The organism is Variovorax sp. CF079, assembly GCF_900101545.1.
GTDB lineage: Bacteria > Pseudomonadota > Gammaproteobacteria > Burkholderiales > Burkholderiaceae_C > Variovorax.
The window spans coordinates 110,634-222,413 of sequence record NZ_FMZU01000010.1; the positions used below are offsets into that span (position 1 = coordinate 110,634).

Sequence of the window (111,780 nt, forward strand, 5' to 3'; positions counted from 1 at the left end):
CCATGCGCGCGCCGAATTCGTTGTCCTTGCCGAGGTGGGCAATGGCGCCGCTCGTGGGGCCCACGTGACCGATCTTGACCACCAGTGCATCCGCCGGAGGTGCGGCAGGCGCGGGTGCCGCTGCAGTCGGTGCGGGCGCGGCGGGCGCAGCTGCTTCTTCCTTCTTGCCGCAAGCCACGAGCGTGAGAGCAGCCAGTGCGACCGCAGTCCATTTCAATTGCATGGGAACCTCCAGAACATTGATAAATAAGAGTACATAGCGGTCTATCGATCCGCGTGCGAAGACTCAGCAAGTTCCGCGCCGCAGGACCCGTAGCGCCCCCGCGCTTTCGACCTGGCGCGCAGTTTAGCCCAAGCTTTGTGCGCCAAATGCTGGCGTAGACCCTGTGTTGTCAGAAAGCTCCTGGGCCAGCGCTTCGCTCACCAAAGCACGCAGCACGGTCTCTATTTCGCCGCGCAAACGCGGGATCATGGTGTCGAGCTGCTGCTGAACAGCAACTGACACGGCGTCGCTCACGCGCTCCTCGAGCGACAGGTCGATGCGCTGCAACACGCGGTGCAGCAACTGCTCTTCGAGCCGGAAGGCGTCGGCCTCCGACAGCAGCGCCTGGGGGTCCAGCGCGACCGCTTGCGAGGGCTCGGGCACTGCAGGTGCGACCGGCTCCGGCAGGGGCTCGGCACCGGGCGCAGGCCCGGGCGGCAGCTCCAGCACGGTCGTCAGCGTGGGCACGAAACGCGGAGGGGTGCGCTGCATCAGGCGGTACTCCCGGCAAAGTCATGGCGCTGGATCGCATAGCCGCGTTCCGCGTAGTGCCGCCAGCGCTTGCGGCCCGCGAGCCGGTCGGCGTCGTCGGCGCTCACGATGTCGATCAAGCGCTCGAAGCGTTCGAAACCAGCGGGCAGTTCCGCACCCAGGTTCACCAGCACCTGCTGATGCGGCAGCGGCGCAGCGCCGCTTTCGGCCAGCACGACCGGCGAACGCGCCACCGTGTGCGGCTCGCCGTCGCTGCGGCAATGGGCGATGAACTCGGCCGGCGCAAAGGTCCACAGGGCCAGGTCGACCGCATCCAGCAACTGGGGATCAGCCACCACCACCACACGCGCGCCGCGCGCGCCCACGGCCTTGCGCAGCAGCCGGCAGGCGTAGTTCACCTTGTCCGGCGTGTTGAAGTGGAAGTCGATCTCGGTCACGTTGCCGACCGGGTCTTGGCGCTCTTGCGGGACTTGCGCGGCGCTGTCTTCACGGCCGCCTTGCGGGCCCGCTTCAGCAAATAGGTCAGCAGCAGCCCGACCGGCCGCCCCGTCGCGCCCTTGGCCGCACCGCTCTTCCAGGCCGTGCCCGCAATGTCCAGGTGGGCCCATTGGAAATCGCCCGCGAAGCGCTGCAGGAACTTGGCGGCGGTGATCGCCCCGCCCGCGCGGCCGGCGATGTTGGCCACGTCGGCGAAATTGCTCTTGAGGCCCTCGGCGTAGTCCTCGTCCAGCGGCATCCGCCAGCAACGGTCCTGCGCTTCTTCGCCGGCGGCTTCGAGCGCAGCGGCCAACGTGTCGTCGCTGGCAAAGAGACCGCTGCGCACGCCGCCCAGCGCGATCACGCAAGCGCCGGTCAGGGTGGCGATGTCGATCACCGCAGCCGGCTCGAAGCGCTTGGCATAGTTCAGCGCGTCGCACAGGATCAGACGGCCTTCGGCATCGGTGTTAAGCACCTCGATGGTCTGGCCGCTCATGCTGGTGACGACGTCGCCGGGTTTGACCGCGCGGCCGTCGTTCATGTTCTCGCACGACGGAATCAGCCCGACCACGTTGAGGGCGGGCTGGATGTCGCCGAGCGCGCGGAACACGCCGAGCACGCTCGCGGCGCCGCACATGTCGAACTTCATCTCGTCCATCTCGGCCGCCGGCTTGAGCGAAACGCCGCCGGTGTCGAAGGTGATGCCCTTGCCGACCAGGACCACCGGCGCCTCATCCTTGGGCGCGCCCTGGTAGCGCAGCACGATGAAGCGCAAGGGTTCGGCCGATCCCTGCGCGACCGCGCTGAACGCCCCCATGCCGAGCTTCTCCACTTCCTTCGGGCCCAGCACTTCGCACTTCACGCACGGCAGCGCGGCCAGCTTGCGCGCCGCATCGGCCAGCAGCGAGGGGGTGCAATAGTTGCCGGGCCGATTGCCCCACTCCTTGGCCAGTTCGATGCCCGCGACCATGGCCGTGGCCTCGTCGAAAGCTTCTCGCAGCGGCCCCGCCTCCGTGACGCCGAAGCCCAGGTAGCGGATCGAGCGCGGCTCGGCCTTGGACTTGGAGGTCGTGTAGACGTAGCTCGCGTCGGCGGCCGCGGCGATCGCGCAGCGCAGACCGGCAGAGTCCGCGGCCTGCGCGAAGACGATGAGGACGCGCCTGGGGTCGCCGGACTTGGCCGCATTGACCGCGGCAAGCACACCGGCGCGCACCGACGCAGGCTTGCCGTCGCCCACCGAAGCCAGCACCACGCGCGGCGCCGCGACGTGCGCCGGGCGGTACAGCGCCAGCAGCTTGCCGGCCTTGTCGGGGAGGTCGCCGGCCTTGCGGGCCTCCGCGATCAATGTGGCGATGGCATCCTTGGAGGGGGTGGTGCCGGCGGCAACGAGCACGATCAGCACATCGGCTTTTTCGGCGGCAGCCTGAGCGGTGGAGAGGGTCTTGAGTTGAAAGTCCATAATCCTTTTTTTCCCTCGACGATGTTATTCCATTCCTCTTTACGCAAGGAGCTGTCCCGCAGCTTCGGCGCCACCCTCGTGGTTCTGGCCACCATCGTGATGACCATGATGCTGATCCGCACGCTCGGACTGGCATCGCGGGGCAGCGTGAATCCGTCCGAGGTCTTCCTCGTGATGGCCTACACGGTGCTCGGCTACATGCCGACGATCCTGAGCCTCAGCCTGTTCATCTCGATCGTCGGCACCCTGTCGCGCATGTACCGCGACAGCGAGATGGTGATCTGGTTCTCGAGCGGGCGCGGCCTGGCGGATTTCGCGCTGCCGCTGTTCCGCTTCGCCTGGCCGGTGCTGCTGCTGATCGCCGTGTTCGCGCTGGTCGGCTGGCCATGGGCCAACTCGCAGACCCAGGGGATGCGCGAACAGTACCAGCGCCGCGGCGACATCGAGCGCGTGTCGCCCGGCGAGTTCCGCGAGTCGGCCGGGCGCAACCGCGTGTTCTTCATCGACAAGGACACACCGGATGGCGCCACCGCCACGAACGTTTTCATCTCCTCGATCGAGCGCAACATGCAGATCATCACATCGGCCCGCAGCGGCCGCATGGAAGACATCGGAGAAGCGCGCTACCTCATGCTCAGCAATGGCCAGCGCGTCTCGCGGACATTGGATGGGCTGGAGCTCAAGATCAGCGAGTTCGACACCTACGGCGCCAAAGTCGGCGGCGACGAGGGGGTCTCGACGGACACGAGCCCGGTGCGCACCCGCACCACGCTGACCCTGCTGCGGGAACCGAATACGGCCAATCGCGGCGAACTGGCCTGGCGCATCGGCATGATGCTCGCGGCCATCAATTTCGTGCTGCTGGCGCTGACCCTGACGAGTGTGAATCCGCGCGTGGGCCGCAGCGGCAATCTGCTCTTCGCGTTGTTCGCTTTCGTCCTCTACTACAACATGCTCAATCTCGGCCAGAACTGGGTGGGCTCCGGCCGCTACAGCATGGGCGGCTTCATGCTGGCGCTGCACGGCGGCGCGCTGCTGCTCGGCCTGCTCTGGCTTGCCAAGCGACACTTCAACTGGGGCCGCCCGCGCCTGCGGCCCGCAACGCCACCCCACGCGTGAAAACCATCCGTCGACTGATCTACGTGGAGGTGCTGAAGGCCGTGGCCTTCGTCACCCTCGGCTTCCTGAGCCTGTTCTTCTTCTTCGACTTCGTCGACGAACTGCAGTCGATCGGCAAACCGGGGAGCGGCGCCTACGGGGCCGCCCAGGCCCTGGTCTTCGTGACGCTGCTGATCCCGAGCCACCTGTACGAGCTGCTGCCGATCACCGTGCTGATCGGCACCATCTTCGTGATGGCGCGGCTCGCGCAGAGCTCCGAATACACGATCCTGCGCACCAGCGGTCTCGGGCCCTGGCGCGCGCTGCGCACGCTGCTGCTGCTGGGACTTGGCTTCGTGTTCCTGACCTTCGCTGTCGGCGACTATGTCTCGCCGGCTTCGGACCGGACTGCCCAGCTGCTCAAGTCGCGCTACCAGGGCGTCTTCACGCTCGCGGGCAACACGGGCGCCTGGCTGAAGGAAAAGCAGGGCGACATGTCCTACGCGGTCAACGTGGTCTCGATGGCGCGCGACGGCACGCTGAAGGATCCGCGCATCTTCGAGTTCGACGGCAACGGCTTCGTGACCTCGCAGACCACCGCATCCTTCGCGCGCATCCTGGATGGCCATTGGGCGCTCTTCGGCGTCGAACGGCAGCAGTACGACACGCGCAACGCGGCAGACCGGGCTCGCATCGTCACCACCAAGATTGCGGCGCTGGACTGGCCGAGCTCGCTCACGCGCGAGATGGTGTCGGTCGCCCTGCTGCGTCCGGACCGCATGCGCACGCTCGACCTGTTCGAATACATCCAGCATCTCAACGCCAACGGCCAGACCGCGCAGCGCTACGAGATCGAGTTCTGGCGCAAGGTGTTCTATCCGCTGTCCTGCCTCGTGATGGTGGTGCTCGCCCTGCCCTTCGCTTACCTGCATTTCCGCCAGGCCGGCATCACGGCCTACGTGTTCGGCGGCGTGATGATCGGCATCAGCTTTTTCCTGTTGAACAACGTGTTCGGCTACCTGGGCAACCTCAGCAACTGGTGGCCCTGGATCACGGCGGCGGCGCCCGGCCTGATCTACACGGTGATGTCGCTGGCCGCTTTCAGCTGGCTGGTGCTGCGGCGGTAGCGGCCCTGATGACGGCCGCGACAGGCATCGTTCTCTTTGCGCACGGCTCGCGCGACGAGCGCTGGCGTGCGCCGGTGGAGGCCGTGGCGCGTCGCGTCGCGGCGCTCGATCCCTCGGCCCGTGTCGCCTGCGCCTACCTCGAATTGGTGGCGCCGGACCTGCGCACCGCGGCGGCAGAGCTGATCGCCGGCGGGGCCGGCGCCATCCGCGTGGTGCCGCTCTTTCTCGGCATGGGAAAGCATCTGCGCGAAGACCTGCCCGGCTTGCTCGACGCGCTGCGTGCCTTGCATCCGGGGGTCGTCTTCTCGCTCGCGCAGGCCGTCGGCGAAGAGCCGGAAGTGATCGATCTGCTGGCTCGCGTGGCACTCAAATCCTGAACTTGCGGTGCTTTCGATAGACATCGAAGGCATAATGAATTCCGAATTAAGACGGAATTTGTTATGAATCTTCACCAGTTCAAATTCGTGCAGGAAGCGGTTCGGCGCAACCTCAATCTGACTGAAGCGGCCAAGGCACTTCACACCTCGCAGCCCGGCGTGTCCAAGGCCATCATCGAACTCGAGGAAGAACTGGGCGTGGAAATCTTCGCGCGCCACGGCAAGCGCCTCAAGCGCGTGACCGAACCCGGCCAGCATGTGCTCGCAAGCATCGAACTGATCATGCGCGAGGTCGGCAACCTCAAGCGCATCGGCGAGCAGTTCAGCGCCCAGGACAGCGGCACGCTTTCGATCGCCACCACGCACACGCAGGCGCGCTACGTGCTCCCGGTGCCGGTGGCGAAGCTGCGCGAGGCCTATCCCAAGGTCAACGTGAGCCTGCACCAGGGCTCGCCCGACCAGGTGGCGCGAATGGTGATCGACGAGATCGCGGAGATCGGCATCGCGACCGAATCGCTGTCCGACTACGCCGATCTCGTGACCATCCCCTGCTACGAATGGCAGCACGTGCTCGTGCTGCCCAAGGAGCATCCGCTCGCGAGCAAGGAGCGCATCTCGCTGGAGGACATCGCGGCCGAGCCGATCATCACCTACCACCCTTCCTTCACCGGCCGCACGCGCATCGACCATGCGTTCGCGCACAAGAAGCTCACGCCGCGCATCGCGCTCGAGGCCATCGACTCCGACGTCATCAAGACCTATGTGCGGCTCGGTCTCGGCGTCGGCATCGTGGCCGAGATGGCGGTGCGCGACGATTCCAATGCCGATCTCGTGGTGCGGCCGATGGGCCATGTGTTCGGCACCAACATCGCACGCGTCGCATTCAAGCGCAGCGCCTACCTGCGCAACTTCGTCTTCAAATTCGCCGAGCTGCTCTCCGACCGGCTCGATCGCAACCTGATCGCCAAGGCCTTGAGCGGTCATCACCAGGACTACGAGCTGTGAGCATCGCCCGCACCCCCGACGTCAAGACCAAGCTGCCTACCGTCGGCACGACCATCTTCACCGTGATGTCGGCGCTCGCCGCCGAGAAGAAGGCAGTGAACCTCGGCCAGGGTTTTCCGGATTTCGACTGCGACCCGAAGCTGCTCGAAGCCGTCACCCGCGCGATGGCGGCCGGCCACAACCAGTACCCGCCGATGCCCGGCATCCCCGCCCTGCGCGAAGCGATCGCGGCGAAGATCTCGACGCTCTACGGGCACGGCTACGACCCGAACACTGAGATCACCATCACCGCCGGCGCAACGCAAGCGATCATCACGGCGATCCTCGCGGTGGTGCACGCGGGCGACGAGGTGATCGTGCTCGAGCCCTGCTACGACAGCTACGCGCCCAACATCGACCTGGCCGGCGGCACCGTGGTGCGCGTGCCGCTCACGCCCGGCAGCTTCCGCCCCAACTTCGACAAGATCGCGGCCGCGATCACGCCGCGCACGCGCGCCATCATCGTCAACACGCCGCACAACCCCAGCGCCACCGTGTGGACCGAAGCGGAGATGCGCCGCCTCGAGGAACTGCTCGCGCCCACCGACGTGCTGGTGATCAGCGACGAGGTCTACGAGCACATGGTCTACGCCGGCGCGCGCCACGAAAGCGCGGCGCGTTTCCCGGGCCTCGCGGCGCGCACCTTCATCGTCAGCAGCTTCGGCAAGACCTACCACGTGACCGGCTGGAAGGTCGGCTACGTGGCCGCGCCAGCGGCGCTCAGCGCCGAGTTCCGCAAGGTGCACCAGTTCAACGTGTTCACCGTGAACACGCCGATGCAGCATGCGCTGGCAAGCTACATGGCCGACCCCGCGCCCTACCTCGAACTGCCGGCCTTCTACCAGCACAAGCGCGACCTGTTCGCGGCCGGCCTGGCCAGGACGCGGCTCAAGCTGCTGCCCAGCGCCGGCACCTACTTCCAGTGCGTGGACATCAGCGAGGTCAGCGACCTCGGCGAGTCCGACTTCTGCCAGTGGCTCACGAGCGAGATCGGCGTCGCCGCGATTCCGCTCTCGGCCTTCTATGCCGACGGTTTCGACCAGCGCGTGGTGCGCTTCTGCTTCGCCAAGAAGGACGAGACGCTCCAGACAGCCATCGACCGACTGGCGCGGCTCTGACACGAACGGTAGGAGAGTCCTGACCGCCGGAGGGCGCGCCTTCCGGCGATGGATTCGCCTGCCGATGCCGAGCATGGACTCCTCCATACAAAAGACCTAGGAGAAATCCATGTCGCTCTCAATGATCCTGCTGATCGTTCTGATCCTGCTCCTGGTCGGCGCGTTGCCGAGCTGGGGCTACAGCCGCAGCTGGGGCTATGGCCCGAGCGGCGGCCTGGGTCTGGTGCTGCTGGTGGTGATCGTGCTGCTCCTCATGGGGCGCATATAGGTGGCACGAACGCTTGAAAGCAAAGCCCGCTTCGGCGGGCTTTTTTTTGGGTCCACGCTCAGCTTTCGAGTTGCACCCACAGCTTGTCGAGCCGCTTGACGCTGACCGGCTGCGGCGTGCGCAGCTCCTGCGCGAAGAAGCTCACGCGCAACTCCTCGAGCAGCCAGCGGAACTCGCTCATGCGTTCGTCGAGCGCGCCCTTGCGCTCGGCCAGGAGGCGCCAGTAGCGCTGCTCCTGCGGCCGCAGCTCCGCGAGCCGCTCTGCATCCCGCGCCGGGTCGGCCCGCAGCTTGTCGAGCCTCAGGGTGATGGCCTTGAGGTAGCGCGCGAAGTGCGCAAGCCGCGGCCAGGGCGTGTCGGCGATGAAACGCTTGCCGACCAGGCGCTGCAATTGCTGCGCCGCGTCGGCCGTGGCGGCGGGCTGGATCTTCGTGTCCTTGATCTTGCGCACGGCGAGCGTGTACTCGGCAAGGATGGTGCCGGCCAGCCGCGCGACCTCGTTGGCGATCAGCGTGAGCCGCCCGCGGCCCTCGTCCACGCGCTGCTTGAACGCCGCCTCGTCGGCCGGCAGCGGCTCCTGCAGAAAGGCCCGCTCGAGCGCCACGTCGACGATCTGGGCGCGCAGTTCCTCCGCCGTGCCGAGCGGCATGTAGGCGACCGCCATCTTCTGCAGGTCGGGGATGTTCTTCTCGAGGTACTTGAGCGCATCCTTCTGCTGCAGTGCGAACAGGCGGCGCAGGCCGGCACGATGCTTCGCGGCGGCCACCGCCGGTTCGTCGAAGACCTCGATCGTCACCGCGTCGCCGCCGTCGACCAGGGCCGGAAAGCCGATCAGCGACTGCGCGCCGCGCCGCACTTCCATCAGCTCCGGCAGCTCGCCGAAGGTCCATGCCGTGTAGCGCTGGCCTGCCGGCAGCGCGGGCGCCGCCGGCGCCTTGGCCGCGGCCTTGTTCTCGGCCGGCGCAGATGCATCGGGCTTCTCGACGGACGCCTTGACGTTGAGTCCCGCCAGCGCCTGGAACGCGCCGCGCGCCTGCGCGCCCAGCTCCGCCTTCAGCGCGCCGAGGCTGCGCCCCATGCCGAGCTGGCGGCCGTGCTCGTCGACCACGCGCAGGTTCATGAACAGGTGCGGCGGCAGCATGTCGAGCTTGAAGTCGGTCCGCTTCACGTCGAGGCTGGTCTGCTCGCGCACGCGTTTCAGCAGCGCATCGGTCAGCGAACCGTGGCCGAAGACCTCGGGTGCGGCCAGCTGCTCCGCGAGGCGCGCGGCCGAGTCGGGCAAGGGCACTAGGCGGGCGCGCGGCTTCTGCGGCAGGCTCTTCAGCAGCGCCTGCACCTTGTCCTTCAGCATGCCGCTCACCAGCCATTCGCAGCGTTCCTCGCTGACCTGGTTCAACACGAAGAGCGGCACGGTGACCGTCAATCCATCCTTGGCATCGCCGGGCTCGTGCAGGTAGGTCGCGGCGCAATCGACGCCGCCCAGCCGGATCGTCGGCGGAAAGGACTGGGTCGTGATGCCGGCGGCCGTGTGCCGCATCAGCTCCTCGCGCGTCAGGAACAGCAGCCGCGGCTGCTCCCTCGACGTTTGCCGGTACCAGCTCTCGAAAGCGAGGCCGCTCGACACATCGGGCGGCAGCTGGGCGTCGTAGAAGGCGTAGATCAGCTCGTCATCGACCAGCACGTCCTGCCGGCGCGACTTGTGCTCGAGACCCTCGACCTCGCGCACCAGCTTGCGGTTGGCGGCGAGAAAAGGCAGCTTGCTTTCCCACTGCCCGCCGACCAGCGCCTCGCGGATGAAGATCTCGCGCGCGGCCACCGGGTCGACCTTGCTGAAGTCCACGCGCCGCCCGCTGTAGACCACCAGCCCGTAGAGCGTGGCGCGCTCCAGCGCCGCGACCTGCGCGCCCTTCTTCTCCCAGTGCGGGTCGAGCAGCTGCTTCTTGAGCAGATGGCCCGCGACCTGTTCCAGCCACTGCGGCTCGATGTTCGCGATGCCGCGGCCGAAGAGGCGCGTGGTTTCGACCAGCTCGGCCACGACGATCCAGCGGCCGGGTTTCTTCTTCAGATGCGCGCCGGGATGGCGGTAGAACTTGATGCCGCGCGCGCCGAGGTACTCCGAAGCCTGTCCTGAGCCTGTCGAAGGGTCCTCCAGCTTCCAGCCGATGTTGCCGAGCAGGCCGGAGAGCATCGAAAGGTGGAGCGGTTCGTAGCCCGCCGGCTCGCTGTTGATGCGCCACTTGTGCTCGGTGACTACCGTGAGCAATTGCGAATGGATGTCGCGCCACTCGCGCACGCGGCGCACGTTGATGAAGTTTTGCCGGAGCAGCGATTCGTACTGGCGGTTGCTGAGCTTGTGGGTGTCGCCATGGCCGCCGCGCGCGTCGTTGATCCACTTCCATAACCGCAGATACCCGCTGAACTCGCTCTTCTCGTCGTCGAACTTCGCATGCGCCTGGTCGGCCTGCTGCTGCGCCTCCATCGGCCGATCGCGCACGTCCTGCACCGACAGCGCGCTCGCGATCACCAGCACCTCTTCGAGCGCGCCGCGCGTGCGTGCCTCCAGGATCATGCGGCCGACCCGCGGATCGAGCGGCAGCCTGGCCAATTCGGCCCCCATCGGCGTGAGCTCGTTCGCGTCGTCGACCGCGCCGAGCTCGTTGAGCAGCTGGTAGCCGTCGGCGATCGCGCGCCGCTGCGGCGCTTCGAGAAAAGGAAAGCGCTCGACGTCGCCCAGCCGCAGCGACTTCATGCGCAGGATCACGCCGGCCAGCGAGGAGCGCAGGATCTCCGGATCGGTGAAGCGCGGCCGGCCTACGAAATCCTTCTCGTCGTAGAGCCGGATGCAGATGCCGTCGGCGACCCGGCCGCAGCGCCCCGCACGCTGGTTGGCCGCGGCCTGGCTGATCGGCTCGACCAGCAGCTGTTCCACCTTGCTGCGGAAGCTGTAGCGCTTGACGCGCGCGGTACCGGCATCGATCACGTAGCGGATGCCCGGCACCGTCAGCGAGGTCTCGGCGACGTTGGTGGCCAGCACGATGCGGCGACCGGTGTGGCCGTCGAAGATGCGGTCCTGCTCGGCCTGCGACAGGCGTGCGAACAACGGCAGCACCTCGGCGCTGCGCATCAGCGGCTGATGGCTCAGATGCTTGCGCAGGTGGTCGGCGGCCTCGCGGATCTCGCGTTCGCCGGGCAGGAAGACCAGGATGTCGCCGGCGTTGTGCGGATCGCGCCAGAGCTCGTCGACGCCGTCGGCGATGGCATTGGCGAGGTCGTAGTCGCGCGACTCCTCGAAGGGGCGGTAGCGCTGCTCCACCGGGAACATCCGGCCCGAAACCGTGATCGTGGGCGCAGGAGTCATTGGCCCCCACGCTCCGCGCTGCGCGTCGTCGCTGCCCCCCGAGGGGGCCGCGCCCGCCTTGGGGCGGCCCGGCGCCGGGCGGGCCGACGCGAAATGCCGCGCGAACCGGTCCGCATCGATGGTGGCCGAGGTCACGATGACCTTGAGATCCGGCCGCCGCGGCAGGATTTCGCGCAGGTAGCCGAGCAGGAAATCGATGTTCAGCGAGCGCTCGTGCGCCTCGTCGATGATCAGCGTGTCGTAGGCCTTGAGCAGCGGATCGGTCTGCGTCTCGGCCAGCAGGATGCCGTCGGTCATCAGCTTGACCGAGGCGTCGCGCGCCAGCCGGTCCTGGAAACGCACCTTGAAGCCGACCACCTCGCCCAGCGGCGTCTTGAGCTCCTCGGCGATGCGCTTGGCCACCGACGATGCGGCTATGCGCCGCGGCTGCGTGTGGCCGATCAGGCGGCCCTTGCCAGGGGGCGCATTGAGCTTGCCCCGACCCAGGGCCAGCGCGATCTTGGGCAACTGCGTGGTCTTGCCCGAACCCGTCTCGCCGCAGACGATCACGACCTGGTTCGCCTCGATGGCGGCCATGATTTCGTCGCGCCGGGCCGACACCGGCAGGGATTCTGGAAACTCGATTCGAAGTGGGGACGAAGACAAGGCTGGCAGTTCGGGGAAAATCGTCGATTATCTTGCGCCCGAACTTTTCGCCTGCCCTACCCCGCCAATGTCCACCGTCTTCAATTTCACCTTCGTCCCCTGGTTCCGCTCGGTGGCGCCCTACATCCACATGCACCGCGGCAAGACCTTCGTGGTCGCGATGGCGGGCGAGGCCATCGCGGCCGGCAAGCTGCCCAGCATCGCGCAGGACCTGGCGCTGATCCAGAGCATGGGCGTCAAGGTGGTGCTGGTGCACGGTTTCCGGCCGCAGGTCAACGAACAGCTGCGCGCCAAGGGCCACGAGGCCAAGTACTCGCACGGCATGCGCATCACCGACGAGGTGGCGCTCGACTGCGCGCAGGAGGCGGCCGGACAGCTGCGCTACGAGATCGAGGCCGCCTTCAGCCAGGGCCTGCCGAACACGCCGATGGCCGGTTCCACCGTGCGCATGATCTCGGGCAACTTCATCACCGCGCGGCCGGTCGGCGTGGTCGACGGCGTCGACTTCCAGCATTCGGGCCTGGTGCGCAAGGTCGATGCCGCCGGCATCCGCCGCGGGCTCGACTTCGGCGCCATGGTGCTGATGTCGCCCTTCGGCTTCTCGCCCACCGGCGAGGCCTTCAACCTCACGATGGAAGAAGTCGCGACCAGCGTGGCGATCTCGATCCAGGCCGACAAGCTGATCTTCCTGACCGAGGTTCCAGGCATTCCGCAGGACACCAGCCAGCCCGTCAGCGAGGACAACCCCATCGACACCGAGCTGCCGCTCGACAGCGCCAGGAAGCTGCTGGCCTTCTTGGCGCCGCCCCAGACCCCGACCGACACGGCCTTCTACCTGCAGCACTGCGTCAAGGCCTGCGAGGCGGGCGTGGAGCGCAACCACATCATCCCCTTCTCGGTGGACGGCTCGCTGCTGCTCGAGGTCTACGTGCACGACGGCATCGGCACCATGGTGATCGACGAGAAGCTCGAATCGCTGCGCGAGGCGACGGCGGACGACATCGGCGGCATCCTGCAGCTCATCGAACCCTTCGAGCGCGACGGCACGCTGGTCAAGCGCAGCCGCACCGAGATCGAGCGCGACGTCGGCCAGTACACGGTGATCGAGCACGACGGCGTGATCTTCGGCTGCGCGGCGCTCTACCCCTATCCTGAGGCGAAGACCGCGGAGATGGCGGCGCTCACGGTCTCGCCCCAGTCGCAGTCGCAAGGCGACGGCGAACGCATCCTCAAGCGCGTCGAGCAGCGCGCCAAGGCCAGCGGGCTGGAAAGCATCTTCGTGCTGACCACGCGCACCATGCACTGGTTCCTGAAGCGCGGCTTCCAGCAGGTCAACCCCGACTGGCTGCCCGAGGCGCGCAAGCGCAAGTACAACTGGGACCGCAAGAGCCAGGTGCTGGTCAAGAAGCTGTAGCCGAATAAGAAGGCTCGTCGAACGGATGCAGCGGTCGCGCGAGCCGCTCGAACGGGAACAGCGAATAGTCCGAACTGGTGACACCCGGGCTGTCGCACTCCACCAGCCCGGCGGCGATGGGCACGAAGACCGGCCGGCAGTACATGCGCGACTTCAGCAGCAGGAAGCGCGCACGGCGCGGATCGAGGCCGACGCTTTCGAAGGTGCCCAGGTCCCAGGGCTCGTGCGTGCGCTCGGTGACGACGATCTGCGCCGCGCCGATGTCGAACACCGCCGAGCGGCCCATGCAGGCGCGCTGGCCGGTGTAGGTCGGCCCCGTGATCACGTACTCCCCGTCGGTGAGCGCGCGCACGGTGCCGCGCAGCCGCACCGGCGGCGTGCTGCGGCCGATCTGCACCAGCGGGCGCTTGTGGCCGAGCAGCAGCTCGATCTCGGCGCCGATGCCGGCCTCGGCGCATTGCGCGAGCGCTTGCGGATCGCACAGCAGGCCGGCCTGGATGCCCTGCATGCCGGCCGCAAGCGCCGCCATCAGCACGTCCATGGTGTCGCAGCTGCCGCCCGACATGCAGTTGTCGCCGTGGTCGAGCAGCAGCACCGGCCGATCGGCCTGCACCGCCAGCTTGCGGGCGCGCGCCAGCGATTGCGCCAAGGGCTCGGACCGATAGACGAAGTCCGCACGCGCCGCCCAGATGCGCTCCGCCAGCGCAGCCGCCACCCGGTCGGCCGCTGCGGCGTCGCCGTCGCCCACCACCACCACGCTGATGCAAGGGTTCGGGATGTCGGCCAGGCTGAAGCCGGCGAGGATCGAGACTGCGGCCATGCCATCGGCTTCCGCCGCGCGTGCCGCCGCGACCGCGTCGCGCATCGCGCCTTCGGCGGTGGCGCTGCGCAGCGTGTGCGTCATCAACGGCAGCCGGCGCCAGGCCAGCACGGGACGGCAAAGTCCGTCCAGCTTGGTGAACAGCAAGCGTCCTGCGTGCTCGCCGGTCTCGTACATGTCGACATGCGGATAGGTCTTGAAGCTCACGATCACGTCGGCGTGGTCGATCATCTTCTGCGTCACGTTGCCGTGCAGGTCGAGCGCCACGGCAACGGGCACGCCCGGCGCGGCAGCCCGAATGCGCGCCAGCAGATCGCCCTCGCCGTCGTCGCTGCCTTGGGCGACCATCGCGCCGTGCAGATCGAGCAGCACGGCATCGCAGCCGGGCAATGCGTCGACGATGCAGTCGCAGATCGCGGCGTACGCGGCCGCCTCCACTCGGCCGCTCGGGTTGGCCGATGCCGAGATCGGCGTCACCATCTCCGCACCCCTTGCCCGCGCCAGGTCGATGAAAGCCGACATGGCGGTGCGCCCGCCCTCGGCCTCGCGCCGGGCGTCGATGCCATACAGCGGCCCCTTGTTGCCGAAGGCCGAAAGCGGCGTGGGCACCGGCGAGAAGGTGTTGGTCTCGTGATTCATCCGGGCGATGAGGACTTTCATGCTGCGCTCCTCAATCCGGCACCCGGGGCGATGTCGATGCCGCCAGCCGGGTCCATGGCAGGTCCGACGGATCGGCGGACATCGGGCCCGGCGCGCGCGCCACCAGGATCTCATGCGCGATCGGCGCGAAGTCGGCGCGGAAATGCACCGAGCTCTTGTTGACGAGAATCTTCATCTGCTCAGGCTCGATGCCCACGCAGCGGTACAGCGCGCGGTCGAGCATCTGCTTCTTGCCGCTGGCGACCACGACCAGCACGCCGTCCACGTCCAGGCAGGCGCAAGGGCCGAGCCGGACTCGCACGCCCGTCATCATCGGCCCCTGCAGCACGATGCCGCCTTCATGCAGCGCGCGCACCGTGCATTCGGCTTCCACCGGCGGGTCGCTCCATTGCCCCGACCAGGTGGGTACCGAGCGGCCCAGCGCCAGGCGCAGGCGCGCGCCCCGCCCCGCGGCATGCGCCGCCGCGGCGGACTCGGGGTCGTACAACAGCCCGAGCGCTACCTGCTGTGGAAAGCGCTGTCCTGCGCCCGCGCGACGCAGCGCATGCAGCATGCCGGTGGTGTTGCTGTCGGCGCCGGCGCCAGGGTTGTCCTGGGTGTCGGCGATGACCACCGGGCGTGCGGCCGGCCCCGCCAGTTCGATGGCCTGGGCCACGGCATCATCCGGCGTCCAGGTGGCTACGCGCCAGCGCACTGCCGGCTCGCAGATGTCGGTGTACAGCGTGTCCACCACGGCTTGGGCCGCGTCGCCGTAGGCCCAGACCATCGGCCCGCACTCGGGGAAATCGGCCGCCGGAAAACCCATCGCCACGCTGGCGATGGTGGCGTGGCGTACGTCCAGCCCGGGCAGCTGACGGTAGACCGCACCGGCCGGCTCGATCATGGTGCAGCCGGCGTTGATCGGGATCAGGAAGGGGATGCGGCGCGCCGCGACAGGCTCGCGTGCGCCACGCGCGAGGCGCCGTTCCAGCAGCTGCGCGGCCAGCCGGCCGGTCGCTTCGGTGTCCACGTGCGGATAGGTCCGGTAGGCCACCAGCGCATCGGCCAGCTCGAGCATTTGCTGCGTCACGTTGGCATGCAGATCCAGGCTGGCGACGATCGGCATCTCGGGCCCGACCAGCGCGCGCAGGCGTGCCAGCAGCTCGCCCTCGGCGTCGTCGACGTGTTCGGCCACGGCGGCACCATGCAAGTCGAGGTAGATGGCATCCAGTCCCGGCCCGGCCAGCGCGCTGCGCGCCGCCTCGACGATGGTGCCCGCGATGCGCTCGAAAGCGTCGCGCGTCACCTGCGCCGAGGGCGTGGCGCCGGCCCAGCAGGACGGCAGCAGTTGCCAGCCGCGCGCCTGCGCCTCGGCGATGAAGCCGCCCGCCGGCAGGCTGGAGCCGGTGAAGCGCTCCAGCATCGCCGGCCCTTCCGCATAGGCCGGGAAGCTGTCGCCGCGCAGAAAGGCGGCCCAGTCGGCACGTGTCGGAGCGAAGGTGTTGGTCTCGTGCTGGAAGCCGGCGATCAGGATGTTCATGGGTGTCCTTGTGTGAAGTGCTACCAGCCCAGCCCGAGCCGCAGTGCAAGCAGCACGGCGGCGCCGACGAAGATGGTACCGGTGATGTCGCGCCGCCATGCGTACCAGGCGGTCGCGGCGGCGACCGCAAACCAGCGCGCATCGCGCCAGTCGGTCGGCAGGTGGCCTTGCGACAGCAGCACCTCAGGCACGACCACGGCCACCAGCGCCGCGAGCGGCGCGTGCCGCAGGCTGCGCTGCAGCCAGGCCGGCAGGCGCGGCTCGCGGCGCGGCAGCAGGAACACGCCGCGCGTGAGCACCGTCACCGCCACCAGCGCGAAGACGGCGATCCAGGCGTGCAGGTTGCTCATGCGAGACGGCCCGCGCGTCGGTCGGCCCAAAGGCCCGCGGCCATTGCCGCAGCGATCGCGACGGCCACATTGAGGCCCAGCGGCAGCGGCCAGGCCAGCAGCGCCACCGCGCCGGCCACGGCGGCCGAGAGCCAGGCCGCGCGGTCAGACAGCATCGGCAGCGCCAACGCGAGCAGCGCCAGCACGCCGACGAAGCGCAGCCCCCACTCGACGGGAATCGCATCGGCCAAAAAGATGCCGGCGAGCGAGGACAACTGCCAGACGGCCCAGTTCGTCAGCGCAAGCCCGAGGAAGTACGGCAGCTGCCCGGCCGCGGGTCGCGGATGGCGCTGCACGAAGCGCGCATAGACCGGATCGCCCGCGAGATAGCCCAGCAGCAACCGGTGCCCGAGCGGCAGCCGGCCGAAGTAGTGCCGCCAATGCACGCTGAAGACCACGAAGCGCACATTCAGCATGCCGGCGGTCAGCACGATCACCCACAAGGGCGCGCCGGCCATGATGAGCGGCACGCAAGCCAGCTGCGAGGCGCTGGCGAACACGCCCAGCGACATCGCGAGCACCACCGGCAGCGCGAGCCCGCTCTTGGCCATCGCGACGCCGGTGGCCAGACCCATCGCGACGGTGCCCAGCGCAGGGCCGGCGATCGCGCGTGCGCCCTGCACGAACTCCGGCTGCCAGCGCACTGTCATCAGCGTTCGAGCGGGATGGCGGGCCAGGGGCGCTGGGCCGGACGCATCGATTCCCAGGCCCGCGCGATCTGCAGCACGCCGAGATCGTCGAAGCGGCGCCCCGCAATCTGCAGGCCGATCGGCACGCCGTTGCTGTCGTAGCCGCAGTTGACCGAGGCGGCCGGCTGCTCGCTCATGTTGTAGGGCAGCGTGAAGCCGATGTGGTCCATCGCGGTCGCGACATCGTTGGTCGGGTAGGCCCATTCGGCCGCGAAGCTGGTGTTGGGCGACACGGGCGAGATCACGTAGTCGTAGGGCTGCGTGGCGGCTACGGTTGCGGCGCGGGTCTTGAATGTTTGGGTGTAGCCATGGAAGGCGGTTTCGCCCGTCAGGCCCAGCCCGGCCTCGGCCCAGGCACGCACGATGGGCAGCAGCTTCGCGCGCTTGTCCGCCGCGAGCGCCTGCACGTCCATGCCCGAGCGGATGCGCCAGAAGGTATCGACGCCATGCAGCATCTCGTCGTTCATCCAGGGCGTCACGGGTTCGACGACGGCGCCGGCGGCTTCGAACAGCTTCGCCGCCGCCTCCACCGCCGCGCGCACCTGCGGGTCCACCGGCATGCCGCAGCCGGCGTCCAGCAAGAGGCCGATGCGCAGCCCGCGGATGTCGCGCTCCAGGTCCAGCCAATCGATCTGCGCCGGCGGCAGGCTCATGTGGTCGCGCGCGTCGGGCTGGGACAGCACGGCCATCATCAGCGCCGCGTCGGCGACGGTGCGCGTCATCGGGCCGGCGACGCGGCCCATGTAGGGCGGGTCGATCGGGATGCGGCCCAGGCTGGGCTTGAGCCCGGCCACGCCACACCAGGCGGCCGGCAGACGCACCGAGCCGCCGATGTCGGTGCCGATGTGCAGCGGCCCGTAGCCGGCGGCTGCGGCCGCACCGGCGCCGGCGCTCGAACCGCCGGGATTCTTGTCAGTGTTCCACGGGTTGCGCGTCAGCGGATGGAAGCTCGACAGGCCCGAGGACAGCATGCCGTACTCCGGCATCGTGGTCTTGCCGAGGAACACCGCGCCGGCCTCGCGCATCCTGGCCGCCGGCGGCGCATCGGCCGCGGCGGGCACGAGTTCGGTCGCGGCCGTGCCCAGCGGCACCGGCACGCCGCGGGTCGCGATGTTCTCCTTGATGGTGGCCGGCACGCCGTCGAGCGTGACGCCGCCGCACGCCAGCGGCGTGCCGGCTCGCCAGCGCGCTTCGGAGGCGCGGGCCATGGCCCGCGCGCCCTCGGGGTCGAGCGCATAGGTGGCCTGCAGCCGCGGCTCGCAGCGTGCGATCTGGTCGAGCACGGCCTGCGTGACTTCGACGGGCGAGAGCGTGCCGCTCTTGTAGGCAGCGATCATCTCGAGCGCCGGGAGTGCGTGGAGTTCTGTCATGAGAGGGTGGTTCTCTGTTTCTGAAGGAATGGATGGTTCAGGCCGCCAGCGGACTGCGCGCCAGCTCCGCGCGCGGCGCGGCGGCCAGCAGGCGCTGCGTGTAGTCGTGCTGCGGCCGGCGGAACACCTCGCCGGTGGCGCCCTGTTCCACGATGCTGCCCTGGCTCATCACGATCACGCGGTCGCACAGCTGCGCGGCCACGCGCAGGTCGTGCGTGATGAACAGGATGCCCAGGCCGAGGTCGCGCTGAATCTCGCGCAGTAATTCCAAGATCTGAGCCTGCACCGAGACGTCCAGCGCCGAGACGGCCTCGTCGGCCACCAGCACCTGCGGCTGGCAGGCAATGGCGCGCGCAATCGCCAGGCGCTGGCGCTGGCCGCCCGAGAACTGGTGCGGGTAGCGCTCGAGCCCGGCGCGCGGCAGCTGGATGCGGTCCATCAGCTCTTCGGCGCTGTGGCGCGCCTGCTGCCGGTCCATGCCGAAATTCATCGCGCCCTCGACGATCGAGGAGCCGACGGTGCGGCGCGGATTGAGCGAGCGGTTCGGGTCCTGGAACACCACCTGCACGCGCGAGCGCAGCGGGCGCAGGCGGCCCTCGGGAAGCTGCTGCACCTCGGCATCGCCCCAGTGCACGCTGCCTTCGCTCGGATCGATCAGGCGGATCATGCAGCGCGCGAAGGTCGACTTGCCCGAGCCGGACTCGCCCACCACGCCCACGGTCTCGCCGCGGTGCACGGCCACGCTGGCGTCGCGCAGTGCGGTGTTGTGCCTGGCACGGCCCATCCAGTCGCGCCGCGCGTAGGTCTTGCCCACGCCGCGGCCCGCGAGCATCGGTGCGCCGCCCGGCAGGTCGCGCGGCGGCGGCGGCGTCATGCCGGGCACCGCGTCCAGCAGCATGCGCGTGTAGGCCTCGCGCGGCGCGCGCAGCACCTGCTCGCAGAGGCCCTGCTCCACCACCTTGCCGCGGTGCATCACCATCACGTCGTCGGCGATCTCGGCCACCACGCCCATGTCGTGCGTGATGAAGAGCACCGCGCTGCCCTGCTCGGCCTGCAGTTCGGCGATGAGCTTGAGGATCTCGGCCTGCGTGGTCACGTCGAGCGCGGTGGTGGGCTCGTCGCAGATCAGGAGCCGCGGCTTCAGGATGATCGCCATCGCGATCACGATGCGCTGGCGCTGGCCGCCCGAGAGCTGGTGCGGATAGCTTGCGAACATGCGCGCCGGGTCCGGCAGGCGCACGCGCTCGAAGATGGCGAGGATGCGCGCCTTGCGCTCGGCCGCATTCCATGCCGTGTGGGTACGCAGCAGCTCGTCCACCTGCTCGCCGCAGCTGTGGACCGGATTCAGCGCGGTCATCGGCTCCTGGAACACCATGCCCATGCCGGTGCCGCGCAGTTCGCGCAGCCGCTTGTCCGACACGTAGCGCCCGCCGGCCAGCAGCATCTCGCCGGCCAGCGAGATGCGGCCGGCCCCGACGCCGAGGCCCTTGGCAAGCAGGCCCATCACGGTGGTGGCGAGCACCGATTTGCCGGAGCCCGATTCGCCGACGATGCACAGCGTGCGGCCGGCCTCGATGCGCACGCTCAGGCTCTCGATGGCATAGGGCCGGTCGGCATCGGCCGGCAGCGCCACCTGGAGGTTTTCGACCAGCAGCACGGGCACCGCGGCTTGGGGTTGGGTGGTCATGCGGCCGTCCTCAAACGCGCTTGGAGAACTTGGGGTCCAGCACGTCGCGCAGGCCGTCTCCCAGCAGATTGATGGCCAGCACCGTGGGCACCAGGAACAGGGCCGGGAACAGCACGTTGCCCGGCGCCTGCGAGAACAGCACGCGCCCCTCGGCCATGATGTTGCCCCAGGTCGGCACGTCGGCCGGCAGGCCCAGGCCGAGGAAGCTCAGGATGGCCTCGGTCAGCACCGCCGAGGCGGCGATGAAGGTGCCCTGCACGATCAGCGGCGCCAGCGCGTTGGGCAGGATGTCGCGCCAGAGGATCACGGCATTCGACGTGGCCAGCGCGCGCGCCGCCTCGACGAAGGGCTCGTCGCGCAACCCCATCACCAGCGCGCGCACCAGCCGCGTCACGCGCGGCACCTCGGGCATGGCGATGGCGAGGATCACCGTCGGCAGGCTGGCGCCGAGCACCGCCACCAGCGTGATCGCGAGCAGCACCGCGGGGATCGCCATCAGGCCGTCCATGATGCGCATCAGCACCGCATCCACCGCCCGGAAGTAGCCGGCCAGCATGCCCAGCAGGCAGCCGAATACGATCGCCGCCGCCGCGGTGAAGATGCCCACCACCAGCGAGATGCGGGTGCCGTAGAGCACCCGGCTCCAGATGTCGCGGCCGAAGTTGTCGCTGCCCATCCAGAAGGTGTGCTGCAGCTCGCGCCCGTCGGGCAGCGTGACCTGGCCGGCGCTGCCGGCCGGCACCGAAACGTAGCTCGGATCCATCGCGGCCGGATCGAAGGTGCCGAGCCAGGGCGCCGCAGCGGCCAGCACGACCAGCACCGCGAGCACGATGACGCCCCCGCGCACGGCGCCGTTGCGCCAGAGTTTGCCTAGAGTGCCCATGGTGGTCAGTAGCGGATACGAGGGTCGAGGAACAGGTAGCTCAAGTCGACCAGCAGGTTGACCAGCACATAGAGCAGCGCGAAGAACAGCACCACGCCCTGCAGCACCGGGAAGTCGCGGTTGAGCACCGCGTCGACCGTCAGCTGGCCCAGGCCCGGAATGGCGAACACGGTCTCGGTCACCACCACGCCGCCGAGCAGCAGCGCGGCGCTGACGCCGATCACCGTCACCACCGGCACCGCCGCGTTGCGCAGCGCGTGGTGCTTGAGCACCTGCAGTTCGGTGATGCCCTTGGCGCGGGCGGTGCGGATGTAGTCCTCGGTCAGCGCCTCGCTGACGGCCGCGCGCGTCACGCGCGCCAGCAGCGCCACGTAGGTCACGGCCAGCGTCAGGCAGGGCAGCACCAGTTGCTGCAGCCAGGGCCCGACGCCGCCCGCGAGGCGCCTGTAGCCCTGCACCGGAAACCACTGCAGCTTGAGCGCGAGCACATAGATCAGCAGGTAGCCGACCACGAACACCGGCACCGAGAAGCCGGCCACCGAGAAGGCCATCACCGCCTTGTCGAGCCAGCCGCCCATGCGCCAGGCCGCCAGCGTGCCCAGCGGCAGCGCGATCGCCACCGCCAGCAGCAGCGTGCCGCCGGCGAGCGAGAGCGTGGGCTCCATGCGTTGCGCGATCAGCGTCAGCACCGGCTTGTTGAGGAAGAAGGAGAAGCCCAGGTCGCCGCGCAGCACGCCCTCGCCCCAGAGCAGGAACTGCGTCCACAGCGGCCGGGTGAGGCCGAGCTGCTCGCGGATGCGATCGAGGTCTTCGCTGGTGGCGCTGTTGCCGCCGATGACCGCCGCCGGATCGCCGGGGGTGAGGCGCACGATCATGAAGACCGCGATCGCCACCACCAGCAGCACCGGCAGCGTGGCCAGCAGGCGCTTGGCAAGAAAGCTGAGCATGGGTGGACGCCGGCGGCCTTATTGCTTCTTGATGTTCCAGTACACCTGCGCACCGGCCGGCACCAGGCCGCTCACGCCCTTGCGCACGGCGGCCGGCTGGCTGTACTGGCCCACCGGGACGTGCGTCACCGTTTCGAAAGCGCGCAACTGCGCCTGCTCGGCCAGCTTCTTCTTGTCGGCCTCGGTCGCGGCCTTGGTGAACTGGGTCTTGATGTCCTGGAGCTTGGCGTCGTCCTGCCAGCCGAACCAGCCCTTGTCGCCGGCCGCGTTCATCATCGCCATGGTCAGCGGGTTGAGGATGTCGGACGAGGTCCACGAAGTCATGAACGCATTCCAGCCGCCGGCGGAAGGCAGGTCCTTCTTGGCGCGGCGCGCCACCAGGGTCTGCCAGTCCATGGTCTGCAGGTCGACCTTGAAGCCGGCCTGCTCCAGCTGCTGCTTGGCCACCAGCGGCAGCTTGGCGATGGCGGCGAGATCGGTCGGGCGCATCAGCACCACGGGCTCGCCCTTGTAGCCGGCCTCCTGCAGCAGCGCCTTGGCCTTCTGCGGATTCGCCACGCCGCTGTAGTCGCCGGTGTTCGTCGACTCGAAGGGCGTGCCGCAGGGGAACATGCTCTTGCAGTAGCGCGTGAGGCCGGGCGCGCCCACCTGCGTCTTGAGGAAGGCTTCCTGGCCCATCGCGATCATCGCGGCGCGGCGGATCTTCTCGTTGTCGAAGGGCGCGTGCAGGAAGTTGAAGCGGAAGATGAACTGGTTGCCGGCCGGCTGCGCATCGATCAGCTGGATGTCGGGGTTGGTGCGCAGCGAGGCGTACTGCTCGAAGGCCGGCTGCTCGAGGATGTCGGCCTCGCCGTTGATCAGCGCATTCATCTGCGTTTGCGCGTCGCGGATGATGAGCCACTCGACGCGATCGACGTAGACCTGCTTGCCGCCGGTGGTGCCCGAAGGTGCTTCGGCGCGCGGCTTGTACTTGGCGTTCTTGACGAACACTGCGCGTTCGCCGGGCCGGAACTCATCGGCCTTGAAGACGAAGGGGCCGGAGCCGATCGTCTCCTTGATCTGCGTGTCGCCGGGCGTGTCGGCCACGCGCTTGGGCATGATGAAAGGCACGTTCGCCGAGGGCTTGCCCAGCGCTTCGAGCACCAGGCCGAAGGGCTCCTTCAGCACCAGGACGAAGGTCTTGGCGTCGGGCGTCTGGTACTTGTCGGTGACCTTGGCGAGCTGGCCGCCGAAGGTGTCGCGGCTCGCCCAGCGCTTGAGCGACGCGACCACGTCCTCGCTGGCGACGGGCTTGCCGTCGTGGAACTCCAGCCCGTCGCGCAGCGTGAAGGTCCAGGTCTTGCCGTCCTTCGAGACGCTCCACTTGTCGACCATCTGCGGCTTGATCTTGCCGTCGATGTCGGTGCCGAACAGCGTGTCGTAAATCATGTAGCCGAAGTTGCGCGAGATATAGGCCGTGGTCCAGATCGGGTCGAGCACCGTGATGTTCGAGTGCGGAATGATCTTGAGCGTCGAGGACTGCGCCAGCGCCGGCACGGCAGCGCTCGCGGCCAGCGCAGCGGCCACGCACCAGGCGGCCTGCCGGCGCGTGAAGGCGCCGGCGATGCCGCCGGCAAGGGAGCGCGTGAAATTCAGCTTCTGCATGTGCATTTCCCGATGGATGAGACGAGCCGCCGATTGAGTCAGGGAATGCGCAAAGTGGATATATACAGTTCGTGCGATGTGCGCTATATCAGCATGCACGATCACGAGACTGAGCAAGGCGGTGCACGCCCATATACAGTGCACCGACCCGTACCCCACCCTGGATGAACGCACCGATGATTTCCATTGACGGCACCCGGCCCGTACCGCTGGTGCGGCAGGTCTACGAGGCGCTGGTCGAGAAGATCGACAAGGGTGCGCTGCCCCCGGGCACGCGGCTCGCATCGGTGCGCGCGCTGGCCGGCGAATGCGGCATCAGCACCATGACCGTGACCAATGCCTACAGCCGGCTGGTGGCCGAGGGTTATGTGGAGGCGCGGCCAGGCAGCGGCTACTTCGTCGCCGCGAACCGCAGCCGCACCGCGATGCAGCAGCGCCGCAAGCCCTTCGTCGGCCATACCTCGGTCGATTCGCTGTGGCTGATACGGCGCGTCTATGAGGACGACAGCACGCTGCTCAATGCCGGCTGCGGCTGGCTGCCGCCCGACTGGCTGCACACCGACGGCGTGCGCCAGGCGCTGGCGGGCCTGGCGCGCAAGAAGTCCGCCGGCCTGGCGAACTACGGCACGCCCTACGGCTACCTGCCGCTGCGCCAGCAGATCCAGATCCTCTTGGCCGCGCGCGCCGTCGACGCCACGCCGCACCAGATCGTGCTCACCCATGGCGCCACGCAGGCCTTGGCACTCGCCGGCCGCTGCCTGCTGCAGCCGCGCGACACGGTGCTGGTGGACGACCCGGGTTCCACCAACTTCTTCGCCACCCTGCGATCGCTCGGCGTGCGCCTGATCGGCGTCGAGCGCAAGCTCGACGGCCCCGACCTCGCGGCCCTGCAGGCGCTGGCGCAGCGCCACCGGCCCAAGGCCTTCTTCATCAGCACCCACCTGCACAACCCCACGGGCAGCCAGTGTTCGCCGGCCGTGGCCTACCAGATCCTGCGGCTGGCCGAGCAGTACGACTTCCGCGTGGTGGAGAACGACGTCATGGCCGGCCTGGAACCGCCCGGCGCCACCAGCCTGGCGAGCCTGGATCAGCTGCGCCGCGTGATCTACGTCGGCAGCTTCTCCAAGACGATCTCCCCCAGCCTGCGGGTGGGCTTCGTCGCCAGCAGCGAGGAGTTCGCGGAAAAGCTCATCTACGAGAAGATGGTCAGCAGCCTCACCAGTTCCGAACTGGGCGAGAAGCTGGTGCATGCGGTGCTGGTCGAGGGGCGCTTTCGCGCCCATATCGCCCGGCTGGCCGCACGGCTCAGCGCCGCGCAGAACGCGGTGTGCGATGGCCTTGCGGCCGCGGGCCTGGAGGTGTTCACGCGGCCGGCGGGCGGTCCGTTCCTGTGGGCCCGTTTTCCCTCCGAGGACGTCGACGTGCTCGCCGTGGCCCAGCGCGCCGTGGCCGCAGGCATCATGCTGGCGCCCGGCTACCTGTTCCGGCCCGGCCAGCAGCCGACGCCATGGATGCGATTCAACGTCGGCTACGCCGACGATCCGCGTCTCTACGCCTTTCTTGCGGCTGAAACACAGGCGGGCCCGCGATAATCGCAGCCATGAACCCCCTGCTCGCCAAGCTGCAGCCCTACCCCTTCGCGCGATTGCGCGAACTGTTCGCCGGCGTCACGCCGAACCCTGCCTTCGAGCCGATCAGCCTCGGCATCGGCGAGCCCAAGCACGCGACGCCGTCCTTCATCAAGGATGCATTGAGCAACAGCCTCGATACGCTGGCGGTCTACCCCGCGACAGCGGGCGAGTTGCCCTTGCGCGAGGCCTTCACCGGCTGGGTGCGGCAGCGCTACGGCCTGGCGCTCGATCCGGCAACGCAGGTGTTGCCGGTCAATGGCTCCCGCGAGGCGCTGTTCTCTCTGGCGCAGACGGTGGTCGACCCCACGAAGACGCCGGCGCCGGTGGTGCTCTCCCCCAATCCGTTCTATCAAATCTACGAAGGCGCGGCCCTGCTGGCAGGCGCCGAGCCCTATTACGTGCCGAGCGTGGCGGCGCGCAACTTCGCCGTCGACTGGGACAGCGTGCCGGCCGAGGTCTGGGCCCGCGCGCAGCTGGTGTACGTCTGCTCGCCCGGCAACCCGACCGGCGCGGTGATGCCGCTTGAAGAATGGAAGAAGCTGTTCGCGCTGGCGGACCAGCACGGCTTCGTCATCGCCTCCGACGAGTGCTACAGCGAGATCTACTTCCGCGACGAGCCGCCGCTGGGCGGACTCGAAGCCGCAGCCAAGCTGGGCCGCGACGACTTCCGCAACCTGGTGGCGCTGACTTCGCTGTCCAAGCGCAGCAACGTGCCCGGCCTGCGCAGCGGCTTCGTCGCCGGCGACGCATCCATACTGAAGAAGTTCCTGCTGTACCGCACCTACCACGGCAGCGCGATGAGCGGCGCGGTGGCGGCGGCCAGCATCGCGGCCTGGAGCGACGAAAGCCATGTGGTCGACAACCGCGCGCAGTACCGCGCCAAGTTCGCAGCCGTGACGCCGCTGCTCGAGCCGGTGCTCGATGTGCGCCTGCCCGATGCCAGCTTCTACCTCTGGGCGGGCGTGCCGGCAGTGTGGAACGGCGACGACACCGCCTTCGCCCGCGAGCTCTACGCTCAATACAATGTGACGGTGTTGCCGGGCAGCTACCTGGCGCGCGATGCGCAAGGCGCCAACCCCGGCCGGGGCCGCATCCGCATGGCGCTCGTGGCCAGCACCAAGGAGTGCGTGGAGGCCGCGCAGCGCATCGTCCAGTTCGTTCAACGGGGCCGCTGAGCCCTCTTTCATCGATTCCACATGACCCAACAACTCCAGCAGACCATCGACGCCGCGTGGGAAGACCGCGCCAACATCTCCGCCACCAGCGCCCCGAAGGAAGTTCGCGATGCGGTCGAGCATGTGATCGCCGAGCTCAACAACGGCAAGCTGCGCGTCGCCACCCGCGAGGCCGTGGGCCAGTGGACGGTGCACCAGTGGATCAAGAAGGCCGTGCTGCTGTCCTTCCGCCTCAAGGACAACGAGCAGATGCAGGCCGGCTCGCTCGGCTTCTACGACAAGGTGCCGACCAAGTTCTCGCACCTCTCGGCCGGCGAGCTGAAGGAAGCCGGCGTGCGCATCGTGCCGCCGGCGGTGGCGCGCCGCGGCAGTTACATCGCCAAGGGCGCGATCCTGATGCCCTCCTACGTGAACATCGGCGCCTACGTCGGTGAAGGCACCATGGTCGACACCTGGGCCACGGTCGGCTCCTGCGCCCAGATCGGCGCCAACGTGCACCTCTCGGGCGGCGTCGGCATCGGCGGCGTGCTGGAGCCGCTGCAGGCCGGCCCGACCATCATCGAGGACAACTGCTTCATCGGCGCGCGCTCCGAAGTGGTCGAAGGCGTGGTGGTCGAAGAGAACTCGGTGCTGTCGATGGGCGTGTACATCGGCCAGAGCACGCCGATCTACGACCGCGCGACCGGCGAAGTGACTTACGGCCGCGTGCCGGCAGGCTCGGTGGTCATCAGCGGCACGCTGCCCAAGGACAACGGCAAGTACAGCCTGTACGCTGCGATCATCGTGAAGCGAGTGGACGCGCAAACCCGCGCCAAGACCTCGCTCAACGACCTGCTGCGCGACTGAACACTTCGTTCTTAACCAACCACACAACGCCGAGGAGAAATGCCGATGAAGACGATGGAGCGAATTCTTCGCCTGATGGCCGAACGCAAGGCGTCCGACATCTACCTCTCGGCGCACTCCCCGGCGCTGATCCGCATCAACGGCAACTGCCTGCCCATCAATGCGCAGGTGCTGCCGCCGGAGGCGCCGCTCGCCCTGCTCTCCGAGGTGGTGAATGCGGAGCGCATCGCCGAACTCGAACGCACCGGCGAGCTCAACACGGCGATCGCGCTCGAGGACGCGGGCAACTTCCGCATCAGCGCCATGCGCCAGCGCGGCAGCTATGCGGTGGTGGTGCGGCACATCGCCTCGGTCATCCCGTCCTTCGCCGAGCTGAACCTGCCCGAGATCCTGAAGACGCTGGTGATGGAGAAGCGCGGCCTGATCCTCATGGTGGGCTCCACCGGCGCCGGCAAAAGCACCACGCTCGCCTCGATGCTCGACTTCCGCAACGAGAACGCGACCGGCCACATCCTCACGGTCGAAGAGCCGATCGAATTCACCTTCACCAACAAGAAGTCGATGGTGAACCAGCGCGACGTCGGCAGCGACACGCAGTCGCTGCAGATCGCGCTCAAGAACGCGCTGCGCCAGGCGCCGGACGTGATCCAGATCGGCGAGATCCGCGATCGCGAGACCATGACGGCCGCAATCGCCTACGCCCAGTCGGGCCACCTGTGCGTGGCCACGCTGCATGCCAACAATAGCTACCGCGCGCTCAACCGCATCCTGAGCTTCTATCCGGTCGAGGTGCGCGCCACGCTGCTGGGCGATCTCGGCGGCGCCTTGCGCGCGATCGTCGCGCAGCGCCTGCTGCGCACGCCCGACGGCGCCCGCATGCCGGCGCTCGAAGTGCTGCTCAACACGGCGCTGGTGGCCGAGCTCATCGGCAAGGGCGACTTCTCGGGCGTCAAGGAAGCGATGGAGCAGTCGATGGCCGAAGGCTCGCAGACCTTCGAGGAAGACATCGCCCGGTTGATCACCGACGGCTTCATCACCCGCGAGGAAGGCCTCGCGCAAGCCGACTCCCCGACCAACCTGATGTGGCGCCTGCAGAACCGCGCCGCGCCGGCGGCACGCCGCGAAGACCGCGCGCTGCTCGACCAGGTCGACGAACCCACCTTCACGGACATCACGCTCGACGTCCGTCACTAGCCCTTTTCTCTTTCAATGTCCCGAACGCTCCAACTCGCCGAACAACTGATCTCCCGCCCCTCGGTCACCCCCGACGATGCGGGCTGCCAGCAGATCCTCGGCGAGCGGCTGGCGCGGCTCGGCTTCCGGCTCGAAAGCATCGAAAGCGGCCCGGCCGACTTTCGCGTGACCAACCTCTGGGCCGTGCGCCCCGGCGCTGGCGAGCCGCAGGCCACGCGCACCGTGGCCTTCGCCGGCCACACCGACGTGGTGCCCACCGGCCCGCTCGAGCAGTGGAGCAGCCATCCGTTCACGCCCACGCACCGCGACGGCAAGCTCTACGGCCGCGGCGCCTGCGACATGAAAACCTCGCTGGCGGCCTTCGTCGTCGCGATCGAGGACTTCCTGGCCACGACGCCCGATCCGCGCCTCACGCTCGCCCTGCTGCTCACCAGCGACGAGGAAGGGCCGGCGCTCGACGGCACCGTGGTGGTCTGCAACACGCTGGCCGCGCGCGGCGAGCGCATCGACTACTGCATCGTCGGCGAGCCGACCGCGGTCGAGCGCTGCGGTGACATGATCAAGAACGGCCGGCGCGGCACGATGAGCGGCAAGCTCACCGTCAAGGGCGTGCAAGGACACATCGCCTATCCGCATCTGGCGAAGAACCCGATCCACGCCTTTGCGCCGGCGCTGGCTGAACTGGTCGCGATCAACGCGGCCGGGGGCTGGGACGCTGCCAATGCCTATTTCCAGCCGACCAGCTGGCAGATCAGCAACATCCACGCCGGCACCGGCGCCAGCAACATCATTCCCGGCGCGGCGGTGATCGATTTCAATTTCCGCTTCTCGACCGAATCGACGCCCGAATCGCTGCAACAGCGCGTGCGGGCCGTGCTCGATACGCACGGCCTCGACTACACGCTGGCCTGGACCATCGGCGGCCTGCCCTTCCTGACCACGCCGGGCGAACTGGTCGGCGCGGTGCAGCAGGCCATCCGCGACGAGACCGGCATCGAGACCGAGCTGTCGACCAGCGGCGGCACCAGCGATGCGCGATTCATCGCCAAGATTTGCAAGCAGGTGGTCGAACTGGGCCCCGTCAACGCGAGCATCCACAAGATCGACGAGCACATCACCGTCGCCGAGATCGAGCAGCTCAAGAACATTTACAAGCGCACGCTGGACCGGCTCGAAACGCTGCAAGGCGTATGAGCAGCGTCATCGAATTGATCGAGGCCGGCGCCACGCAGCTGGCCGATGCGGGCGTGGCCTTCGGCCACGGCACCACCAACGCCTTCGACGAAGCCGCCTGGCTGGTGCTGTGGCGCCTGGGCCTGCCGCTGGACGACCTGGATGCGGTCGCCGATCGCGCGGTCGCGCCGGCGGATGCAGCGCGGGTGGCCGACGTGCTGGCGCAACGGATCGCGACGCGCAAGCCCGCGGCTTATCTGACCAAGGAGGCGTGGCTGCAAGGCGTGCCCTTCTACATCGACGAACGCGCCATCGTGCCGCGCAGCTTCATCGCGGAGCTGCTGGCCGATGGCAGCATCGATCCCTGGCTCGGCGAACACACCCGGCGCGTGCTGGACCTGTGCACCGGCAACGGCAGCCTCGCGGTACTGGCGGCGATGACCTATCCGGAAATCAGCGTCGACGCGGCCGACCTGTCGACCGCGGCGCTCGAAGTGGCGGCCATCAACGTCACGCGCCACCAGCTCGATGCGCGCATCACGCTCGTCGAATCCGATGGCCTCGCAAAGGTGCGCGGCCCCTACGACCTGATTCTTTGCAACCCGCCCTACGTCAATGCGAAAAGCATGGCCGGGCTTCCCGCCGAATACCGCGCCGAGCCCGAACTCGCGCTGGCCGGCGGCGCCGACGGCATGGACTTCATCCGCCGGCTTTTCGCCGACGCACCGGCGCGCATGAGCGAATCCGCCGTGCTGGTGCTTGAAATCGGCAACGAGCGCTCGCACTTCGAGGCAGCGTTCCCGCAGCTCGAAGTGGTGTGGCTCGCCACCAGCGCGGGCGAAGACCAGGTATTGCTGGTCCCGCGCGAATCACTTCTTCAATGATCACTCTCAAAAACGTCATCCTGCGCCGCAGCGCCAAAGTGCTGCTCGACGGCGCCAGCGTCACCATCAACCCCGGCGAGAAGGTCGGGCTGGTGGGGCGCAACGGCGCCGGCAAGTCCACCTTGTTCGCGCTGTTCAACGGCACGCTGCACGAGGACGGCGGTGACTTCGCCTCCCCAAAGCAGTGGCGCCTGGCGCAGGTCGCGCAGAACATGCCCGAGACCGACGAGTCCGCCACCGACTTCGTGGTCGGCGGCGACACGCGGCTCACCGAGTTGCGCGAAGCCCTCGCCGTCACCGAAGCCGCCCATGCAGCCGACCCCGACGATCACGACATCGGCATGGACCTGGCGCATGCTTATACCGACCTGGCCGACGCCGGCGAGCACGATGCCGTGCCGCGCGCACAGGCGCTGATCCTCGGCCTCGGCTTCAAGGCGCACGAGCTCGACCAGCCGGTCAACAGCTTCTCCGGCGGCTGGCGCATGCGCCTGCAGCTGGCCCGCGCGCTGATGTGCCCAAGCGACCTGCTGCTGCTCGACGAACCGACCAACCACCTGGACCTGGACGCCCTGGTCTGGCTCGAAGCCTGGCTGCAGAAGTACGCCGGCACGATGATCGTGATCAGCCACGACCGCGAGTTCCTCGACGCCGTGACCGACGTGACGCTGCACATCGAGCACGCCAAGCTCACGCGCTACGGCGGCAACTACAGCGCCTTCGAGACCTTGCGTGCCCAGCAGATGGAGCTGCAGCAGTCCGCCTTCGCCAAGCAGCAGGACAAGATCGCCCATCTGCAGAAGTTCATCGACCGCTTCAAGGCCAAGGCCAGCAAGGCCAAGCAGGCCCAAAGCCGCGTCAAGGCGCTGGAGCGCATGGAAAAGGTCGCGCCGCTGCTGGCCGAGGCCGACTTCAGCTTCGAGTTCAAGGAGCCAGGGAACATCCCGAACCCGATGCTCTCGATTAGCGATGCGAGCTTTGGGTACCTGATTGAGGACGAGCCGCCCAAGACCATCCTGCGCGGCGTCAACCGCTCGGTGCTGGCCGGCCAGCGCATCGGCATCCTGGGCGCCAACGGCCAGGGCAAGTCGACCCTGGTCAAGACCATCGCGCGCGAAATGGGTGCGCTCGCCGGCACGGTGACCGAGGGCAAGGGCCTCAACATCGGCTACTTCGCGCAGCAGGAGCTCGACGTGCTGCGCCCGCAGGACACGCCGCTCGAACACATGGTGCGCATGGCACGCGAGCTTGGCTCGAGCGTCAAGGAGCGCACCGGCGAACAGGACCTGCGCGGCTACCTCGGCAGCTTCAACTTCAGCGGCGACATGGTGAAACAGGCGGTCGGCACCATGAGCGGCGGCGAGAAGGCGCGCCTGGTACTGGCGATGATGGTCTGGCAGCGTCCCAACCTGTTGCTGCTGGACGAGCCGACCAACCACCTCGACCTCGCCACCCGCGAGGCCCTGGCCGTGGCGCTCAACGAGTTCGAAGGCACGCTGATGCTGGTGAGCCACGACCGGGCGCTGCTGCGCTCGGTCTGCGACGAGTTCTGGCTGGTCGGCCGCGGCGTGGTGACGGATTTCGACGGCGACCTCGACGACTACCAGCGCTACCTGCTGGACGAGGCCAAGCGCCTGCGCGAAGAGGCCAAGTTGGCGACGCGCGAGGCTGCTGCCGTCGTCGAAAAGGCCGCACCCTCTCCCCAGGCAGCGGCCCAGGACCGCCAGCAGCGCAGCGAGCAGGCGAAGCCGCTCAAGCGCGAGCTGGCGCAGATCGACGAGCGGCTCGCCGCCGCCGGCACCGAAAAGGCCTCGCTCGAAGCGCGGCTGGCGAATCCGCTGCCCGCGCCTGAGATCGCCGAAGCCGGCAAGCGCCTGAAGACGCTGAACGACGAGATCGGACAGCTCGAGGAGCGCTGGCTGGCGCTGTCGGACCGGCTCGAGGCGCTCGCGGCCTGAGCTGGCGTGATAGGCTGCGCCGAATATGCCGTCGGCCATCGAACTCGCTCAGGGTGATCCGCAGCTGATCGCGGCGATCCGGCGCAGCCGGCGCCTGCTCGGCCGCAAGGCGCTGATCGCTGCCGCTGCGAGCGCGGTGCCGCTTCCCGGCGTCGATTGGGCCGCCGACGCGGCACTGCTCTCACGGGTGGTGCCCCAGATCAGTGCGGAATTCGGCCTCTCGGCGACCCAGATCCAGCGCCTGGCGCCCCATCAGCGCGAGCGCGTGCAGCAGGCGGCCGCCGCCGTCGGCGCCCTGCTGGTGGGCAAGCTCGTGACCCGCGAACTGCTGATCAAGCTGGCCCGCCACGCCGGCATCCGCCTGACCGCGAAGCAGGCCACCAAGTACGTGCCCATCGCGGGCCAGGTCGTCTCGGCCGCGCTGGGCTACGCCGCCCTGCGCACGTTGGGCGAGCTGCACATCAAGGAGTGCGTGCAGGTGGCGCAATCGGTCCGGCACCTGCTCCCACCACCCGAAGGGGCGCCGCGGGCTGAAGAGCCGGCAGCCTCGTCCCGCATCCGCCAGACATGGAATCGCCTCCGGCTGCACTGAAAGGGGGCGTGCCTTTACCCCCACAGGGAGTTGGACTAACACGCCGCAGAATCCGGCGCAATCGTGCTGACGGGTGATAATGCGCCCAAAGCAACAGAGAGCCCCCGACCGATTTAGGGGCAAGCCCCAAAGGCCAAACAGGGACCAAGGTGGGAGATCGAAAGATGAATGAGACAGACCTCGCAGCATCGCTAGAGCGACTCATGGCCCGGGTCGACTACTACCTGCACTGCGAGTTGGACGAAGAGTACGACCACGACCGCCCGGACACGGCGCGCCGTCAGTTGGAGGCGGCCTTGCGGCAGGAGCTGCTGCGTGCGAGCGCCGTCGGCATCGTTTCAGCGATCTCGAGCACTCACCCGGCGCTCGGCGGCAACGAGGCGGCCTGAACCCCTGAAGTTCCCAAGGAAATCAAGCGCTTAGCCTAAGAACTGTTCCGCAATTCGCTTCCCAAAGAGGTCCGCAAGCCAACTGGCATGTGGGCCTTTCTTATTTGACCGGCTTTTGCAACGCGTCCGCGAACTTCAAGACGTTCTTCGATATGGTCTCCATGATCTGCCGGTCTTCAATAAGACTGCCGAGTTGCTGATGAAGCTGCAACAGCGCTGGGGTAGGCATCACGATGGTTTGAACCGGCTTCGGCACCTCACCAGATCGAGCCTCAGCCCCGAAAATGAGCTTGGAGACAAACGGTCCGACGGCAATTTGCGCGATCTGATCCACATACACGGTCGAAGGAGACTGCAGGACCGGTTCCGTCAGGGTGGGTTTCGGTGGCGTTGGTATGTTCATCTTCAGGGTCCTACTGGACTGGTTCGTCAACAAATGGCTGCGTAAAGAGCCGGGTGACTGAGATCCTCCGCGCTGTCAAGTGCGAGCGCGCTGAAGTTCTGCGAGAGCCTCGAGAGATTCGGGACGTGCGTCCTTCATGCTCATGAAAGGGTGCGCCCTCTATGCCAAGTTGCGGAACAACTTCAGGAATCGCGGAACAGCGCTATAAAAGCAATAGCGACGGTTCCACCAACAGAGCGGCTTGGTGGTAGGACGTACAAGATTCGAACTTGTGACCAACGGATTAAAAGTCCGCTGCTCTACCAACTGAGCTAACGTCCCACTCTTTGTTTTTCTTGGTGCCGGCGTCGAGGCCGGCAAAGCCCACAATTATAGCGTGGCGCTGCGCGCGATCCGGTCCAGAACCCAGCCCGCCGCACATTGCCCGAAAGTGGCCGTCACGCTCACCACCGAACCGTAGCCGTGGCAGTTGAGGGAGCCATCTCCCTCCTCGATCGCACAGGAAGCGTCGGGCGGCGCCACGCTTTCGCGGCTGAAGACGCAACTCACACCGATCTTGCGGCCCTCGCGCGGCGCGCCGTGCTCCTTGCGCAGGCGCTGGCGCAGTTGCGCAAGCAGCGGATCGTGGGTGACCAGCGCGAGGTCGTCGATGTCGACCTTGTGGGCCAGGCGCTTGCCGCCGGCCGCACCCACGGTGATGAAGCCGGTGCCGGTCTCGCGGGCCCAGGCCGCCATGGCCAGCTTGGCACGCACCTGGTCGCAGGCATCGACGACGGCGGCCACGGGTCCGTTCGCCGCCTGCGCGCTCGCCAGCAGCTCCTGCCAGTTGCCGGGTTCGACGAACTCGTCGATCGCCAGCACCTCGCAGGCGGGATGAATGTGCGCGATGCGCTCGCGCATGGCTTCGACCTTGGCCTGGCCCACGGTGGTGTCGAGCGCATGGATCTGCCGGTTGATGTTCGATTCGGCGATGTGGTCGAGGTCGATCAGCGTGAGCCGTCCGACGCCGCTGCGCGCCAGTGCCTCGACCGCCCAGGAGCCGACGCCGCCGATGCCGGCGACCAGCACATGGGCATCGCGAATGCGGCCCGCACCCGGCACGCCATAGAGCCGCTCGAGCCCGCCGAAGCGGCGGGCCAGATCGGCGTCGTCCAGGGTGACGACGGGAGACATTGCGTTCAAGCCGCTACCCCGGTTTACCGGAGCCGCGAGAGGCGCTCACGCCCGGCCTGCGCGGCTTCGGACTGCGGATAAGCCTTGGTCAGGTCTTCGAGCGTGCGGCGTGCCGCGCGCGTGTCCTTCAGCTCGATCTGGCAGTTCGCGATCGACAGCACCGCCTCGGGCGCCTTCGCGTGATCGGGCGCCAGCGAGAGCATCGACCTGAAATTGGCGATGGCCTCGTTGTAGTTGCGCGTGGCGTACTGCGCGTTGCCGAGCCAGAACAGCGCCGAGGCGTTGTAGCCGCTCTGCGGGTAGCGCTTCACGAATTCGGCAAAGGCCGTCTGCGCTTGCGCGAACTGGCCGCCGCGGAAGATGCCCAGCGCCGCATCGAAGTCGGCCTTCTCTTTCGGGTCGGCCGTGAACTCGCGGCCGTCGACCGCGACCTTCGACGGCTCGTTCTTCTTGAGCCGGTCGTCGATCTCGGCCTGGCGCTGCTGCAGCTCCGTGATCGTGCGCGTGAGCTGCTCGTTCTGGCCCGTCATGCGCTGGAGATCGCCGCGCATCTGCTCGATCTGCGTCTGCAGGTCGAGCAGGCTGCGCCGCAACTGCGCGTTCTCGTCGTTCTGGCGCTGCTCGGCCTGCTGGCGCATGGCCTCGACGCGCTGGCGCAAGTCGAGGATCGCGCGGCGCGCCTCGTCGTCCTCGAAAAGCGCGGCCTGTGCACCCAGCGAGGCACACAACAAGGCGGCAGCGAGTGCCGCGCTACGCAAGGAAACTCGTCGCATCATCAACGGTAGGTGATCTCGGCGCGGCGGTTCTGCGCCCAGGCGTCTTCAGTGCTGCCCGGCGCCGCCGGCTTTTCCTTGCCGAAGCTCACGGCCTCGATCTGGCTGTCCGGCACGCCCAGGAGGCCGAGCGAACGGCGCACGGCTTCGGAGCGCTTCTGGCCCAGCGCCAGGTTGTATTCGCGGCCGCCGCGCTCGTCGGTGTGGCCTTCAATCGAGATGCGACGCTGCGGGTTGGCCTTCAGGAAGCGGGCATGGCCATCGATCAGCGACTGGAACTCGGGCTTGATCGTGTAGCTGTCGAAGTCGAAATAAACGATCCGTGCCACGCCGACCGGGCCCTGTGCGGTCTGCGCGCGCGGGTCGATGCTGACCGGCGCGACGCCGCTGGCCGTTCCGCCGGCCCCCCCGGCGGTGCCTGAGCGGTCCACCACCGGCGTGTCGCTCACCTTGGTCCCGGACGAGCAACCGGCGATCAGCGCCACGATGGCCAGCGAATAAATCGTACGTTTCAACATTTCGAACTCCTCAAGTTAATCATTGCTTTTGAAACGGACCCCAGTCCGGTTCCCGGATGTCTCCCGCCTGTCCTGCCAGTCGAGCCTTTATTTTTCCGTCGAGTGTTGTTGTCATCAGCGCTTCGCGGCCTTGCAGCCGGGTGGCATAGACGATCAGCTTGCTGTTCGGGGCGAAACTGGGATTCTCGTCGGCCGTGGTGTCGGTGAGCGCCGTCACGTTGCCCGTCGCCAGTTCCATCACATGGAGTTTGAAGGCACCGCCCACCCGCGAGATGTAGGCCAACCACCGGCCATCGCCGCTGACCGACGGAGAAATGTTGTAGGTGCCGCTGAAGGTCACGCGTGTCGGGTTGCCGCCGTTGGCGCCCATCTTGTAGATCTGGGGTGCGCCGCCGCGATCGCTCACGAAGTAGATGGTGCCGCCGTCGGCGGAGTACACCGGCTCGGTGTCGATGCTGTTGCTCTGCGTGAGCCGGCGCGGTTCGCCGCCGTTCGACGAGATGGTGTAGAGCTGCGAACCGCCGTCGCGGCTCAGCGTGACGGCCAGCGTGCTGCCGTCGGGCGACCAGGCCGGCGCACTGTTGGAGCCCTTGAAGTTGGCCACCAGCCGCCGCTGGCCGTTGGCGACGCTGTGCACGTACACCACCGGCTTGCGCGATTCGAAGGACACGTAGGCGAGCTGCGCGCCGTTGGACGACCAGACCGGCGAGATGATCGGCTCGGGGCTGGCGAGCGCGGCCTGCGCGTTCTCGCCGTCGGCATCGGCGACCCACAGGTTGTAGCGGGTGCCGCCCTTGGTCACGTAGGCGATGCGGGTCGAGAAGATGCCTTTCTCGCCTGTAAGCTTTTCGTAGACATAGTCCGCGATGCGGTGCGAGGCCAGGCGCAGATCGCCTTGCGGCACGGTGTAGCTCTGGCCGCCGAGGTCTTGTCCGCGCACCACGTCCCAGAGGCGGAAGCGCACGTCGTAACGGCCGTCTGCGAGCCGCGTCACGCTGCCCACGACCAGCGAATCGGCCGTGCGTTGCCGCCACAGGCTCAGGTCGGGACGCGAGGTCTCGTCGAGCGACTGGCCCGAGGCGTCGACGCCGCGGAACTGACCGCTGCGTTCGAGGTCGGCCTGGACGATGGCCGCGGGCTTCTGCGGCGATGCGTCTTCACCCTTGAAAGGCGCAAGCGCGATCGGCAGCTGCGTCAAACCGACGCCCGACACCTCGACCCTGAACTGGGCGAGCACGGGAAGTACGGGGGAGGCAGCCAATGCCGCGATCAGTGTGCGGCGGACGGAGAACGATGAAGAAGGGGTTGGGGAGAATTCTTGCAACGGCTTTTTCATGCAGTTCGGAGAGGTTTCCGGGATTTAAGTTTCATGCCCGGACGAAACGAGGCCACATGGTACACAAGGCGATGCACGCAAGGTCACAAAACGTGTATGTGCAGGCGTGGTCCTACAGCGGGGGCCGATCGTACGCAACCGTAGAATGCGCCGCCATGCAGCCTTCCCCCGACGCCGAGTCCGCGCGCCCTCCTCTCACGCGCCGGCTTGCGCGACTCATGACCTGGTTCGGAGGCTCGCGCCGCTGGTGGGCGCTCGGGCTCGCCACGGCCCTCGTCGCCGCCTTGACCGAGCCCCTGATGCCCGCGCTGCTCAAGCCGCTGCTCGACCGCGGCTTCACGCGCGGACAACTTGCGCTCTGGATGGTACCGGCGGCCATCATCCTGCTCTTCGCGGTGCGCGGCCTCGCGCAGTTCGTCTCGCAGTACGCGCTGGCACGCATCGCCAACGAAGGCATGCAGCGGCTGCGACGCGTGATGTTCGAAAGGTTGCTTGCGGCCGAGCTCGCCCTCTTCTCGCGCCAGTCGGCGAGCGCGCTGTCGAACACCGTGGTCTACGAGGTCCAGACCGGCGCCATGCTGCTGGTGCAGGCGCTCCTGGGCCTGTCGCGCGACGGCTTCACGCTCATTGCGCTCCTGGCCTACCTGATCTACCTGAACTGGAAGCTGACCTTGATCGTCGGCGTGCTGGCGCCCGGCGTGGCCTGGATCATGAAGGTGTTCTCGAAGCGCCTCTATCGCCTCACGCAACTCGGCCAGCAGGCCACCGACGAGCTGGCCTACGTGGTGGAGGAGAACGTGCTCGCGCACCGCATGGTGCGCTTGCACAACGCGGAGGCCAGCCAGACCGAGCGCTTCGACCGCCTCAGCCACAGCCTGAATCGCCTGGCCGTGAAGTCCACCATCGCCTCGGCCGCAATGACGCCGCTGACCCAGATCGTGGCTGCCGTCGCGCTGTCGGTGGTCGTGATGATCGCCCTCTGGCAAAGCGGCGAGCAGGGCCTGACGGTCGGCGGCTTCGTCGCCTACATCACGGCGATGCTGATGTTGATCGCGCCGATCCGCCGCCTCGCCGACATCGCCGGCCCGATCACGCGCGGGCTCGCGGCGCTCGAGCGCGGCCTGGCCTTGATCGACAGCGTCGCATCCGAGTCACAGGGCCGCTTCGAGACGCCGCGGGCCGAAGGCCGCATCGAGCTGCGCGCGGTGCGGGTCAACTACCGCGGAGAGGACGAGGCCCGGGCGCTCGACGGCGTGAGCCTTTCGATCGCGCCCGGCGAGGTGGTGGCCTTTGTCGGCCCCTCGGGATCGGGCAAGACCACGCTGGTCAACCTGCTGCCGCGCTTCGTGCTGCCGAGTGCCGGCCAGGTGCTGCTGGACGGCCACGACGTTGCCGAGTGGAAGCTGAAAAGCCTGCGCGCGCAGTTCGCGATGGTCAGCCAGGACGTGATCATGCTCAACGACACGCTGGCGGCCAACGTGGCGCTCGGCGCCGCGGTCGACCGCGAACGCGTGCTCGCCTGCGTGGCGGCCGCGAACCTGGCCGTGCACGTCCAGAGCCTGCCGCAGGGCATCGACACCGTGCTCGGCCACAACGCGACGCAGCTCTCGGGCGGACAGCGGCAGCGGCTCGCGATCGCACGCGCACTCTACAAGGACGCACCGGTGCTGCTGCTCGACGAGGCCACCTCGGCCCTCGACACCGAATCCGAGCGGCTGGTGCAGGAGGCGCTGCAGCGGCTGATGCAGAACCGCACCACCCTGATCGTCGCGCACCGGCTCTCGACCATCCAGCATGCCGACCGCATCATCGTGATGGAGCATGGCCGCATCGCCGAGCAAGGCAGCCATGCGCAGCTGATGGCGCTGGAAGGACTCTATGCGCGGCTGCAGACGCATGCAGTACGCAGCGCAACTGCCGGCCAAGACCCGACGCTCTAGCGCGGCCGGCTAGAGCAGCACGATGTCGTACTGCCCCTGCCCCATCGCCGGCTCCGCCTGCAGCGAGATCGGCTTGCCGATGAAATCGCTGAGGCCCGCCAGGTGCTGGCTCTCCTCGTCGAGAAAAAGCTCGATCACCTGCGGCGACGACACGATGCGGAACTCGCGCGGCGTGAACTGGCGCGCTTCGCGCAGGATCTCGCGCAGCACGTCGTAGGCCACGCTGCGCGCGGTCTTCACGATGCCCTGCCCGTTGCAGGCCAGGCAGGGTTCGCAGAGCATGTGGGCCAACGATTCGCGCGTGCGCTTGCGCGTCATCTCGACCAGGCCCAACTGCGAGAAGCCGCCGGCCGTGGTCTTGACGCGGTCGCGCGCGAGCTGCTTGCGAAACTCGGCCAGCACCTGCTCACGATGGTCGTCGCGCGCCATGTCGATGAAGTCGACGATGATGATCCCACCCAAGTTGCGCAGCCGCAGCTGCCGCGCGATGGCCTGCGCGGCCTCGAGGTTGGTCTTGAAGATGGTGTCGTCGAAGTTGCGCGCGCCGACGAAGCCGCCGGTGTTCACGTCGACGGTGGTGAGCGCCTCGGTCTGGTCCACCACGAGGTAGCCGCCGGACTTCAGGTCGACGCGGCGGCCCAATGCCTTGGCAATTTCCTCGTCGATCGAATAGAGGTCGAAGATCGGCCGCTCGCCCTTGTAGAGCTGCAGCTTGCCGGCCGCCTGCGGCATGAATTCGAGCCCGAACTTGAGGAGCAGGTCGAACTGCTCGCGCGAGTCGATGCGAATAGTCTGCGTGTCCTCGCTGGTCATGTCGCGCAGCACGCGCTGCAGCAGGCTCAGGTCCTGGTGCAGCAGCGACATGGGCGGCATGCGCGACGAGAGCTCACGGATGCGCGACCAGGTCTTGCGCAGGTAGGCGATGTCTTCGGCCAGCTCGGCATCGCTCGAATCCTCGCCGTTGGTGCGCAGGATGAAGCCGCCGGTGTTCGCGGGCACCGCGCCGCCGCTGTCGGCCGCAGCGGCGGCCTCGATCAGCACCTGCATGCGCGTGCGCAAGGCATCGCGCAGATCCGGCGGAATCTTCTGCGAGACGCCGACATGGTTGTCCTGCGGCAGGAAGACGAGCAGCCGGCCGGCGATGCTGATCTGGGTCGACAGCCGCGCGCCCTTGGTGCCGATCGGATCCTTGATCACCTGCACCAGCAGCGACTGCCCTTCGAACACCTGCTTCTCGATCGGCACCACGGCGCCGCCGTTGCGGCCGTCGCGCTCCGGCTGCGGCGCGCTCGGCCGCGAACCGGGCGTGAAAGGCGCCACGATGTCGGCCACATGCAGGAAGGCCGTGCGGTCGAGCCCGATGTCGATGAAGGCCGACTGCATGCCCGGCAGCACGCGCGAGACCTTGCCGAGGTAGATGTTGCCGACCAGCCCGCGTTCGAGCGTGCGCTCCACGTGCAGCTCCTGGACGGCGCCATGTTCGACCAGGGCGACACGGGTCTCCTGGGGGGACCAGTTGATCAGGATGTCTTGCATGTTTTTAGAGCCTAAAGCCGGCCCGGCGCAGCAGCTGTGCCGTCTCGAACATCGGGAGGCCCATGATGCCCGAATGCGAGCCGCTGATGTGTTCGACGAAAGCCGCGGCCCGCCCCTGGATCGCATAGGCGCCGGCCTTGCCCATCGGTTCACCGGTGGCGACGTAGTCGGCGATCCGCGACTTGGCGACGGCGGCAAAGCGCACGCGCGACACGCTGAGCGCCGCATGCCGGCGCCTGCCGTGCTGCAGCGCGATCGCCGTCAGCACGCGGTGGGTGCGCCCGGACAGCAGCGCGAGCATGCGCTCGGCATCCCGCGCGCCCTCCGGCTTGGCCAGGATGGCGCGGCCCAGGGCCACGGTGGTGTCGGCGCAAAGCACGGGCGCCGGCGGCAGGTCCAGCCGCTTGTGCCGCGCCACGGCCGCATCGAGCTTGAGCGCGGTGACCCGCTGCACATAGGCCGTCGGCGATTCGCCCGGCAGCTCGTGCTCCAGCGCCTCGGTGTCTTCATCCGGCCCGGCCAGCAGCAGTTCGTGGTGTACGCCGAGCAGTCCCAGCAGTTGCGCGCGCCGCGGACTTTGCGACGCAAGATAGATGAAAGACGGGTTCATTCGCGGTGATAAGGATGTCCTGCATTGACCGACCAGGCACGGTAGAGCTGCTCGACCAGCAGCACGCGCGCCATCGCATGCGGCAAGGTCAGATCCGACAGGCGGATGCGTTCGTGCGCGGCGGCCTTGAAGGCGGGATCCAGCCCGTCGGGGCCGCCGATCACCAGCGCGACGTCATCACCCTCGCCTTGCCAGGCCTGCAACCGGGCAGCGAGCGCCTTGGTGGTGAGCGCGGTGCCGCGCTCGTCCAGCACCACGATGCGCATGCCCTTGGCGATCGCGGCCTCGATGCGCTCGCGCTCGGCCGCATAGAGCGTTTCAAGCGTCTTGGAGCCGCGCGGCTCGGTCTTGACCGCACGCAGTTCGAGCTTGAGTTCGGGCGGAAAACGCTTGGCGTAGTCGTCCCAGGCGGTCTGTGCCCAGTCGGGCATGCGCTGCCCGACTGCGACCACCAGCAGCTTCATGACCGGGACGAAGCGGTCTTGCGCGGCGCCTTCTTCGCCACCGGTGCGGCCTTCTTCGAGGCTGCGGCCTTTTTCGCGGGCGCCTTGTTCACGACCATGGTCTTGACCGGCGTCTTCCGGGCGGCCGTCTTCTTGGCCGCGGGCTTCTTCGGCTTGGCGGCCTGTTCGGCCGCGCGGATCGCGGTCTTGGCTGCGCTGGAACGGCGCAGCGAGGTGCTGTTCTTGGCCGCGGGCGCCTTTTCCTCGCTCGCTCTGGCGGGGGCTGCGGGCTTCGAAGCGCCCAGCTTGGTGCGCACCGGCTTGTCGCCCCAGATCTCTTCGAGGTGGTAGTACTGCCGGATCGCCGGCTGCATGATGTGCGCGACCGCCGCGCCGCAATCCACGATGATCCATTCGCCGTTGTCCTCGCCCTCCACGCGCGGCTTGCCGAAGCCGGCGTCCTTCACCGCATCGCGCACGCTGGCGGCGAGCGCCTTGGTCTGGCGGTTGGAGGTGCCCGAGGCGACGATCACGCGCTCGAAAAGCGGAGAGAGATGCTCGGTGTCGAATACCTGGATGTCCTGCGCCTTGACGTCCTCGAGGCCGTCGATGATGGCTCTCTGGAGTTTTTGGGTGTCTTTCTTGGCGGCGGCTTCAGTGTTCATCAGGCGGATCGATAGAGATGGTGTTGGTCAATATAGCGTGCAACCGCCGGCGGAACCAGACGAGAAAAGTCGACGCGCGTCGCAGCGCGGGTCCGGATGTCGGTCGCGCTGATGTCCATCGGCGCGAGTTCGAGGGTTTCGACGCGCGCACCGGACGGGAGGGGAGGCAGGATTCTAGGGCCAACAGGATCGGCAGAGCCCGTGGCGCCTGCGCGATACGCTACGGAAACGATAGCAAGAGCCAGAATCTCCTGCCAACCGTGCCATCGCGGCAACGAAGCGGCTTGGTCGGCACCCATGATCAGCACCAGCTGGGCGGCGGGCTGCTCCTGCTGCAGTTCGCGCAGGGTGTCGAGGGTGTAGGTGGGCCCCGCGCGCAGCGTTTCGCGCGCATCGACCACCGTGCGCTCGAATCCGCCAAAGGCCAGCCGCGCCATCGCGAGCCGATGCTCGGCCGCGCTCAGCGCCCGCTGCTTGTGCCAGGCGTCGCCGGTCGGGAAGATGCGCAGCTCGGCCAGGTTCAGCTGCGCCAGCGCGGCCTCGACCAATGCGACATGCGCGTTGTGCGGCGGATCGAAGGCGCCGCCGAAGACACCGACGCGGGGCGCGGTCAGAGCCATTCGCGTCGCACGATGAAGTCGCTGTAGAGCGCGGCCTCGGGCGTGCCGGGCTCCGGCTGCCGGCGATAGGCCCAGCTCGCCAGCGGCGGCATCGACAGCAGGATCGACTCGGTGCGCCCGCCCGACTGCAGGCCGAAGTGCGTGCCCCGGTCCCAGACCAGGTTGAACTCGACGTAGCGGCCGCGGCGATAGAGCTGGAACGCGCGTTCGCGCTCGCCGTGAGCCATGTCGCGGCGCCGCTCGACGATCGGCAGGTAGGCCGGAAGAAAGGCATCGCCGACCGCGCGCAGCATCGCAAAACTCTGCTCGAAACCGAGCTCGGCGAAATCGTCGAAGAAGATGCCGCCGATGCCGCGCTGCTCGTTGCGGTGCTTCAAGAAGAAATACTCGTCGCACCAGGTCTTGAAGCGCGGGTACTTATCCTCGCCGAAGGGCGCCAGCGCGTCGCGGCAAGTGCTGTGGAAATGCACCGCATCGTCTTCGAAACCGTAGTACGGCGTGAGGTCCATGCCGCCGCCGAACCAGCACACCGGCTCGCCGTCGGCCGGCAGCGCGGCCAGCATGCGCACGTTCATGTGCACGGTCGGCACATAGGGGTTGCGCGGATGGAACACCAGCGACACGCCCATCGCCTCGAAAGGCGCGCCGGCGAGCTCCGGCCGGTGCTGCGTAGCCGAGGGCGGCAGCTTGGGGCCGCGTACCTGCGAGAAGCCGCAGCCGGCGCGCTCGAACAGCAGGCCGTCTTCGAGGATGCAGGTCAGGCCGCTGCCCTGCAGCGGCTCGCCCGGTTCCTTCTTCCACTCGTCGCGAACGCAGGTACCGCCATCGGCCGCTTCGAGCGCGGCCACGATGCGTTGCTGCAAACCCCGCAGGTAGTCGCCGACCGCTTGTGGATCCTCGCGCATCAGCCTTGCGAACCGCGCGCGTGGACGGCGCGGTGCCCGATGTCCTTGCGGTATTGCGCGCCGTCGAAATGGATGCGCGCCGCGACCGCATAGGCGCGTTGCTGCGCCTGCTTGACGCTGTCGGCCAGCACGGTCACACAGAGCACGCGCCCGCCGCTGGACTTGAGTTCGTCGTTCTCGAGCGTGGTGCCGGCATGGAACACCACTGCATCCGGCGCTTCGGGCGGAATGCCCGTGATGCGGTCGCCCTTGCGCGGCGAAAGCGGATAGCCGTGGGCCGCCATCACCACGCCGAGCGCGACACGGCGGTCCCAGTCGAGCTCGATCTGGTCAAGCGTGCCGTCGGTGGCGTGCCAGAACACCTCGAACAGGTCGGACTTGAGCCGCATCATGATCGGCTGGGTCTCGGGGTCGCCCATGCGGCAGTTGAATTCGAGCGTCTTCGGATGGCCCGCGGCATCGATCATGAGACCCGCGTAGAGGAAACCGGTGAAGGGGATGGCGTCTTTTTCCATGCCGCGGATGGTCGGCAGGATGATCTCGCGCATGGCGCGCGCATGCACCTCGGCCGTGACCACCGGCGCCGGCGAATAGGCGCCCATGCCGCCGGTGTTGGGGCCCTGGTCGTCGTCCTGCAGGCGCTTGTGGTCCTGGCTGGTGGCCAGCGCGGTCACGTTGCGGCCGTCGCACAGCACGATGAAGCTGGCCTCCTCGCCTTGCAGGAACTCCTCGATGACGACGCGCGCACCACCCTCGTTGTGCGAAATGCCGAGCTTGTTGTCGACCAGCATGAAGTCGATGGCCTCGTGCGCTTCCTCGAGCGTCATCGCCACCACCACGCCCTTGCCGGCGGCCAGGCCGTCGGCCTTGACCACGATCGGCGCGCCCTTGGCATCCACGTAGGCGTGGGCCTCAGCGGCATCGGTGAAGGCCTCGTACTCGGCCGTCGGGATCTTGTGGCGCTTCATGAAGGCCTTGGAAAAAGCCTTGGAGCTCTCCAGCTGCGCCGCCGCCTTGGTGGGCCCGAAGATGCGCAGGCCGTGCGCGCGGAATTCGTCGACCACGCCGGCCGCCAGCGGCGCTTCGGGGCCGACCACGGTCAATGCGATTTTTTTCTTCAGCGCCCAGGCCCGCAATGCGGCGGGCTCAGAAATATCGATGCACTCGTAGCGCGAATCCGCGCGCGTACCGCCGTTGCCCGGCGCCACATAGACCCGGCTGACCCGAGCGGCCTGCGCCAGCCGCCACGCCAGCGCGTGCTCGCGGCCCCCTCCCCCAATCACCAGTACCTTCATTCGCAGGCTTTCATTGGCGCTTTCCTCATTCGGAGAGCGCTGCGTTGTGATAGACATCCTGCACGTCGTCCAGGTCCTCGAGCACGTCGAGCAGCTTCTGCATCTTCGCGGCGTCCTCGCCCGTGAGCTCGATGGTGTTCTCGGCCCGCATCGTGACTTCGGCCACCTCCGGCTTGAGGCCTGCCGCCTCGAGCGCGTTCTTGACCGTCTCGAAGTCGCCGACTGCGGTCAGCACCTCGATGGCGCCGTCGTCGTCGGTCACCACGTCCTCCGCGCCCGCTTCGAGCGCCACTTCCATCACCTTGTCCTCGCTGGTGCCGGGCGCAAAGACGAACTGGCCGCAGTGCTTGAACTGGAAGGCGACCGAGCCTTCGGTGCCCATGTTGCCGCCGTGCTTGGAGAAGGCATGGCGCACCTCGGCGACGGTGCGCACGCGGTTGTCGGTCATGGTGTCGACGATGATCGCGGCGCCGCCGATGCCGTAGCCCTCGTAGCGGATTTCCTCGTAGTTGACGCCTTCGAGGTTGCCGGTGGCCTTGTCGATGTTGCGCTTGACGGTGTCGGCCGGCAGGTTGACCGCCTTGGCCTTCTCGACCGCCAGCCTGAGCCGCGGATTGCCGCTCAGATCGCCGCCGCCGGCGCGTGCCGCGACCATGATTTCACGGATCGCACGGGTCCAGAGCTTGCCGCGCTTCTCGTCCTGCCGGCCCTTCCTGTGCTGAATGTTCGCCCATTTGCTGTGTCCGGCCATGGCTTTCTATCTCGCTATCTCGTGTTTTCAAAGCAGGTAGCGAGTTTACTGTCCGGCGCGCGCAACGCCCCGTGTCCTACAGCGAGACCATAGATGCTTTTTGGGATAATCCGCCGCTGATGCGCCACGTCCGATCGGGCATCTTCTTGGAATCCATCCCAGTCAAAGCGCATGAACATCCCTACAACAACAGCCGAACCCGCCGCGCTTTCGCCGCAGACTTGCGACGTGCTCGTGATCGGCGGCGGCCCGGCTGGCTCCACGGCCGCCGCCCTGCTGGCGCGGCAGGGCCGCAAGGTCGTGCTGCTCGAGAAGGCGCGCCATCCGCGCTTCCACATCGGCGAATCGCTCCTGCCGGCCAACGTGGCACTGTTCGACAAGCTGGGCCTGCGCGACGAGCTCGAGCGCATCGGCATGCCCAAGTGGGGCGTCGAATTCGTTTCGCCCGATCACGATCACGCGCAAATGGTCGAATTCGCCGAGGCCTGGGACAAGTCGATGCCCTATGCCTGGCAGGTGCGGCGCTCCGAGATGGACGAGATCCTGTTCCGCAACGCCACCACCCAGGGCGCGCAGGCCATCGAAGGCTGCCGGGTGCGCGACGTACGCTTCGACGACGACGGCGCCACCGTCCAGGCCACGCTGGACGACGGCGCCTCCTGCAACTGGCGCGCACGTTTCGTCATCGACGCCTCCGGCCGCGACACCTTCCTGTCGAACAAGTTCAAGGCCAAGCAGAAGAACCCAAAGCACAACAGCTCGGCCCTCTTCGGCCACTTCACGAATGCCGAGCGCCTGCCGGGCAAGCTCGAGGGCAACATCACGATCTTCTGGTTTGCGCACGGCTGGTTCTGGTACATCCCGCTGGCCGACGGCACGACCAGCGTCGGCGCCGTGTGCTGGCCGCACTATCTGAAGTCGCGCAGCAAGCCGCTCAAGGATTTCTTCGCCGACACCATTGCGAGCTGCCCGCAGCTGGCCGCGCGCCTCAAGAACGCCACGCTGGTCGGCGACGCGGTCTACGCCACCGGTAACTATTCGTACACCAGCACCCATTGCAGCGGCGAGCGCTACCTGATGCTGGGCGATGCCTTCACCTTCGTCGACCCGGTGTTCTCCTCGGGCGTCTACCTCGCGATGCACAGCGCCTTCGAAGGCGCGGAGGTGGTGGCCACCGCACTCGACCGACCCGCGCAGGCCGCCCCGGCGCGGCAGCGCTTCGAGCGCTACATGCGCAAGGGTCCGCGCGAGTTCTCGTGGTTCATCTTCCGCGTCACGAACCCGACCATTCGCGAGTTCTTCATGTACCCGCAAAACCCGTTCCGCGTAAAGGAAGCACTCATGTCGCTGCTGGCCGGCGATATCTACGGCAAGACGCCGATCTGGCGCTCGCTGCGAGTGCTCAAGGCAATCTACTACCTGGTGTCGGCCGGGCATCCGCGCCGCACCTGGGAGGCCTGGCGCAGGCGACGCAGCAACATCCGCGACCTCGGGCCGCTTGCCGGCGAAAACATCGTCGAGGCCCAGTGAGCGCGCGCGATTTCAACGGGGTGCCGCCCCTGCGCGTCCAGCGCTTGTCCTTGTCGCAAAGCCTGGCCCTGCTGTCTGCCGGCAACCCGCCCTTCGGCGCGCTGGGCTACGGCACACCGGACGACCTAACCTGGATGCCCACGGTCAATGCGCGCGTTCTTTCGGGAGCGGGCGCCATGGCCGACGTGTGGCATGCCAGCGAACGCATCGAATCCGGCACCACCGGCGTGGTGCGCTGGCGCTGCGACGGCCACTGGATGCTGGGCGCCATCGATCTCGACGAGGCCACTGAAAAGGTGGGCCTGGCCGCCCTCGCCCAGCGGGCCTATCGCGACCTGTTCGAGTCGCTCGAGCAGACGGGCTGCGCCCACCTGCTGCGCGTGTGGAACTACCTGCCGCAGATCAATGGCGACGGCGGCGGCCTCGAGCGCTACCGGCAGTTCAACCTGGGCCGCCAGCAGGCCTTCTTCGACGCCGGCCAAGCCGCTTTCGAAGGAGCGCCGGCCGCCTGCGCGCTCGGCATCCACCAGGGCGCGCTGTGCATCCGCTTCCTGGCGGGACGCATCGCGCCGCTGCCGGTCGAGAACCCGCGGCAGGTCTCGGCCTACCGCTATCCGCCGACCTACGGCCCGCGCTCGCCGACCTTCTCGCGCGCGGCGCTGGCCGAGATCGGTGGCGGCGACGTGGCGCTCTTCATCTCGGGCACGGCGAGCATCGTCGGCCATGAAACCGTGCACCTGGGCGACGTGGTGGCGCAGACCCAGGAAACGTTGCGCAATCTCGGCGCGGTGATCGCGGCGGCCAACGAGCGCGCGACCACGCGCTTCGATCTCGCGGCCCTCGATTGCGTGGTGTACGTGCGCCATGTCGCCGATGCGCCGATCGTGCGCCGGGTGCTCGAAGAAACGCTGGGTGCAGAGGCTCACACCGTGAGCCATGCGGTCTACCTGGAGGCGGACATCTGCCGCCAGGACTTGCTGGTGGAGATCGAGGCCCATGCGGTTGCCAACGGCTCATTGCACGCCTGAAAGCGCGAGCACGCCATCATGAACCGGCTGCTGCGCTGGATCCTCTTCATTCCGCTCGCCTTGCTACTCTACGCCCTGCTCCTGCTGCTGGGCAGCATCTCGCTGGCCTGGAACCTGGTCGCGATGCTGCTCTACCCGGTGCTGCCGGCGCGCGTGGGCCGCTCGCTCGGCCGCAGCGTCATCGCCTTCGCCTACCGCTCGTTCTGGGCCACGGCCTCGGCCATCGGCATGATGCGCATCGACGCGAGCTGCCTCGACGCCTTGCGCGACGAACGCGGCGTGATCTTCGTCGCCAACCATCCGACCATGCTCGACGCCCTGCTGCTGGTGGCGCGCCTGCCGCGCAGCGCCTGCATCATGAAGGCCGACCTGATGCGCAACATCTTCCTCGGGGCAGGCGCGCGCCTGGCGCGCTACATCCGCAACGACTCGGCGCGCACCATGGTGCGGCTCGCGGTCGAAGATCTCAAGAACGGCGGCCAGTTGGTGATCTTCCCCGAGGGCACGCGCACCGTGATACCGCCGCTCAATGCCTTTCGCCCCGGCGTCACGCTGATCGCCAAGCTCGCACAGGCGCCGATCCAAACCGTCTTCATCGACACCGATTCGCCCTACCTCGGCAAAGGCTGGCCGCTGTGGCGCGTGCCGCCGCTGCCGATCGTCTTCAGGCTCCGGCTCGGGCAACGCTTTGCGCCGCAGCAGGACAGTGACGCGCTGCTGCACGAGATCGAACAATACTTTCGCCACCCCATGGAACAGCGCGCCTCCGACGCGCAGCCCGCATGCCAGACGTCTCGCGCACCCACCTTGTCCTGATTCCCAGCTACAACACGGGCGAGCGCCTGTTCTCGACGGTCAGCGCGGCCCGCGCGCAATGGAGCCCGGTCTGGGTGGTGGTCGACGGCAGCACCGACGGTACCGGCGAACGCCTGCAGCAGATGGCCGCCTCCGACCCCGGCTTGCGCGTGTGGGTGCTGCCGCAGAACCAGGGCAAGGGCGCGGCCGTGCTGCATGGCTTGCGCGCGGCCCAGGAGGCCGGCTACACGCATGCGCTCACCATGGACTCCGACGGGCAGCACCCGGCCGACCTGATCCCGGCCTTCATGCAAGCCTCACAGGCCCGGCCCGAGACCATGGTGCTGGGCCGCCCGGTCTTCGATGCCTCGGCGCCGCTGCTGCGCGTGCGCGGCCGGCGCGTCTCGAACGGCTGGACCCAGCTCGAAACCCTGTTCGCCGGCATCGGCGATTCGCTCTACGGCTTTCGCGTCTATCCGGTGCCGGAGCTGATCGCAGTGATGGCGCGCCAGCCCTGGATGCGCCGCTTCGACTTCGACACCGAGGCCGTGGTGCGCCTCGCGTGGCGCGGCGTCAAGCCGGTCAACATCGATGCACCGGTCAAGTACCTCACGGCCGAGGAAGGCGGCGTCTCGCACTTCAACTACGTGCGAGACAACCTGCTGCTGAGCTGGATGCACACGCGGCTGATGCTGGAGTTCGTGCTGCGCTTGCCCGCTCTCCTGCTGCGCCGGCTGCGGCGAGCGCCGCCGTTTCAGCGTTGATCAGATCATCCCGCCATTGATCGAGATGATCTGCCCCGTGATGTAGGCCGCCTCATCGCTGGCCAGAAACCCCGCCAGCGCAGCCACCTCTTCCGGCCTGCCCGCCCGCTTCACCGGCACCAGCTGATCGATCATCGCCTTGTCGAACACGCCGTCGGCCATCGGCGAAGCGATGATGCCGGGCGCGATAGCGTTGACGGTCACGCCGCGCGCTGCCACTTCGAGCGACAGCGCCTTGGTCGCGCTGTTGAGCGCGCCCTTGGCGGCCGCGTAGTTGACCTGGCCGCGGTTGCCCGTCAGCGAGGCCACCGACGAGATGTTGAGGATGCGGCCCCAGCGCGTGCGCAGCATCGGCAGCAGCAAGGGCTGCGTGACGCGGAAGAAGCCGTTGAGCGAGACGTCGATCACCTTGTGCCACTGCGCGGCGCTCATGCCCGGCAGCACCGCATCGTCGTGCACGCCGGCGTTGTTGACGATCACCTGCACCGGCCCGCCGGCCAGCATGCGTTCGCACGCGGCGCGCGAGGCCTCGTCGCTCTGCAGGTCGAACACATGGCATTCGGCCTGGCCGCCCGCGGCGATGATAGTGGCCGCGAGCTGCTCGACCGCCTCGGGCCGCGAGTTGGCATGCAGCAGCACGGTGGCGCCGTCGCGCGCCAGGCGCTCGGCGATGGCCGCACCGAGAGCGCCGCTGGCGCCGGTGATCAGTGCGCGTCTACCGGTAAGGCTCATGAGGATGCTCCCGTTGCAAGCGGCGTATTGAGCACAACCACCGCGCGGCCTTCTGCCAGCGGCCTGCCCTGCGCGGCCCTCACCGCGAATTCGTAGAGGATCTGGCTGGCGTCGCCCGAGGCGCGCTGCGCATGCACGTGCAGTTCGCCTTCGACCTCGTCGAGGCGCTGCGCGGCAAAGCGCACATTGCGCGCGCTGGCCAAAAAGCCGGCCGAGGGCTCGCTGCCCTCCTCCGCAATCAGCCCGCCATGCAAGGCCATGGCCTGCGCCGCATATTCGATCGCATTCGGCGACAACAGCCCGCTGGCCGTGCGCAAGGGGTTGTCCTCGCGCCGATGCGTCGTGGTGGTGCAGTGGATGGCCTGCGCGTCCCAGGACACCAGGCGCTCCAGCAGGCACATGCTGCCGCTGTGCGGAATGCGCCTCGCGATGCCGGCCTGGTCGAGCTGCTGCGGTGCGGTGGTCACGCAGCCTCCCTGCGGTCGGCCACCAGCAGCACGTTGGCGAAGGGCGTGCCTTCGCTCATCGGCATGCTCTGCACCGAGAAGCCCAGGCGCTGCAGCAGCGCCGTCCAGTCCGCCAGCGGCCGGCCCCAGGTCGGCGAGACGCGATGGCCGCGGATGCGCGTGACGGTGCGGTCCACCCATTGGCTGATGGCGAAACCGCGCCGGCTGGCCATGTCGCCGACGCGCAGCAGCAATCGCCCGCCCGGCTGCAGCGCGGCGTGCACGCGCCGCAGCACGCCCTCCTGCGCGGCGTGGTCGACGTAGTGCAGCACGTCGAGGATCACGACCAGGTCGCAGGCCGGCATGGCGGCCGTGCACATGTCGGCGCAGACGAAGCGCGGCGCCGGCTGCAGATGGCCGATGGAGTTTTCGGCGCGCGCCACGTCCTTGGGCATCAGCTCGATGCCGGTGTACTCCGCGGCGGCCGGTGTCGTAGGCCATGCAGGCGGCCAATGGCCCGCTCGCGACTGCATCGCGGCCATCGCCGACAGCAGGCTCGCGAACAGTCCCTGGCCGCAGCCGATGTCGACCACGCGCTGGTGGCTCTCGCCGATCAGGCCGCGTTCGACGAGGCCGCGGAACACCGGATCGCGCTCCAGCTTGCCGCGCGCGAAATGCCAGGCGAAGTTACCGGCCTTCCTGTACGGCGCAGTGGCCGCTTCATGCAGTCGGCGCCATGCGGCGTCGGTGGTGGTCGATACCTGTGAACTCATGCGGCCAATGCTTCCGGCAAGGTGACTGCGCGCAAGCCGTTCGCATGAATGCGCGCCAACAGGGGGGGCAATACCTCGAGCACGATAGGCCGTCCGGCCGCCGTGCGCGCCGCATGGCCGTCGTGGAGCAGCAGGATGTCGCCTGCCTGCAGATCGCGCGTGAGCCGCGCCAGCACGGTGGCCGCGTTGCGCTCGCGCGTGTCGAAGCCGCGGCGCGTCCAGCTCACGAGCGAAAGGCCCATGCGATGCAGCACCGGCGCAAGAAAAGGATTGCGAAGGCCCGCGGGCGCGCGAAAGCAGGTCGGCCGCTCGCCGGTCACTTCCTGCAGCACCTGTTGCGCGCGCGATATCTCGGCCGCGAAACCGCGCGGCCCGAGAAAGGAGAAGTTGTGCCGATGCCGCGCCGTGTGGTTCTGGATGCTGTGGCCGCGCGCCACGATTTCGCGCGCCAGCGCCGGGTGTTCGAGCACGCGCTCGGCGATGCAGAAGAAAGTGGCGCGCTGGCCATGAGCGTCGAGCTGGTCAAGCACCTGCGGCGTGACCTCCGGGTCAGGCCCGTCGTCGATGGTGATCGCGACTTCGCGGCGCGCGACGGCCGGCTGCGGCAGCCGCGTCACGTTCGGGCCCAGCAGGCTGCTGCGCGGCGTGAGCCCCGCGGCGGTGATCAGCACATGGTTGAGCACGATCGCGCCGATGGCCCACGGCGCCGCCCCCGGCACCAGCACACCGGCCGCGATGGCGAGCAGATGCCAGCCGACGCTGGCGCGAATGATCGGCGGCCAGGGCCAGGACTCGGGAGCAGAAAGAGTTTGGGGCATCGGGAAGGATTTTCCCATCACTGACGGGCCGCCGAAGCCCCGGCAGGCCCGCGCGCAAACGCGGCCGACAGCAGCAGCGCGAGCAGCGCGCCAGGCGCTACCACGCGGCCGATCGCTGACAGCGCGGGAATGTCCGAGATCGCGATCAGCGTGAAGGAAACCACGGTCGTGAGGTTGGCCAGCATCAGCGAAGCCAGCGTGTCTTCGTCGGCGCGGCCGGTCTCGCGCAGCTGGTCGAAGAAGAGCGCGTAGTTCGAGCCCACGGCCACCACCAGCAGCAGGCCCACGAGATGCAGGATGCCCAGCGGCACCTGCAGCACCGCCAGGCCGCCGAGCGTGAGCAGCACCGCGACCAGCAGCGGCTCGCACACGGCCAGCAGCCGGCGCCCGGAGCGCAGGTAGACGCCCAGCAGCACCACCACCGCCAGCGCACCGAGCATCACCTGCACGAAGGCCTCGTGCAGGTAGCGCCGATAGAGACCGCGCAGCTCGTCGCCGACGTTGACCACCTGCACCTCGGGCACATCCGCCAGCGCCGCCGCGAGGCGCCCTGCATCGAAGCGCTCGCCGGGGTGCAGCGAGATCAGCGCCGACCAGCCGCCGCCCGGCCGCTGGAACATCAGTGCATTGACCACGGCGCCCAGCGGCCCGTTCTCGAGATCGGCACGCCGGATCATGGGTTGCGAGCGCGCCTTCTCGACATCGGCGAGGAAAGGCGTGAGCCGGCTCGCCGGCAGCGGCAGGCCCTGGGTCGCTTCGGCCAGCCGCGTCTTCAGCGTCGCGGCATCGGGCAGGCTGGCGATGCGCGCGGCCTGCGCGGCCTCGCTGGGCAGCAGGCGCGTGACGCTCTCGAAGCCAGCCAGTTCGCCCTGGTCCACCAGCGCTTCGAGCTTCGCGGCAGCGGCCTCGGCGTTGCGCAAGGTGGCCTGCTCGTCGGCGCCGCGGACCACGACCAGCGTGCCGCCGTCGCTGGCGCCGATGTCGGCACGCAGTTCCTCGTCGAGCTGCTGCGCCGCCTTGGGCACCGGGCTCATGGCGCTGAGTTCAGCCCGCCACAGATGGCCGCCCTGCCACAGCACCAGCGCCAGTGCGGCCGCGCCCAGGCCCGCGAACAGGTAGCGCAGGCGCGGCAACGCACGGACGATGACGCCTGCGACCTGGGCCATCTGGCGCCGCATGCCCATGCCGGTCGCACCGTCGGGCGCCAGCACCGGCAGCACGTGGCGCGCGACGAGCGCTGCGGCGATCAGGCCGGCCAGCGAGAACACGCCGAGCTGTGCGAGCCCGGGGAAGCCCGAGAACACCAGCGCCGCGAAGCCGCAGACCGACGTCAGCAGGCCCAGCCGCACGGTGGGCCAATGGATGTCGCGCCAGCGTTGCCAGCCGGTGCCCGGCACTGCCGCGCCGCGCGCCTGGATCAGGTAGTAGATCGCGTAGTCGACGGTCTCGCCGATCAGCGTGCTGCCGAAGCCCATCGTGAGCCCGTGCACTTCGCCGAACCACAGGCTGACCGCCGCCGTGCCGCCCACCACGCCGGTCGCGACCGGCAGTACCGCGATCACCAGCGCGCGCGGCGAAGCAAAGGCCAGCAACAGCAACACGCCCATGACGATGCCGCCGACGGTGGCGAGCTTGATCGCCTCGCCCTTGATCTGGTCGCGGCTCTGCACCGAGAACACCGGCGCGCCGCTCATCTGCAGCCGCGGGCCGGCACTGCCCGTTTCGCGCGTGGCGGCCTCGAAGGCGCTGCGCACGCGCTCGACCGCGAGCGCCTGCGCGTCCAGGTCGCTGCCGGCCGCATGCGTGGTCGCCAGGATCAGTGCGCGCGGCGCGCGGCGCGAGGCCCAGACGCCGTGTTCGCTGCGCGGCGAGCTCGCGGGGATCAGGCCTTCGGCGATGCGCTGCGTCTCGCCCGTGGGGTCGCGCTCCAGCAACGGCTTGGTGATGTTGCCGGCCGGCGTGCCGAGCAGCGACAAGGTGTCGACGATCGCATCGCGCAAGCCGGCGGCGGTGAAGCGCTCGGGCCTCACGTCGGGCGCCAGCCGGTAGCGGTTGTCGAAGAGCCAGGTGCCGGACTCCTTCCAGTCGCTGGTGTCGCCGTTCTGCACCTGGTCGAAGAGCTTGCTCTCGCGCATCGCCGCGGCCACGGCGCGCGACACCTCGGCGCGTTGCGCGGCATCCTTGCCGCCCTCGATGCCGATGAAGAGCGTGCGCGATGCGATCCCGCTTTGCACCTGCTCGATCAAGACGCGCTGCCGCTCGTCGGGGCTTTCGGGCAGGAAGGCCGAGAGGTCGGCGCTGAAATGCGTGCGCGCGATCAGCGCGACGCCCGCCGCGAGCGCCAGCAGCCAGATGCCGAGCACCAGCGCGATGCGCCGCCGGCCGGGTGCGGCAGCGTGGCGCGTCACGGCGCGGTGCGCGTGGGTGTGATGCTCATCACCGAGCGGTCGCCGCCGATGAACTCCATCTCGATGCCGAGCACTTCGCCCGCGCGCCCGCTCAGGCGCAGCGTGCGCACCTGGGCCGCGAGCTTCTCATCGATGGGCACGAGGTCCAGCGTCCACTTGTCGGGGGTGCCGGAGACCGAGGTGCGGAAGTAGCGCGCGAGGCTTTGGGTATTGCCGTTCAAGGTGCCGCGCATGGCTTCGACCATGCCGAGCAGCTCGGGCATGCTGTCGAGCGTCATGGTGCGCGTGCGTCCGCCGCGCGACAAGGTCAGCGTGTTGCCGTCGACCGCCATGGTCTCGGGGCGTGGCGTGAGCGTGCGCCGCGTCAGCCGGTCGGGCGCCTGGAAGCTCAGCGTGCCGCTGGCGTCCAGCGGGCCTTCGAGGCCGCGCACGAAGCGCTGCTCGGTGAAGCGCGCCTCGCCGCTCTTCTGCTTGGCGAGGAGGCCCATCAGTTCAGGAAGGTCGAGGGCCCAGGCGGATGATGCGGAAAAAGCCAGCACCGCCAGCAGTCCCCTGCCCCAGCGCTCAAGCCGAATCTTCGAGCCAGAAGTCATGAAAATTGAACCAGTTGTAGGGATAGGCACGGCACAAGGCCTCGAGCCGTGCCACATAAGTTTCGAGCGCGGCGTGGATGCGGCGTTCCCGCTCCGCCGGGTCGGATATGCGCTCGCTGAAGTCGGCCAGCGGCTCGAAGCGGACATCGTAGCGCGCCCCTCCGACATAGAGCCCGGCCATGAAGAACACCTTGCGACGCAGCAGCGCGGCCAGCCGGAACGGGCCATCGTTGATGAGCGCCGGCTGCCCGAGAAAAGGCAGCTCGATGCTGTTGCCGCGTTGCTGGCCCGCCTCGTCCGGACCCGCCAGCGTGCGATCGGCCAGGAGGCCCGCGAGGCCGCCGCCGTCGAGCCAGTCGCGCAGCGCGAGCATCGAATGCGGCCGGCCCAGGGCGATGATGTGGGGCCGCAGACCGGGCAGGCTGATCGCGTCGAGCACCGTGGTGATCTGCTGTGCGTTGTCTTGGTACATCAACATCGCGAGCCGCAGGTCTTCGGGATTTTGGCTCTGCTGCTTGCAGGCGCCCATCGCCTCGAAGCTGCCGATGTGCGCCCCCAGCAGGAAGGCGCCCCGCCCCGCATGCGCTTCGGCTTCGACCGGCAGATTGCCATAGACCCGGATGTCGAACAGGTCCAGGCGGCCGCGCAGCAAATAGATGCGATCGAGCACCGTCGAAGCAAAGGCATGGAGCAGCCGATAGCCATCGACCCAACCGGCATTCGGGCCGATCGCCCGGAACAAGTAGCGCTTGATGTGGCGCCGCTGCGCCGGCGAAAACAGCAGGAAGTAGAGGCTGATCGGATGCAGGATGAGACGCGCCAACGGCCGCCCGCATTTGATGGCGATCCAGCAGATCACGCGCAACGCCAGCATGTTGCTGCGCTCGGGCATGCGTGACCAGTCGGCCTGGCGCGACTTCGCGTCGCCGGCCTCGGGCGGAATGCTGCTCATGCCGTGCTGCCCGGCGTCCAGCGCCCGCTCGCCACCGTCACCCCGGAAGAGTGCACCTCGAAGCGCAGCCCGCGCGAGGCGCCGGTTTCGGGAATGAGGTCGATCACGAGCGTGCTGCCCGGGCGCACCGGCGCGAGGAACTTGGCCGCCGCCAGCGTCGGCTGTGCACCGAGCCGGGCCGCCAGCGCGGGCACGCCCTGCACTGCTTCGAGCACTTCCGACAGCAGCAGCGCACCGGGCAGCAAGGGCTGGCCCGGGAAATGACCCGCAAAAGCCGGATGGTCCGCCGGCACCTCGTGCGTAAGCTGCACCGGCGTGCCGTCGGATGCGAGCTGCGCCAGCGCGAACTCGCGCAGTGCCCTGGCGGTGAGCTTGCCCGTCCCCTCGCGCGGAAAGGCCGTGACGTGCACCACGCGGCGCGGCACGAACACCGCCTCCAGCCGCTCGCGCAGCGCCGCGATGATCGCGTGCGCATCGAGCGCCGGCGCCACCACGAAAGCCACCGGCCGCACCACGCCGTCGGTCACGTCGTCGGGCAGCCAGAAGGCACCGTCCACGACGCCCGGGATGCTGTTGAGATGGTGGTTGAGGTAGCCCAGCGAGCTGCGCCGGCCAGCCACGTGGATCAGGTCGTTGGCGCGGCCCAGCAGGCGGAAGCGCCGATCGTCGACCAGCTCCAGCACGTCGGCCAGCGGCGTCGGCTCGGGGATGAAATCGCCTTCGAAGATGAAGCGCTCTCCGCCCTCGGCGTCGTGCTCGGAATGCACGCGGATCTGGCCGAAGGTCTCCCAGACCTCGCTCTGGGTGGGCCGCCGCGTCGCGACCTGGCCCGATTCGGTGCTGCCGTAGATCTCGATCAGCATGCCGCCCGTGGCCTCTTCGGCCTGGGCCGCGAGCTGCGGCGAGAGCGGCGCGGTGGCCGAGAGAATCAGGTCCACCGGCGGCAGCGCCACGCCCGAGAGCAGCAGGGTCTTGAGATGGAAAGGCGTGGTCACCAGCGCGCGCGGCTGCGGCACCGAGGCCAGCGCCGCCGCGACATCGGCCGGGAAGAAGGGCCGTCCGCTGTCGAAAGCGGCACCGCCCAGCATGGCCAGCAGCACCGAGGATTCGAGGCCGTAGCTGTGCTGCACCGGCACCGTCGCCACCAGCGTGAGGCCGGCCAGCGAGGGGCGCCCGAGCAGGCCGGACAAGCGATCGACCGCCGCGGCCACGTCGCCCACCAGCGTCTGCCACGACTTGGCATGCGGCTGTGGCGTGCCGGTCGAGCCGGAGGTCAGCAGGCTGACGGCATGCAGGTCGCTCGCGATCTCGGGCACAGGCCGATCGCCGGCGTCGGCGACGGGCGCGCGGTTCTCGATCAGGATGCGCGGCATGCCCGGCGTCTCGGCCTGTTCCGCGTCCACGATGGCGAAGGTGTGGCCGCCGGCCTCGACGAGGCGCGCCAGCGTGTCGGGCCGTGCATCGGGCGGCAGCAGGCTGGTCTCGCCGCGCACCAGTGCGGCCGCCAGGCTGACCGCGAAGGCATAGCGGTCGACACAGAGGTTGATCACCGGGCCGCCGGCCTCCAGCTCGGGTGCAAAGCGCGCGACGTCGGCCAGGAACTGGCGCGCGCTCACCGGCACGCCGTGACGCCAAGCGAGCGGCGCTTCAGGATCGCGATCGGAAAGAAGCGGAATCGGATTCATCGCCGGGTGTGGGTATCGACCGGCGCACCGTAGAACGCGCGCACCGTGTCGATCAGGCGGGTGCGCTCGAATTCGGGATGCAGCCGATAGCGCAGAAGGTACTCGCCCAGGAACAGCCCCGCCACCATCAGAGGGGTGAGCAGATTGGCCAGCACCGACCAGGCGGCGAAGGACAGGAAGGCATAGACCGCGATCGAGGCCACGGTCATGAGCGCGAAATAGGCGGTCCAGACACAGGTCACGCGAGCGGTGTAGGCACGCATGGCCGGCGACAGCGGATGGATGCGCTCGGCGAACTGGCCGATCAGCGACAGGCGGTCGCCGCGCAGCGTGCTGCCGAACCATCCGCACAGCAAGGCGTTGATGCCCGCGTGCTGCAACACATAGAGCCGATTGGGGTCCCCCGCCTCGCCGCGCAGCACCAGCGCGAAGCCGATCACACCGGCCGCGCCGGCCACTGCCAAGCCCCAGACGCCGAAGCGGCTACCGGCCAGGCCCAGCGCTGCCAGCCACAGCGGTGCGAGCAGCACCCCCACCGCCCAGGGCGCGGCGGCGTGGTACAGCATCATCCAATGGGAAACGCCGGCATAGGCCACCCCCGCGAGCAGCAGGAGCGCCATGCGCCATCGAGACATGGATCAGGAAGCGCCGCGATTCTGCGCGACGTGGGCCGCAAGACTGCGCAGCGACTGGAAGATTTGCTGATTGCGCTCGTCATCGGAGCGCAGCTGGAAGCCGTACTTGCGCGAGACCTCGAGCGCGACTTCGAGGATGTCGATCGAATCGAGCCCCAGGCCTTCCCCGTACAGCGGCGCCGTGGGCACGATCTCGGAGGGTGCGATCTCGAGATTGAGCGACTCCACAAGAAGAACAGCCAGCTCGTTCTCGAGGGCTGACTGTTCGGGCGCATCGCCGACGGCGGAAATAGGGGGCTGGGTCGATGACAAATCAAACTCCGAGAACTTTTGAATGAACTATCGCACGGGGTGCGAATTATAGGAGGCCGCTTCGATAGACTCCGCTGCGTACCACTGACCGGGAGCACCCATGGCCGACCCCCTTCTGATCGCCCGCCACGACACCATCGAATGCGCCCTGCTGCCGGGCCTGACCAATCGCCACGGCCTGATCACCGGCGCCACCGGCACCGGCAAAACCGTCACCTTGCAGACCATTGCCGAACAGCTTTCGAACATCGGCGTGCCGGTGTTCATGGCCGACGTCAAGGGCGACCTGACCGGCGCCAGCCAGCAAGGCAGCATCGGCGAGAAGATGGCCGCCACCCTCAAGGAACGCGGCATCGAGCTGCCCCAGCCCCTCGCCTGCCCCGTCACGCTGTGGGACGTGTTCGGCGAACAGGGCCACCCGGTGCGCGCCACCGTCTCCGACATGGGCCCGCTGCTCTTGGGCCGCATGCTCAACCTCAACGAAACCCAGGCCGGCGTGCTGAACCTGGTGTTCAAGATCGCGGACGACAACGGCCTGCTGCTGCTCGACCTGAAGGACCTGCGCGCCATGCTGCAGCACGTGGGCGAGAACGCGAGCCAGTTCACCACCGAATATGGCAACATCAGCGCCGCCAGCGTGGGCGCGATCCAGCGCGGCCTACTGCAGATCGAGAGCCAGGGCGGCGACAAGTTCTTCGGCGAGCCGATGCTCAACATCGCGGACTTCATGCAGACCGCGGACGGCAAGGGCGTGGTCAACATCCTCGCCGCCGACAAGCTGATGAACTCGCCGCGGCTCTACGCCACCTTCCTCTTGTGGCTGCTGTCGGAGCTGTTCGAGCAACTGCCCGAGATCGGCGACCCGGAGCAGCCTAAGCTGGTGTTCTTCTTCGACGAGGCCCATTTGCTCTTCAACGAGGCGCCCAAGGCCCTGGTCGAACGCATCGAGCTCGTGGTGCGACTGGTGCGCTCCAAGGGCGTGGGCGTGTTCTTCGTGACGCAGAACCCGCTGGACATTCCGGATACGGTGCTGGCGCAGTTGGGCAATCGCGTGCAGCACGCGCTGCGGGCCTTTACGCCGCGGGATCAGAAGGCCGTGAAGGCGACAGCCACGACGATGCGGCAGAAGCCGGGGTTGGATATCGAGACGGCGATCACGGAGCTGGCGGTTGGGGAGGCGCTGGTGAGTTTTCTCGACGGCAAGGGGCGGCCGACGATCACCGAGCGTGTGTATGTGCTGCCGCCGGGAAGCCAGATCGGGCCGATCACTGCTGCGCAGCGGCAGGCGTTGATTGCGAACTCGCTGGTGGCCGGGGTTTATGAGAAGGCCGTAGACCGCGAGTCGGCGTACGAAAAGCTCAAGGGACGGGCCGAGACGGCGCCTGACGCGCCGGCTATCAAAGGCAAGCCTGGCGCTGCAGCGGCGGAGGAATCGGGTGGGCTGATGGGTGGGCTGAACGAGATCCTGTTCGGCTCCACGGGCCCGCGCGGCGGCAAGCGCGATGGGCTTGCGCAGACGATGGCCAAGTCGGCGGTGCGGACCATGGGCACCACCGTCGGCAAGGAGATCCTGCGCGGGGTACTGGGTGGGATCTTTGGAGCTAAGACGCGGCGCTGAAGGGCCCAGTCCTGATCGCCCTTTTTGCCCCGGCATGTGGGTGTCGCCCACGAGCTTCTCGACATCGCATTGCCCAAATGAGCCTCCGGGTCACGGCAGGCGCCAGCCCTGGAAGCCGGCGTCCGGATCGAGCGGCGAAGGCGGCGCCATGCCGCTTTCTGCAGTGAAGCCGGCGTAGTCCACGAGCCTGACCACGGTCGAGAAAGGCTCGGACTCGACCGCAAGGATGGCGGCGCGAAACACAAGGCGAACGCAGCCATTGATGTCCTCGCCGCCACCACGCGCGAAGGCGCGCAGGCCCGACCCCGCATGGGTGAAACCACCGACGTGACGTGTGGGCGGGACCGTGAGGGCGCTCGATGGTGCGGCGCCGAGGGCATCCAGCACATCGCCGCTGCGCAGTTCCACCGACAGCCGCAGCGTGATCGGCTGGGCGGCTCGCGCCAACTCCAGTCCGACCCAGAAGGCTTCGTTGTCGGCCGTCGGCACGATGAGGTCGCCCTGCCGGCCGAGCCCGACCGGCAGCGCACCCAGGCTAGAGGGCAGGCTGCCGGAGGCGATGCGCGACGTCGGGCGCAGGAAGCGCTGGAACGACAGACGCAACCCCGGCGGGATGCATGCGCCCGCAAGGTCGATCCAGTCGGCGGTCGGCGTGGCGATGGACGTGGCTGGCCTCCTGGCGACTATTCCATTCCCGCCTTCAAGGCCTCGAGCGCGCAGGGCGGCAGGTTCAGCGAGGCCGCGCGGGCGCGGGTCGCGCGCGGCAGGCGCGCCAGTGCCTCCGGCGACCGCGGCACGCTGCGCGGCGCACGCTTGGCCACCTTCGGCAGCATGCCGGGCTGGAGCGCCTGCGACGGCGGCGATGGCGGGGTGCTGACCTGAGGCCGAAGGACGGCACGCGCGAGTTCCTTCCTGGCTGAGGACTTCACTTCTTCGTCGGTGTTCCACACCAGGAATGGCGGCAGCGCGGCCAGGGCCTGGATCCGTGCCCACATGTCCGCCGGAACGAGGTCGACACGCTTGCGGGCAGCCTGCGCCAGCAAGGCCCAGCTGCGCTGGAACATCGGCGGGCCGCGCAAAGCGTTGACCCGCCGCAGCTTCGGGTCCGCGCATTGCAGCGCGAGCGCCTCCACGTCGGGATGACCCTCGCCGAGCAGCCCGCGAAGGTTCGCGACGACGGTGTCGAGCATGCTGATGTCGCGTCCGGAATCGCGCTCACGCTCGATCAGGAGCAGGTGGCCGCCGATGATGCCGGCCACGGGATTGCGGGACTTGAGCATCAGCATCTCTTCGAGTCGTGCGCTCAGGATACGCCGCTCGTTGGCCATGGCCTGCTTGGCAGTTTCGGCCATCCGATCTTCCGCATCGGTCTCGGCGTCGTGCTCTTCTCCGAGCCGGCGCATCATCACCGCGGCGCGCGGTCGCGGATCGACCTTGGTCGCGCCCGGAACGACCCGCCGCAGCACGAAGACCTCGGTGCGCCACCCTGCGCAGACGATCAGGCTTTGCTCGATTGCATGCCCTTCCTCGATGTCCTGCCGCAGGAAGTAGCTGCCGGGGTGCACCGCTGCAACGCTGAAGGCATAGGCGTCGCCGCCCTCATGGCGCTCGCGCACCTGTTCCATGTCGATGACGGCCTCCCCGTTCGCATCGACGATGCTGACACCGTGCCACGGCGGCGTGGTGCCCGGCACGGTATCGATCTTGCTGCTGTAGGTGCGAACCATGACCATGATCACCGCCTGCCCGGGCAACGCCACGAGCGCATTGGCCGCATCCACCGCACGCCGGCGGCCGGCCTGATGGTACTCGTGGCTTGCCGCAGTGTCCGGCAGCGGCACCACGGTTGCCAGTAGCTGGGCCTGGCCCAGGTCGGTGAGCGGGTGATCACGATCCAGCATCACCACCCGCTGGGTGATTGCGTTCCCGATTCGGATCTTCACCTTGAACAGGCCCGGCGGCAGAGGTGTGGAAAGATGGGCTGGTCCATAGTCGACCAGGGAGAACCGGTTGTCGACGACGAATATCTCGGCCGTGGGATCGCCGGGATCGACGTCGAGGCGGTAGACCTCACTGCCATCGAACTGCATCACCGGCACACCGGCATCCACGATCGCGACCTTGGTCGGACGCACGACTTCGAAGCCGTGGCGTAGCCCGGCGTCCGGCACTTCCATCAGGTACAGGCCAGGCTTGAGCGCCAGGACCTTGGGCCCATCGTCCACCGTGAATGTCCGGCTCACCACCGGCGGCGACCCCGACCACAGGTGCGCATTGGCGCCCGTGGCCGGGGCCTTGAACGTGAGCGTGACCTCATAGGCCGGCGGCGTGACGCCGCGGGCAAAGATGAGGCCGGAGTCCTCCTGCACGACTTCGGGCTCCTGCGCGACGTCGCGGTCGTCGCGATCGCGCTGCACGAAACGCGCGGACTGCGCATTGCGCACCCAGTCGGCCAGGCTGCGGCCGGTCACGCGCCCGTTCACATCGGCCGCCGCGCCTCGCAAGCCTTCGAGCAGGGTCCAGGTGAACACGCCGTGGGTTCTGTCCTCGTCTTCGGCGATCGGAACCTCTACCGCCTTCAGGGGACGCTGGGCGGCGAAGGCGACGAAGTTGGCCAAGGGGGGATTGGAAGCCGCCGCGAGCGGCAGCGGCGGATCGTGCGGCTGCAGGAAGGAAGCCCGGTTCATGCAGGCATCAACCCAGAGGACGAACTCCCGGAAGTAGCCCGCATCCTGCAGCCAGTTGAGCCAGCCGGTCGCGTGAATGTTCAGGCCTAGCCGCTCCTTGGCATCGGCAGTGAAGAGGCAGGCGCGCTGGCGTCCCGGCGAGAAGCCGTGCCCGGACATGTAGATGTAGAGCCTGCGCCCGACCTGCATGCCCTTGCGGGCCTTCTTGTTGGCCTGTGCGACGCCGTCGATGTTCGACATCAACTGGTCGAGCTGCCCGGCCGTCGGAACGGCAGCGCCCGGGACGTGCGGTACCGCTAGAGGTTCGAAGATGTTCTGCACGCCGGGCAATCCACCGCCGTTCGGATCGAGCAGCCACTTCTTCATGGCATCGACGTCGTTGCGCGGCCCGCGCAGGTCGACGGGCGAATTGCCTTCGCCGAGCTCGGGGTAGCTGTCGATGCCGATGAGGATGGCGTAGTCGTTCGGGTTCATCTGGCGTTCCCGGGGGACTCAGTTCTTGCCATAGGCCTCGGCAATGAAGTCCTTGTCGGTCTGGGACAGCTCGCCATTCAGGCCGGCCGAGCTTCCGTCGAGCGTCCAGGCCTTCGGTATCGGATACATCATGATCGAGTGGGTGTCGACGGCCGTGGCGTCGAGTTCGAGCTCCTCGTACTTCTTGAACATGTTGGTTTCGATGGTGGCGTCGCTCCAGCTGTTCGGCGGCTTGCGCAGATCGGCTATGACGGCAGCTCGATTCCACTGGATGCCGCCCCTGGAGTTCTGGTGCTCGTGGACCATGCCCAGCGCATGGCCGAACTCGTGCAGCACGACGCGGCGCAGTTCGTCCTGCGGTGAATCAGGCGTCAGCCAGCCGTAGTTCATCGTCGGCTCCGGCTCTTTGATCTGCCGGCACATCGTGCCCAGGTAGGACCAGGATCCGTTGCCCTGGACGAACGCGATCCGGATGTCGGTGGGGCCCTTGTCGCGGAAGTCGAAGGTCAGGTTGGCCAGTCGGGTCCATTCCTCCGCCACATCCTGAACGCGTTGCTGCAGTCCCGGTGCGCCTTCGAGAAAGCGCATCGTGATGATGCTTCCCGGATCCCACTTGGCCGCCCGCAGGAGCGCGGCGCGGTGGCCGTTGAGCCGCTGCTGGTCGTCCTGGTCGACCGGTCCCGCAGTGAGGCAGTTGCAGAAGTGATGCTGATTGATGGTCATGATGCTCTCCTTCGGGCGTGGTTATCGGACAGTGAGTACAGGCAGCCTCAGCAAGCGCGGGACTGCCGGCGGCGGGCTCGGTATCTGATTTGGCGCGAGGCCCTGCTGCGGCAACTGCGAGGGCGGGGGCGCAGGCGGAGGCGCCGCCACGGGCGGGGCCTCGGCCACGACCCTGCCCTTGGCGATCGCCTCGTCGATGAGGGCACGGATCTGCGACGGGCGACACACCGACTCATAGCGGGTGAGCAACGCGACCGCGTCGGGATAGTCGAGGCCCGGCAGTTGGCCCTGCACCGACGCGAGGAAAGCGCTCTGCGACTCGCGCACGATCTTGGTGACCGAGTGGGCAGCGTCGGAAAAAAGATAAGCGGTTGTGAACGCGTCCATACTCGACGCGGCGAAACTGAAGGTGGTGGCCACGCCCGCGATCTCCTTGGCGCTGCTGCCCGTCAGTCCCATGATGGCGGAGGCCAAGCCCCCGATCAGGCTCACCTGCTTGCGCTCGTTGGAAGCGGCCTGGTTCGCGCCGCCGACAGCGTCCAGATATCGATCACATTGCAAGTCCAGCATCGCGCGGCCCGAGCGAAACGCCTTGAGGGCCGGGGCCGATTGATCCGACGCCAACGCGCTGGCTTGCAGGTCCTTGGCGAAGGTCTCGGCCGCAAGGTTGAAGACGGTGATGCCTTCCTTGAAGGCAGTGTCGGCGATCGGCTTGCCGGGCGAGGTCTGGTAGGTCGAGCAGCCGGCGATGGCCGCCAGCCCGGCGAGCGCCAGCGCCAGGGCGCAACCAGTAGGTGGCTTCGCTTCGACCGGGGCTTTGCCAGTGTGCATGGATGTCCTCCATCGCGACCACCGGCGACTCTTCTGAGTCTCGACCGGCCCCCGGAGTGTTCGGGAAACGGCATGCAGCGTCATCCACCATAAAAGGTACGACTCGACGGCCGAGGGGGAGGTCTCACCACCAGGGCGGGGATTCCCCCATCAGGAACGGCCATATCCGGCCGCACACTGGATGAATGTCCGCGTCGCTGACGACGTCTCATCAAAACGAGCGTTGGGAGCTGGGCGATCAGGTCTGGTCGCGCAATCCGACGACGGGGGCTTTTGACCTCGCGGACTACCGCGGGCTGGGTGCAGCCCCGGCGACGTTCAACCCGCTCGACCTGGCGACGCTGGTCGGGGCGCGCGTCAGCTTCGATGAGGCGGATCGGGGGGCCAAGCCGGTCGCACTCTACCCCGGGGCGTTCAAGTTTTCTCCCATCACCGGTAGAGCGCTGCCTGAACCGCCTATCGCCCATCTGGATACGTGGCTGCCGCCTTTCGGCGGCGATGGTTCCGCTGCCGACCAGCCGCAAGGGCTGGGACGGACAGCCGTTCGCCTGGCGCTGCGGCCAACGCTGAGCGTCGAGTCTCTGCCGGACCGCCATCTGGGGATGCCGCCTGCGGGAAACTACCAGTTCCTTGTGAGCACGTGCCATGCGTGCGAGTCCGGATTGTTCGCCCTCGACGCTTCGCGGGGACTCATCTATCACTGGCTGCCGTACTCGGAGTGCTGGCTGGAGGTCTACCCCAGAGGAGCGGAGATACTCGTCGAGAGCTCTCTCGACGACCACGCCTGGGGCATGGTGGTGCAGAACCCGCAAGGATCCACCAAGCTGTTCATGCCTACCGAGGACGGGCTGGCCATCGTGACCGTCAATCCTGTGGCCCGGACCTACGAATCGCAGCTCGTGGGCAGACGCTGCGCAGGCGCGCCGGTCATGTGGCAAGGCAGGGTCTATGTGCCCATGCTGGAAGAAGACAGAAAACTCGGCGTTTACGCGTTGAATCCAAAGGGCAGTGCTCTTCGCCGTGTCCATGGGCCGAAAGTCGCTGCCGCGACCGCGACAGCGGCATGGTTTCGCCCGCTGGCTGATCACCGGCAGATCATCTGGATGACCTCGATGGGCCAACTGATCGTCAAGCGCGGCAGCGGCACCGCGCTCGAAACGTCCTTTCTGCCATGGGCGTCTGGCATCACGCCCCGCTTCGATCTGGGCAGCCCCTACCTTTCCGACAGCGGCCATCTATGGCAGCAGTGCTTGCTGCAGGACGAGCAGGGAGGGCAAATCGTCTTTGTTCAACTGGGACTGGGCGAACCGGAAATCAGACCGGCAAGTTCACCGCGGCTTTGCACCGGGGCCGCGTGTTTTCAGCTTGAGACACGCCTGCGGGGCGATCCCTGGTTGGATCCCGATGACGACAGTCCTGTTGCCAGCGCCGACGAAGTGATCTTTCCGTTGCTGGCATCGACTTCAGCATCGACCCTGCTGTGCGCGCGCGTGTCGAATGCCCGCTCGGTGGATGACCTTTTCGCATCGAACGAGACGTACACCACCACCTTCGAATTGCGCGGCGAGCATGACGTGCAGTTCTGGGTCGACAGAATGCCCAGGCCGTGGGCGACGCGACCGTTCGTCTATTCGGGCCACCTGTATCTCTATCACCCCGACAAGCGCCGCTCGCCGGGCTGGCGGATCGACTCATGAGCCGTCTCGTCCAACCGGGCTTGGCCAAATCGGACCTGGACTTCTCGGCGCCTTGCCAGCGCTGCGCTGCGCTGTTGCATGGGCGGGTCAAGTTTTGTCCGTACTGCGGCGAGGATGCGTCCGTCACGTTTGGCGCCGATGCGGCAGAGGCCGCCCTCGAGCCTGAGCTTGAAACCCCTGTCAATGAGACCCAAGAGGATGTGAGCTCCGAGCTTGCGCGCATCGTCCCCGCCCGGCTTGGATGGCAAGAGGAGCTGCCCGCGCAGATTGCCGTGGCGCCGCCTTCCAGCGCTGCCCTCACGCGCTCGGCAACGGGCAAGGTAGCGGCGCTGGTTCTGGCTGTGCTCGCCCTGGCTCTGGGTTATCTCTATTTCGACAAGCAGAACGAGACGGACAGGTTGCAAGAGTTCACGGCGAAACTGGCGCAAGCGCAGAGCGCCTTGAGCCGCGGCGACCTCACAGCCGCGGAGCGCGCGCTGGTCCCCCTGGCCGCCGCGCATCCGGATCATCCGGACGTGCGGGCGTTGAAGGACGAGCTCGATCAGCGCGTGCGGGAGCAAACGGCCAAGCGTGAACAGCTGCGCGATGCCACCCTTAGGGCGGCCAAGGCGCTCGGGCTTAGCGATCCGGCCCCTGCTCCGGCCCCTGACCCAGCGCCGCCGGCAGCTGAAGTGCCGGCAATCTCCGTCCCTGCGCCGGTGAGCGGCGTGACGGCCCCCCAGAAGACCGAGTGCGATGCCGCGCTTGCGGCACTGGCTCTGTGCGAGAGATGAGATGCGCGGGCAGCGCGGAGTACCGCTAATCGCCCGACAGGACTACCATGACGACTCTTCACTGGAGCCAGCAATGCCAATCAGATCAATCCTGACGGGCCTGATAGCAATGGCCCTCCTGTCCTCGGCCGCCGCGCAGCCCAGGGCGCAGTACAAGATAGTCACCGCATCGAAAACCGGCACTTACATCCAGATCGGCCGCGACCTTGCCAAGTGGGTCGCCGAGCCCGCCGGCATCGAGCTCGAGGTCATGGAGTCCAAGGGTTCGGCGGAGAACGTTCAGCGCATGCGCTTCGAGCCGGGGGTCAAGCTGGCCCTGGTGCAGTCCGACGTCTACCAGGCCTTCCTGGACGAGGCGAAGGCCGGAAACGCCGACGCGGGCAACATCATCCGTCCGCTGCGGCTCATCATGCCGCTCTACGATGAGGAGATCTATTTCGTCGCCCGTGCCGATTCGCCGCTGAGCTCCATCCACGAGATCAAGAACAAGAAGATTGCAGTCGGAGCGCTCGGCAGCGGTACGGCGCTCACCTCGAGAACGCTATACCAGCTGATGTTCGGCGAGCAGATACCGGCTGCCAACGCGCAGTATCTGAGCAACGAGGAGGCGCTCGCCAAGCTCACCGTCGACAAATCGATCGACGTCGCCATCATCGTTGCCGGACAGCCGGCCAAGCTGTTCTCGGACATGAAGCCCGAGGCGCGCAACTACATCAAGATCCTGAAGCTGGACGACGCGGCGCCGGAAACAGCGCGTGCGAAGAAGACCTACTTTCCCGCGACCATACGCGCCGCGAGCTACTCCACATGGCTCACGGCCGACATTCCCACCCTCACCGTGAAGGCCTACCTGGTCACCTATGACTATGGCTTGCAGTCGACGGTCGGAAACCTCGGCCGTTTTGCCGAGTCGCTTTGCAAGAACTTCGACAAGCTCCAGGCCAATGGGCATCCCAAGTGGAAGCAAGTGCGCCTGGAGCTTCCTGCCCTCAGCCAGGGATGGCGCTACTACGCGCCGATGGAAAAGCGCATGCGCGCCTGCATCGCCGGTCAGGCAGCGGCCGGTGCGCCGGCCTGGGCCGTGCAGCAACCCCAAGGGCGTGTCTGCACGGAGCAGGAGTGGGTGCTCGGCCTATGCAAGAGGTGAGTTCACCATCGCAGCAACCGATGCCCAACAGCCGCCCCCGCCACCACAGGCAACACCATCCCCGCGACATACCAGATCGCCAGGAACGGCGCCGCCAGTTCCTGGCAGTGCAAGGCATAGATCGCCGCCCCCACTCCCGCTGACATGGCGCCGGCCGCAGCACCGGCCAGTGCCGGTTGCGTCGGTGCCAGGCTCTTCAGTGCGACCAGCGAGGCCACGAACACCGGCACCGAGATCACGGCGATATTGAAGGCGCAAGTGCGCCAGGTCTGGCCCCAGAGCAAGGCCGTGCGCTCGTCCGCAGGCGCGAGAAACCAGGCCGCGAACCCCATCACCCACAGCGCCAGCACCGGCAGCGCCAGGCCCAGCCATGCGGCGCGGACCCGCGCACCGGGGCGCGCAAGGCGCTGCACCACCACGAAGCCCGCAATGGCGATGCACAGCGGAAATGCCAGCTTGACCCAGAACATCGGCCAGAACATGGTCTGCACCAGGTCGCGCCGCACGCCGTACTCGATGACCATCCACGCGATCGACAGCGGCACGCCGGCCAAGAGCGCAATCGTGAGGCGCCGTGCGGCCGCATGCCGCGGCACCGGTGGTGCTTCGCGCGCCAGCAGGGCAACGAGCTCGTCTGTTTTCATGATGAGGACTTTCCGATCTTCAGCGCCAGCGCCTTGAGCCCGCGGTGGATGCCGACCTTGACCGCCGATTCCGACATGCCGGTCTTGCGCGCCGCCTCGGCCACCGACAGGCCTTCGAGCTTGACGTGCACGATCGGCAGGCGATGCCGGTCGGGCAAGGTGTCGAGCAGGCCCGCCAGGTCGCGGCGCGCGTCGCTGGCCTCGGTGGCAGATTCGGCGAAGACGGCCAGCTCGTCGTCCAGCGGATCGTTGAGCGCCTCGCGGCTGGCCTTGGCGCGCAGCAGGTCGATCATCTTGTAGCGCGCGATCGCATGCACCCAGGCCGTCAGCGGCTGGTCGCTCTGGTAGGTGTGGCGCTGGTTGTGCATGGCGATCAGGCATTCCTGGACAAGGTCTTCCACTTCGTCGGGCCAGCCGAACAGCCGCCTGCCCAGGAACGCGCGCAGGTGTGCACTGAGCTTCTGCAGAAACGCGTGATAGGCCTGGGCGTCGCCGTCCAGGCCGCGCACGAACAGGTCGTGCAGCACCGTCTCCGCTTCGCTCTTTGCCATCGGGCTCCCACTTGTCATTCGTGCTTTCGCTCAAGCCGGTTACAGGCGCAGCCAAAAAAAGAAATCCGGCGGATTGTGCCGTGCGTTGTAACCCCGGGCGCGCAGGCCACGAAGTAGAAACGACTGCGCCGAGCGGCGCGGTTGAAAATCTTCACTCACCACTGGAGCTCATTCCATGATCACTCGCCCTCTCGCCATCACCGCCCTCGCCCTGGGCGCCCTCGCCGCCGGCTCCGCCATGGCGCAAGACAAACCGATGGCCGACAAGACGGCCGCGATGGAGAAGTGCTACGGCGTCTCGATGGCCGGCAAGAACGACTGCGCCGCCGGCCCCGGCACCACCTGTGCAGGCACCTCCAAGGTCGACTACCAGGGCAACGCCTGGAAGAACGTGCCGGCCGGCACCTGCGTGACCATCAAGACGCCGAAGGGCACGGGCTCGCTGACGCCGATCAAGTCCTGATCGATTGCCCTGCCGCCATCATGTCCAGCTCGCTCACCGCAGGCCTCGGCCTCAAGCCCGAGCACTATGACGCCGCGCTGTCGTCGCAGGTCGAAGGGCTGTGGTTCGAGGTGCACCCCGAGAACTACATGGTGGCGGGCGGGCCGCGGCTGCAATGGCTGGAAGCGATCCGCGAGCGCCATCCGGTGTCGCTGCACGGGGTCTCGCTCTCGCTCGCGGGCGATGCCGAGCCCGATGCCGCGCACCTTCAGCGGCTGGCGGCGCTGGCACAGCGCATCCAGCCTGCATTGATCTCCGAACACCTCGCATGGTCGGCCTGGAAGGGCCGGCACTTTCCCGACCTGCTGCCCTTTCCGCGCAGCACCGAAGCGCTGCATCGCATTGCCGCCAACATCGCGCGCACGCAGGACGCGCTGAACACCGCCATCGCGATCGAGAACCCGTCTCACTATCTGCGCTTCGAAGGGCACGCGTGGGACGAGATCGACTTCCTTGCCGAACTCGCGCGGCGCACCGGCTGCACGCTGCTGCTCGACATCAACAACGTGCACGTGTCGGCGTGCAACCTGGGCTTCTCGGCCACGGACTGGCTGGACCATTTTCCGCACGAGCTGGTCAGCGAGATCCATCTCGCGGGCCATGCGCTCGATCCGACGCTGGGCGAGGCGCTCTTGATCGACTCGCACGATGCACCGATCGCGCCGGAGGTCTGGGGCCTCTATCGCCGCTTCATCGAGCGCGCGGGCGCCCGCCCCACGCTGATCGAACGCGACGGCAATGTGCCGGCCTTCGATGAGCTGATGGGCGAGCGGTCGCAAGCCGACGCCGAACTGCGCCGCATCGCGCAGGAGACCGTGACATGAGCACCTCACTCGCACAGTTCCAGGACGCCTTCGCCAAGGCCTTGTTCGCGCCGCAGGACGTCGCGGATCCGGTGGTGCAGCAGCTCGCGGCGCAACCTGCCTTCGCGGTCTATCGCAACACCGTGATGAAGGGCTGCATCGACGCGCTCGAAGCCAACTTGCCCGTGGTGGCGCGGCTGGTGGGCAGCGAATGGTTTCGTGCCGCCGCGGCGCTGCATGTGGCGGCCGAGGCGCCGCGCGACGGCCGGTTGCTGAACTACGGAAGCGGCTTCGCCGCCTTCCTGCAGGGCTTCGAGCCGGCCGCCGAACTGACCTATCTGCCCGGCGCGGCACGGCTCGACGCCTTGTGGTGCGAAGCTCATGCCGCGCAGGATGCGCCCGTGCTCGATGCCGCATGGCTTGCCCGCTGCACACCGGAACTGCTCGCGACCCTGGTGCTCAAGCCCCATCCGGCGGCGCGCTGGGCCTGGTTCGACGAGCAGCCGGTCTACAGCATCTGGGCGCGCAACCGCACTCCCGCCGACGATGAAGAAGAGCTCGTCTGGCAAGGCGAAGGCGCGTTGCTCACGCGTCCCGCCGACACCGTGGTCTGGCGCGCGATTCCCCAAGCAGGCTGCGCCTTTCTCGATGCCTGCGCCGCCGGTCTGCCGCTGGCCGAGGCGGGCGAACGCGCCCTGGCCATCGATCCCGATGCCGACCTTGCCGCCCTGCTCGAAAGCCTGCTGCGCGCGGGTGCCTTCATCGAAAGAACACCATGAACTCGAACGCTACAGCCTCCAACGCCCTGGCCTCGAGCGACGGGCGCGGCCTTCGCGCACACTGGAACCTGCTGGCCTCGTGGCTCACGCGCATCGTGCCGCACGACCTGCTGGCACTGGCCGCGCGCATGAGCATCGCCGCGATCTTCTTTCTGTCGGGCCGCACCAAGGTCACGGGCTTCCTCACGCTGACCGACAGCGCCTACGAACTGTTCCGCACCGAGTACAAGCTGCCGCTGGTGCCGCCCGAGATCGCGGCGCACCTCGCGGCCTATGCGGAGCATCTGTTTCCGGTGCTGCTGGTGCTGGGCCTGTTCACGCGGCTGTCGGCCCTGGCGTTGCTGGGCATGACGCTGGTGATCCAGGTCTTCGTCTATCCGGACGCCTGGCCCACGCATCTTTCGTGGGCCGCGCTGCTGCTCTACCTGCTCGGTCGCGGAGGCGGCGCCCTCTCAATCGACCGCCTGCTGCGCATCAGCTAAGCCCCCACGCTCCCTCACTTCGTGTGGTCGCTGCCCCCCAAGGGGGTGCAGCGCGGCTTGGGGCGGCCCGGCGCCGGGCCAGCGGCTTGCCAGTCGCAGAAGCCCTCGCTACATTGTGTTTTTTGAGGGCCTGCAATGTCCGTTGACACCGTTCCGACTCCTTCCACGCCGTCTCTTTCCGCGAATCCCGAGCCCTCTTCCGTACCGTCCCAGCGGCCCCACATCCGCCTGACCTCGCACGCGGGCGGCTTCGGCGCCCTGCCGATCCAGTGGGGCGCCGCCACCGCAGCCGAGCGCGGCCCGGTGGTCGGCACCACGACCAAGCGCGCGCACCGCAACGTGATCGGCACGCACAGCGGCTCCTACAGCGTCTACCGCGCGCTGGCCGTCGCGGCCGGTGCGCTCAAGCGAGAGCACAAGGCCGACCTGACCAATACAGCGCCGACCGACGTGATCGGCCCCTATCCGCAGTGGAGCGAGCCCGGCCGCATCGTCTCGCTCGATCCCTGGGGCGCGGTGGTGGCCGAGGCCTTTGCCACCGAGCTGGCGGCCGGCTACGACATCCGCCCCACCATCGCCATCACCAAGGCGCACGTGATCCTGCCCGAGGTGATCGAGGCGCTGCAGACCGGCCGCCTGAAGGCCGACGGCAAGTTCCTCACACCCGGCGGCGCGGCGATGGTCACCAAGGCGGCGATCGAGCCGGTCTGGTACCTGCCCGAGGTGGCCAGACGCTTCGGCTGCTCCGAGACCGACCTGCGCCGCGTGCTCTTCGAAGAAACCGGCGGCATGTACCCCGAGCTGGTGACGCGCTCCGACCTCGAGGTGTTCCTGCCGCCCATCGGCGGCCAGACCATCTACATCTTCGGCAATGCGCGCGACCTGGCCAACCCGGATGTCGAACTCACGGCGCGCATCCACGACGAGTGCAACGGCTCCGACGTGTTCGGCTCCGACATCTGCACCTGCCGGCCCTACCTCACGCATGCGATCGAGGAGTGCATACGCGGCGCACAGCGCGGCGGCGTCGGGCTGATCGCCTACTCGCGCAAGGAAGGCCGAGCTCTCGGCGAAGTGACCAAGTTCCTGGTCTACAACGCACGCAAGCGCCAGGTGGGCGGCGACACCGCCGACCAGTATTTCGCGCGCACCGAGTGCGTGGCCGGCGTACAGGACATGCGCTTCCAGGAGCTGATGCCCGACGTGTTCCACTGGCTCGGCATCCGCAAGATCCATCGGCTGGTATCGATGAGCAACATGAAGTTCGACGCCATCACCGGCTCTGGCATCGAGATCGGCACGCGCGTGAACATCCCCGACGAACTGATCCCGGCCGACGCCCGCGTCGAGATGGACGCCAAGATGGCGGCCGGCTACTTCACGCCTGGCGTGGTGCCGGACGCCGAGGAACTCAAGAAGGCCAAGGGCCGGAAGCTGGATCAATGAGCAAGGACAACTACGGGCTCGATCCCGATCGCCCCACCTCGAACGCGGCCGTGCGCCATGCCGATGCCGACGGCCACGTGGACCCGGCGCTCGAATTCGTGACCGACACCACTCATCCGGCGGGCGCTGCGGCGTTTCTGCGCACGACCCGCGCGGTGCGCATACGCGCGGCCGCATTGCTGACCCGCGCGCGCCGCGGCGAATCGCAGTGGTTCACCATCGGCGACGAGGCCGCGCTCGAAGACACGGCCCGCACGGTGGCGGAGGTGACGCGCGAACGCTATCCCTGGGACACCATTCCTTATCACAGCCGCTGGCGCCATTTCGAAGCGGGCGACGTGAACCGGCTGAAAGAACTCGATCGGCTGCTGGGCCACCTGGACGCGCCCCAGCGGGCCCGCGCCCACATCGACCTGGTGCTGGTGAGCGTGCTGCTCGATGCCGGCGCCGGCCCCGATTGGCACTACATCGAAGCCGCCACCGGCAAGCGCTTCACGCGCTCCGAAGGCCTGGGCGTCGCCAGCTTCCATGCCTTCACGAGCGGCCTGTTCTCCTCGAATCCCGACCACCCGCTGCAAGCCGATGCCGCCGGCCTGCGCGCGCTGGTGACCGACCGGCTGGGTGATGCCTTCCAGGTCAGCGAGGTCAATCCGCTCGTGGGCCTCGCGGGCCGCGCGATGCTGCTGCGGCGGCTCGGCGAGGCGATGAGCGAGCAGCCCGAGACCTTCGGCGACGAGGGGCGGCCAGGCGGCCTGTTCGATGCGCTGGTCGGCCCTTATGGACCCGGCGCCGCGCCGACGGCCGAGATCACGGCGCACGAGATCCTCTCGCTGCTGCTCGAATCGTTGTCGCGGATCTGGCCCGCCGCCAACGCGATCGACAGCCTCGCGGCCGACGGCAGCGATGCGGCCGGCGGCATCGGCTCGGGCGACCCGGCGCTCGCGCTGGGCGACTGCTGGCGCCACAGCGCGGTGCGCGGGCCGGGGCTCACCAACGGCTGGATGCCCTTCCACAAGCTCTCGCAGTGGCTGACCTACTCGCTGCTCGAGCCCTTCGAGTGGGCCGGCGTCAAGGTGCGCCATCTCGATGCGCTGACCGCCCTGCCCGAGTACCGCAACGGCGGCCTGCTGCTCGACAGCGGCGTGATCGTGCCCAAGGACCCGGCCCTGCTCGAGCGCAGTTGGAAGGTGGGCGACGAGTTCATCGTCGAATGGCGCGCGCTGACCATCGCGCTGCTCGACGAGCTCGTGCCCCGGGTGCGCAAGGTGCTCGACCGCAGCGAGGAAGAGCTGCCGCTGGCCCGCGTGCTGGAAGGCGGCACCTGGGCCGCCGGCCGGGCGCTGGCACAGCGCTTGCGTGGCGGTGCGCCACCCTTGCGCATCGAGAGCGACGGCACTGTCTTCTAGACTTCTCCTTTTTCTCACAACAACTCTCATGAGCAACGTCCACCTCGTCGACCACCCCCTCGTCCAGCACAAACTCACGCTGATGCGCCGCAAGGAGGCCAGCACCAACAGCTTCCGGCGCCTGCTCAACGAGATCAGCATGCTGATGGCCTACGAGGTCACGCGCGACATGCCGATGCAGGACATCGAGATCGAGACCCCGCTCGAGACGATGAACGCCAAGGTGATCGACGGCAAGAAGGTGGTGCTGGTCTCCATCCTGCGCGCCGGCACCGGCATCCTCGACGGCATGCTGAGCGTGGTGCCGGGTGCGCGCGTGGGCCACATCGGCCTGTACCGCGACCCCAAGACGCTGACCGCGGTCGAGTACTACTTCAAGATGCCCGGCGGCATGGAAGAGCGCGACGCGATCGTGGTCGATCCGATGCTGGCCACCGGCAACTCGGCGGTCGCCGCGGTGGAGCGGCTCAAGGAACTGAACCCGAAGTCGATCAAGTTCGTCTGCCTGCTCACCTGCCCGGAAGGCATCAAGACCTTCCAGGCCGCGCACCCGGACGTGCCGATCTACACCGCGGCCATCGACCGCGAGCTCAACAGCCATGGCTACATCCTGCCGGGCCTCGGTGACGCGGGCGACCGCATCTTCGGCACCAAATAAATTTCCATATCAACGAGGAGAAGTCCGTGTCCCTACGCCGTCATCTGATCGTCCGTTCGGTCGCCATTGCCGCGGCGCTCGCGGCCGGGGCGCCCAGCCTCGCGCTCGCGCAGGCCAAGCTCAAGGTGGCGGCGGTCTACACCGTGCCCTTCGAGCAGCAATGGGTGGGCCGCATCCACAAGGCGCTCAAGGCGGCGGAGGCGCGCGGCGAGATCGAATACAAGGCCACCGAGAACGTCGCCAACGCCGACTACGAGCGCGTGATGCGCGAGTACGCACAGGCCGGCAACCAGCTGATCCTCGGCGAGGTCTTCGGCGTCGAAGCGGCCGCGCGCAAGGTCGCGAAGGACTTTCCGAAGACGGCCTTCCTGATGGGTTCCTCGCTCAAGCCGCAGGCGCCCAACTTCTCGGTCTTCGACAACTACATCCAGGAGCCCGCCTACCTCTCCGGCATGGTGGCCGGCGGCATGACCAAGACGAACAAGATCGGCATGGTCGGCGGCTTCCCGATTCCCGAAGTCAATCGCCTGATGAACGCCTTCATGGCCGGCGCCAAGGAAACCAACCCGAAGGTGGAGTTCAGCGTGAGCTTCATCAACAGCTGGTTCGATCCGCCCAAGGCCAAGGAAGCCGCCTTCGCGATGATCGACAAGGGCGCCGACCTCATGTACGCCGAGCGCTTCGGGGTCAGCGACGCGGCCAAGGAAAAGGGCAAGCTCGCGATCGGCAACGTGATCAACACGCAGGACAAGTACCCCGACACCGTGGTCGCATCTGCGCTCTGGAACTTCGAGCCCTCGGCCGACCGCGCGATCAAGCTGGTGAAGGAAGGCAAGTTCGCGGCCGAGGACTACGGCCCCTATTCGATGATGAAGCACAAGGGCTCCGAGCTGGCGCCGCTCGGTACTTTCGAGAAGAAGGTGCCGGCCGACATCGTCGCCAAGGTCAAGGCCAGGGAGGCCGACATCCTTTCCGGCAAGTTCACGGTGAAAGTGGACGACGGCCAACCGAAGTCCACGGCCAAGTGAAGCTCTCCCCCAGGCTTCGCGCACTGCTTGTCGCTGCGCCAACCCCCTCACCGGGGGCAACACCAGCGGCCCGGCAAAGCCGGTTCCGCGGTGTTTCCCGAACGAAGGCCGCCGCTGCGCGGGGCCTTTGTCCCAACTGAAAATAATTGTTGGCGACCGTCCTCTCGCTTCGCGGCATCACCAAGCGCTTCGGCACGCTGGTGGCGAACGACGCGGTCTCGCTCGAACTGCAGGCCGGCGAGGTGCTGGCGCTCCTGGGCGAGAACGGCGCCGGCAAGTCGACGCTGATGTCGATCCTGTTCGGCCACTACACGGCCGACGCGGGCGAGATCGAGGTCTTCGGCCGGCCCCTCGCGCCCGGCAATCCGAAAGCGGCGCTGGCCGCGGGCGTGGGCATGGTGCACCAGCACTTCACGCTGGCGGACAACCTCAGCGTGCTCGACAACGTGATGATGGGCACCGAGCCGCTGTGGCAGGGCTTCTCGCGGCGCAGCGCGGCACGCGCCAGGCTGCTGGAAGTTTCGCAGCGCTTCGGCCTGCCGGTGCAGCCGGACGCAACGGTCGGCAACCTCTCGGTCGGCGAACGGCAGCGGGTGGAGATCCTCAAGGCGCTGTACCGCGGTGCGCGCATCCTGATCCTCGACGAACCCACCGCCGTGCTCACGCCGCAAGAGAGCGAGGCGCTGTTCCACACCCTGGCGCAGATGGTGGCGCAGGGCCTGTCGATCATCTTCATCAGCCACAAGCTGGCCGAGGTGCTGCGCGTGTCGCATCGTATCGCGGTGCTGCGCGGCGGCAAGCTGGTGGCTGAAGCGCGCACCCCCGAGACCACGCAGGCTCAGCTCGCGCTGTGGATGGTCGGCCATGCGATCGAAGGCGTGGTGCGCAGCCCCGCGCGGCGGGTCGGCGACGCGGTCTGCGTGCTGGACCATGTGCAAACGGCCGGCAGCGGTCAGGACCGGCTGGCGGATGTGACGCTCACGCTCAGGGCCGGCGAGATCACGGCGATCGCGGGCGTTTCCGGCAATGGCCAGGTCGCGCTGGCGGAGCTGCTCTGCGGCACGCGCCGCGCGATCGGCGGCACGGTACAGCTGATGGGGCGGGCCTTGCCGGCCTCGCCTGCGCGGCTGGTCCAGCGCGGCGTGGCGCGCATTCCCGAAGACCGGCACGCGGTCGGCGTGGTGGGCGACCTGCCGGTGTGGGAGAACGCGGTGTCGGAGCGACTGCGCAGCACGGCCTTCTCGCGCTGGCTGTGGGTGCGGCGCGCAGCCGCACGCGCCCATGCGCGGCGCATCGAGAAAGCCTATGACGTGCGCGGCGCCGGACTCGAATTGCCTGCGCGCACGCTCTCGGGCGGCAATATGCAGAAGCTGATCCTCGGGCGGGCGCTGCTGGCGCCCGATGCGACCAAAGGCCACGGCAAGGCGGCGCGGCTGATCGTCGCGCACCAGCCGAGCTGGGGACTGGACATCGGCGCCGTCGCCTATGTGCAGCAGCAGCTGATCGCAGCGCGCGATGCGGGCGCCGCGGTGCTCTTGATCTCCGACGATCTGGACGAGGTGCTGGCGCTGGGCGATCGGGTTGCCGTCATGCACGGGGGCCAGCTCGGCGAGCCGCGACCGGCCTCGGCCTGGACGCGCGAAGCCATCGGGCTCGCGATGGCGGGCTCATGAGCGCAGCGCCGGGCCGCCTCAAGCAAGCTCGCGCCCCCTCGGGGGGCAGCGAGGACACGCAGTGCCGAGCGTGGGGGCCACATACATGAGGCTGGAGCGCCGCCATGAGACCTCGCGCGCGGCACTGGTGCTGGCACCCTTCGGCGCCGTCGTCTTCACCCTGCTGGTCAGCGCGCTGCTGGTGCTCTGGGCCGGCGCGCCGGTGGGCCGCACTTATGCGCTGCTGCTGCAGGGTGGCTTCGGCTCGGTGTTCGCCTGGAGCGAGACGCTGGCGCGCGCGATTCCGCTGATCCTGACCGGGCTGGCCGCCACCGTGGCTTTCAAGGCCCGGCTCTTCAACATCGGCGCCGAGGGCCAGCTCTACGGCGGCGCGCTGGCGGCCGTGGCCGTGGGCGGGCTGCATGGCGGCACGGGCTTCGCGCTGCCGGTCTGGCTGCTGTTCACGCTGATGATGCTAGCCGCCGCAGTCGCCGGCGCTCTGCTGCTGCTCGGCCCGGCGCTGATGAAGAACAAGCTCGGCGTCGATGAGGTGGTGACCACGCTGCTCTTCAATTTCATCGTGCTGCTCGGCGTCTCGGCGATGCTCGACGGGCCGATGAAGGACCCGACCGCGATGGGCTGGCCGCAGAGCGTGTCGCTGCAGCCCGAGCTCGAACTGGGCCGGCTGATCGCGCAGACCCGCGTGCACACCGGCCTGCTGTGGGCCGGCGCGCTGTCGGTGCTGGTCTGGGTGTTGTTCAAGTACACGGTGATCGGCTTCGACATCCGCGCGGTCGGCGCGAATGCGCGCGCCGCGGCCTTTGCGGGCGTGCCGGTCACGCGCACCGTCGTGCTGGTGGCGTTGCTTTCGGGTGCGCTGGCCGGGTTGGCGGGCGCGATCGAGGTGGCGGGCCGCACCAGCTACGTCACGCTCGACATGTCGCCCGGCTACGGCTACAGCGGCATCGTGATCGCGATGCTGGCCGGCCTGCATCCGCTGGGCGTGCTGGCGGCGGGCGTGTTCGTCGCCGGCGTGCTGGTCGGTGCCGACACGATGAGCCGGGCGATCGGCGTGCCGACCTATGTCGCGGACGTGATCGTGGCTGCCTCGCTGATTGCGGTGCTGGTGGCGACCTTGCTCACACAGTATCGAGTGCGATGGAAGTAGTCGACATCCTCGGCAATGCCTCTTTCTGGGTCGCGGTGCTGCGCATCGCCACGCCGCTGATCTTCGGCACCCTGGGCGTGCTGCTGTGCGAGCGCGCGGGCGTGCTGAACCTCGGCATCGAGGGCATCATGGTCGCCGGCGCCTTTGCCGGCTGGCTCTCGGTCTATGCGGGCGCGCCGCTGTGGGTGGGCGTCGCGGTGGCGGCGTTGACGGGCGCGGTCTTCGGCCTGCTGCACGCCTTCCTGACCGTGGGCCTCGCGCTCTCGCAGCATGTCTCGGGCCTGGGCATCACGCTGCTGGCGACGGCGCTCAGCTACTACGGCTACCGCGTGAGCTTTCCGAAGGTCAACACGCCGCCGACCGTCACGCCCTTCGCGCCGATGGAATGGTTGCACATCCCGGTGCTCGATGCGCAGACGCCGCTCACGCTGTTCGCGCTGCTGCTGGTGCCGGTGCTCGCGTACATCCTCTACCGCACGCCGCTGGGCCTGGCGCTGCGCATGGTCGGCGAGAACCCGCAGGCGGCCGAGGGCCAGGGCGTCTCGGTCGCAGCCACGCGCAGCGGCGCCATCGTCGCCGGTTCGGCGCTGATGGGCGTGGCGGGCTCCTTCCTCACGCTGTCGGCCTTCAACGCCTTCTTCTTCAACATGGTCAACGGCCGCGGGTGGATCTGCGTCGCGCTGGTGGTGTTTGCCTCCTGGCGGCCCGGCAAGGCCCTGCTGGGCGCCCTGCTGTTCGCTTTTTTCGACGCGCTGCAGCTGCGGCTGCAACAATCCGGCGATGCCGTGCTGCCCTACCAGCTCTACCTGATGCTGCCCTATGTGCTGTCGATCGTGGCGCTGGTGCTGGTGGCGCGCAAGGCCAGCTATCCGCAAGCCCTCATGAAGCCCTATCTCAAAGGCGAACGTTAGCCATGCTCGATCTGCTCGTCCAAAACGCCACGCTACCCGACGGTCGCAGCGGCATGTCGATCGCGGTGCAGGGCGGCCGCATCATCGAAGTCACCGCAGGGCTCGATGCGCCGGCTGCTGAAAAACTCGACGCCCAGGGCCTGCTGGTCGCGCCCCATTTCGTCGACCCGCACTTCCACATGGACGCCACGCTGAGCTACGGCCTGCCGCGCGTCAACCAGAGCGGCACGCTGCTCGAAGGCATTGCGTTGTGGGGCGAGCTCAAGCCGCTGCTCACGGCCGAGGCACTGATCGAGCGCGCACTCGCCTACTGCGATTGGGCAGTCGCCAAGGGCCTGCTCGCGATCCGCAGCCATGTCGACACCAGCGACCCCAGCCTGCTCGCGGTGGATGCGCTGCTCGAAGTCAAGCGGCGCGTGGCGCCTTACCTGGACCTGCAGCTGGTCGCTTTCCCGCAGGACGGTGTGCTGCGTTCGCCCGGTGGCGTCGACAACCTGAAGCGCGCGCTCGACTTGGGGCTAGACGTGGTCGGCGGCATTCCGCACTTCGAACGCACCATGGCCGACGGCGCCGCGAGCGTGAAACTGCTGTGCGAGCTGGCCGCCGAGCGCGGCCTGCCGGTGGACATGCACTGCGACGAATCGGACGACCCGCTTTCGCGCCACATCGAGACGCTGGCCTTCGAGGCGCAGCGCCTGGGCTTGCACGGCCGGGTCACGGGCTCGCACTGCACCTCGATGCATTCGATGGACAACTACTACGTGAGCAAGCTGCTGCCGCTCATTGCCGAGGCCGGCGTCAGCGTGATCGCGAATCCGCTGATCAACATCACCCTGCAGGGCCGCCACGACAGCTACCCCAAGCGGCGCGGCATGACGCGCGTGCCCGAGCTGATGGCCCAGGGCGTGAACGTCGCCTTCGGCCACGACTGCGTGATGGACCCCTGGTACGGCATGGGTTCGGGCGACATGCTCGAGGTCGCGCACATGGGCCTGCACGTGGCGCAGATGACCAGCCAGCGCGGCATCCGGCAGTGCTTCGATGCAGTCACGGTCAATGCCGCCAAGGTCTTCGGGCTCGACGGCTATGGCCTCGAAACGGGTTGCGATGCCAGCTTCGTGCTGCTGCAGGCGCGCGATCCGGTCGAGGCGATCCGGCTGCGCGCGACGCGGCTCAAGGTGTATCGCAAGGGCCGGCTGCTGGCCGAGACGCCGGCTGCGACGGCGGCCCTGCACCTGGCGGACCGGCCGGCGGCCACCGCCTGGATGCATCCGAAGAACTGATCTCAGGCCGGCGCAGCGACCGCGCGCCACATGTGGACCTTCGACAGGAAGGTGCCGCCCTGCGCGATGGCGAACGGTTCGACGCCGAAGGCGGCAAAGCCGCAGCGCTCGTAGAGGGCCTGCGCGGCATCGTTGCCCTGGGTCACCGTCAACTGGACCAGCCTGACGCCCTCGCGCGCGGAGGCCTCCGCGAGCAGGCCCAACACCAGCTCACGGCCGAAGCCGCCTTGCCGGGCGGCCGGCGCGACATACATGCCGAACAGGTTCGCCTTGTGCCGCGACTTCTCGCGCGACTCGAACAGGATGCCCGCTGCGCCCGCAAGAAGGCCCTTGTGGTCGAACGCACCCAGCACGATCTGCGGTGCCGTCGGTGAAACATCGAGCCGCGACGTCCACCACGACAGCGGCAAGGCCTCGCGCTCGGCCACCGTGGAGGTGAAGGCATCGGGATGGCGCCCGTAGGCTTCGAGCATCAACGCCCGGTAGGCCTCGGCGTCGTCGGGGGTCAGGCGGCGAAGGCTCACGGTCTCACAGCTTGACGGGCTCGGCCTCGTAGATCTGGATCGTGGGCGCCGCCGCAGCAAGCCCGCCGACCGCCTTGGCGAAGGCACGCGAGGCCGGGACCGCAAAGTGGGCCAGGAGTGCCGCGCGATCTACCCATTGCTCGACGAAGACCAGGCGCAGCGCGTTTTCCGCGTCGCGGTGCACGGCATGCGAGATGCAGCCCGGCTCGGCGCGCGAACGGCGCACGTGTTCGAGGCTCAGCGCGAGGACTTCGTCCACGGTGTCGCTCTTGGCGAGGATGTCGCCGGTCACAAGAATCATGAGACTCTCCTTGGGTCACGCGCCTTCGGGCAGGCTGTAGTCGAAATCGTAGAAATGCTTGCCGTCTGCGATGCGGATCGCCAGCCTGCCTGCAAGGCCGGCGAGCTGGCCGGTGGCCGAATCCGGCACGACGGTGATCGACAGCTGCTGCTCGCCGCGCGTCATGGTGCCCGTGTGCTGCAGGACGAAGCTGCCCTCGCGGCCGTGCAGCGTCGCCGCCACGCGCTCGATGGCCACGTAGCCGGCCGATCCAAGCGTCGTCGTGACGGCGCTCAGCATCTCGCCCTGGCCGGTGCCCGCGAGGTCGCCGCTGAACTGCTTGTCGAGCGACATCCTGCCGAGCGTCGCGCCTTCGGTCTGCTCGCTCTGCCAGAGCGGCCGCATCTTCACTTCGAAGGTGCCGCTTGCCTTTTTGTTCATGGGTGCTCCCTCTCTTCCTCAAACCGCGGGCGCGATCGCCTCGGCGTATTTGTAGAGTGCGCCGAGGATCTCTTCGCCGCGCTCATCGGCCGTCTCGGCCAGCACATCGATCTCGGCAAAGAGCTGGTCGACGTTGCGCACCCCGCCCTCGCCTTCGAGCAGGCGCGCGACGCGATGCGCCTCCCAGCGTTCGGTTTCGTCTTCGTCGAGGGTATCGGGAAAGTTGCGGGCCCGGTAGCGGAACAGCAGCTCTTCGAGCCGTGGATCGTCGAAGCCGGTGCGCGAATGTGCGAGCTCCGCCGGCGACAGGCTGCGCAGCTGGGTCAGCCGCCGGCGATCGCCATTGCCGACGAAGCCGCCGTAGAGGTCTTCGTCGACGTCCGGCGCTGCTTCGCGCGGCCGCTCGTAGACCTGGGGCCAGATCGCGCTCATGTCGGGCAAGGCGGCCGCCAGCGCGGCGTTGCGCAGCGCCGCTTCGAGGTCGATGCTCCAGCGCGTGGCCATGGCCGGCGCCAAGGTCTTCAGGTTGCCGACCACCATCGGCGACTTGTTCAGGTGCACGCTCTTCACCGGCAGGCGCAGCACGCCTTCGGGCAGATCGGCGCTTCGCGTGAAAAGGCGTTGGCGCAGCGTCGCCACGTCGAGGTCGCGCAGCTCGCTCGGGTCGTGCGCCAGGTCCCAGGCGATCAGCTCGTTCTTGTTGGTCGGATGGCTCGCGAGCGGCCACATCACGGCCAGGCAGCCGCGCTCGGCCGGGAACATGCCGGAGACATGCAGGAAAGGCCGTGCCGACTCGCGCGTGGCCGGCAGGCCCAGTTCGCTCGCGACCCGGTCTTTCCTGTGCAGCGCGAAGGCGAAGTCGAAGAGCTTGGGCTGCTTGTCGCGGATCAGCCGCGCCAGCGCGATCGTGGCGCGCACGTCCGACAGCGCATCGTGGGCCGATTCGTGGAGCAAGCCGTTGGCGCGCGCCAGGTCTTCGAGCTTGAAGCTCTGCGTGCCGTCGTCCTTTTTCGGCCATTCGATGCCGTCGGGACGCAAGGCATAGGTGAGCCGCACGACGTCGAGCAGGTCCCAACGGCCGCAGTCGTTCTGCCACTCGCGCGCATAGGGATCGATGAGGTTGCGCCAGAACAGGAAGCGCGTCACCTCGTCGTCGAAGCGGATGGTGTTGTAGCCGACGCCGATGGTGCCGGGCTGCGAGAACGCGCGTTCGATCTGCGCGGCGAACTCATGCTCCGGAATGCCGCGCTCGAGGCAGATCTGCGGCGTGATGCCGGTGATCAGGCAGGCCCCCGGGCTCGGCAGGTAGTCCGGCGCGGGCTTGCAGTAGATCATCATGGGCTCGCCGATCTCGTTGAGAGCGGCGTCGGTGCGGATGGCGGCGAACTGCGAGGGCCGGTCGCGACGCGGCACGGTGCCGAAGGTTTCGTAGTCGTGCCAGAGGAAGGTTTGGGACATCGTCAGAGCAAAGGTGAGAAAAGGCGTGCCGTCGCGTCGCCGAGCTGGGGAAGGAAGCTGCGCTTCCGGTTGGCGCGCACGGCCGCGGCGCTGTGAAGGTCGGTTTCGAACTGCGCGGCGAGCGGCTTGGCCAGCGCCGGACCATAGATCACGGCGCACACCTCGAAGTTGAGCCGGAAGCTGCGGTTGTCGAAATTGGCGGTGCCGATCATCGCGCAGTTGTCGTCCACCACCAGCGTCTTGGAATGCAGCATGCGCGCCTTGTATTCCCAGATCTTGACGCCGGCCGCGATGAGCTCGTCGTAGTAGGAGCGCGCCGCGGCGCTCACGATCAGCGAGTCGCTGCGCCGCGGCACCAGGAGGCGCACGTCGACGCCGCGCAGCGCCGCGCTGGTAAGCGCCATCAAGGCCGGTTCGCCGGGCACGAAATACGGCGTGGTGAGCCATGCGCGCTGCGCCGCCGAGTGGATGGCCGCGACATGCATGCGGTGGATGGCTTCGAGGCCGCTGTCGGGACCGCTGGTGACGATCTGCACCGGAATGTCACCCGCGCCCTCCTCGGCCGGCAGGCGCGGCAGCAGCCTGTCGATGGCTTCGTCCATCCGGCGCGGATCCTCGCCGGTGGCGTAGGCCCAGTCTTCGAGAAAGGTGGTCTGCAGCCAGCGCACCGCGCTGCCTTCGATGCACAGGTGGACGTCGTGATACGCGTCGGGCCGCACCCGCCGGTCTTCCTCGTCGGTGATGTTGACGCCGCCGGTGAAGCCCACGCGCCCGTCGCACACCACGATCTTGCGGTGGGTGCGGTAGTTGGTCACGGGCCGCAGCCGCCGGCCGATGCGGGTGTCGTGAAACAGCGCCACCTGGATGCCGGCGGCCTGCATCGGCGCCATGAACTTGCGGCCGATGCGCTTGGAGCCGAGGGCATCGAGCAGCAGGCGCACGGTGACGCCCTCTCGCGCGCGTTCGATCAGCAGGTCGCGCAGCGCGGTGCCGATCGTGTCGGGCTCGAAGATGTAGTACTCGAGGTGCACGTGGTCGCGTGCGCTGCCGATCGCTTCGAAGATGGCGTCGAAGGTGCTGGCACCGCCGGACAACAGGCGGGCCGCCGTCGCGCTCGACACCGGCAGGCCGCTGGCGGCGGTGCCCAGCGCGGCCATCTGCCGCAGGGCGGGCGGCGCACGTTCCGCGGCCTCGCGCAGCGTGGCGACGTCGGCCGGCGCCTGGGCGATCGCGCGGCTGCGCAGCCGCTTCAGGCGCTGCTTCTTCAAGCGCTGCGGCCCGAGGAAGTAGTAGATGACGAAGCCGGCGAAGGGCAGCAGCGCCAGCGAGAGGATCCAGCTCATCGTCGACACCGGCGCGCGCTTCTGCATCACGATCCAGACGGACAACACCGCGATGTAGCCGCTCCATGCCAGGGAGAGGCCGGTCTTCCATTCGTGGCTGAGCTCGGGGACGATCAAGGGCGAAAGAGGTCGGTGAATGAAAAAAGGCCGGTAGCGCAATGCTACCGGCCTTGGGAGTGGACTCCGGATGAGCGGACCAGCCCGTTGATCAGCCCGTTGCAGCCTCTTCCGCTTCGGGCTTGGCGCGCCCTTCCTTCTTGGGCAGCGGCTGGATGTCGAGCTGGACCTCTTCCTTGTCGTCGAGGTCCACCGTCAGGCGGCCACCTTCCTGCAGGCGGCCGAACAGCAGCTCGTCGGCCAGGGCGCGGCGGATCGTGTCCTGGATCAGGCGCTGCATCGGCCGTGCGCCCATCAGCGGATCGAAGCCCTTCTTCGCCAGGTGCTTGCGCAGCACGTCGGTGAAGGTGACGTCGACCTTCTTCTCGGCCAGCTGGGTCTCGAGCTGCAGCAGGAACTTGTCGACCACGCGCAGGATGATCTGCTCGTCGAGGGCCTTGAAGCTCACGGTCGCATCCAGGCGGTTGCGGAACTCCGGCGTGAACAGGCGCTTGATGTCGGCCATCTCGTCGCCCGCCTGGCGCGGGTTGGTGAAACCGATGGTCGCCTTGTTCATGGTTTCGGCGCCTGCATTGGTCGTCATGACGATGATGACGTTGCGGAAGTCGGCCTTGCGCCCGTTGTTGTCCGTCAGCGTGCCGTGGTCCATGACCTGCAGCAGCACGTTGAAGATGTCCGGATGCGCCTTCTCGATCTCGTCGAGCAGGAGCACGGCGTGCGGCTTCTTCGTGATCGCTTCGGTCAAGAGGCCGCCCTGGTCGAAACCGACGTAGCCCGGAGGCGCACCGATCAGCCGGCTCACCGCGTGGCGTTCCATGTACTCGGACATGTCGAAGCGGATCAGCTCGATGCCCATGATGTAGGCCAGCTGCTTCGCCGCTTCGGTCTTGCCGACGCCGGTGGGGCCGCTGAACAGGAAGGAGCCGATCGGCTTGTCTTCGCGGCCCAGGCCCGAACGCGCCATCTTGACCGCCGAAGCCAGCACCTCGAGGGCCTTGTCCTGGCCGAACACCACGCTCTTCAGGTCGCGCTCGATGGTCTGCAGCTTGCCGCGGTCGTCGTTCGAGACGTTGGCCGGGGGAATGCGCGCGATCTTGGCGACGATTTCCTCGACCTCGGCCTTGCTGATGGTCTTCTTGCGCTTGTTCGCGGGCAGGATGCGCTGGGCGGCGCCGGCCTCATCGATGACGTCGATCGCCTTGTCGGGCAAGTGACGGTCGTTGATGTACTTGGCACTCAGCTCAGCCGCGGCCTGCAGTGCAGCCACGCCGTATTTCACGCCGTGGTGCTCCTCGAAGCGCGACTTCAGCCCTTTCAGGATGTCGATGGTTTCCTGCACCGTCGGCTCGACCACATCGACCTTCTGGAAACGACGCGACAGGGCCGCATCCTTCTCGAAGATGCCGCGGTACTCGGTGAAGGTGGTAGCGCCGATGCACTTGAGCTGGCCGCTGGACAGCGCCGGCTTGAGCAGGTTCGAGGCATCGAGCGTGCCGCCCGAGGCCGCGCCGGCGCCGATCAGCGTGTGGATCTCGTCGATGAAGAGGATCGCGTTCGGCTTGTCCTTGAGCGACTTGAGCACGCCCTTCAGGCGTTGTTCGAAATCGCCGCGGTACTTGGTGCCGGCCAGGAGCGCGCCCATGTCGAGCGAGTAGACATGGGACTCCGCCAGGATCTCGGGCACGTCGTTCTGCGTGATGCGCCAGGCCAGGCCCTCGGCGATCGCCGTCTTGCCGACGCCGGCCTCACCCACCAGCAGCGGGTTGTTCTTGCGCCGGCGGCACAGGATCTGGATCACGCGCTCGACCTCGTACTCGCGGCCGATCAGCGGATCGATCTTGCCTTCCTTGGCAAGCTGGTTGAGGTTTTGCGTGAACTGCTCGAGCGGGGACGACTTCTCGTTCTTCTCGCCGCCGCCCTCCTCGCCTTCGCCGGAGGACGATTCGCTGCTGCCCTTGGCAGCTTCCGGCGGATCGCTCTTCTTGATGCCGTGGGCGATGAAGTTCACCACATCGAGGCGCGTCACGCCCTGCTGATGCAGGTAGTAGACCGCATGCGAATCCTTTTCGCCGAAGATCGCGACCAGCACGTTCGCGCCGGTGACTTCCTTCTTGCCGTTGCCGGTGGATTGCACATGCATGATGGCGCGCTGGATCACGCGCTGGAAACCGAGCGTGGGCTGGGTGTCCACATCGTCGGTACCCGCCACCTGGGGCGTGTTGTCCTTGATGAAATTGGTGAGCGACGCCCTGAGGTCGTCGACGTTGGCCGAGCAGGCGCGCAGAACCTCTGCGGCACTCGGGTTGTCCAGCAAAGCGAGCAGCAGGTGCTCCACCGTGATGAACTCATGGCGCTGCTGCCTGGCTTCGACAAAAGCCATGTGCAAGCTGACTTCCAGTTCCTGGGCAATCATGTGATTTCCTTTTGCCTTGCTGTAAATAAATTCTCAGATGGGTTGGAGCGCGATTTATTCAACCGGTTCACTGACGCACTGCAACGGATGCCCGGCCTGGTGGGCCGCTTCCATCACCTGATTGACCTTGGTGGCCGCCATGTCGCGGGAATACACCCCGCAGACGCCGCGCCCGTCGAGATGGATCTTGAGCATGATCTGGGTGGCGGTTTCCCGGTCCTTGTTGAAGAACTCCTGGATCACGACGATCACGAACTCCATCGGCGTGTAGTCGTCGTTGAGCATCACCACCTGATACATCTGCGGCGGCGCAGTTTTTTGGGGCCGCCGCTCGATCACGACCGCATCGCCGTCGTCCTGCCCCGGCTTCACGGCCGGCGGCGTAGGGGGAGTCGAGGGGATTTTGGTAGCCATGAAAATCATTTTATAGAGCCGCCGCCGGTTGTACTTGCGCAAGGGACACAACTGGTGGCGGCTTTGTGACATTCAAGACGGATGCCTGTGGAACTGCCGCCTCGGCGCATGCAAGCTGCGTGCCGCCAGCCCCAACGAAAAAGCCCCGGCGCCTTGCGGTGCCGGGGCTTTACACACCAGGGCGTCAGCCGGCGCTTCGGACGCCGGGATTTACATGTTGTCGATCATCACCTGACCGAAACCCGAGCAGCTGACCTGCGTGGCGCCGTCCATCAGGCGGGCGAAGTCGTAGGTCACCTTCTTGCTGGCGATCGATTTTTCCATCGAGCGGATGATCAGGTCGGCCGCCTCGGTCCAGCCCATGTGCCGCAACATCATCTCGGCCGAGAGGATTTCGGAACCGGGGTTCACGTAGTCCTTACCGGCGTACTTCGGCGCCGTGCCGTGGGTGGCTTCGAACATCGCGACGGTGTCGCTCAGATTGGCACCCGGGGCGATGCCGATGCCGCCGACCTGCGCCGCCAGCGCGTCGGACACGTAGTCGCCGTTCAGGTTCAGCGTGGCGATCACGCTGTATTCGGCCGGGCGCAGCAGGATCTGCTGCAGGAAGGCGTCGGCGATCGAGTCCTTGACGGTGATTTCCTTGCCGGTCTTGGGATTCTTGAACTTCATCCAGGGGCCGCCGTCGATCAGCTCGGCGCCAAATTCCTTGGCGGCCAGGCCATAGGCCCAGTCACGGAAGCCGCCTTCGGTGAACTTCATGATGTTGCCCTTGTGCACGATCGTCACGCTGGGCTTGTCGTTGTCGATCGCGTACTGGATCGCCTTGCGCACCAGACGCTCGGTGCCCTCGCGCGACACCGGCTTGATGCCGATGCCCGAGGTGTTCGGGAAACGGATCTTCTTGACGCCGAACTCGTCCTGCAGGATCTTGATGAGCTTCTTGGCCTTCTCGCTTTCGGCTTCGAATTCGATGCCGGCGTAGATGTCTTCCGAGTTCTCGCGGAAGATCACCATGTTGGTCTTGTGCGGCTCCTTGACCGGGCTGGGCACGCCCTCGAAGTACTGGATGGGGCGCAGGCAGACGTACAGGTCGAGCTCCTGGCGCAGCGCGACGTTGAGCGAGCGGATGCCGCCGCCGACTGGCGTGGTCAGCGGGCCCTTGATCGAGACCACGTAGTCGCGCACCGCATGCAGCGTTTCTTCGGGCAGCCAGACGTCGGGACCGTAGACCTTGGTCGACTTCTCGCCGGCGTAGACCTCCATCCACTGGATCTTTTTCTTGCCGCCGTAGGTCTTGGCCACTGCCGCGTCGACCACCTTGATCATCACGGGCGTGATGTCGAGGCCGGTACCGTCGCCCTCGATAAAGGGAATGATCGGCTGATCAGGCACATTGAGCGAGTTGTCGGCATTGACCGTGATCTTCTGGCCTTCGGCCGGGACTTTGATGTGCTGATAGCTGGACATGACGCAAGGGCTCCGGGATGAATTGAAGGCTGGAAGACACTAGGTTTCCAGCCGGCTGAATAGCCGTAGAATTTTAGACGCAACCGGAGGAGTCCGAAGGTTCTGTCAACCGAGTCCATATGGGTCTCGTTGTTGGCTGACCTTCTGCTGGCCGGGAGGCATTTTCAATCCATCTCCACAGAGGAACCCGTAATGAGCAAAGTTCTCGCAGTCATGATCGCCGGCCTGTTCGCCGTTGGCGCATACGCCCAGACGAAGCCCGCCGAAGTCGACCCCACAGGCAAGGGCAAGGCGGCCGAACGCGCCGAAGCCAAGAAGGACGCGAAGCCTGCCGGCCAAGTCAAAGCTCCGGGCGGCGACCAGAGCAAGGTGTCAGAGGGTAGCGGTGGCGTGACCGCCACTGGCGCCGACAAGGCCGCCCAGGCACGCCGTGACTCGCGCGACACGCGCCGCCAGGCCAAGGGTGGCGGCAAGAAGCCGGTTCCCGCGCAAGGCACCACGCCCCAGTAAGCTGGTTGGCACCAAAAAAGAAAGCGTTCTTCGGAACGCTTTCTTTTCGTCTGCACTCAAGAAGATGTAAGCTTCAAAGCAAATAGTCATGCCCGCATCAGCGGGCATTTTTTGTTTGTATTGCATTGCCACCCGCTTTATTGAAAGTCGATCCATGTTCCAGCGTTTTGTGGCCCTGCTTGCGCTGTCAGCTTCATTGATGACCTTTGCACACGGTCAGGAAGCTCAAACCAATCTCCAGCGCGTGAAGCTGTCCGCGGGCATGTACCAGATCGATGCGCAAGTCGCGCAGACCCCCGAACAGCGGCAGATCGGTCTCATGTTCCGCAAGGAAATGCCGCAAACCGAGGGCATGATCTTCGTGTTCGAGCAGCCCGCGACCCAGTGTTTCTGGATGAAGAACACCCTGCTGCCGCTGACCGCAGCCTTCGTGGCCGACGACGGCCGCATCGTCAACCTGGCCGACATGAAGCCCCTGACCGAGGAGTCGCATTGTTCCGAGGAGCCGGTTCGCTTCGTGCTCGAGATGAACCAAGGCTGGTTCGCCAAGAAGAACATCAAGAAGGGGGCGAAGCTCGGCGGCGAACTGTTTGCGGCCAGGCGCTGAGCATCGCCCGCCCATTAAAAAGCCGACCCGCGGGTCGGCTTTTTTTTGGTAAGCCTCGACTCAGCCGAAGTTCTTGGCCGCGAAGTCCCAGTTCACCAGCTTGGCCAGGAAGGTCTCCACATACTTGGGCCGCAGGTTGCGGTAGTCGATGTAGTAGGCGTGCTCCCAGACGTCCACCGTCAACAGTGCCGTGTCGCCCGTGGTCAGCGGCGTGCCCGCGGCACCCATGTTCACGATGTCCACCGAGCCGTCGGCCTTCTTCACCAGCCAGGTCCAGCCCGAGCCGAAGTTGCCCACCGCCGACTTCACGAAGGCCTCCTTGAAGGCCGCGTAGCTGCCCCACTTGGCATCGATCGCCTTGGCCAGCGCGCCGGTGGGCTCGCCGCCGCCCGCGGGCTTCATGCAGTTCCAGAAGAAGGTGTGGTTCCAGATCTGGGCGGCGTTGTTGTAGATGCCGCCGCTGGACTTCTTGACGATCTCCTCCAGCGGCAGGCTCTCGAACTCGGTGCCCTTTTGCAGGTTGTTCAGGTTCACCACATAGGCGTTGTGGTGCTTGCCGTAGTGGTACTCCAGCGTTTCCTTCGAATACTCCGGCGCCAGGGCGTCCAGCGCGTACGGCAGGGGTGGGAGGACGTGTTCCATGTCTTTTCTCGCGGGTTGGTTGTGAGACGAAGCATTCTAGAAAGGAATCACGTGGCTCGCGTCGGACGCCGTCCCGTCGTACCCGTTCGATTGACTGTCATGTCGACCGTGCCGTCGGCGAGGCGCGCGCGCACCGCGTCGCCGGGTGTCAGGCCTCGCACGCTGGTGACGGCCTGTCCCTGTTCGTTCGTGAGCCATGCGTAGCCGCGCTGCAAGACCAGCGCCGGATCCAGCAGTTGCAGGCGCAGAGCAGCCCGTTCGAGCCGTTCCTTGCGCTGAACCAGGGCACGCGTGAACTTGAGCGGCAACTCGGCCTGCAACGGCTGCTGCGCTTGCGCGAGCCGCTGCGTCCTCGAGAGCACGGCGTAGTGCAGTCGTTGCGCATGGTGAGCCAGGCGCAGTTGCTGGCGCGTCACCAGCGTCGAGGGGCGCCCCAGCCGACCCGCGGCCAGATCGAGGCGCTGGCTCAAGACATCGAGGCGCGCGGAAATCGCGTCGCGCAGCCGCTCTTCGAGCAGATCGAGCGCGCCGAGCCACAGATCGCGCGGCGCAGCGACGAGTTCGGCCGCGGCGGTCGGCGTCGGTGCGCGCAGGTCGGCACAGAAGTCGGCGATGGTGAAGTCGGTTTCGTGGCCGACGCCGCTGATCACCGGCACCGGGCTCTGCACGATCGTGCGCGCCAGCGACTCGTCGTTGAAGGCCCAGAGATCCTCGATCGAGCCGCCGCCGCGCACCAGCAGGATCAAGTCGACCGTCGGCTGCAGCGCGTAGAGCGACTGCAGCGAGCGCACCAGCTCCGCCGGCGCACCGGCGCCCTGCACCGCGGCCGGCGCCAACACCACAGGAATGTGCGGCACGCGGCGGCGCAATGCGCTGACGACGTCGTGCAAGGCTGCCGCGCCGAGCGAGGTCACGACACCGATCGCGCGTGGCATGGCCGGAAGCGGCCGCTTGCGGGCGGGATCGAAAAGGCCCTCGGCCTCCAGCTTCGCCTTGCGCTGCAGGAACTGCTCGAACAGCGCGCCCTGCCCGGCTCGACGCAGGCTTTCGACCACCAGTTGAAGGTCGCCGCGCGGCTCGTACACCGCCAATCGGCCGCGCACCTCGACCTGGTCGCCATCGCGCGGCGAGAAATCGAGCAGGCCTGCGGCGCGCCGGAACATGGCGCACCGCAACTGGCCGGATTCGTCTTTCAGTGCAAAGTAGCAGTGGCCGCTGGCCGCACGCGAGAAGCCGGAAATCTCGCCGCGCACCGCGACCGGATTGAAGCGAGCATCGAGCGCATCGGCCACGGCGCGACACAGTGCGCCCACGGCCCAGACCCGCGGTCCCGCCGGAATTGCTTCACGCTCGCTCATGTCGAGGCGGTGTTACAGATGAACAGTCGTCCACAAGCGCGGCGGCGGTCTCCCGGCCGCACGAGGCATCCGCACGACACCCACGACTCCACGTACAAGCCATTGATTTGATTGAAAAAAGTGCTGCTCAAAATTCAGTCGATCCAGCGGAAAGCCCGCCGCGTGTGGCTCCAGATGAGTTGCTCCGCGGGTTAGCCACAAAGTTATCCACAGAAACTGTGCGTCTGAACCTACAGCGAATACAAATCGGAACAATGCTTCGCGCCGGTGGATAATCGCCGCGCATTTGCAGTCCACGGGGCCGGAGGAATACTTGTTTTCGATCATAGTTGCTGCGGGCTGGCCGATCTGGCCGCTGCTCGCTTGTTCGGTGATTGCGCTCGCGCTCGTCATCGAGAGATTCACCAGCCTGAAGACCTCCAAGGTCCTGCCGCCCAAGCTCCTCGACGAGGCCATCACGGTCTCGCGCGCTGCGGTCCCGGGCCCGGACGTGGTGACCAAGCTGGAAAGAAACTCGGGGCTCGGCGAGGTGCTGGCCGCCGGCTTCCGCACTTTGAACTCCAACCCCCTTTCGACCGAAGACGACCTGCGCGCGTCGATGGAATCGGCCGGACGCGTGGTCGCGCATCGACTCGAACGCTACCTGCCGGCGCTCGCAACCATCGCGTCGGCGGCCCCGCTGCTCGGGCTGCTGGGCACGGTGATCGGCATGATCGAGATCTTCGGCTCCCAGTCGCCCAGCAGCGGCGCGGTCGGCACCGGCAACCCGGCGCAGCTGGCGCACGGCATCTCCGTGGCGCTCTACAACACGGCCTTCGGGCTGATCGTGGCGATCCCGGCTCTGATCTTCTGGCGCTATTTCCGCAGTCGGGTCGACGAGTACCTGCTGAACCTGGAGCTCGCCGGCGAACGTTTTGCGCGTCACCTGAACACGCTGCGATCATGAAACGAATGCATTTCAGCCACGGCTCGCGCGAGGAGCCGGAGATCAACCTGATCCCGTTCATCGACGTGCTGCTGGTCGTGCTGATCTTCCTGATGCTCTCGACCACCTACAGCAAGTTCACCGAGATGCAGTTGCGCCTTCCGGTGGCCGACGTGGAGGCCCAGCGCGACTATCCGAAGGAAGTGATCGTCGCCGTCTCCGCCGACGGACGCTATTCGATCAACAAGACCCAGTTGCCCGACCGCAGCGTGGAGACGGTGGCCGCAGCGCTGAGCGCCGCGGCGAACGGCGGCAAGGACAGCGTCGTGATCATCAGCGCCGACGCCAGCGCCGCCCATCAGTCTGTGATCACGGTGATGGAAGGCGCGCGGCGCGCGGGCCTCATGCAAATCACCTTCGCCACGCAGTCGGCCGCGCAGGCGGGACGCTAGTGCTGCAGCGGGCCTGGCTTCAGCGCGGAATGCTCGCGCGGCTGCTGTGGCCTCTCTCGCTGCTCTATGGCGCTTTGGCCGCAATCCGGCGCGCGCTCTATCGCCGAGGCATCCTTCAGACCGAGCGCGTCGGCGTGCCGGTGATCGTGGTCGGCAACGTCATCGCCGGCGGTTCCGGCAAGACGCCTGTCGTGATGGCGGTCGTGCGACACCTCCAAGCCCGCGGAATGAAGGTCGGCGTGGTATCGCGCGGCTACGGGCGAGCGACCGACGATTGCCGCGCGGTACAGGACGACAGCGATCCGCGCGAGGTCGGCGATGAGCCGGCGCTGATTCGCCGCTCGACCGCGGTGCCGGTCTTCGTGGCGCGGCGGCGTGCCGAAGCGGCGCGTGCCCTGCTCGCTCTTCACCCGGACACGCAGCTCATCGTGAGCGACGATGGCCTGCAGCACCTTGCGCTGGCGCGCGACCTCGAGATCTGCGTCTTCGACGACCGCGGAACGGGCAATGGCTGGCTGCTGCCGGCCGGCCCCCTGCGCGAGCATTGGCCGCGCCGCTGCGACCTGGTGATCCACACCGGCGCGCGACCCGCCTTCGCCGGCTTCACGGCACGACGTGCGCTGGCCGACCATGCGCTGCGACTCGATGGCACGCCGGTCCCGCTCGCATCCCTGGCCGGCCGGGCGCTGGTCGCGGTTGCCGCGATTGCAAAGCCCGAGGCTTTCTTCCAGATGCTGCACGAACGCGCCCTGGTACCGCAGCAGTGCATTGCATTGCCGGATCACCACGATTTCAGCGACTGGACCCCGCCGCCCGGCAGCGCCTACACGCTGATCTGCACCGAGAAGGACGCGGTCAAGCTGTGGCGCCGAGCCCCCGACGCGCTGGCGCTGCCGCTGGTGTTCGAACCCGAGCCGTCCTTCTTCGAAGCGCTCGACGCAAAGCTATCATCGCTCGATGGACACCAAGCTGCTTGAACTGCTCGTCTGCCCCGTGACCAAGGGGCCGCTCACGTGGAATGCCGAGAAGCAGGAACTCGCCTCGCGCAGCGCCCGCCTCGCCTACCCGGTGCGCGATGGCATCCCGGTGCTGCTCGAAACCGAGGCGCGCACGCTTTCCGACGAAGAGCTGGGACTTTGACCTTGCCTTTCGCCGTCCTGATCCCGGCTCGGCTCGCGTCCACACGATTGCCCGACAAGCCCCTGGCCGACATTGCCGGCCTGCCGATGGTGGTGCGCGTCGCACAGCGCGCCCTGCAATCGAGCGCCGAGCGCGTGGTGGTGGCCGCCGACGACGCGCGCATCGTCGCCGCTTGCGAGGCACACGGTGTCCAGGCCCTGCTCACGCGCACCGACCACGCGAGCGGCAGCGATCGCCTCGCCGAGGCCTGCGCGCAGCTCGGTCTGGCCGACGATGCGATCGTGGTTAACGTCCAGGGCGACGAGCCGCTGATCGACCCGGCATTGATCGACGCCGTGGCCCACACGCTGGCCTCGCATCCCGACGCAGCGATGAGCACGGCCGCGCACGCGATCGAATCCCTCGAAGATTTCCTCAATCCGAACGTCGTGAAAGCCGTGCTCGACGCACAGGGCAATGCGCTCTACTTCAGTCGCGCACCGATTCCCTGGTGGCGCGACGGCTTCGCGAAAGGCGGCGTGACGGCGCTGCCGCAGTCACCCGCAGCGCTGCGCCATATCGGCATCTACGGCTACCGCGCCGGCTTCGTACGGCAGTTTCCCAGCCTGCCGCCGGCACCGGTCGAAGCCACGGAGGCACTGGAGCAGCTGCGCGCACTGTGGCACGGGCACCGCATCGCCGTGCACGTGAGCGCCCATGCGCCCGGGCCGGGCATCGACACGCCGGAAGATCTGGAGCGCGTCCGCGCACTGCTCTCCAACGCCTGATTTCGTCCCCGCGCAGGCCAAGTCGGCCGCGGAGCGCGTGCTATCCTCGACGCAACTCCGCCCTGCGTTCTCCCTCGTGAAACGCATGGCGCGACAGAAATCGAAGAACCGTCCGAGGACACCATGAGACTGATTTTGTTGGGCGCCCCCGGGGCAGGCAAAGGCACGCAGGCAGCCTTCATTTGCCAGAAATACGGCATTCCTCAAATCTCGACCGGCGACATGCTGCGCGCCGCCGTCAAGGCCGGCACACCGCTCGGGCTCCAGGCCAAGGCCGTGATGGATGCCGGCGCCCTGGTGAGCGACGACCTGATCATCAACCTCGTCAAGGAACGCATCGCGTTGCCGGACTGCACCCAGGGCTTTCTGTTCGACGGCTTCCCGCGGACCATTCCGCAAGCCGAGGCCATGCGCTCGGCGGGCGTCAAGATCGACTACGTGCTCGAGATCGACGTGCCTTTTGCCGACATCATCGAACGCATGAGCGGGCGCCGCTCGCATCCGGCGTCGGGGCGCATCTACCACGTCAAGTTCAACCCGCCGAAGACCGAAGGCAAGGACGACCTCACGGGCGAAGACCTGATCCAGCGCGAGGACGACAAGGAAGAAACCGTGCGCAAGCGGCTCGAGGTCTACAGCCAGCAGACCCGGCCGTTGGTCGACTACTACTCGGCCTGGGCCAAGGCGGACCCGGCCGCAGCGCCGAAGTACCGCGCCATCAGCGGCGTCGGCACGGTCGACGAGATCACTCAGCGCGCGCTGGGCGCCCTCGGCAGCTGATCAGGCCGGGCTGGAGCGCAGCCCGTAGACCTTGCCGTCGGCGAACAGGTATTCGACGCGCATCACCGGCTCGCCCTTTTCTTCCTTGAAGGTGAAGCCCACTGCCGAGATGGTCGCGCCGGACTTGATCTCCGAAACCTTCCAGGCCTCCATTCGCGTCAGCGGCGCGAGTTCGAGCGTCCACTGGCGATCGGCGCGGCGCGGCGCGGTCGCCTTGGCAAGAAGCCCGGGGCCATCGACCGGCGCGCTCTGCGCGGGCGGCTGTCGCGTTGCGAGGTCTGCCGGCACCTTGAGACCCGGCGGAACCTCGATCACCAGCTCGGCATGCGGGTTCTGCCAACGCGCGCGCACGACCTTTCCTTCCAGGTAGAGCGGACGCTCCTGGTCGAAGCTGCTCCAGCCGTGGTGTGCCCAGGCGAACGGGGTGGCGACGGGAAGGGATGCGGCGGCGATGACGATGCTGCGACGTTTCATCGGAAGAACTCCTTCTTCTCTTCAGTACGCGATCCAGCGGCCGCAGAACACGACGGCCAGCCAGATCGCAGTGGACAACAACATCTGTACCCGCGCCAGCGCATCGAGTTTGCGCAAGGACCTTCGCGCGTGGAACCAGCCCGCGTTGCATCCGGCGGCCAGCAACAATCCCATCTTGATCACGAAGGCCCGGTTGGCGAGCAGTTCGGCCGGCTGGGTCGCGAACATCAGCGAGCCGCTGGCCGCCGCCAGCGTGAAGCCGCAGAGCGCGATCGACAGCGACAGCCTGGCCATCGCCCGCACCGGCAAGGCAGCCGCACGTCCGAACACCCGCAGCTCGAGCGCCACGAGATTGCCGAGCAGGAGTGCGATGCCGATGACGTGCACCGCCTCCAGCGCCGGATAGGCCCACGAGTGCGATTGCAGAGCGCCGAACATGGCCTCAATCGGCGGCCGGCTGATCTGCCATCAGCTCCAGCACCAGCGCGATGCGCGCCTTGACGGGAGTCAGTGCGCCCGCGTCACGCAAGAGTGCATTCGGCGCCGGCAGGATGCGGCCCTGCGTGCATCGCGTGGCGCGCACGACCGCGATGCCGGCAGCCTGCGCCCGCAGCGCGGCTTCTTCCAGCGCAAGGTGCAAGGTGCCGTTGCCGGTGGCCGCGAGCACCAGGCCCTCTACCGGCTCGGCGGCGCCGGACTGGCGCTCGCGAATCAGTGTGTCGATCAAGCTGCCGCGCGCCTCCGCATGACTCATCACGATTTCCACATGGGGCCAGCGGGCGGCATTCGTCATCCGTTCGAAGAGCTCGCGCGCATCTTGTTGCGGCGATACCGGCCAGCTTCGGAGGCCGCGCACCGCGCCCTCCTCCACATAGGCCACCGGTCCCGCATCGCCGGAGTCGAAGGCGTCGAGCCGGTAGGTGTGGACCTTCTGGACGTCGAAGGCGCTGTGCACCGTGCCCGCGCAGACGGCCACCACGCCCAGCGCGCCGGGGCTGGACGCGACCGCGATCGCATCGCGCACGTTCTGCGGGCCGTCTGGCGACAGCGCGGTCGCGGGCCGCATCGCGCAGGTCAGGACCACCGGCTTCGACGGAGCCAGCACCGACTGCAGGAAGAAGGCTGTTTCCTCCAGCGTGTCGGTGCCATGGGTGATGACGAGGCCCGCTACGTCGGGCTCGGCGAGCCAATGGGCGCAGCGCTCGGCCAGCGTACGCCAGATCGCAAAGCTCATGTCCTTGCTGTCAATCTGCGCCACTTGCTCGGCCGCGAGTGCGATGCCTTCGGGCGCCTCGATGCCGCCCAGCAGTTCCGTCACGCCTACTTGCCCGGCCGTGTAGCCGATGTTGTCGCCGGCCGCCGTAGCGCGGCCGGCGATGGTGCCGCCGGTGCCCAGAACGATCACGCGGCGCTTGCCTTCTCGAAGGGTATCGACCATGTCTTGCCAAACTCCCGGAAACTGGTTAAAAATACAGGTACTGGATATTCAGCCAGTGCCGCAAGGAGTCATCAATGCAGTTCGCCGTCAAGCTTACCGCCCGCCAGCAGCAGATTCTGGACTTGATCCAGAGCGCCATCGCACGCACCGGCGCCCCGCCCACGCGTGCCGAGATCGCCGCCGAACTGGGCTTCAAGTCGGCCAATGCGGCCGAAGAACATTTGCAGGCCCTGGCACGCAAAGGCGTGATCGAACTCGTGAGCGGCACCTCGCGCGGCATCCGCCTCAAGGGCGACGCACTGCGCTCGCTGAACGAATCGCGCAACAACCAATTCTCCCTGTCGCTGCCCGGCATGGCCCAGCTCGCGCTGCCGCTGATCGGCCGTGTGGCTGCAGGCTCGCCCATCCTCGCGCAGGAGCACGTCGACCAGACCTACTACGTCGAGAACACCCTGTTCCAGCGCCAGCCCGACTACCTGCTCAAGGTGCGTGGCATGTCCATGCGCGACGCCGGCATCATGGATGGCGACCTGCTGGCGGTGCAAGCCACCAAGGAAGCCCGCAACGGCCAGATCGTGGTGGCCCGGCTGGGCGACGAAGTCACGGTCAAGCGCCTCAAGCGCAACAAGCAGGTCATCGAGCTGCATGCCGAAAACCCCGACTACCCCACCATCGTCGTTCAGCCCGGCGAGCCTTTCGAGATCGAAGGCTTGGCTGTAGGCCTGATCCGCAACACGATGCTCATGTAGGGGTCCAAACCCCGGCCGCGACAGGTGGCGGGCGTATGGCCGAGGGCCATCACCCTGTAGCAGCCGATGAAAGCAATCCTGCCTGTGTTCAACCTCTGACTTTTCTGGAGTTCACATGGGAATCGCTCTTCTCAGCCTTGCTGATCTGTTCATGCCGCTGCAATCGCTGGCCGATCGCTGGATGCCTTCGCGCCGCAGGCGTTCGTCCGGCCTTCGCTATGTCGGCATTCGGCCCAGCTGTGCCCCTGCACCCGCGCCGACGCGTCCCCTGCGCGTGGTGCGCACGGTCGATGCGCAGCGCCCCGGCCAGAACGCGGGCCGCGTCGTGATCTCGGGCCGCATGGCGGACGTCTGCGCCGAACTCGATCGGCTGGCCGCCCTGGAAGCGGCGGACACCGTGCCGCGCGCCAGCCGCCTGCATTGAGCGAGGCGATGCCGATCGGCAATTGAAGCCGAACCGAGCCTGGGTTATCCCCGGGCAGCGTGCGCCTGTGGAACGCAGGGCACGGAGTACGCGGATGGTGCGAGGCACAATGGCATGCCATGAACATTGTGATCCTCGACGACTACCAGGACGCGGTGCGCAAGCTGCGTTGCGCTTCCAAGCTCGACGCGTACGCGGCCAAGGTCTACACCAACACGGTCAAAGGCATCGGGCAGCTCTCGGTGCGGCTCAAGGATGCCGACGTGATCGTGCTGATCCGTGAACGCACACAGATCTCTCGCCAGCTGATCGAGAAGCTCCCCAAGCTCAAGCTCATCTCGCAGACCGGCCGGGTCGGCAGCCACATCGACGTGCATGCGTGCACCGAGCAAGGCATCGCGGTGGCCGAAGGCACGGGCTCGCCGCTGGCGCCGGCCGAACTCACCTGGGCGCTGATCATGACGGCGATGCGCCGCTTGCCGCAGTACATCAGCAACCTCAAGCATGGCGCTTGGCAGCAGTCGGGGCTCAAGTCGGCTTCGATGCCTCCCAATTTCGGGCTCGGCTCGGTGCTCAAGGGCAAGACGCTTTGCATCTGGGGCTATGGGCGCATCGGCCAGCTGGTCGCACGCTATGGGCAGGCCTTCGGCATGCAGGTGGTGATCTGGGGCCGCGAAGAGAGCTGCGCCAGGGCACGGTCCGACGGCTTTCAGGTGGCACCGAACCGGGACGTCTTTTTCAGCGTGGCCGACGTGCTGTCGATCCATCTGCGGCTGGCGGAGGAAACACGGGGCCTGGTCACCCTCGAGGATCTGTCGCGCATGAAGCCCACCGCACTGTTCGTCAACACCTCGCGCGCCGAGCTGGTCGAACAGGACGCGCTGCTCGCGGCCCTCAACCGCGGCCGGCCCGGGCTGGCAGCCGTCGACGTGTTCGAGAGCGAGCCGCCGCTGCAAGGCCATGCGCTGCTGCGCCTGGAGAACTGCATCTGCACCCCGCACATCGGCTACGTCGAGCAGGACAGCTACGAGATGTACTTCGGCCAGGCCTTCGACAACGTCGTCAGCTTCATCAAGGGCAACCCGACCAACATCGTGAATCCGGGCGCACTGCAGGTCCGCCGTTGAAGCAGCCTGCTCTGCCGGCAGCTTTGTGGGCCCTGCTGGCGGGCAACTTCGTGATCGGGACGGGCGTGATGGTGGTGCCCGGCACGCTCAACGAACTCAGCACCTCGCTGCAAGTCAGCGCGGCTACCGCCGGCCAGTTGATCACCGCGGCGGCCGTCGTGATGTGCCTCGGCGCTCCCTTGCTGGCGGCCGTGGTCGCGGGCTGGGACCGCCGGGTGCTGCTCGCCTGCACCATGCTGTGGTATGCGGCAGGGCATCTTCTCGCGACGCTGATGCCGAACTTCGGCGGGCTGCTGGTGGTGCGCATGCTGACGGTCGTCGCGCCCGCGATCTTCACGCCGCAGGCGGCCGCCTGCGTGGGTCTGCTGGTGCCGCTCGAGCAGCGGGGCCGCGCCGTCACCTTCGTTTTTCTGGGATGGTCCATGGCCTCGGTGCTGGGCCTTCCGCTCGGCACGCTGATCGGCGGTCATTTCGGCTGGCGCACCGCGTTCGCGACGATCGCGCTCCTGTCGATCCTCAGCGCAGCCTGGATCTGGCGCAAGCTCCCATCGGGCATCCGGCCGGCCGCGCTGTCGCGCGCGGCCTGGGCCCAGGTGCTCAAGAGTCCGCTGCTGATGGGCGTCGTCTCCGTCACCGCGCTGCAAGGCGCGGGCCAGTTCGTTCTGTTCAGCTATTTCGCACCCGTCCTCAAGCAAGTGCTGGGCGCGGACGCCACGGCACTGGGCCTGATGTGGGGCTGGTTCGGCGTCTGCGGCCTGCTCGGCAACATGCTCGTGAGCCGGTACATCGACCGCATGGGCGCCTCGCAGACGGTGCTGCTCACGACCTCGCTGATCGCGCTGAGCCTTCTTCTGTGGCCCCTGGGCGTGACGCTCGCGGGGCTGGCGCTGATCATCGTGCCCTGGGGCTTCGGCTGCTTCGCCACCAACTCGGCTCAGCAGGCACGCCTGGTCTCGATGGCGCCCGCGCTCGCGCCGGGCTCGGTGGCGCTCAACAGTTCCGGCATCTACGTGGGGCAAGCGGTGGGCGCCGCAGCCGGAGGCTGGCTGCTGGCCCATGACGCGATCGCCTGGATGAGCTGGGCGGGCCTGGCGATGGTGCTCTGCGCGCTGGCGCTCAGCCTGGCCGTCGACCGGGCGCAACGCCGCGCCCCGGCGTTCAGCGCTTGACCGGCTTGGGAGCTATCTCCGCCTCGGTGGCCGGATCGAAGAGCTCGAAATCGATCACGTGGGGATCGCTGGACGGTGCGGGCGGCGGCTTCGGCGTTTCGATCGGCGCTCGCATGGTTTCGAAGGCCGTCTTGTCGAATTCGGCGAGGTCCAGGTCGATGTCGGGCTTGGCGCGCGGCACCGGTGCGGCGCCTGCGGGAGGCGCCGGAAGCGGCGCATCCGGCACCAGCACAGTCTCATGGTGCAGGTGGTCGTCGATGGCGCCGTAGATCGAGGGGGGCAGCGTCGGGGCGTACTCGACGGCCTCGGGCGCGCTCTCGCGATCGAGCGGCGCAGGCGTCGTGGCCAGCTGGTCGTGGCCGAAGGTATCGACGAAGGAGTGCGGCGTGACGGGCGCAGGCGGTGCGCTGTTCGGATCGATCACTTCCTTGGCCACGGAATAGAGCAGCAGCAGCTCCTGGTAGGCCGCCAGGTCGAAGGCCTCGTCCTCGTGCGCGCCGGGCTTGCGGAATATCAGCTCCTCGATCAGCGCCAGGGTGCCCGGCGCAGGCCACTGCGATTCGATGCGCGCGAGGGTGCTGCGATAGTGTTCGAGACCCTTGCCCGTCTCGTTGAAATTCTCGAACGCCGGGACGTCGGCGTTGAAGGCCCGTTCGAATTCCTCCGCCAGGCGCGCATAGTCCTCCTTGCGCCCCAGCGAATGAAAAATCCGCAGCAGGTCCAGGTAGGCCAACGCGCTGGTGCCGGGATTGGTGGCGATGTGTTCGCGCAGCACCGCGATTGCCTGGTCGTGCTGGCCGAGCGAAAGGAAGAAGTCCGACTGCTGCTGCACGTCGAACAGCTCTTCGGTGTTGACCGGCCGCACCGGCGCGCCATCGGGCGTGCGTGCCGGCTGGGGTTCGGATTCGCCGAAGCCGCTGTCGTCGTCGGGCTCCAGGGCTGCAAAGGTCGCCGCGCCGAAGCTGGTGGCGTTCGCGCTGCGCCGCGGCGGCGGTACGGAGTCGACGTCCGGCTCCTCGTCGAGCAGTGCGCGCAAGGAACTCGGCCGCGTGGGACCGCCCTCGCCCTTCGACGGCGTCTCGCCCCACCAGGCCGGCGCTGCGGCTCGGCGCGCCATGCGCCACAGCAGCACGATCGCCACCAGCGCGATCAGCAACAGGGCGATCAGCGCGTAGACCAGTGGATTGCGGTAGCGGCTGTCGTGCGCCTGCGCGAGCTCGCTGCGCATCTCGAGCAAGGTGCGCTGGTTCTGCGCCGTCTGCTCGCGCAGCGCGGCCAGCGTGGCTTCCAGCGCTTGCATGCGTTGGGCCTCGCGCTGCGCCGCTTCGGGGTCGATGTTGAGCGCGCGCCACTCGGCGGCGGCCGCGGCGCGGCGCGCGAGGTCTTCGCTGGCCGGCAGCGTCAGTTGCGGGCTTGTCTTGAGGCCGGGCTGCGCGATGGGAACCGGCTCCAGCGTTTCGAGTTGGAGCCGGGATCCACCGGCGACGGCCCCGCGCCTCGGCTCAGTGGCTGCGACCGCCGGGACGGTGCGCGGCGCGGCCGCACGCGGTGTGGCAGGCGGTTGCGCCGCGGCGGGCCGGCGCGGCGCGGGCGCAGAGGCAGCGCTGGGACGCGGCGACGACCCGTCGGCGTCGCGCGTGCGCGCGGCGGGCGCCGCTGCGGTGCTGCGCCGCGCCGGCGCTGCGGTCGGGCCTTCGAGGCCGGACGATGCGCCCCCTGCCGCACCACGCGATGGCGCGCGCGCGGGCGCTCGCGCCGGGGTCTCGGACGATGCCCTTGCACCCGAAGGCGCCGCAAGGACGGGCAGCGCGGGTTCGGACGGAACGTCGGCCAGCAGCACATAGCTGCGCGTCGACTTCGTATCGCAGCCGGCACGCACGTTCACATTGACCACGGGTTCGTCCACGGCGACGGTGGAACGGATATGGATGCGCGGGCTGCTGGCCTTCGGCCCCGGCTCCAGCGATACAGTCAGGCTCCGATCGGCAATGCGGGTGTCCCCCTGCACGACCTCGGCTTCGAGGCACAACGCGCCCCCATCTTCGGCAGCATCCAGCGAAAGCGGAATCACCACATCCAGCGGCTTGCCGATCCAGACAGCCCCTTGGGGCCGCCCGATCGTCAAGGCAGGCGAGTCAAGTGCGAGCCCGAATAGAAAGAGGGCCGCCGCCAGGCGTGGGAGTTGCAAAATGGTTCGAAAAAAGTAATCGAAAGTAGACACATTCTGGCATGGGCATCCGTGCCAGCCATCCTCAGAGAGACAATTATCAAATGACTGTGAACTTTTCCAATGTGGGCATCATCGGTGCCGGCGCCATGGGGCGCGGCATCGCGCAGATCGCCGCGCAGGCCGGGAGCGAGGTCCTGCTGCTCGACAGCTTCGAGGGCGCCGCGGTCCGCGGACGCGATGCCATCCTCGCCCAGTGGCAGAAGCAGCACGAGAAGGGAAAACTGGACGAGGCGCAGCGCGATGCACTGTCCGCTCGTGTCCGCGCCGTCGAATCGGTCCAGGCGCTCGCTGGCTGCGAGCTGGTGATCGAAGCCGTGGTCGAAGACCTCGAGGTCAAGCGCAAGCTGTTCAGCGAACTCGAAGCGGTGGTCGCGCCCTCGGCCGTGCTGGCGACCAACACCTCATCGCTCTCGGTCACCGCCATCGCCGCGGTGATGGCGCATCCGCAGCGCATGGCGGGCTTTCATTTCTTCAACCCGGTGCCCCTGATGAAGGTGGTCGAGGTCGTGGCCGGCTTCAAGACCGAGGCCGAGGTCTGCCGCCGGCTCGCGGGCTACGCCGCGCAGATGGGCCACAGCGCTGTGCAGGCCAAGGACACGCCCGGCTTCATCGTCAACCACGCGGGACGCGGCTACGGCACCGAGGCGCTGCGCATCGCCGGGGAAGGCGTGGCGGACTTCGCCACCATCGACCGCATCCTCAAGGACCAGGCGGGCTTTCGCCTCGGGCCTTTCGAGCTGCTCGATCTGACGGCGCTCGATGTTTCCCATCCCGTGATGGAGTCGATCTACCGCCAGTACTACGAGGAGCCGCGCTTTCGGCCCAGCGTGATCACCGCGCAACGGCTCGCAGCGGGTGCGCTCGGTCGCAAGACCGGCGAAGGCTTCTATCGCTATGTCGACGGTGCGGCGCAGTTGCCCACCGAAGCGCCGGTGCCGACGGTCGACGCCGCCCCGGCCGTCTGGGTTTCGCCCCGCGCAGCACGGCGGCCCGATTTGCTGCGGCTCGTGCATGCGCTGGGCGCGCAGCTCGAAAGCGGCGCCACGCCCTCGCCCGCCGCATTGATCCTGGTCGCACCGCTGGGCTTCGACGTCACGACCGTCGCCGCCGTCGAACGGCTCGATGCGACGCGCACGGTCGGCATCGACCTGATGGTGGACGATGCAGCCACCAAGCGCCGCGTGCTGGCCACCAATCCCGCGACGCGGCGCGACGTGCGCGATGCGGCCCATGCGCTTTTCGCGCGCGACGGCAAGGCGGTAAGCGTGATCCGCGACAGCGGCGGCTTCGTCACCCAGCGCGTGATAGGCACCATCGTGAACATCGCCGCCGACATGTGCCAGCAGCGCGTCTGTTCGCCCGCCGACCTCGACGTCGCCGTTCGGTTGGGCCTCGGCTACCCTCAGGGTCCGCTGGCGATGGGCGACCTGTACGGGCCGACGAATGTGCTGGAAGTGCTCTTCAACCTCCAGACCGTGTATGGCGATCCCCGTTACCGCCCGAGCCCGTGGCTGCGCCGCCGTGGCGCACTGGGCCTGAGCCTCACGCATGAAGAAGAGTAAGAGACACCGACCATGACCGCAGAACTGAAAAGCACGAGCGAAGGACAGACCTTGGTGCTCACGCTCTCCAACCCCTCGCAGCGCAATGCGTTGGGCCCCGAGATGTACGCGGCCGGCATCGAGGCGCTCAGCGGCGCCGAGAACAGCGACGAGATCCGAAGTGTCGTGCTCGTGGGCGAAGGCGCATGGTTCTGCGCCGGCGGCTCCTTGCAGCGCCTTTCGGCCAATCGCGAGCGCGAGCCCGCAGTGCAGGCCGAGAGCATCGAGTCGCTGCACAACTGGATCGATTCGATCCGCACCTTTCCCAAGCCGGTGATCGCGGCCGTCGAGGGCGCCGCGGCCGGTGCCGGCTTCTCGCTCGCCGCGGCCTGCGACTTCATCGTCGCCGCGCGCGATGCAGTATTCGCCGCCTCGTACAGCACCGTCGCGTTGTCGCCGGACGGCGGCTTGAGCTGGCATCTCGCGCAGGCACTGCCTCGGCAGCTCGCGAGCGAATGGCTCATGCTCGGAGGGCGCATCGAGGCACAGCGCCTGCATGCGCTCGGCCTGGTGAATGAGATCACCGAGAGCGGCCAGGCCTTGAGTGCGGCGCTCGCGCTGGCGAACCGCCTCAACGCACGCGCGCCCAACGCGCTGGCCAGCATCAAGGAGCTGCTGAGCGAGGCGCGAGGCGCAACACTGGCTTCGCAGCTGTCGCAGGAACGCGACCACTTTGTGCGCAACCTGCACCACCGCAACGCCGGCATCGGGATCGCCGCTTTCCTCGCCAAGGAAACGCCGCGCTACGAGTAGCGGCACGTCGCTCTCGCGACAACCCTCAGCTTTTCAGTCACACACAGGACAGTCCATGGACGACCCCATTCTTACCATCGAAGAACGTGAAGCGATCAATGGTGGTCGCTGGTTCTCTTCTCTTTCTCCATCGCTTCGTCACGACATCCTCCGATGTGCTTTCGTCAAACGCTACAAGGACGGCGAGCTGATCGCTGCACGCGGCGACCCGCCCGAGCAGTGGATCGCTTGCGCCAAGGGCGCGGTGCGCGTGAGTTCGACGGCGGTCTCGGGCAAGCAGGTCACGCTGACCTATGTGGAGCCGGGCATCTGGTTCGGCGACGTGGCGATGTTCGACGGCGACCGTCGAACCCACGACGCCTACGCGCATGGCGAGACCACGATCCTTTGCGTGGCGCGCGCCGATTTCCAGAAGATCCTGTCGAATCATGTCGAGCTTTACGAGGCACTGATGCGCCTGCAAGCGCGCCGCATCCGCCAGCTCTTCGGGCTGGTCGAGGATCTCAACACGCTGCCCTTGCGCGCCAGGCTCGCCAAGCAGCTCATCCACCTGGTTCGCAGCTACGGCGTGCCGAACCTGGCGGACGGCAGCCAGATGCGCATCGGGCTGCACCTGGCTCAGGAAGAGCTGGCGCAGCTGCTCGGTGCCTCACGCCAGCGCGTGAACCAGGAGCTCAAGGCCATGGAGCGCGAGGATGCGATCCGCATCGAACCGGGCGGCCTGGTGGTGCTGGACCGCGCGGCGCTGATGCGCATTTCCGAAGCCGATCAATAAAAGACCGCAGAGACATGACCCAGGACTTCGACAACTTCGTCGGCACCCGCGCCGTATCCAAGCAGCACGTCTTCGACGTCGATGCGCTGACCGCCTGGCTCGACAAGAACCTGGACGGCTTCAAGGGGCCGCTCACGGTCGAAATGTTCAAGGGCGGCCAGTCCAACCCGACCTACAAGCTGGTCACGCCGACGCAAAGCTACGTGATGCGCGCCAAGCCCGGCCCGGTCGCCAAGCTGCTGCCTTCGGCCCATGCGGTCGAGCGCGAGTTCAAGGTCATGAGCGGCCTGGCCGGCACCGGCGTGCCGGTGCCGCGGATGTACTGCCTGTGCGAAGACGAAGCCGTTATCGGCCGCGCCTTCTACGTCATGGAATTCATGGCCGGGCGCGTGCTGTGGGACCAGTCGCTGCCGGGCATGAGCAATGCCGAGCGGGCCGCCGTCTACGACGAGATGAACCGCGTCATCGCGGCGCTCCACACCGTGAAGTTCGCCGAGCGCGGCCTGGCCGACTACGGCAAGCCCGGCAACTATTTCGAGCGCCAGATCGGCCGCTGGAGCAAACAGTACGTGGCCTCGATCACGCAGCCCATCCCCGAAATGGACCGTCTGATGGAATGGCTGCCCGCCCACATCCCGGCCAGCGCGCGCGACGAGAAGATGACCTCGATCGTGCACGGCGACTACCGGCTCGACAACCTGATGTTCCACGCCACCGAGCCGCGTGCGATCGCCGTGCTCGACTGGGAACTGTCGACGCTGGGCCATCCGCTGGCCGATTTCAGCTACCACTGCATGTCGTGGCACATCGCGCCGGGTTCGTTCCGCGGCATCGGCGGCCTCGACCTGAAGAGCCTGGGCATCCCGACCGAGAGCGAATACATCCGCAAGTACTGCGACCGCACCGGCATCACGACGCCGGAGGCGCTCGCGACCGACTGGAATTTCTACCAGGCCTACAACCTGTTCCGCATGGCCGCGATCCTGCAGGGCATCGCCAAGCGGGTCGAGGCCGGTACCGCGTCGAGCGAGCAAGCCGTGGCCTCGGGCCGCGGTGCGCGACCGATGGCCGAGATGGCCTGGCAATTCGCACAACGGGCCTGAGCCTTCCCCATTTCAAAGGAGACCCCATGGATTTCGAATATTCGGCCAAGACCAAGGACTTGCAGAAGCGCGTCACCGCTTTCATGGAAGACCACATCTACCCGGCTGAAGCCGAGTACGCGGCCGAATTGGCCGCCAACACCGCGGCCGGCAAGCGCTGGACCGCGCTCAAGACGGTCGAGAAGCTCAAGCAGAAGGCGAAGACCCAGGGCCTTTGGAACCTGTTCCTGCCGGTCGACAGCGCCGCTGCCTCGGGCTACGAAGGCGCCGGCCTCACCAACCAGGAATACGCGCCGCTGGCCGAGATCATGGGCCGCGTGCCATGGGCCAGCGAGGCCTTCAATTGCTCGGCGCCCGACACCGGCAACATGGAAACCATTGCGCGCTACGGCTCGGACGAGATCAAGGCGCGCTGGCTCAAGCCGCTGCTGGAAGGCGAGATCCGCTCGGCCTTCGCGATGACCGAACCGGAGGTCGCGTCGAGCGACGCCACCAACATCGCCACGCGCGTCGAACGGCAGGGCGACGAGTACGTCGTCAACGGCCACAAGTGGTGGATCTCGGGCGCGGCCGATCCGCGCTGCGCGGTCTTCATCACCATGGGCAAGAGCGACCCGGAGGCGCCGCGCCACTCGCAGCAAAGCATGATCGTGGTGCCGGCCGATGCCAAGGGCATCCGCATCGTGCGCCCGCTCAACGTGATGGGCTACGACGACGCGCCGCACGGCCACGTCGAGATGTACTTCGAGAACGTTCGCGTGCCGGCCGGCAACATGCTGCTCGGCGAAGGCCGCGGCTTCGAGATCGCGCAGGGCCGCCTCGGCCCGGGACGCATCCATCACTGCATGCGCCTGATCGGCCTGGCCGAACGCGCCCTGGAGTTGATGTGCAAGCGCGCCTCGTCCCGCATCGCCTTCGGCAAGGCCGTCGCCTCGCAGACCGTGACGCAGGAACGCATCGCCGAGGCGCGCTGCAAGATCGACATGGCGCGCCTGCTCACGCTGA

The 111,780-nt window shown here is 67.7% G+C and carries 111 protein-coding genes and 1 tRNA gene (2 of these 112 running past the window's edge); 54 read left to right on the plus strand and 58 right to left on the minus strand.

All coding sequences use genetic code 11. The features are described from left to right. The 4 genes from BLS74_RS15110 to BLS74_RS15125 form a co-directional block, all read right to left on the minus strand. On the minus strand, window positions 1-223 hold the start of the coding sequence (locus BLS74_RS15110; protein ID WP_093107577.1) for a branched-chain amino acid ABC transporter substrate-binding protein. It extends 992 nt beyond the left edge of the window; only the first 223 of its 1,215 coding nucleotides appear in the window; it begins with the start codon at window positions 221-223; the stop codon falls past the left edge of the window. A gap of 123 nt (window positions 224-346) precedes the next feature. Next, window positions 347-754, minus strand: a complete 408-nt coding sequence (locus BLS74_RS15115) for a hypothetical protein (protein ID WP_093107579.1) — start codon at window positions 752-754, stop codon at window positions 347-349. Beyond that, on the minus strand, window positions 754-1,191 hold the full coding sequence (locus BLS74_RS15120) for a DNA polymerase III subunit chi (RefSeq protein WP_093107581.1): 438 nt from the start codon (window positions 1,189-1,191) through the stop codon (window positions 754-756). Before BLS74_RS15120 ends, BLS74_RS15115 begins: the two co-directional genes overlap by 1 nt. Further along, window positions 1,188-2,690 carry a leucyl aminopeptidase gene (locus BLS74_RS15125; protein WP_093107583.1) on the minus strand — a complete coding sequence of 501 codons (1,503 nt, stop codon included), beginning with the start codon at window positions 2,688-2,690 and terminating at the stop codon, window positions 1,188-1,190. The genes BLS74_RS15120 and BLS74_RS15125 overlap by 4 nt, the downstream gene beginning before the upstream one ends. Before the next feature lie 21 nt (window positions 2,691-2,711). On the opposite strand from BLS74_RS15125, the gene lptF reads away from it, so the two are divergent. The 6 genes from lptF to BLS74_RS15155 all read left to right on the plus strand — a co-directional run bounded on the left by lptF (window position 2,712) and on the right by BLS74_RS15155 (window position 7,722). After that, on the plus strand, window positions 2,712-3,809 hold the full coding sequence (lptF, locus tag BLS74_RS15130; protein WP_093107585.1) for an LPS export ABC transporter permease LptF: 1,098 nt from the start codon (window positions 2,712-2,714) through the stop codon (window positions 3,807-3,809). After that, window positions 3,806-4,915 carry an LPS export ABC transporter permease LptG gene (lptG, locus tag BLS74_RS15135; RefSeq protein ID WP_093107587.1) on the plus strand — a complete coding sequence of 370 codons (1,110 nt, stop codon included), beginning with the start codon at window positions 3,806-3,808 and terminating at the stop codon, window positions 4,913-4,915. Before lptF ends, lptG begins: the two co-directional genes overlap by 4 nt. An 8-nt stretch (window positions 4,916-4,923) precedes the next feature. Continuing rightward, window positions 4,924-5,292, plus strand: coding sequence for a sirohydrochlorin chelatase (locus tag BLS74_RS15140; protein ID WP_093107589.1), 369 nt, complete (start codon window positions 4,924-4,926; stop codon window positions 5,290-5,292). A gap of 63 nt (window positions 5,293-5,355) precedes the next feature. Beyond that, the gene (locus BLS74_RS15145) at window positions 5,356-6,297 is read left to right on the plus strand and encodes a CysB family HTH-type transcriptional regulator (RefSeq protein ID WP_093107591.1); all 942 of its coding nucleotides are present in this window, start codon (window positions 5,356-5,358) and stop codon (window positions 6,295-6,297) included. Continuing rightward, window positions 6,294-7,454: a pyridoxal phosphate-dependent aminotransferase gene (locus BLS74_RS15150; RefSeq protein WP_093107593.1), complete on the plus strand. Its 1,161-nt coding sequence runs from the start codon at window positions 6,294-6,296 to the stop codon at window positions 7,452-7,454. The genes BLS74_RS15145 and BLS74_RS15150 overlap by 4 nt, the downstream gene beginning before the upstream one ends. 109 nt (window positions 7,455-7,563) lie before the next feature. After that, window positions 7,564-7,722 (plus strand): DUF3309 family protein, encoded by a 159-nt coding sequence (locus BLS74_RS15155; RefSeq protein WP_093107595.1) that lies wholly within the window; start codon window positions 7,564-7,566, stop codon window positions 7,720-7,722. Window positions 7,723-7,780: 58 nt separating this feature from the next. On the opposite strand, the gene hrpA is transcribed toward BLS74_RS15155, so the two are convergent. Next, on the minus strand, window positions 7,781-11,725 hold the full coding sequence (gene hrpA, locus BLS74_RS15160) for an ATP-dependent RNA helicase HrpA (RefSeq protein WP_093107597.1): 3,945 nt from the start codon (window positions 11,723-11,725) through the stop codon (window positions 7,781-7,783). Window positions 11,726-11,792: 67 nt separating this feature from the next. Between hrpA and argA the strand changes: the two genes are divergently transcribed. Further along, window positions 11,793-13,139: an amino-acid N-acetyltransferase gene (gene argA / locus BLS74_RS15165; protein ID WP_093107599.1), complete on the plus strand. Its 1,347-nt coding sequence runs from the start codon at window positions 11,793-11,795 to the stop codon at window positions 13,137-13,139. On the opposite strand, the gene BLS74_RS15170 is transcribed toward argA, so the two are convergent. Genes BLS74_RS15170 through BLS74_RS15210 form a run of 9 tightly spaced genes read right to left on the minus strand, consistent with a single transcriptional unit; the run spans window position 13,126 to window position 23,747 of the window. After that, window positions 13,126-14,619 (minus strand): M81 family metallopeptidase, encoded by a 1,494-nt coding sequence (locus BLS74_RS15170; protein WP_093107601.1) that lies wholly within the window; start codon window positions 14,617-14,619, stop codon window positions 13,126-13,128. The two genes, argA and BLS74_RS15170, sit on opposite strands and share 14 nt — an antisense overlap. A 10-nt stretch (window positions 14,620-14,629) precedes the next feature. Next, entirely contained in the window at window positions 14,630-16,138 is a 1,509-nt protein-coding gene (locus BLS74_RS15175; RefSeq protein WP_093107603.1) for a M81 family metallopeptidase, read from the minus strand. Between the two features lie 20 nt (window positions 16,139-16,158). After that, complete coding sequence (locus tag BLS74_RS15180) at window positions 16,159-16,488, minus strand: AzlD domain-containing protein (protein ID WP_093107605.1); 330 nt, start codon at window positions 16,486-16,488, stop codon at window positions 16,159-16,161. Next, the gene (locus BLS74_RS15185) at window positions 16,485-17,177 is read right to left on the minus strand and encodes an AzlC family ABC transporter permease (protein ID WP_093107607.1); all 693 of its coding nucleotides are present in this window, start codon (window positions 17,175-17,177) and stop codon (window positions 16,485-16,487) included. Before BLS74_RS15185 ends, BLS74_RS15180 begins: the two co-directional genes overlap by 4 nt. Further along, window positions 17,177-18,586 carry an amidase gene (locus BLS74_RS15190; RefSeq protein ID WP_093107609.1) on the minus strand — a complete coding sequence of 470 codons (1,410 nt, stop codon included), beginning with the start codon at window positions 18,584-18,586 and terminating at the stop codon, window positions 17,177-17,179. Before BLS74_RS15190 ends, BLS74_RS15185 begins: the two co-directional genes overlap by 1 nt. Before the next feature lie 37 nt (window positions 18,587-18,623). Next, complete coding sequence (locus BLS74_RS15195) at window positions 18,624-20,273, minus strand: dipeptide ABC transporter ATP-binding protein (protein WP_093107611.1); 1,650 nt, start codon at window positions 20,271-20,273, stop codon at window positions 18,624-18,626. 10 nt (window positions 20,274-20,283) lie between these two features. Then, window positions 20,284-21,156 carry an ABC transporter permease gene (locus BLS74_RS15200; protein WP_093107613.1) on the minus strand — a complete coding sequence of 291 codons (873 nt, stop codon included), beginning with the start codon at window positions 21,154-21,156 and terminating at the stop codon, window positions 20,284-20,286. Window positions 21,157-21,161: 5 nt separating this feature from the next. Next, complete coding sequence (locus tag BLS74_RS15205; protein WP_093107615.1) at window positions 21,162-22,103, minus strand: ABC transporter permease; 942 nt, start codon at window positions 22,101-22,103, stop codon at window positions 21,162-21,164. 18 nt (window positions 22,104-22,121) lie between these two features. Then, window positions 22,122-23,747, minus strand: coding sequence for an ABC transporter substrate-binding protein (locus tag BLS74_RS15210; protein ID WP_093107617.1), 1,626 nt, complete (start codon window positions 23,745-23,747; stop codon window positions 22,122-22,124). A gap of 176 nt (window positions 23,748-23,923) precedes the next feature. On the opposite strand from BLS74_RS15210, the gene BLS74_RS15215 reads away from it, so the two are divergent. The 9 genes from BLS74_RS15215 (at window position 23,924) to BLS74_RS15255 (ending at window position 33,589) form a co-directional block, all read left to right on the plus strand. Next, window positions 23,924-25,339 (plus strand): aminotransferase-like domain-containing protein, encoded by a 1,416-nt coding sequence (locus BLS74_RS15215; protein WP_093107619.1) that lies wholly within the window; start codon window positions 23,924-23,926, stop codon window positions 25,337-25,339. A gap of 8 nt (window positions 25,340-25,347) precedes the next feature. After that, on the plus strand, window positions 25,348-26,553 hold the full coding sequence (dapC, locus tag BLS74_RS15220) for a succinyldiaminopimelate transaminase (protein WP_093107621.1): 1,206 nt from the start codon (window positions 25,348-25,350) through the stop codon (window positions 26,551-26,553). A gap of 21 nt (window positions 26,554-26,574) precedes the next feature. Then, entirely contained in the window at window positions 26,575-27,399 is an 825-nt protein-coding gene (gene dapD / locus BLS74_RS15225) for a 2,3,4,5-tetrahydropyridine-2,6-dicarboxylate N-succinyltransferase (RefSeq protein WP_093107623.1), read from the plus strand. A gap of 45 nt (window positions 27,400-27,444) precedes the next feature. Further along, a complete protein-coding gene (locus BLS74_RS15230) occupies window positions 27,445-28,593 on the plus strand; it encodes a PilT/PilU family type 4a pilus ATPase (RefSeq protein ID WP_093107625.1) in 1,149 nt (382 codons plus the stop codon). Between the two features lie 15 nt (window positions 28,594-28,608). Continuing rightward, entirely contained in the window at window positions 28,609-29,787 is a 1,179-nt protein-coding gene (gene dapE / locus BLS74_RS15235) for a succinyl-diaminopimelate desuccinylase (RefSeq protein WP_093107627.1), read from the plus strand. Further along, window positions 29,784-30,650 (plus strand): 50S ribosomal protein L3 N(5)-glutamine methyltransferase, encoded by an 867-nt coding sequence (gene prmB / locus BLS74_RS15240; protein WP_093107629.1) that lies wholly within the window; start codon window positions 29,784-29,786, stop codon window positions 30,648-30,650. The genes dapE and prmB overlap by 4 nt, the downstream gene beginning before the upstream one ends. Then, complete coding sequence (locus BLS74_RS15245) at window positions 30,647-32,608, plus strand: ABC-F family ATP-binding cassette domain-containing protein (protein ID WP_093107631.1); 1,962 nt, start codon at window positions 30,647-30,649, stop codon at window positions 32,606-32,608. Before prmB ends, BLS74_RS15245 begins: the two co-directional genes overlap by 4 nt. Window positions 32,609-32,633: 25 nt before the next feature. After that, window positions 32,634-33,200, plus strand: coding sequence for a hypothetical protein (locus BLS74_RS15250; RefSeq protein WP_093107633.1), 567 nt, complete (start codon window positions 32,634-32,636; stop codon window positions 33,198-33,200). Window positions 33,201-33,364: 164 nt separating this feature from the next. Next, a complete protein-coding gene (locus tag BLS74_RS15255; RefSeq protein WP_139191693.1) occupies window positions 33,365-33,589 on the plus strand; it encodes a hypothetical protein in 225 nt (74 codons plus the stop codon). A gap of 100 nt (window positions 33,590-33,689) precedes the next feature. Here BLS74_RS15255 and BLS74_RS15260 read toward each other — a convergent pair whose 3' ends face one another. From BLS74_RS15260 to tolB, 6 genes are all read right to left on the minus strand, one after another. Then, a complete protein-coding gene (locus tag BLS74_RS15260) occupies window positions 33,690-33,992 on the minus strand; it encodes a hypothetical protein (protein WP_139191694.1) in 303 nt (100 codons plus the stop codon). A 245-nt stretch (window positions 33,993-34,237) separates the two neighbouring features. After that, a tRNA-Lys gene (locus BLS74_RS15265) sits at window positions 34,238-34,313 on the minus strand. 48 nt (window positions 34,314-34,361) lie between these two features. Continuing rightward, the gene (locus BLS74_RS15270; RefSeq protein ID WP_093107639.1) at window positions 34,362-35,165 is read right to left on the minus strand and encodes a tRNA threonylcarbamoyladenosine dehydratase; all 804 of its coding nucleotides are present in this window, start codon (window positions 35,163-35,165) and stop codon (window positions 34,362-34,364) included. A gap of 23 nt (window positions 35,166-35,188) precedes the next feature. Next, window positions 35,189-35,938, minus strand: coding sequence for a tol-pal system protein YbgF (gene ybgF, locus BLS74_RS15275; protein WP_093107641.1), 750 nt, complete (start codon window positions 35,936-35,938; stop codon window positions 35,189-35,191). 2 nt (window positions 35,939-35,940) lie between these two features. Next, window positions 35,941-36,456: a peptidoglycan-associated lipoprotein Pal gene (pal, locus tag BLS74_RS15280; RefSeq protein WP_093107643.1), complete on the minus strand. Its 516-nt coding sequence runs from the start codon at window positions 36,454-36,456 to the stop codon at window positions 35,941-35,943. Window positions 36,457-36,475: 19 nt separating this feature from the next. After that, a complete protein-coding gene (gene tolB, locus BLS74_RS15285) occupies window positions 36,476-37,792 on the minus strand; it encodes a Tol-Pal system beta propeller repeat protein TolB (RefSeq protein WP_170855609.1) in 1,317 nt (438 codons plus the stop codon). A gap of 155 nt (window positions 37,793-37,947) precedes the next feature. Here tolB and msbA point away from each other — a divergent pair, with 155 nt between their 5' ends. Next, window positions 37,948-39,732 (plus strand): lipid A export permease/ATP-binding protein MsbA, encoded by a 1,785-nt coding sequence (gene msbA, locus BLS74_RS15290; RefSeq protein ID WP_093107645.1) that lies wholly within the window; start codon window positions 37,948-37,950, stop codon window positions 39,730-39,732. 9 nt (window positions 39,733-39,741) lie between these two features. On the opposite strand, the gene rng is transcribed toward msbA, so the two are convergent. Genes rng through BLS74_RS15330 form a run of 8 tightly spaced genes read right to left on the minus strand, consistent with a single transcriptional unit; the run spans window position 39,742 to window position 46,557 of the window. After that, window positions 39,742-41,268 carry a ribonuclease G gene (gene rng / locus BLS74_RS15295; protein ID WP_093107647.1) on the minus strand — a complete coding sequence of 509 codons (1,527 nt, stop codon included), beginning with the start codon at window positions 41,266-41,268 and terminating at the stop codon, window positions 39,742-39,744. Window positions 41,269-41,272: 4 nt separating this feature from the next. After that, window positions 41,273-41,878 (minus strand): Maf family protein, encoded by a 606-nt coding sequence (locus BLS74_RS15300; RefSeq protein WP_093107649.1) that lies wholly within the window; start codon window positions 41,876-41,878, stop codon window positions 41,273-41,275. Then, window positions 41,875-42,342 (minus strand): 23S rRNA (pseudouridine(1915)-N(3))-methyltransferase RlmH, encoded by a 468-nt coding sequence (gene rlmH / locus BLS74_RS15305; protein ID WP_093107651.1) that lies wholly within the window; start codon window positions 42,340-42,342, stop codon window positions 41,875-41,877. The genes BLS74_RS15300 and rlmH overlap by 4 nt, the downstream gene beginning before the upstream one ends. Further along, window positions 42,339-42,986 (minus strand): ribosome silencing factor, encoded by a 648-nt coding sequence (gene rsfS / locus BLS74_RS15310; RefSeq protein WP_093107653.1) that lies wholly within the window; start codon window positions 42,984-42,986, stop codon window positions 42,339-42,341. Before rsfS ends, rlmH begins: the two co-directional genes overlap by 4 nt. Next, window positions 42,986-43,606, minus strand: coding sequence for a nicotinate (nicotinamide) nucleotide adenylyltransferase (gene nadD, locus BLS74_RS15315; protein ID WP_093107655.1), 621 nt, complete (start codon window positions 43,604-43,606; stop codon window positions 42,986-42,988). The genes rsfS and nadD overlap by 1 nt, the downstream gene beginning before the upstream one ends. Continuing rightward, entirely contained in the window at window positions 43,597-44,514 is a 918-nt protein-coding gene (gene hemF / locus BLS74_RS15320) for an oxygen-dependent coproporphyrinogen oxidase (protein ID WP_093107657.1), read from the minus strand. Before hemF ends, nadD begins: the two co-directional genes overlap by 10 nt. Further along, entirely contained in the window at window positions 44,511-45,806 is a 1,296-nt protein-coding gene (gene purD, locus BLS74_RS15325) for a phosphoribosylamine--glycine ligase (RefSeq protein WP_093107659.1), read from the minus strand. The genes hemF and purD overlap by 4 nt, the downstream gene beginning before the upstream one ends. Before the next feature lie 25 nt (window positions 45,807-45,831). Next, window positions 45,832-46,557, minus strand: a complete 726-nt coding sequence (locus tag BLS74_RS15330) for a YebC/PmpR family DNA-binding transcriptional regulator (RefSeq protein WP_093107661.1) — start codon at window positions 46,555-46,557, stop codon at window positions 45,832-45,834. A 171-nt stretch (window positions 46,558-46,728) separates the two neighbouring features. Between BLS74_RS15330 and BLS74_RS15335 the strand changes: the two genes are divergently transcribed. Genes BLS74_RS15335 through BLS74_RS15350 form a run of 4 tightly spaced genes read left to right on the plus strand, consistent with a single transcriptional unit; the run spans window position 46,729 to window position 50,674 of the window. Beyond that, window positions 46,729-48,087: an NAD(P)/FAD-dependent oxidoreductase gene (locus tag BLS74_RS15335; protein WP_093107663.1), complete on the plus strand. Its 1,359-nt coding sequence runs from the start codon at window positions 46,729-46,731 to the stop codon at window positions 48,085-48,087. Next, window positions 48,084-49,115, plus strand: coding sequence for a chorismate transformation FkbO/Hyg5 family protein (locus BLS74_RS15340; RefSeq protein ID WP_170855611.1), 1,032 nt, complete (start codon window positions 48,084-48,086; stop codon window positions 49,113-49,115). Before BLS74_RS15335 ends, BLS74_RS15340 begins: the two co-directional genes overlap by 4 nt. Window positions 49,116-49,133: 18 nt before the next feature. After that, entirely contained in the window at window positions 49,134-49,931 is a 798-nt protein-coding gene (locus BLS74_RS15345; RefSeq protein ID WP_093107665.1) for a lysophospholipid acyltransferase family protein, read from the plus strand. Next, the gene (locus BLS74_RS15350; protein ID WP_093107667.1) at window positions 49,898-50,674 is read left to right on the plus strand and encodes a glycosyltransferase family 2 protein; all 777 of its coding nucleotides are present in this window, start codon (window positions 49,898-49,900) and stop codon (window positions 50,672-50,674) included. Before BLS74_RS15345 ends, BLS74_RS15350 begins: the two co-directional genes overlap by 34 nt. Here the strand turns inward: BLS74_RS15350 and fabG are convergent, their stop codons facing one another. Genes fabG through BLS74_RS15400 form a run of 10 tightly spaced genes read right to left on the minus strand, consistent with a single transcriptional unit; the run spans window position 50,675 to window position 60,028 of the window. After that, on the minus strand, window positions 50,675-51,406 hold the full coding sequence (fabG, locus tag BLS74_RS15355) for a 3-oxoacyl-ACP reductase FabG (protein WP_093107669.1): 732 nt from the start codon (window positions 51,404-51,406) through the stop codon (window positions 50,675-50,677). After that, the gene (locus tag BLS74_RS15360) at window positions 51,403-51,873 is read right to left on the minus strand and encodes a hotdog family protein (RefSeq protein WP_093107671.1); all 471 of its coding nucleotides are present in this window, start codon (window positions 51,871-51,873) and stop codon (window positions 51,403-51,405) included. The genes fabG and BLS74_RS15360 overlap by 4 nt, the downstream gene beginning before the upstream one ends. After that, window positions 51,870-52,625 carry a class I SAM-dependent methyltransferase gene (locus tag BLS74_RS15365; protein WP_093107673.1) on the minus strand — a complete coding sequence of 252 codons (756 nt, stop codon included), beginning with the start codon at window positions 52,623-52,625 and terminating at the stop codon, window positions 51,870-51,872. The genes BLS74_RS15360 and BLS74_RS15365 overlap by 4 nt, the downstream gene beginning before the upstream one ends. Continuing rightward, the gene (locus BLS74_RS15370) at window positions 52,622-53,461 is read right to left on the minus strand and encodes a polysaccharide deacetylase family protein (RefSeq protein WP_093107675.1); all 840 of its coding nucleotides are present in this window, start codon (window positions 53,459-53,461) and stop codon (window positions 52,622-52,624) included. Before BLS74_RS15370 ends, BLS74_RS15365 begins: the two co-directional genes overlap by 4 nt. Further along, a complete protein-coding gene (locus BLS74_RS15375; RefSeq protein WP_093107677.1) occupies window positions 53,461-55,851 on the minus strand; it encodes an MMPL family transporter in 2,391 nt (796 codons plus the stop codon). The genes BLS74_RS15370 and BLS74_RS15375 overlap by 1 nt, the downstream gene beginning before the upstream one ends. Continuing rightward, a complete protein-coding gene (locus BLS74_RS15380; protein ID WP_093107679.1) occupies window positions 55,848-56,444 on the minus strand; it encodes a LolA-related protein in 597 nt (198 codons plus the stop codon). Before BLS74_RS15380 ends, BLS74_RS15375 begins: the two co-directional genes overlap by 4 nt. Beyond that, window positions 56,416-57,396, minus strand: a complete 981-nt coding sequence (locus BLS74_RS15385; RefSeq protein ID WP_093107681.1) for an acyl-CoA synthetase — start codon at window positions 57,394-57,396, stop codon at window positions 56,416-56,418. The genes BLS74_RS15380 and BLS74_RS15385 overlap by 29 nt, the downstream gene beginning before the upstream one ends. Then, window positions 57,393-59,081 (minus strand): AMP-binding protein, encoded by a 1,689-nt coding sequence (locus BLS74_RS15390; protein WP_093107683.1) that lies wholly within the window; start codon window positions 59,079-59,081, stop codon window positions 57,393-57,395. Before BLS74_RS15390 ends, BLS74_RS15385 begins: the two co-directional genes overlap by 4 nt. Then, window positions 59,078-59,716 (minus strand): COG4648 family protein, encoded by a 639-nt coding sequence (locus tag BLS74_RS15395; protein WP_093107685.1) that lies wholly within the window; start codon window positions 59,714-59,716, stop codon window positions 59,078-59,080. The genes BLS74_RS15390 and BLS74_RS15395 overlap by 4 nt, the downstream gene beginning before the upstream one ends. Before the next feature lie 3 nt (window positions 59,717-59,719). Then, window positions 59,720-60,028, minus strand: coding sequence for a phosphopantetheine-binding protein (locus BLS74_RS15400; RefSeq protein WP_093107687.1), 309 nt, complete (start codon window positions 60,026-60,028; stop codon window positions 59,720-59,722). A 100-nt stretch (window positions 60,029-60,128) separates the two neighbouring features. Here BLS74_RS15400 and BLS74_RS15405 point away from each other — a divergent pair, with 100 nt between their 5' ends. Next, window positions 60,129-61,646 carry a helicase HerA-like domain-containing protein gene (locus tag BLS74_RS15405; RefSeq protein WP_093107689.1) on the plus strand — a complete coding sequence of 506 codons (1,518 nt, stop codon included), beginning with the start codon at window positions 60,129-60,131 and terminating at the stop codon, window positions 61,644-61,646. Window positions 61,647-61,736: 90 nt separating this feature from the next. Here BLS74_RS15405 and BLS74_RS15410 read toward each other — a convergent pair whose 3' ends face one another. The 4 genes from BLS74_RS15410 to BLS74_RS15425 all read right to left on the minus strand — a co-directional run bounded on the left by BLS74_RS15410 (window position 61,737) and on the right by BLS74_RS15425 (window position 66,361). Next, complete coding sequence (locus tag BLS74_RS15410) at window positions 61,737-62,249, minus strand: hypothetical protein (RefSeq protein ID WP_093107691.1); 513 nt, start codon at window positions 62,247-62,249, stop codon at window positions 61,737-61,739. A gap of 80 nt (window positions 62,250-62,329) precedes the next feature. Beyond that, window positions 62,330-64,807, minus strand: coding sequence for a caspase family protein (locus BLS74_RS15415; RefSeq protein WP_093107693.1), 2,478 nt, complete (start codon window positions 64,805-64,807; stop codon window positions 62,330-62,332). An 18-nt stretch (window positions 64,808-64,825) separates the two neighbouring features. Continuing rightward, window positions 64,826-65,530 (minus strand): zinc metalloprotease, encoded by a 705-nt coding sequence (locus tag BLS74_RS15420; RefSeq protein ID WP_212733671.1) that lies wholly within the window; start codon window positions 65,528-65,530, stop codon window positions 64,826-64,828. 21 nt (window positions 65,531-65,551) lie between these two features. Then, window positions 65,552-66,361: a hypothetical protein gene (locus tag BLS74_RS15425; protein WP_093107695.1), complete on the minus strand. Its 810-nt coding sequence runs from the start codon at window positions 66,359-66,361 to the stop codon at window positions 65,552-65,554. Window positions 66,362-66,546: 185 nt separating this feature from the next. On the opposite strand from BLS74_RS15425, the gene BLS74_RS15430 reads away from it, so the two are divergent. From BLS74_RS15430 to BLS74_RS15440, 3 genes are all read left to right on the plus strand, one after another. Further along, the gene (locus tag BLS74_RS15430; RefSeq protein ID WP_093107697.1) at window positions 66,547-68,058 is read left to right on the plus strand and encodes a hypothetical protein; all 1,512 of its coding nucleotides are present in this window, start codon (window positions 66,547-66,549) and stop codon (window positions 68,056-68,058) included. Further along, window positions 68,055-68,831 carry a hypothetical protein gene (locus BLS74_RS15435; protein ID WP_093107699.1) on the plus strand — a complete coding sequence of 259 codons (777 nt, stop codon included), beginning with the start codon at window positions 68,055-68,057 and terminating at the stop codon, window positions 68,829-68,831. Before BLS74_RS15430 ends, BLS74_RS15435 begins: the two co-directional genes overlap by 4 nt. 73 nt (window positions 68,832-68,904) lie before the next feature. Continuing rightward, complete coding sequence (locus BLS74_RS15440) at window positions 68,905-69,978, plus strand: TAXI family TRAP transporter solute-binding subunit (RefSeq protein WP_093107701.1); 1,074 nt, start codon at window positions 68,905-68,907, stop codon at window positions 69,976-69,978. A 2-nt stretch (window positions 69,979-69,980) separates the two neighbouring features. On the opposite strand, the gene BLS74_RS15445 is transcribed toward BLS74_RS15440, so the two are convergent. Together BLS74_RS15445 and BLS74_RS15450 are read right to left on the minus strand one after the other, a co-directional pair. Further along, window positions 69,981-70,622 (minus strand): NrsF family protein, encoded by a 642-nt coding sequence (locus BLS74_RS15445; RefSeq protein WP_093107703.1) that lies wholly within the window; start codon window positions 70,620-70,622, stop codon window positions 69,981-69,983. After that, window positions 70,619-71,173, minus strand: coding sequence for a sigma-70 family RNA polymerase sigma factor (locus BLS74_RS15450; protein ID WP_093107705.1), 555 nt, complete (start codon window positions 71,171-71,173; stop codon window positions 70,619-70,621). Before BLS74_RS15450 ends, BLS74_RS15445 begins: the two co-directional genes overlap by 4 nt. Window positions 71,174-71,348: 175 nt before the next feature. Here BLS74_RS15450 and BLS74_RS15455 point away from each other — a divergent pair, with 175 nt between their 5' ends. From BLS74_RS15455 to BLS74_RS15510, 12 genes are all read left to right on the plus strand, one after another. Beyond that, window positions 71,349-71,636 carry a BufA1 family periplasmic bufferin-type metallophore gene (locus BLS74_RS15455; RefSeq protein ID WP_093107707.1) on the plus strand — a complete coding sequence of 96 codons (288 nt, stop codon included), beginning with the start codon at window positions 71,349-71,351 and terminating at the stop codon, window positions 71,634-71,636. 20 nt (window positions 71,637-71,656) lie between these two features. Further along, window positions 71,657-72,499, plus strand: coding sequence for an MNIO family bufferin maturase (locus BLS74_RS15460; RefSeq protein ID WP_093107709.1), 843 nt, complete (start codon window positions 71,657-71,659; stop codon window positions 72,497-72,499). Then, on the plus strand, window positions 72,496-73,257 hold the full coding sequence (locus tag BLS74_RS15465; protein ID WP_093107711.1) for an HvfC/BufC N-terminal domain-containing protein: 762 nt from the start codon (window positions 72,496-72,498) through the stop codon (window positions 73,255-73,257). Before BLS74_RS15460 ends, BLS74_RS15465 begins: the two co-directional genes overlap by 4 nt. Continuing rightward, the gene (locus BLS74_RS15470) at window positions 73,254-73,739 is read left to right on the plus strand and encodes a DoxX family protein (protein WP_093107713.1); all 486 of its coding nucleotides are present in this window, start codon (window positions 73,254-73,256) and stop codon (window positions 73,737-73,739) included. Before BLS74_RS15465 ends, BLS74_RS15470 begins: the two co-directional genes overlap by 4 nt. Window positions 73,740-73,874: 135 nt before the next feature. Then, window positions 73,875-75,185 carry a GTP cyclohydrolase II gene (locus BLS74_RS15475; RefSeq protein ID WP_244503887.1) on the plus strand — a complete coding sequence of 437 codons (1,311 nt, stop codon included), beginning with the start codon at window positions 73,875-73,877 and terminating at the stop codon, window positions 75,183-75,185. Beyond that, entirely contained in the window at window positions 75,182-76,591 is a 1,410-nt protein-coding gene (locus BLS74_RS15480) for a URC4/urg3 family protein (RefSeq protein WP_093107715.1), read from the plus strand. Before BLS74_RS15475 ends, BLS74_RS15480 begins: the two co-directional genes overlap by 4 nt. Window positions 76,592-76,619: 28 nt before the next feature. After that, window positions 76,620-77,249 carry a uracil phosphoribosyltransferase gene (upp, locus tag BLS74_RS15485; protein ID WP_093107717.1) on the plus strand — a complete coding sequence of 210 codons (630 nt, stop codon included), beginning with the start codon at window positions 76,620-76,622 and terminating at the stop codon, window positions 77,247-77,249. Between the two features lie 26 nt (window positions 77,250-77,275). After that, window positions 77,276-78,277 (plus strand): BMP family protein, encoded by a 1,002-nt coding sequence (locus tag BLS74_RS15490; RefSeq protein WP_093107719.1) that lies wholly within the window; start codon window positions 77,276-77,278, stop codon window positions 78,275-78,277. Window positions 78,278-78,423: 146 nt separating this feature from the next. Further along, the gene (locus BLS74_RS15495; protein WP_093107721.1) at window positions 78,424-79,950 is read left to right on the plus strand and encodes an ABC transporter ATP-binding protein; all 1,527 of its coding nucleotides are present in this window, start codon (window positions 78,424-78,426) and stop codon (window positions 79,948-79,950) included. Between the two features lie 85 nt (window positions 79,951-80,035). After that, window positions 80,036-81,097, plus strand: coding sequence for an ABC transporter permease (locus BLS74_RS15500; RefSeq protein WP_093107723.1), 1,062 nt, complete (start codon window positions 80,036-80,038; stop codon window positions 81,095-81,097). Then, window positions 81,088-82,008 carry an ABC transporter permease gene (locus BLS74_RS15505; RefSeq protein WP_093107725.1) on the plus strand — a complete coding sequence of 307 codons (921 nt, stop codon included), beginning with the start codon at window positions 81,088-81,090 and terminating at the stop codon, window positions 82,006-82,008. Before BLS74_RS15500 ends, BLS74_RS15505 begins: the two co-directional genes overlap by 10 nt. A gap of 2 nt (window positions 82,009-82,010) precedes the next feature. Next, the gene (locus BLS74_RS15510; RefSeq protein ID WP_093107727.1) at window positions 82,011-83,291 is read left to right on the plus strand and encodes an amidohydrolase family protein; all 1,281 of its coding nucleotides are present in this window, start codon (window positions 82,011-82,013) and stop codon (window positions 83,289-83,291) included. 2 nt (window positions 83,292-83,293) lie between these two features. Here BLS74_RS15510 and BLS74_RS15515 read toward each other — a convergent pair whose 3' ends face one another. The 8 genes from BLS74_RS15515 to icd all read right to left on the minus strand — a co-directional run bounded on the left by BLS74_RS15515 (window position 83,294) and on the right by icd (window position 91,751). Further along, window positions 83,294-83,815, minus strand: a complete 522-nt coding sequence (locus BLS74_RS15515) for a GNAT family N-acetyltransferase (protein WP_093107729.1) — start codon at window positions 83,813-83,815, stop codon at window positions 83,294-83,296. Window positions 83,816-83,819: 4 nt separating this feature from the next. After that, window positions 83,820-84,116: a putative quinol monooxygenase gene (locus BLS74_RS15520; RefSeq protein WP_093107731.1), complete on the minus strand. Its 297-nt coding sequence runs from the start codon at window positions 84,114-84,116 to the stop codon at window positions 83,820-83,822. Window positions 84,117-84,131: 15 nt separating this feature from the next. Next, a complete protein-coding gene (locus BLS74_RS15525) occupies window positions 84,132-84,536 on the minus strand; it encodes a DUF3224 domain-containing protein (RefSeq protein ID WP_093107733.1) in 405 nt (134 codons plus the stop codon). Between the two features lie 18 nt (window positions 84,537-84,554). After that, entirely contained in the window at window positions 84,555-85,994 is a 1,440-nt protein-coding gene (gene sbcB, locus BLS74_RS15530) for an exodeoxyribonuclease I (RefSeq protein WP_093107735.1), read from the minus strand. Between the two features lie 2 nt (window positions 85,995-85,996). Beyond that, a complete protein-coding gene (gene cls, locus BLS74_RS15535) occupies window positions 85,997-87,454 on the minus strand; it encodes a cardiolipin synthase (RefSeq protein ID WP_093107737.1) in 1,458 nt (485 codons plus the stop codon). 91 nt (window positions 87,455-87,545) lie between these two features. Then, on the minus strand, window positions 87,546-89,867 hold the full coding sequence (gene clpA / locus BLS74_RS15540) for an ATP-dependent Clp protease ATP-binding subunit ClpA (RefSeq protein WP_093107739.1): 2,322 nt from the start codon (window positions 89,865-89,867) through the stop codon (window positions 87,546-87,548). A gap of 54 nt (window positions 89,868-89,921) precedes the next feature. Then, window positions 89,922-90,281, minus strand: a complete 360-nt coding sequence (gene clpS, locus BLS74_RS15545) for an ATP-dependent Clp protease adapter ClpS (RefSeq protein ID WP_093107850.1) — start codon at window positions 90,279-90,281, stop codon at window positions 89,922-89,924. A gap of 210 nt (window positions 90,282-90,491) precedes the next feature. Further along, complete coding sequence (icd, locus tag BLS74_RS15550) at window positions 90,492-91,751, minus strand: NADP-dependent isocitrate dehydrogenase (RefSeq protein ID WP_093107741.1); 1,260 nt, start codon at window positions 91,749-91,751, stop codon at window positions 90,492-90,494. A gap of 192 nt (window positions 91,752-91,943) precedes the next feature. Here icd and BLS74_RS15555 point away from each other — a divergent pair, with 192 nt between their 5' ends. After that, window positions 91,944-92,261, plus strand: coding sequence for a hypothetical protein (locus BLS74_RS15555; RefSeq protein ID WP_093107743.1), 318 nt, complete (start codon window positions 91,944-91,946; stop codon window positions 92,259-92,261). Between the two features lie 154 nt (window positions 92,262-92,415). Further along, window positions 92,416-92,868: a DUF192 domain-containing protein gene (locus BLS74_RS15560; RefSeq protein WP_093107745.1), complete on the plus strand. Its 453-nt coding sequence runs from the start codon at window positions 92,416-92,418 to the stop codon at window positions 92,866-92,868. Between the two features lie 60 nt (window positions 92,869-92,928). Here the strand turns inward: BLS74_RS15560 and BLS74_RS15565 are convergent, their stop codons facing one another. After that, complete coding sequence (locus BLS74_RS15565) at window positions 92,929-93,510, minus strand: superoxide dismutase (RefSeq protein WP_093107747.1); 582 nt, start codon at window positions 93,508-93,510, stop codon at window positions 92,929-92,931. A gap of 47 nt (window positions 93,511-93,557) precedes the next feature. Then, window positions 93,558-94,868, minus strand: coding sequence for an exodeoxyribonuclease VII large subunit (gene xseA, locus BLS74_RS15570; RefSeq protein WP_093107749.1), 1,311 nt, complete (start codon window positions 94,866-94,868; stop codon window positions 93,558-93,560). A gap of 313 nt (window positions 94,869-95,181) precedes the next feature. Here xseA and BLS74_RS15575 point away from each other — a divergent pair, with 313 nt between their 5' ends. The 6 genes from BLS74_RS15575 to adk all read left to right on the plus strand — a co-directional run bounded on the left by BLS74_RS15575 (window position 95,182) and on the right by adk (window position 98,932). After that, complete coding sequence (locus tag BLS74_RS15575) at window positions 95,182-95,814, plus strand: MotA/TolQ/ExbB proton channel family protein (protein WP_093107751.1); 633 nt, start codon at window positions 95,182-95,184, stop codon at window positions 95,812-95,814. A gap of 5 nt (window positions 95,815-95,819) precedes the next feature. Beyond that, a complete protein-coding gene (locus BLS74_RS15580; RefSeq protein WP_093107753.1) occupies window positions 95,820-96,245 on the plus strand; it encodes an ExbD/TolR family protein in 426 nt (141 codons plus the stop codon). A 29-nt stretch (window positions 96,246-96,274) separates the two neighbouring features. Further along, on the plus strand, window positions 96,275-97,222 hold the full coding sequence (lpxK, locus tag BLS74_RS15585) for a tetraacyldisaccharide 4'-kinase (protein ID WP_093107851.1): 948 nt from the start codon (window positions 96,275-96,277) through the stop codon (window positions 97,220-97,222). Continuing rightward, window positions 97,203-97,385, plus strand: a complete 183-nt coding sequence (locus tag BLS74_RS15590) for a Trm112 family protein (RefSeq protein WP_093107755.1) — start codon at window positions 97,203-97,205, stop codon at window positions 97,383-97,385. Before lpxK ends, BLS74_RS15590 begins: the two co-directional genes overlap by 20 nt. Window positions 97,386-97,387: 2 nt before the next feature. Further along, window positions 97,388-98,152 (plus strand): 3-deoxy-manno-octulosonate cytidylyltransferase, encoded by a 765-nt coding sequence (kdsB, locus tag BLS74_RS15595; protein ID WP_093107757.1) that lies wholly within the window; start codon window positions 97,388-97,390, stop codon window positions 98,150-98,152. A gap of 123 nt (window positions 98,153-98,275) precedes the next feature. Beyond that, a complete protein-coding gene (gene adk, locus BLS74_RS15600; RefSeq protein WP_093107759.1) occupies window positions 98,276-98,932 on the plus strand; it encodes an adenylate kinase in 657 nt (218 codons plus the stop codon). Here adk and BLS74_RS15605 read toward each other — a convergent pair whose 3' ends face one another. The 3 genes from BLS74_RS15605 to BLS74_RS15615 are packed head-to-tail and all read right to left on the minus strand — an operon-like array spanning window position 98,933 to window position 100,844. Continuing rightward, complete coding sequence (locus BLS74_RS15605; protein WP_093107761.1) at window positions 98,933-99,406, minus strand: DUF6152 family protein; 474 nt, start codon at window positions 99,404-99,406, stop codon at window positions 98,933-98,935. A gap of 21 nt (window positions 99,407-99,427) precedes the next feature. Then, on the minus strand, window positions 99,428-99,844 hold the full coding sequence (locus BLS74_RS15610; protein ID WP_093107763.1) for a hypothetical protein: 417 nt from the start codon (window positions 99,842-99,844) through the stop codon (window positions 99,428-99,430). A gap of 4 nt (window positions 99,845-99,848) precedes the next feature. Next, window positions 99,849-100,844, minus strand: coding sequence for an asparaginase (locus BLS74_RS15615; protein ID WP_093107765.1), 996 nt, complete (start codon window positions 100,842-100,844; stop codon window positions 99,849-99,851). A 74-nt stretch (window positions 100,845-100,918) separates the two neighbouring features. On the opposite strand from BLS74_RS15615, the gene lexA reads away from it, so the two are divergent. From lexA to BLS74_RS15635, 4 genes are all read left to right on the plus strand, one after another. Continuing rightward, window positions 100,919-101,593, plus strand: coding sequence for a transcriptional repressor LexA (gene lexA, locus BLS74_RS15620; protein WP_093107767.1), 675 nt, complete (start codon window positions 100,919-100,921; stop codon window positions 101,591-101,593). A 115-nt stretch (window positions 101,594-101,708) separates the two neighbouring features. Beyond that, the gene (locus tag BLS74_RS15625; RefSeq protein WP_093107769.1) at window positions 101,709-102,017 is read left to right on the plus strand and encodes a hypothetical protein; all 309 of its coding nucleotides are present in this window, start codon (window positions 101,709-101,711) and stop codon (window positions 102,015-102,017) included. Window positions 102,018-102,136: 119 nt separating this feature from the next. Next, the gene (locus BLS74_RS15630) at window positions 102,137-103,144 is read left to right on the plus strand and encodes a D-2-hydroxyacid dehydrogenase family protein (protein ID WP_093107771.1); all 1,008 of its coding nucleotides are present in this window, start codon (window positions 102,137-102,139) and stop codon (window positions 103,142-103,144) included. Beyond that, window positions 103,141-104,313: an MFS transporter gene (locus tag BLS74_RS15635; protein WP_093107773.1), complete on the plus strand. Its 1,173-nt coding sequence runs from the start codon at window positions 103,141-103,143 to the stop codon at window positions 104,311-104,313. Before BLS74_RS15630 ends, BLS74_RS15635 begins: the two co-directional genes overlap by 4 nt. Here the strand turns inward: BLS74_RS15635 and BLS74_RS15640 are convergent. Continuing rightward, window positions 104,303-106,438 (minus strand): type IV pilus assembly protein FimV, encoded by a 2,136-nt coding sequence (locus BLS74_RS15640; RefSeq protein WP_093107775.1) that lies wholly within the window; start codon window positions 106,436-106,438, stop codon window positions 104,303-104,305. The two genes, BLS74_RS15635 and BLS74_RS15640, sit on opposite strands and share 11 nt — an antisense overlap. 146 nt (window positions 106,439-106,584) lie before the next feature. Here BLS74_RS15640 and BLS74_RS15645 point away from each other — a divergent pair, with 146 nt between their 5' ends. The 5 genes in view from BLS74_RS15645 to BLS74_RS15665 are tightly spaced (at most 55 nt apart) and all read left to right on the plus strand, a layout consistent with a single transcriptional unit that may run on beyond the window. After that, complete coding sequence (locus tag BLS74_RS15645) at window positions 106,585-108,105, plus strand: 3-hydroxyacyl-CoA dehydrogenase (protein ID WP_093107777.1); 1,521 nt, start codon at window positions 106,585-106,587, stop codon at window positions 108,103-108,105. Between the two features lie 12 nt (window positions 108,106-108,117). After that, entirely contained in the window at window positions 108,118-108,897 is a 780-nt protein-coding gene (locus BLS74_RS15650; RefSeq protein WP_093107779.1) for an oxepin-CoA hydrolase, alternative type, read from the plus strand. Between the two features lie 55 nt (window positions 108,898-108,952). Then, window positions 108,953-109,672 (plus strand): Crp/Fnr family transcriptional regulator, encoded by a 720-nt coding sequence (locus tag BLS74_RS15655; protein ID WP_093107781.1) that lies wholly within the window; start codon window positions 108,953-108,955, stop codon window positions 109,670-109,672. Between the two features lie 14 nt (window positions 109,673-109,686). Further along, the gene (locus BLS74_RS15660) at window positions 109,687-110,775 is read left to right on the plus strand and encodes a phosphotransferase (protein ID WP_093107782.1); all 1,089 of its coding nucleotides are present in this window, start codon (window positions 109,687-109,689) and stop codon (window positions 110,773-110,775) included. Window positions 110,776-110,801: 26 nt separating this feature from the next. Next, window positions 110,802-111,780 carry the 5' portion of an acyl-CoA dehydrogenase family protein gene (locus BLS74_RS15665; RefSeq protein ID WP_093107784.1) on the plus strand. 293 nt of this gene lie beyond the right edge of the window, so only the first 979 of its 1,272 coding nucleotides appear in the window; it begins with the start codon at window positions 110,802-110,804; the stop codon falls past the right edge of the window.

Coding starts and splice junctions, on each gene's coding strand:
- BLS74_RS15330 (WP_093107661.1), bottom strand. CDS start 46,557: ATGGCCGGACACAGCAAATGGGCGAACATTCAGCACAGGAAGGGCCGG.
- BLS74_RS15645 (WP_093107777.1), top strand. CDS start 106,585: ATGACTGTGAACTTTTCCAATGTGGGCATCATCGGTGCCGGCGCCATG.
- BLS74_RS15215 (WP_093107619.1), top strand. CDS start 23,924: ATGATTTCCATTGACGGCACCCGGCCCGTACCGCTGGTGCGGCAGGTC.
- BLS74_RS15405 (WP_093107689.1), top strand. CDS start 60,129: ATGGCCGACCCCCTTCTGATCGCCCGCCACGACACCATCGAATGCGCC.
- BLS74_RS15200 (WP_093107613.1), bottom strand. CDS start 21,156: ATGGGCACTCTAGGCAAACTCTGGCGCAACGGCGCCGTGCGCGGGGGC.
- BLS74_RS15255 (WP_139191693.1), top strand. CDS start 33,365: ATGAATGAGACAGACCTCGCAGCATCGCTAGAGCGACTCATGGCCCGG.
- lpxK (WP_093107851.1), top strand. CDS start 96,275: ATGCTCGCGCGGCTGCTGTGGCCTCTCTCGCTGCTCTATGGCGCTTTG.
- BLS74_RS15500 (WP_093107723.1), top strand. CDS start 80,036: ATGAGGCTGGAGCGCCGCCATGAGACCTCGCGCGCGGCACTGGTGCTG.
- BLS74_RS15370 (WP_093107675.1), bottom strand. CDS start 53,461: ATGGGAAAATCCTTCCCGATGCCCCAAACTCTTTCTGCTCCCGAGTCC.
- BLS74_RS15455 (WP_093107707.1), top strand. CDS start 71,349: ATGATCACTCGCCCTCTCGCCATCACCGCCCTCGCCCTGGGCGCCCTC.
- BLS74_RS15630 (WP_093107771.1), top strand. CDS start 102,137: ATGAACATTGTGATCCTCGACGACTACCAGGACGCGGTGCGCAAGCTG.
- BLS74_RS15300 (WP_093107649.1), bottom strand. CDS start 41,878: ATGAACCCGTCTTTCATCTATCTTGCGTCGCAAAGTCCGCGGCGCGCG.
- purD (WP_093107659.1), bottom strand. CDS start 45,806: ATGAAGGTACTGGTGATTGGGGGAGGGGGCCGCGAGCACGCGCTGGCG.
- BLS74_RS15245 (WP_093107631.1), top strand. CDS start 30,647: ATGATCACTCTCAAAAACGTCATCCTGCGCCGCAGCGCCAAAGTGCTG.
- BLS74_RS15350 (WP_093107667.1), top strand. CDS start 49,898: ATGCCAGACGTCTCGCGCACCCACCTTGTCCTGATTCCCAGCTACAAC.
- msbA (WP_093107645.1), top strand. CDS start 37,948: ATGCAGCCTTCCCCCGACGCCGAGTCCGCGCGCCCTCCTCTCACGCGC.
- BLS74_RS15435 (WP_093107699.1), top strand. CDS start 68,055: ATGAGCCGTCTCGTCCAACCGGGCTTGGCCAAATCGGACCTGGACTTC.
- BLS74_RS15380 (WP_093107679.1), bottom strand. CDS start 56,444: ATGACTTCTGGCTCGAAGATTCGGCTTGAGCGCTGGGGCAGGGGACTG.
- nadD (WP_093107655.1), bottom strand. CDS start 43,606: ATGGCTCTGACCGCGCCCCGCGTCGGTGTCTTCGGCGGCGCCTTCGAT.
- rsfS (WP_093107653.1), bottom strand. CDS start 42,986: ATGAACACTGAAGCCGCCGCCAAGAAAGACACCCAAAAACTCCAGAGA.
- dapD (WP_093107623.1), top strand. CDS start 26,575: ATGACCCAACAACTCCAGCAGACCATCGACGCCGCGTGGGAAGACCGC.
- BLS74_RS15365 (WP_093107673.1), bottom strand. CDS start 52,625: ATGAGTTCACAGGTATCGACCACCACCGACGCCGCATGGCGCCGACTG.
- BLS74_RS15205 (WP_093107615.1), bottom strand. CDS start 22,103: ATGCTCAGCTTTCTTGCCAAGCGCCTGCTGGCCACGCTGCCGGTGCTG.
- BLS74_RS15465 (WP_093107711.1), top strand. CDS start 72,496: ATGAGCACCTCACTCGCACAGTTCCAGGACGCCTTCGCCAAGGCCTTG.
- adk (WP_093107759.1), top strand. CDS start 98,276: ATGAGACTGATTTTGTTGGGCGCCCCCGGGGCAGGCAAAGGCACGCAG.
- dapE (WP_093107627.1), top strand. CDS start 28,609: ATGTCCCGAACGCTCCAACTCGCCGAACAACTGATCTCCCGCCCCTCG.
- BLS74_RS15420 (WP_212733671.1), bottom strand. CDS start 65,530: ATGACCATCAATCAGCATCACTTCTGCAACTGCCTCACTGCGGGACCG.
- BLS74_RS15125 (WP_093107583.1), bottom strand. CDS start 2,690: ATGGACTTTCAACTCAAGACCCTCTCCACCGCTCAGGCTGCCGCCGAA.
- BLS74_RS15425 (WP_093107695.1), bottom strand. CDS start 66,361: ATGCACACTGGCAAAGCCCCGGTCGAAGCGAAGCCACCTACTGGTTGC.
- prmB (WP_093107629.1), top strand. CDS start 29,784: ATGAGCAGCGTCATCGAATTGATCGAGGCCGGCGCCACGCAGCTGGCC.
- BLS74_RS15390 (WP_093107683.1), bottom strand. CDS start 59,081: ATGAATCCGATTCCGCTTCTTTCCGATCGCGATCCTGAAGCGCCGCTC.
- BLS74_RS15445 (WP_093107703.1), bottom strand. CDS start 70,622: ATGAAAACAGACGAGCTCGTTGCCCTGCTGGCGCGCGAAGCACCACCG.
- BLS74_RS15460 (WP_093107709.1), top strand. CDS start 71,657: ATGTCCAGCTCGCTCACCGCAGGCCTCGGCCTCAAGCCCGAGCACTAT.
- BLS74_RS15580 (WP_093107753.1), top strand. CDS start 95,820: ATGCATTTCAGCCACGGCTCGCGCGAGGAGCCGGAGATCAACCTGATC.
- rlmH (WP_093107651.1), bottom strand. CDS start 42,342: ATGAAGCTGCTGGTGGTCGCAGTCGGGCAGCGCATGCCCGACTGGGCA.
- BLS74_RS15115 (WP_093107579.1), bottom strand. CDS start 754: ATGCAGCGCACCCCTCCGCGTTTCGTGCCCACGCTGACGACCGTGCTG.
- BLS74_RS15270 (WP_093107639.1), bottom strand. CDS start 35,165: ATGTCTCCCGTCGTCACCCTGGACGACGCCGATCTGGCCCGCCGCTTC.
- BLS74_RS15415 (WP_093107693.1), bottom strand. CDS start 64,807: ATGAACCCGAACGACTACGCCATCCTCATCGGCATCGACAGCTACCCC.
- pal (WP_093107643.1), bottom strand. CDS start 36,456: ATGTTGAAACGTACGATTTATTCGCTGGCCATCGTGGCGCTGATCGCC.
- BLS74_RS15510 (WP_093107727.1), top strand. CDS start 82,011: ATGCTCGATCTGCTCGTCCAAAACGCCACGCTACCCGACGGTCGCAGC.
- clpS (WP_093107850.1), bottom strand. CDS start 90,281: ATGGCTACCAAAATCCCCTCGACTCCCCCTACGCCGCCGGCCGTGAAG.
- BLS74_RS15250 (WP_093107633.1), top strand. CDS start 32,634: ATGCCGTCGGCCATCGAACTCGCTCAGGGTGATCCGCAGCTGATCGCG.
- BLS74_RS15475 (WP_244503887.1), top strand. CDS start 73,875: ATGTCCGTTGACACCGTTCCGACTCCTTCCACGCCGTCTCTTTCCGCG.
- BLS74_RS15650 (WP_093107779.1), top strand. CDS start 108,118: ATGACCGCAGAACTGAAAAGCACGAGCGAAGGACAGACCTTGGTGCTC.
- BLS74_RS15560 (WP_093107745.1), top strand. CDS start 92,416: ATGTTCCAGCGTTTTGTGGCCCTGCTTGCGCTGTCAGCTTCATTGATG.
- BLS74_RS15180 (WP_093107605.1), bottom strand. CDS start 16,488: ATGAGCAACCTGCACGCCTGGATCGCCGTCTTCGCGCTGGTGGCGGTG.
- BLS74_RS15345 (WP_093107665.1), top strand. CDS start 49,134: ATGAACCGGCTGCTGCGCTGGATCCTCTTCATTCCGCTCGCCTTGCTA.
- tolB (WP_170855609.1), bottom strand. CDS start 37,792: ATGAAAAAGCCGTTGCAAGAATTCTCCCCAACCCCTTCTTCATCGTTC.
- BLS74_RS15525 (WP_093107733.1), bottom strand. CDS start 84,536: ATGAACAAAAAGGCAAGCGGCACCTTCGAAGTGAAGATGCGGCCGCTC.
- lexA (WP_093107767.1), top strand. CDS start 100,919: ATGCAGTTCGCCGTCAAGCTTACCGCCCGCCAGCAGCAGATTCTGGAC.
- BLS74_RS15260 (WP_139191694.1), bottom strand. CDS start 33,992: ATGAACATACCAACGCCACCGAAACCCACCCTGACGGAACCGGTCCTG.
- BLS74_RS15555 (WP_093107743.1), top strand. CDS start 91,944: ATGAGCAAAGTTCTCGCAGTCATGATCGCCGGCCTGTTCGCCGTTGGC.
- argA (WP_093107599.1), top strand. CDS start 11,793: ATGTCCACCGTCTTCAATTTCACCTTCGTCCCCTGGTTCCGCTCGGTG.
- BLS74_RS15565 (WP_093107747.1), bottom strand. CDS start 93,510: ATGGAACACGTCCTCCCACCCCTGCCGTACGCGCTGGACGCCCTGGCG.
- BLS74_RS15610 (WP_093107763.1), bottom strand. CDS start 99,844: ATGTTCGGCGCTCTGCAATCGCACTCGTGGGCCTATCCGGCGCTGGAG.
- xseA (WP_093107749.1), bottom strand. CDS start 94,868: ATGAGCGAGCGTGAAGCAATTCCGGCGGGACCGCGGGTCTGGGCCGTG.
- fabG (WP_093107669.1), bottom strand. CDS start 51,406: ATGAGCCTTACCGGTAGACGCGCACTGATCACCGGCGCCAGCGGCGCT.
- BLS74_RS15385 (WP_093107681.1), bottom strand. CDS start 57,396: ATGAGCAGCATTCCGCCCGAGGCCGGCGACGCGAAGTCGCGCCAGGCC.
- BLS74_RS15145 (WP_093107591.1), top strand. CDS start 5,356: ATGAATCTTCACCAGTTCAAATTCGTGCAGGAAGCGGTTCGGCGCAAC.
- upp (WP_093107717.1), top strand. CDS start 76,620: ATGAGCAACGTCCACCTCGTCGACCACCCCCTCGTCCAGCACAAACTC.
- BLS74_RS15190 (WP_093107609.1), bottom strand. CDS start 18,586: ATGACAGAACTCCACGCACTCCCGGCGCTCGAGATGATCGCTGCCTAC.
- BLS74_RS15140 (WP_093107589.1), top strand. CDS start 4,924: ATGACGGCCGCGACAGGCATCGTTCTCTTTGCGCACGGCTCGCGCGAC.
- BLS74_RS15335 (WP_093107663.1), top strand. CDS start 46,729: ATGAACATCCCTACAACAACAGCCGAACCCGCCGCGCTTTCGCCGCAG.
- BLS74_RS15230 (WP_093107625.1), top strand. CDS start 27,445: ATGAAGACGATGGAGCGAATTCTTCGCCTGATGGCCGAACGCAAGGCG.
- BLS74_RS15655 (WP_093107781.1), top strand. CDS start 108,953: ATGGACGACCCCATTCTTACCATCGAAGAACGTGAAGCGATCAATGGT.
- BLS74_RS15430 (WP_093107697.1), top strand. CDS start 66,547: ATGTCCGCGTCGCTGACGACGTCTCATCAAAACGAGCGTTGGGAGCTG.
- BLS74_RS15625 (WP_093107769.1), top strand. CDS start 101,709: ATGGGAATCGCTCTTCTCAGCCTTGCTGATCTGTTCATGCCGCTGCAA.
- BLS74_RS15480 (WP_093107715.1), top strand. CDS start 75,182: ATGAGCAAGGACAACTACGGGCTCGATCCCGATCGCCCCACCTCGAAC.
- BLS74_RS15175 (WP_093107603.1), bottom strand. CDS start 16,138: ATGAACATCCTGATCGCCGGCTTCCAGCACGAGACCAACACCTTCGCT.
- BLS74_RS15155 (WP_093107595.1), top strand. CDS start 7,564: ATGTCGCTCTCAATGATCCTGCTGATCGTTCTGATCCTGCTCCTGGTC.
- lptF (WP_093107585.1), top strand. CDS start 2,712: ATGTTATTCCATTCCTCTTTACGCAAGGAGCTGTCCCGCAGCTTCGGC.
- BLS74_RS15660 (WP_093107782.1), top strand. CDS start 109,687: ATGACCCAGGACTTCGACAACTTCGTCGGCACCCGCGCCGTATCCAAG.
- BLS74_RS15450 (WP_093107705.1), bottom strand. CDS start 71,173: ATGGCAAAGAGCGAAGCGGAGACGGTGCTGCACGACCTGTTCGTGCGC.
- BLS74_RS15210 (WP_093107617.1), bottom strand. CDS start 23,747: ATGCAGAAGCTGAATTTCACGCGCTCCCTTGCCGGCGGCATCGCCGGC.
- rng (WP_093107647.1), bottom strand. CDS start 41,268: ATGCAAGACATCCTGATCAACTGGTCCCCCCAGGAGACCCGTGTCGCC.
- BLS74_RS15185 (WP_093107607.1), bottom strand. CDS start 17,177: ATGACAGTGCGCTGGCAGCCGGAGTTCGTGCAGGGCGCACGCGCGATC.
- sbcB (WP_093107735.1), bottom strand. CDS start 85,994: ATGTCCCAAACCTTCCTCTGGCACGACTACGAAACCTTCGGCACCGTG.
- BLS74_RS15195 (WP_093107611.1), bottom strand. CDS start 20,273: ATGACCACCCAACCCCAAGCCGCGGTGCCCGTGCTGCTGGTCGAAAAC.
- BLS74_RS15520 (WP_093107731.1), bottom strand. CDS start 84,116: ATGATTCTTGTGACCGGCGACATCCTCGCCAAGAGCGACACCGTGGAC.
- BLS74_RS15440 (WP_093107701.1), top strand. CDS start 68,905: ATGCCAATCAGATCAATCCTGACGGGCCTGATAGCAATGGCCCTCCTG.
- BLS74_RS15505 (WP_093107725.1), top strand. CDS start 81,088: ATGGAAGTAGTCGACATCCTCGGCAATGCCTCTTTCTGGGTCGCGGTG.
- BLS74_RS15605 (WP_093107761.1), bottom strand. CDS start 99,406: ATGAAACGTCGCAGCATCGTCATCGCCGCCGCATCCCTTCCCGTCGCC.
- ybgF (WP_093107641.1), bottom strand. CDS start 35,938: ATGCGACGAGTTTCCTTGCGTAGCGCGGCACTCGCTGCCGCCTTGTTG.
- BLS74_RS15395 (WP_093107685.1), bottom strand. CDS start 59,716: ATGTCTCGATGGCGCATGGCGCTCCTGCTGCTCGCGGGGGTGGCCTAT.
- BLS74_RS15470 (WP_093107713.1), top strand. CDS start 73,254: ATGAACTCGAACGCTACAGCCTCCAACGCCCTGGCCTCGAGCGACGGG.
- BLS74_RS15615 (WP_093107765.1), bottom strand. CDS start 100,844: ATGGTCGATACCCTTCGAGAAGGCAAGCGCCGCGTGATCGTTCTGGGC.
- clpA (WP_093107739.1), bottom strand. CDS start 89,867: ATGATTGCCCAGGAACTGGAAGTCAGCTTGCACATGGCTTTTGTCGAA.
- BLS74_RS15170 (WP_093107601.1), bottom strand. CDS start 14,619: ATGAAAGTCCTCATCGCCCGGATGAATCACGAGACCAACACCTTCTCG.
- icd (WP_093107741.1), bottom strand. CDS start 91,751: ATGTCCAGCTATCAGCACATCAAAGTCCCGGCCGAAGGCCAGAAGATC.
- dapC (WP_093107621.1), top strand. CDS start 25,348: ATGAACCCCCTGCTCGCCAAGCTGCAGCCCTACCCCTTCGCGCGATTG.
- BLS74_RS15590 (WP_093107755.1), top strand. CDS start 97,203: ATGGACACCAAGCTGCTTGAACTGCTCGTCTGCCCCGTGACCAAGGGG.